General features: G+C 64.2%; 104 protein-coding genes and 1 tRNA gene (2 of these 105 running past the window's edge). 38 read left to right on the forward strand and 67 right to left on the reverse strand.

The annotated features are described in order from the left end of the window. Window positions 1-171, reverse strand: the beginning of a protein-coding gene (locus FIU85_RS16505; RefSeq protein ID WP_254702929.1) for an autotransporter assembly complex family protein. Its footprint begins 1,626 nt before the window's first position; only the first 171 of its 1,797 coding nucleotides appear in the window; the start codon lies at window positions 169-171; the stop codon falls past the left edge of the window. A gap of 372 nt (window positions 172-543) precedes the next feature. Here FIU85_RS16505 and FIU85_RS16510 point away from each other — a divergent pair, with 372 nt between their 5' ends. Beyond that, window positions 544-1,695: an AI-2E family transporter gene (locus tag FIU85_RS16510; protein WP_152493311.1), complete on the forward strand. Its 1,152-nt coding sequence runs from the start codon at window positions 544-546 to the stop codon at window positions 1,693-1,695. Between the two features lie 39 nt (window positions 1,696-1,734). Here the strand turns inward: FIU85_RS16510 and FIU85_RS16515 are convergent, their stop codons facing one another. Continuing rightward, window positions 1,735-2,661: an isoaspartyl peptidase/L-asparaginase family protein gene (locus tag FIU85_RS16515; RefSeq protein WP_152493310.1), complete on the reverse strand. Its 927-nt coding sequence runs from the start codon at window positions 2,659-2,661 to the stop codon at window positions 1,735-1,737. A gap of 189 nt (window positions 2,662-2,850) precedes the next feature. On the opposite strand from FIU85_RS16515, the gene FIU85_RS16520 reads away from it, so the two are divergent. The 4 genes from FIU85_RS16520 (at window position 2,851) to FIU85_RS16535 (ending at window position 9,904) form a co-directional block, all read left to right on the forward strand. Continuing rightward, on the forward strand, window positions 2,851-3,711 hold the full coding sequence (locus FIU85_RS16520) for a cyanophycinase (RefSeq protein WP_152497665.1): 861 nt from the start codon (window positions 2,851-2,853) through the stop codon (window positions 3,709-3,711). Then, window positions 3,698-6,340 carry a cyanophycin synthetase gene (cphA, locus tag FIU85_RS16525; RefSeq protein ID WP_152497666.1) on the forward strand — a complete coding sequence of 881 codons (2,643 nt, stop codon included), beginning with the start codon at window positions 3,698-3,700 and terminating at the stop codon, window positions 6,338-6,340. Before FIU85_RS16520 ends, cphA begins: the two co-directional genes overlap by 14 nt. A 65-nt stretch (window positions 6,341-6,405) precedes the next feature. After that, window positions 6,406-7,704: an acetyl-CoA carboxylase biotin carboxylase subunit family protein gene (locus tag FIU85_RS16530; RefSeq protein ID WP_152497667.1), complete on the forward strand. Its 1,299-nt coding sequence runs from the start codon at window positions 6,406-6,408 to the stop codon at window positions 7,702-7,704. A gap of 190 nt (window positions 7,705-7,894) precedes the next feature. Further along, window positions 7,895-9,904, forward strand: coding sequence for a CocE/NonD family hydrolase (locus tag FIU85_RS16535; protein WP_152497668.1), 2,010 nt, complete (start codon window positions 7,895-7,897; stop codon window positions 9,902-9,904). 253 nt (window positions 9,905-10,157) lie between these two features. Here FIU85_RS16535 and FIU85_RS16540 read toward each other — a convergent pair whose 3' ends face one another. From FIU85_RS16540 to FIU85_RS16590, 11 genes are all read right to left on the reverse strand, one after another. Continuing rightward, the gene (locus FIU85_RS16540; protein WP_152493305.1) at window positions 10,158-10,718 is read right to left on the reverse strand and encodes a chemotaxis protein CheD; all 561 of its coding nucleotides are present in this window, start codon (window positions 10,716-10,718) and stop codon (window positions 10,158-10,160) included. A 75-nt stretch (window positions 10,719-10,793) separates the two neighbouring features. After that, the gene (locus tag FIU85_RS16545) at window positions 10,794-12,698 is read right to left on the reverse strand and encodes a methyl-accepting chemotaxis protein (RefSeq protein ID WP_152497669.1); all 1,905 of its coding nucleotides are present in this window, start codon (window positions 12,696-12,698) and stop codon (window positions 10,794-10,796) included. 25 nt (window positions 12,699-12,723) lie between these two features. Beyond that, a complete protein-coding gene (locus tag FIU85_RS16550; RefSeq protein ID WP_152497670.1) occupies window positions 12,724-13,293 on the reverse strand; it encodes a PDC sensor domain-containing protein in 570 nt (189 codons plus the stop codon). Between the two features lie 81 nt (window positions 13,294-13,374). Further along, window positions 13,375-14,592 carry a PAS domain-containing protein gene (locus FIU85_RS16555; RefSeq protein WP_152497671.1) on the reverse strand — a complete coding sequence of 406 codons (1,218 nt, stop codon included), beginning with the start codon at window positions 14,590-14,592 and terminating at the stop codon, window positions 13,375-13,377. Between the two features lie 41 nt (window positions 14,593-14,633). Continuing rightward, window positions 14,634-15,017, reverse strand: coding sequence for a hypothetical protein (locus FIU85_RS16560; protein ID WP_152493301.1), 384 nt, complete (start codon window positions 15,015-15,017; stop codon window positions 14,634-14,636). Then, window positions 15,014-15,400 carry a response regulator gene (locus FIU85_RS16565; RefSeq protein ID WP_152493300.1) on the reverse strand — a complete coding sequence of 129 codons (387 nt, stop codon included), beginning with the start codon at window positions 15,398-15,400 and terminating at the stop codon, window positions 15,014-15,016. Before FIU85_RS16565 ends, FIU85_RS16560 begins: the two co-directional genes overlap by 4 nt. Next, window positions 15,397-16,332 carry a protein-glutamate O-methyltransferase CheR gene (locus FIU85_RS16570; RefSeq protein ID WP_152497673.1) on the reverse strand — a complete coding sequence of 312 codons (936 nt, stop codon included), beginning with the start codon at window positions 16,330-16,332 and terminating at the stop codon, window positions 15,397-15,399. Before FIU85_RS16570 ends, FIU85_RS16565 begins: the two co-directional genes overlap by 4 nt. Then, window positions 16,329-16,799, reverse strand: a complete 471-nt coding sequence (locus FIU85_RS16575) for a chemotaxis protein CheW (RefSeq protein WP_152493298.1) — start codon at window positions 16,797-16,799, stop codon at window positions 16,329-16,331. The genes FIU85_RS16570 and FIU85_RS16575 overlap by 4 nt, the downstream gene beginning before the upstream one ends. Next, window positions 16,792-18,984: a chemotaxis protein CheA gene (locus FIU85_RS16580; RefSeq protein WP_152497674.1), complete on the reverse strand. Its 2,193-nt coding sequence runs from the start codon at window positions 18,982-18,984 to the stop codon at window positions 16,792-16,794. The genes FIU85_RS16575 and FIU85_RS16580 overlap by 8 nt, the downstream gene beginning before the upstream one ends. Before the next feature lie 15 nt (window positions 18,985-18,999). Next, window positions 19,000-19,362: a response regulator gene (locus tag FIU85_RS16585; RefSeq protein ID WP_152493296.1), complete on the reverse strand. Its 363-nt coding sequence runs from the start codon at window positions 19,360-19,362 to the stop codon at window positions 19,000-19,002. Then, window positions 19,359-19,661 carry an STAS domain-containing protein gene (locus FIU85_RS16590; RefSeq protein WP_152493295.1) on the reverse strand — a complete coding sequence of 101 codons (303 nt, stop codon included), beginning with the start codon at window positions 19,659-19,661 and terminating at the stop codon, window positions 19,359-19,361. The genes FIU85_RS16585 and FIU85_RS16590 overlap by 4 nt, the downstream gene beginning before the upstream one ends. A 340-nt stretch (window positions 19,662-20,001) precedes the next feature. On the opposite strand from FIU85_RS16590, the gene FIU85_RS16595 reads away from it, so the two are divergent. From FIU85_RS16595 to FIU85_RS16610, 4 genes are read left to right on the forward strand one after another with little or no spacing between them, the layout of a single operon-like run. Then, window positions 20,002-20,922 (forward strand): branched-chain amino acid ABC transporter permease, encoded by a 921-nt coding sequence (locus tag FIU85_RS16595; RefSeq protein WP_152497675.1) that lies wholly within the window; start codon window positions 20,002-20,004, stop codon window positions 20,920-20,922. 20 nt (window positions 20,923-20,942) lie between these two features. Continuing rightward, complete coding sequence (locus tag FIU85_RS16600; protein WP_152497676.1) at window positions 20,943-21,926, forward strand: branched-chain amino acid ABC transporter permease; 984 nt, start codon at window positions 20,943-20,945, stop codon at window positions 21,924-21,926. Next, on the forward strand, window positions 21,919-22,668 hold the full coding sequence (locus tag FIU85_RS16605; RefSeq protein ID WP_152497677.1) for an ABC transporter ATP-binding protein: 750 nt from the start codon (window positions 21,919-21,921) through the stop codon (window positions 22,666-22,668). The genes FIU85_RS16600 and FIU85_RS16605 overlap by 8 nt, the downstream gene beginning before the upstream one ends. Beyond that, entirely contained in the window at window positions 22,665-23,351 is a 687-nt protein-coding gene (locus tag FIU85_RS16610; protein WP_152497678.1) for an ABC transporter ATP-binding protein, read from the forward strand. The genes FIU85_RS16605 and FIU85_RS16610 overlap by 4 nt, the downstream gene beginning before the upstream one ends. A gap of 506 nt (window positions 23,352-23,857) precedes the next feature. Here the strand turns inward: FIU85_RS16610 and FIU85_RS16615 are convergent. The 5 genes from FIU85_RS16615 to FIU85_RS16635 form a co-directional block, all read right to left on the reverse strand. Next, window positions 23,858-25,357 (reverse strand): AMP-binding protein, encoded by a 1,500-nt coding sequence (locus FIU85_RS16615; RefSeq protein WP_152497679.1) that lies wholly within the window; start codon window positions 25,355-25,357, stop codon window positions 23,858-23,860. Further along, a complete protein-coding gene (locus tag FIU85_RS16620) occupies window positions 25,354-26,757 on the reverse strand; it encodes an aldehyde dehydrogenase family protein (RefSeq protein WP_152497680.1) in 1,404 nt (467 codons plus the stop codon). Before FIU85_RS16620 ends, FIU85_RS16615 begins: the two co-directional genes overlap by 4 nt. A 63-nt stretch (window positions 26,758-26,820) precedes the next feature. After that, on the reverse strand, window positions 26,821-27,783 hold the full coding sequence (locus tag FIU85_RS16625) for a tripartite tricarboxylate transporter substrate binding protein (RefSeq protein WP_152497681.1): 963 nt from the start codon (window positions 27,781-27,783) through the stop codon (window positions 26,821-26,823). 44 nt (window positions 27,784-27,827) lie between these two features. After that, the gene (locus FIU85_RS16630; RefSeq protein WP_152497682.1) at window positions 27,828-28,292 is read right to left on the reverse strand and encodes a tripartite tricarboxylate transporter TctB family protein; all 465 of its coding nucleotides are present in this window, start codon (window positions 28,290-28,292) and stop codon (window positions 27,828-27,830) included. Continuing rightward, window positions 28,289-29,818 carry a tripartite tricarboxylate transporter permease gene (locus FIU85_RS16635; protein WP_152497683.1) on the reverse strand — a complete coding sequence of 510 codons (1,530 nt, stop codon included), beginning with the start codon at window positions 29,816-29,818 and terminating at the stop codon, window positions 28,289-28,291. Before FIU85_RS16635 ends, FIU85_RS16630 begins: the two co-directional genes overlap by 4 nt. 100 nt (window positions 29,819-29,918) lie before the next feature. Here FIU85_RS16635 and FIU85_RS16640 point away from each other — a divergent pair, with 100 nt between their 5' ends. Then, a complete protein-coding gene (locus FIU85_RS16640; RefSeq protein WP_152497684.1) occupies window positions 29,919-30,950 on the forward strand; it encodes a LacI family DNA-binding transcriptional regulator in 1,032 nt (343 codons plus the stop codon). Here the strand turns inward: FIU85_RS16640 and FIU85_RS16645 are convergent, their stop codons facing one another. From FIU85_RS16645 to FIU85_RS16690, 10 genes are all read right to left on the reverse strand, one after another. Beyond that, window positions 30,951-31,946, reverse strand: coding sequence for an NAD(P)H-quinone oxidoreductase (locus FIU85_RS16645; RefSeq protein ID WP_216648880.1), 996 nt, complete (start codon window positions 31,944-31,946; stop codon window positions 30,951-30,953). A 7-nt stretch (window positions 31,947-31,953) separates the two neighbouring features. Beyond that, window positions 31,954-33,336, reverse strand: coding sequence for a hypothetical protein (locus FIU85_RS16650; protein ID WP_152497685.1), 1,383 nt, complete (start codon window positions 33,334-33,336; stop codon window positions 31,954-31,956). Continuing rightward, entirely contained in the window at window positions 33,329-34,156 is an 828-nt protein-coding gene (locus FIU85_RS16655) for an SDR family NAD(P)-dependent oxidoreductase (protein WP_152497686.1), read from the reverse strand. Before FIU85_RS16655 ends, FIU85_RS16650 begins: the two co-directional genes overlap by 8 nt. Continuing rightward, a complete protein-coding gene (locus tag FIU85_RS16660; RefSeq protein WP_152497687.1) occupies window positions 34,153-35,655 on the reverse strand; it encodes a tripartite tricarboxylate transporter permease in 1,503 nt (500 codons plus the stop codon). Before FIU85_RS16660 ends, FIU85_RS16655 begins: the two co-directional genes overlap by 4 nt. 3 nt (window positions 35,656-35,658) lie before the next feature. Beyond that, window positions 35,659-36,180 (reverse strand): tripartite tricarboxylate transporter TctB family protein, encoded by a 522-nt coding sequence (locus FIU85_RS16665; protein ID WP_152493282.1) that lies wholly within the window; start codon window positions 36,178-36,180, stop codon window positions 35,659-35,661. A gap of 79 nt (window positions 36,181-36,259) precedes the next feature. Next, complete coding sequence (locus FIU85_RS16670; RefSeq protein ID WP_152497688.1) at window positions 36,260-37,243, reverse strand: tripartite tricarboxylate transporter substrate binding protein; 984 nt, start codon at window positions 37,241-37,243, stop codon at window positions 36,260-36,262. A gap of 54 nt (window positions 37,244-37,297) precedes the next feature. Beyond that, the gene (locus FIU85_RS16675) at window positions 37,298-38,011 is read right to left on the reverse strand and encodes an SDR family NAD(P)-dependent oxidoreductase (RefSeq protein WP_152497689.1); all 714 of its coding nucleotides are present in this window, start codon (window positions 38,009-38,011) and stop codon (window positions 37,298-37,300) included. After that, window positions 38,008-38,778: a citryl-CoA lyase gene (locus FIU85_RS16680; protein WP_152497690.1), complete on the reverse strand. Its 771-nt coding sequence runs from the start codon at window positions 38,776-38,778 to the stop codon at window positions 38,008-38,010. Before FIU85_RS16680 ends, FIU85_RS16675 begins: the two co-directional genes overlap by 4 nt. A 3-nt stretch (window positions 38,779-38,781) precedes the next feature. Continuing rightward, on the reverse strand, window positions 38,782-40,305 hold the full coding sequence (locus FIU85_RS16685; protein ID WP_152497691.1) for a class I adenylate-forming enzyme family protein: 1,524 nt from the start codon (window positions 40,303-40,305) through the stop codon (window positions 38,782-38,784). Window positions 40,306-40,317: 12 nt separating this feature from the next. Next, a complete protein-coding gene (locus FIU85_RS16690; RefSeq protein ID WP_152493277.1) occupies window positions 40,318-41,109 on the reverse strand; it encodes an IclR family transcriptional regulator in 792 nt (263 codons plus the stop codon). 269 nt (window positions 41,110-41,378) lie between these two features. On the opposite strand from FIU85_RS16690, the gene FIU85_RS16695 reads away from it, so the two are divergent. The 3 genes from FIU85_RS16695 to FIU85_RS16705 are packed head-to-tail and all read left to right on the forward strand — an operon-like array spanning window position 41,379 to window position 43,480. Beyond that, on the forward strand, window positions 41,379-41,888 hold the full coding sequence (locus tag FIU85_RS16695; RefSeq protein WP_152493276.1) for a methanogen output domain 1-containing protein: 510 nt from the start codon (window positions 41,379-41,381) through the stop codon (window positions 41,886-41,888). Continuing rightward, window positions 41,881-43,050 (forward strand): ATP-binding protein, encoded by a 1,170-nt coding sequence (locus FIU85_RS16700; RefSeq protein ID WP_172978906.1) that lies wholly within the window; start codon window positions 41,881-41,883, stop codon window positions 43,048-43,050. The genes FIU85_RS16695 and FIU85_RS16700 overlap by 8 nt, the downstream gene beginning before the upstream one ends. Next, a complete protein-coding gene (locus tag FIU85_RS16705) occupies window positions 43,043-43,480 on the forward strand; it encodes a response regulator (protein WP_152497693.1) in 438 nt (145 codons plus the stop codon). The genes FIU85_RS16700 and FIU85_RS16705 overlap by 8 nt, the downstream gene beginning before the upstream one ends. 387 nt (window positions 43,481-43,867) lie before the next feature. Here the strand turns inward: FIU85_RS16705 and FIU85_RS16710 are convergent. The 6 genes from FIU85_RS16710 to FIU85_RS16735 form a co-directional block, all read right to left on the reverse strand. Beyond that, window positions 43,868-43,942 (reverse strand) — tRNA-Glu (locus FIU85_RS16710). A gap of 102 nt (window positions 43,943-44,044) precedes the next feature. Further along, entirely contained in the window at window positions 44,045-45,787 is a 1,743-nt protein-coding gene (gene recJ / locus FIU85_RS16715) for a single-stranded-DNA-specific exonuclease RecJ (protein ID WP_152497694.1), read from the reverse strand. Continuing rightward, window positions 45,784-46,347, reverse strand: coding sequence for a cysteine hydrolase family protein (locus tag FIU85_RS16720; RefSeq protein ID WP_152497695.1), 564 nt, complete (start codon window positions 46,345-46,347; stop codon window positions 45,784-45,786). Before FIU85_RS16720 ends, recJ begins: the two co-directional genes overlap by 4 nt. Before the next feature lie 5 nt (window positions 46,348-46,352). Next, window positions 46,353-47,315 carry a class II fructose-bisphosphatase gene (gene glpX, locus FIU85_RS16725; RefSeq protein ID WP_152498290.1) on the reverse strand — a complete coding sequence of 321 codons (963 nt, stop codon included), beginning with the start codon at window positions 47,313-47,315 and terminating at the stop codon, window positions 46,353-46,355. 252 nt (window positions 47,316-47,567) lie between these two features. Then, window positions 47,568-48,854 (reverse strand): homoserine dehydrogenase, encoded by a 1,287-nt coding sequence (locus FIU85_RS16730; RefSeq protein ID WP_152493258.1) that lies wholly within the window; start codon window positions 48,852-48,854, stop codon window positions 47,568-47,570. Window positions 48,855-49,012: 158 nt separating this feature from the next. After that, window positions 49,013-49,327, reverse strand: a complete 315-nt coding sequence (locus FIU85_RS16735; protein ID WP_152497696.1) for a hypothetical protein — start codon at window positions 49,325-49,327, stop codon at window positions 49,013-49,015. A gap of 81 nt (window positions 49,328-49,408) precedes the next feature. On the opposite strand from FIU85_RS16735, the gene FIU85_RS16740 reads away from it, so the two are divergent. Together FIU85_RS16740 and FIU85_RS16745 are read left to right on the forward strand one after the other, a co-directional pair. Then, window positions 49,409-49,999, forward strand: coding sequence for a TetR/AcrR family transcriptional regulator (locus FIU85_RS16740; protein WP_152493256.1), 591 nt, complete (start codon window positions 49,409-49,411; stop codon window positions 49,997-49,999). A gap of 81 nt (window positions 50,000-50,080) precedes the next feature. Then, entirely contained in the window at window positions 50,081-50,557 is a 477-nt protein-coding gene (locus tag FIU85_RS16745) for a hypothetical protein (protein ID WP_152493255.1), read from the forward strand. Between the two features lie 7 nt (window positions 50,558-50,564). On the opposite strand, the gene FIU85_RS16750 is transcribed toward FIU85_RS16745, so the two are convergent. The 3 genes from FIU85_RS16750 to FIU85_RS16760 are packed head-to-tail and all read right to left on the reverse strand — an operon-like array spanning window position 50,565 to window position 53,580. Next, window positions 50,565-51,146, reverse strand: coding sequence for a TadE/TadG family type IV pilus assembly protein (locus FIU85_RS16750; protein ID WP_152497697.1), 582 nt, complete (start codon window positions 51,144-51,146; stop codon window positions 50,565-50,567). Next, on the reverse strand, window positions 51,146-51,682 hold the full coding sequence (locus tag FIU85_RS16755) for a TadE/TadG family type IV pilus assembly protein (RefSeq protein ID WP_152493253.1): 537 nt from the start codon (window positions 51,680-51,682) through the stop codon (window positions 51,146-51,148). Before FIU85_RS16755 ends, FIU85_RS16750 begins: the two co-directional genes overlap by 1 nt. Next, window positions 51,679-53,580 carry a pilus assembly protein TadG-related protein gene (locus FIU85_RS16760; protein ID WP_172978907.1) on the reverse strand — a complete coding sequence of 634 codons (1,902 nt, stop codon included), beginning with the start codon at window positions 53,578-53,580 and terminating at the stop codon, window positions 51,679-51,681. The genes FIU85_RS16755 and FIU85_RS16760 overlap by 4 nt, the downstream gene beginning before the upstream one ends. Before the next feature lie 386 nt (window positions 53,581-53,966). On the opposite strand from FIU85_RS16760, the gene FIU85_RS16765 reads away from it, so the two are divergent. The 9 genes from FIU85_RS16765 (at window position 53,967) to rpoD (ending at window position 65,619) form a co-directional block, all read left to right on the forward strand. Next, entirely contained in the window at window positions 53,967-55,400 is a 1,434-nt protein-coding gene (locus FIU85_RS16765; RefSeq protein ID WP_152497699.1) for a Glu/Leu/Phe/Val dehydrogenase, read from the forward strand. Window positions 55,401-55,411: 11 nt separating this feature from the next. Continuing rightward, on the forward strand, window positions 55,412-56,041 hold the full coding sequence (locus FIU85_RS16770) for a DUF6151 family protein (protein WP_152497700.1): 630 nt from the start codon (window positions 55,412-55,414) through the stop codon (window positions 56,039-56,041). Window positions 56,042-56,103: 62 nt separating this feature from the next. Continuing rightward, entirely contained in the window at window positions 56,104-57,357 is a 1,254-nt protein-coding gene (locus FIU85_RS16775; RefSeq protein WP_152497701.1) for a sarcosine oxidase subunit beta family protein, read from the forward strand. A 62-nt stretch (window positions 57,358-57,419) separates the two neighbouring features. Further along, window positions 57,420-57,683 carry a sarcosine oxidase subunit delta gene (locus tag FIU85_RS16780; RefSeq protein WP_152493248.1) on the forward strand — a complete coding sequence of 88 codons (264 nt, stop codon included), beginning with the start codon at window positions 57,420-57,422 and terminating at the stop codon, window positions 57,681-57,683. Continuing rightward, window positions 57,680-60,595 (forward strand): sarcosine oxidase subunit alpha family protein, encoded by a 2,916-nt coding sequence (locus FIU85_RS16785; protein WP_152497702.1) that lies wholly within the window; start codon window positions 57,680-57,682, stop codon window positions 60,593-60,595. The genes FIU85_RS16780 and FIU85_RS16785 overlap by 4 nt, the downstream gene beginning before the upstream one ends. After that, complete coding sequence (locus FIU85_RS16790; protein ID WP_152497703.1) at window positions 60,588-61,139, forward strand: sarcosine oxidase subunit gamma; 552 nt, start codon at window positions 60,588-60,590, stop codon at window positions 61,137-61,139. The genes FIU85_RS16785 and FIU85_RS16790 overlap by 8 nt, the downstream gene beginning before the upstream one ends. 62 nt (window positions 61,140-61,201) lie before the next feature. Further along, a complete protein-coding gene (locus FIU85_RS16795) occupies window positions 61,202-61,510 on the forward strand; it encodes a hypothetical protein (RefSeq protein WP_152493245.1) in 309 nt (102 codons plus the stop codon). A 51-nt stretch (window positions 61,511-61,561) separates the two neighbouring features. Continuing rightward, window positions 61,562-63,514, forward strand: a complete 1,953-nt coding sequence (gene dnaG / locus FIU85_RS16800; RefSeq protein ID WP_152497704.1) for a DNA primase — start codon at window positions 61,562-61,564, stop codon at window positions 63,512-63,514. Between the two features lie 113 nt (window positions 63,515-63,627). Beyond that, window positions 63,628-65,619: an RNA polymerase sigma factor RpoD gene (gene rpoD / locus FIU85_RS16805; protein WP_152493243.1), complete on the forward strand. Its 1,992-nt coding sequence runs from the start codon at window positions 63,628-63,630 to the stop codon at window positions 65,617-65,619. A gap of 147 nt (window positions 65,620-65,766) precedes the next feature. Here the strand turns inward: rpoD and FIU85_RS16810 are convergent, their stop codons facing one another. Then, the gene (locus tag FIU85_RS16810; protein ID WP_152497705.1) at window positions 65,767-65,970 is read right to left on the reverse strand and encodes a dodecin family protein; all 204 of its coding nucleotides are present in this window, start codon (window positions 65,968-65,970) and stop codon (window positions 65,767-65,769) included. Window positions 65,971-66,074: 104 nt separating this feature from the next. Between FIU85_RS16810 and FIU85_RS16815 the strand changes: the two genes are divergently transcribed. Next, window positions 66,075-66,491: a secondary thiamine-phosphate synthase enzyme YjbQ gene (locus FIU85_RS16815; RefSeq protein WP_152497706.1), complete on the forward strand. Its 417-nt coding sequence runs from the start codon at window positions 66,075-66,077 to the stop codon at window positions 66,489-66,491. A 3-nt stretch (window positions 66,492-66,494) separates the two neighbouring features. Here FIU85_RS16815 and FIU85_RS16820 read toward each other — a convergent pair whose 3' ends face one another. Beyond that, the gene (locus tag FIU85_RS16820; protein ID WP_152497707.1) at window positions 66,495-67,172 is read right to left on the reverse strand and encodes an SDR family oxidoreductase; all 678 of its coding nucleotides are present in this window, start codon (window positions 67,170-67,172) and stop codon (window positions 66,495-66,497) included. A 228-nt stretch (window positions 67,173-67,400) separates the two neighbouring features. Between FIU85_RS16820 and nrdR the strand changes: the two genes are divergently transcribed. Genes nrdR through FIU85_RS16835 form a run of 3 tightly spaced genes read left to right on the forward strand, consistent with a single transcriptional unit; the run spans window position 67,401 to window position 70,055 of the window. Continuing rightward, entirely contained in the window at window positions 67,401-67,877 is a 477-nt protein-coding gene (nrdR, locus tag FIU85_RS16825) for a transcriptional regulator NrdR (RefSeq protein ID WP_152493239.1), read from the forward strand. Continuing rightward, complete coding sequence (gene ribD / locus FIU85_RS16830) at window positions 67,874-68,992, forward strand: bifunctional diaminohydroxyphosphoribosylaminopyrimidine deaminase/5-amino-6-(5-phosphoribosylamino)uracil reductase RibD (RefSeq protein WP_152497708.1); 1,119 nt, start codon at window positions 67,874-67,876, stop codon at window positions 68,990-68,992. Before nrdR ends, ribD begins: the two co-directional genes overlap by 4 nt. Window positions 68,993-69,020: 28 nt before the next feature. Further along, window positions 69,021-70,055, forward strand: coding sequence for a hypothetical protein (locus tag FIU85_RS16835; protein WP_152497709.1), 1,035 nt, complete (start codon window positions 69,021-69,023; stop codon window positions 70,053-70,055). Between the two features lie 60 nt (window positions 70,056-70,115). Here the strand turns inward: FIU85_RS16835 and FIU85_RS16840 are convergent, their stop codons facing one another. Both FIU85_RS16840 and FIU85_RS16845 read right to left on the reverse strand, forming a co-directional pair. Continuing rightward, window positions 70,116-71,066, reverse strand: a complete 951-nt coding sequence (locus tag FIU85_RS16840) for a sensor histidine kinase KdpD (RefSeq protein ID WP_152493236.1) — start codon at window positions 71,064-71,066, stop codon at window positions 70,116-70,118. Continuing rightward, window positions 71,063-71,755, reverse strand: a complete 693-nt coding sequence (locus FIU85_RS16845; protein WP_152493235.1) for a response regulator transcription factor — start codon at window positions 71,753-71,755, stop codon at window positions 71,063-71,065. Before FIU85_RS16845 ends, FIU85_RS16840 begins: the two co-directional genes overlap by 4 nt. A gap of 381 nt (window positions 71,756-72,136) precedes the next feature. On the opposite strand from FIU85_RS16845, the gene deoC reads away from it, so the two are divergent. Beyond that, the gene (gene deoC / locus FIU85_RS16850; protein ID WP_152497710.1) at window positions 72,137-73,126 is read left to right on the forward strand and encodes a deoxyribose-phosphate aldolase; all 990 of its coding nucleotides are present in this window, start codon (window positions 72,137-72,139) and stop codon (window positions 73,124-73,126) included. An 11-nt stretch (window positions 73,127-73,137) separates the two neighbouring features. After that, a complete protein-coding gene (locus FIU85_RS16855; RefSeq protein WP_152497711.1) occupies window positions 73,138-75,477 on the forward strand; it encodes an aldehyde dehydrogenase family protein in 2,340 nt (779 codons plus the stop codon). 57 nt (window positions 75,478-75,534) lie between these two features. Here FIU85_RS16855 and FIU85_RS16860 read toward each other — a convergent pair whose 3' ends face one another. The 4 genes from FIU85_RS16860 to FIU85_RS16875 form a co-directional block, all read right to left on the reverse strand. Next, window positions 75,535-76,209: a cupin domain-containing protein gene (locus FIU85_RS16860; RefSeq protein WP_152497712.1), complete on the reverse strand. Its 675-nt coding sequence runs from the start codon at window positions 76,207-76,209 to the stop codon at window positions 75,535-75,537. Between the two features lie 52 nt (window positions 76,210-76,261). After that, window positions 76,262-78,301, reverse strand: a complete 2,040-nt coding sequence (locus FIU85_RS16865; RefSeq protein ID WP_152497713.1) for a capsular polysaccharide biosynthesis protein — start codon at window positions 78,299-78,301, stop codon at window positions 76,262-76,264. Continuing rightward, on the reverse strand, window positions 78,301-79,449 hold the full coding sequence (locus FIU85_RS16870; RefSeq protein WP_254701686.1) for a polysaccharide biosynthesis/export family protein: 1,149 nt from the start codon (window positions 79,447-79,449) through the stop codon (window positions 78,301-78,303). The genes FIU85_RS16865 and FIU85_RS16870 overlap by 1 nt, the downstream gene beginning before the upstream one ends. A gap of 93 nt (window positions 79,450-79,542) precedes the next feature. Beyond that, the gene (locus tag FIU85_RS16875; RefSeq protein ID WP_152497714.1) at window positions 79,543-80,835 is read right to left on the reverse strand and encodes a capsule biosynthesis protein; all 1,293 of its coding nucleotides are present in this window, start codon (window positions 80,833-80,835) and stop codon (window positions 79,543-79,545) included. Between the two features lie 152 nt (window positions 80,836-80,987). Here FIU85_RS16875 and FIU85_RS16880 point away from each other — a divergent pair, with 152 nt between their 5' ends. Beyond that, complete coding sequence (locus FIU85_RS16880) at window positions 80,988-81,575, forward strand: riboflavin synthase (RefSeq protein ID WP_152493229.1); 588 nt, start codon at window positions 80,988-80,990, stop codon at window positions 81,573-81,575. Between the two features lie 180 nt (window positions 81,576-81,755). Here the strand turns inward: FIU85_RS16880 and FIU85_RS16885 are convergent, their stop codons facing one another. The 5 genes from FIU85_RS16885 to FIU85_RS22375 form a co-directional block, all read right to left on the reverse strand. Further along, a complete protein-coding gene (locus FIU85_RS16885; RefSeq protein WP_172978908.1) occupies window positions 81,756-82,517 on the reverse strand; it encodes a DUF3726 domain-containing protein in 762 nt (253 codons plus the stop codon). Then, window positions 82,498-83,547 (reverse strand): hypothetical protein, encoded by a 1,050-nt coding sequence (locus FIU85_RS16890; protein WP_254702930.1) that lies wholly within the window; start codon window positions 83,545-83,547, stop codon window positions 82,498-82,500. Before FIU85_RS16890 ends, FIU85_RS16885 begins: the two co-directional genes overlap by 20 nt. Before the next feature lie 68 nt (window positions 83,548-83,615). Next, the gene (locus FIU85_RS22625) at window positions 83,616-86,513 is read right to left on the reverse strand and encodes an aldehyde dehydrogenase family protein (protein ID WP_368372968.1); all 2,898 of its coding nucleotides are present in this window, start codon (window positions 86,511-86,513) and stop codon (window positions 83,616-83,618) included. Between the two features lie 156 nt (window positions 86,514-86,669). After that, window positions 86,670-87,173 carry a LysR substrate-binding domain-containing protein gene (locus FIU85_RS22370; protein WP_254702931.1) on the reverse strand — a complete coding sequence of 168 codons (504 nt, stop codon included), beginning with the start codon at window positions 87,171-87,173 and terminating at the stop codon, window positions 86,670-86,672. Beyond that, window positions 87,167-87,466 (reverse strand): LysR family transcriptional regulator, encoded by a 300-nt coding sequence (locus FIU85_RS22375; protein ID WP_254703064.1) that lies wholly within the window; start codon window positions 87,464-87,466, stop codon window positions 87,167-87,169. Before FIU85_RS22375 ends, FIU85_RS22370 begins: the two co-directional genes overlap by 7 nt. On the opposite strand from FIU85_RS22375, the gene FIU85_RS22380 reads away from it, so the two are divergent. Together FIU85_RS22380 and FIU85_RS16910 are read left to right on the forward strand one after the other, a co-directional pair. After that, the gene (locus FIU85_RS22380) at window positions 87,353-87,604 is read left to right on the forward strand and encodes a hypothetical protein (RefSeq protein WP_254703075.1); all 252 of its coding nucleotides are present in this window, start codon (window positions 87,353-87,355) and stop codon (window positions 87,602-87,604) included. The genes FIU85_RS22375 and FIU85_RS22380 overlap by 114 nt on opposite strands. Window positions 87,605-87,617: 13 nt before the next feature. After that, window positions 87,618-89,279, forward strand: coding sequence for an amidohydrolase (locus tag FIU85_RS16910; RefSeq protein ID WP_152497716.1), 1,662 nt, complete (start codon window positions 87,618-87,620; stop codon window positions 89,277-89,279). 148 nt (window positions 89,280-89,427) lie between these two features. On the opposite strand, the gene FIU85_RS16915 is transcribed toward FIU85_RS16910, so the two are convergent. From FIU85_RS16915 to glpD, 10 genes are all read right to left on the reverse strand, one after another. Beyond that, entirely contained in the window at window positions 89,428-90,546 is a 1,119-nt protein-coding gene (locus FIU85_RS16915; protein WP_216648916.1) for an iron-containing alcohol dehydrogenase, read from the reverse strand. After that, on the reverse strand, window positions 90,546-92,033 hold the full coding sequence (glpK, locus tag FIU85_RS16920) for a glycerol kinase GlpK (RefSeq protein ID WP_152498292.1): 1,488 nt from the start codon (window positions 92,031-92,033) through the stop codon (window positions 90,546-90,548). The genes FIU85_RS16915 and glpK overlap by 1 nt, the downstream gene beginning before the upstream one ends. Window positions 92,034-92,185: 152 nt before the next feature. After that, on the reverse strand, window positions 92,186-93,907 hold the full coding sequence (locus FIU85_RS16925; RefSeq protein WP_152497718.1) for an ABC transporter substrate-binding protein: 1,722 nt from the start codon (window positions 93,905-93,907) through the stop codon (window positions 92,186-92,188). Between the two features lie 81 nt (window positions 93,908-93,988). Continuing rightward, window positions 93,989-94,261, reverse strand: coding sequence for a DUF2160 domain-containing protein (locus tag FIU85_RS16930; RefSeq protein ID WP_152497719.1), 273 nt, complete (start codon window positions 94,259-94,261; stop codon window positions 93,989-93,991). Next, entirely contained in the window at window positions 94,261-94,722 is a 462-nt protein-coding gene (locus tag FIU85_RS16935; RefSeq protein ID WP_152497720.1) for a hypothetical protein, read from the reverse strand. Before FIU85_RS16935 ends, FIU85_RS16930 begins: the two co-directional genes overlap by 1 nt. Further along, window positions 94,722-95,594 (reverse strand): carbohydrate ABC transporter permease, encoded by an 873-nt coding sequence (locus FIU85_RS16940; RefSeq protein WP_254702932.1) that lies wholly within the window; start codon window positions 95,592-95,594, stop codon window positions 94,722-94,724. Before FIU85_RS16940 ends, FIU85_RS16935 begins: the two co-directional genes overlap by 1 nt. Before the next feature lie 4 nt (window positions 95,595-95,598). Then, window positions 95,599-96,468, reverse strand: a complete 870-nt coding sequence (locus FIU85_RS16945) for a carbohydrate ABC transporter permease (protein ID WP_103764357.1) — start codon at window positions 96,466-96,468, stop codon at window positions 95,599-95,601. 154 nt (window positions 96,469-96,622) lie between these two features. Continuing rightward, a complete protein-coding gene (locus FIU85_RS16950) occupies window positions 96,623-97,705 on the reverse strand; it encodes an ABC transporter ATP-binding protein (RefSeq protein ID WP_152497721.1) in 1,083 nt (360 codons plus the stop codon). A gap of 13 nt (window positions 97,706-97,718) precedes the next feature. After that, window positions 97,719-98,807: an ABC transporter ATP-binding protein gene (locus FIU85_RS16955; RefSeq protein ID WP_152497722.1), complete on the reverse strand. Its 1,089-nt coding sequence runs from the start codon at window positions 98,805-98,807 to the stop codon at window positions 97,719-97,721. A gap of 11 nt (window positions 98,808-98,818) precedes the next feature. Further along, on the reverse strand, window positions 98,819-100,420 hold the full coding sequence (glpD, locus tag FIU85_RS16960; RefSeq protein WP_152497723.1) for a glycerol-3-phosphate dehydrogenase: 1,602 nt from the start codon (window positions 100,418-100,420) through the stop codon (window positions 98,819-98,821). Between the two features lie 249 nt (window positions 100,421-100,669). Between glpD and FIU85_RS16965 the strand changes: the two genes are divergently transcribed. Then, on the forward strand, window positions 100,670-101,431 hold the full coding sequence (locus tag FIU85_RS16965) for a DeoR/GlpR family DNA-binding transcription regulator (RefSeq protein ID WP_152497724.1): 762 nt from the start codon (window positions 100,670-100,672) through the stop codon (window positions 101,429-101,431). Between the two features lie 271 nt (window positions 101,432-101,702). Further along, window positions 101,703-102,716: a sensor histidine kinase gene (locus FIU85_RS16970; protein WP_152497725.1), complete on the forward strand. Its 1,014-nt coding sequence runs from the start codon at window positions 101,703-101,705 to the stop codon at window positions 102,714-102,716. A 49-nt stretch (window positions 102,717-102,765) separates the two neighbouring features. On the opposite strand, the gene FIU85_RS16975 is transcribed toward FIU85_RS16970, so the two are convergent. The 6 genes from FIU85_RS16975 to FIU85_RS17000 form a co-directional block, all read right to left on the reverse strand. Further along, on the reverse strand, window positions 102,766-103,011 hold the full coding sequence (locus FIU85_RS16975) for a MoaD/ThiS family protein (protein WP_152497726.1): 246 nt from the start codon (window positions 103,009-103,011) through the stop codon (window positions 102,766-102,768). Window positions 103,012-103,082: 71 nt separating this feature from the next. Then, on the reverse strand, window positions 103,083-104,822 hold the full coding sequence (locus FIU85_RS16980; RefSeq protein WP_172978909.1) for a calcium-binding protein: 1,740 nt from the start codon (window positions 104,820-104,822) through the stop codon (window positions 103,083-103,085). Window positions 104,823-105,016: 194 nt separating this feature from the next. Next, window positions 105,017-107,269 (reverse strand): xanthine dehydrogenase family protein molybdopterin-binding subunit, encoded by a 2,253-nt coding sequence (locus tag FIU85_RS16985; RefSeq protein WP_152497728.1) that lies wholly within the window; start codon window positions 107,267-107,269, stop codon window positions 105,017-105,019. Continuing rightward, on the reverse strand, window positions 107,269-107,748 hold the full coding sequence (locus FIU85_RS16990; RefSeq protein WP_152497729.1) for a (2Fe-2S)-binding protein: 480 nt from the start codon (window positions 107,746-107,748) through the stop codon (window positions 107,269-107,271). The genes FIU85_RS16985 and FIU85_RS16990 overlap by 1 nt, the downstream gene beginning before the upstream one ends. A gap of 6 nt (window positions 107,749-107,754) precedes the next feature. After that, window positions 107,755-108,612, reverse strand: a complete 858-nt coding sequence (locus tag FIU85_RS16995; protein ID WP_152497730.1) for a xanthine dehydrogenase family protein subunit M — start codon at window positions 108,610-108,612, stop codon at window positions 107,755-107,757. Window positions 108,613-108,766: 154 nt separating this feature from the next. Next, entirely contained in the window at window positions 108,767-109,648 is an 882-nt protein-coding gene (locus FIU85_RS17000) for a LysR substrate-binding domain-containing protein (RefSeq protein ID WP_152497731.1), read from the reverse strand. 91 nt (window positions 109,649-109,739) lie between these two features. Between FIU85_RS17000 and FIU85_RS17005 the strand changes: the two genes are divergently transcribed. The 3 genes from FIU85_RS17005 (at window position 109,740) to FIU85_RS17015 (ending at window position 113,093) form a co-directional block, all read left to right on the forward strand. Beyond that, on the forward strand, window positions 109,740-110,894 hold the full coding sequence (locus FIU85_RS17005) for an aromatic ring-hydroxylating dioxygenase subunit alpha (RefSeq protein WP_152497732.1): 1,155 nt from the start codon (window positions 109,740-109,742) through the stop codon (window positions 110,892-110,894). Next, the gene (locus tag FIU85_RS17010; RefSeq protein WP_152497733.1) at window positions 110,891-112,081 is read left to right on the forward strand and encodes an aminomethyltransferase family protein; all 1,191 of its coding nucleotides are present in this window, start codon (window positions 110,891-110,893) and stop codon (window positions 112,079-112,081) included. Before FIU85_RS17005 ends, FIU85_RS17010 begins: the two co-directional genes overlap by 4 nt. Before the next feature lie 115 nt (window positions 112,082-112,196). Next, window positions 112,197-113,093, forward strand: coding sequence for a DMT family transporter (locus FIU85_RS17015; RefSeq protein ID WP_152497734.1), 897 nt, complete (start codon window positions 112,197-112,199; stop codon window positions 113,091-113,093). On the opposite strand, the gene FIU85_RS17020 is transcribed toward FIU85_RS17015, so the two are convergent. Then, window positions 113,094-113,275, reverse strand: the 3' end of a protein-coding gene (locus tag FIU85_RS17020; protein ID WP_254702933.1) for an SDR family NAD(P)-dependent oxidoreductase. 586 nt of this gene lie beyond the right edge of the window; 182 of the gene's 768 nt are visible here — the last part of the coding sequence; its start codon lies beyond the right edge, outside the window; its stop codon occupies window positions 113,094-113,096. It lies immediately after the preceding gene.

The raw sequence follows: 113,275 nt of genomic DNA on the forward strand, positions 1-113,275 counted from the left end.
GTCCTCGGAATCCGCGGTTTCGACCGTGAGGGACGACCTGCTGAGATACTCCGCGATGTCCTGAGGCCCACCGCGGACCTGGACGGCGGCCTCGGTGGAAAAGGCGGCACGCACGCCGAGAGTCAGACAAACCAGCACGAACCAGGGCGTAACGCTACGAGACGGCAACAACAGGGCAGCTCCATTTCCGGGGCCCGTTTCGGCCCCACGTCAGTGAAGACGGGAAAAGGTACGCGCAGGACCTGTCGATCACCAGGCCGCTTCCCCCATCAGGCAAGAGACTAGAACGGGTTTGGGCATATTCCCACCCGCGAAGTTCATTTATAGAGCACATTTGCGCCATGGCATTGGGTATCGGCGGAAATTTTCCGAACTGCCGTTGACGTTGCGGCAGGCCAGGGGGCTTTCTTGCCGGAGGGGGCCGCCGCGGGCGAGGAGGTCGGCGCAGGGGCGCGTGAAACGGTGTTCAGGCGGCTTGCAGCACGGCGGTTGCAGGCACGGTCGCGTGTCGCAGGGACGTTGCCCATCGGGGGAAGAGGGAATATGAAAGCGGATAACCTTAAGGAATTCGAGCCGTTGACGCGCCAGTTGGTGGACACGCCGAAATATTCGCAGGTCCGGACGGTTGCGCTGGTGATCATCGCCTTCGCCGTCGTTCTTTTCCTGCTGGTGCAAGCCAGGTTCATCCTGATCTCGCTTGCCGTGGCCGTGATTCTGTTCACGCTGACGTCGGACGTGATCCGCCTGATCGCGCGGCAGAGCATCGGTCGGTTCCGCATTCCCAACTGGCTGGCGTCGCTGGCTGCGCTGATGATGATCTCGACCGCGTTGCTGATCTTGTCGTCGATCCTGCTGGCGCAGCTGAATACCGTTCTGGGCACGACGTTGTCCTATGCCGAACGCGCGCCGTCGGCTGTTGCGTCGCTCTTTGCCTGGATGGGCGAGGATGTGGAGCGCGCGGTTCTCAATTCGCTCAACACGGTCGAGGTGTCGGGCTATGTCCGGACCGCGGCAGGGCAGGCGGGCAGCCTGATGCAGGGCACGGTGCTGGTGATCCTGTTCTTCGGCTTCCTGTTTGCCGAGCGAATCTGGTTCGGCACCAAGATGTCCAACTTCTTCGGCGATCCGGCGCAGGCGGAACGGGCCAACAAGATCTTCACGTCGATCATCCACCGGGTGAATTACTATCTTCTGATCAAGACGCTGGTCAGCGTGATCACGGGCGCGATGGTGTACCTGGTGGCGCTGGCCTTCGATATCGAGCTGGCCCTGTCGCTGGGAATCCTGACCTTCATCCTGAACTACATTCCCAATATCGGGTCGATCATCGCAACCGGAATGGTGGCGCTGGTGGGGTACGTGGAAACCGGAGAGGCGTCCGTGACCGCGGGATTGTTCGTGATCACCGGCATCATCCAGTTCGTGAACGGCAATGTCATCGACCCGTGGCTGATGGGGCGGGCGCTGCGGTTGTCGTCCTTCGGGATCATCATCAGCCTGGCCTTCTGGGGTGCGGTCTGGGGCATTCCCGGCATGTTCCTGTCGGTGCCGATCATGGTGATGATGCTGGTCATTTGCAGCCATGTGCCGGGCCTGAGGAAGGTGGCCGTGCTGCTGTCGCGCGAGGGGCTGCCGGAAGACGAGCGGGAACTGGACCGGCTGAGCGAGGAAATCGAGAGCCGCAAGGGCACCTGACCCGGGCGCGGCGGCCGCAGGGCGCGGACCGCGACAGCCCTAGTAGATGAAGGTCTGCGAGGCCTGGCCCTCGATGCTTTGACCGCGATACATGCCTTCGCAGTTGAACGGCAGGGTGATGCTGCCATCCGCGCCGATGGCGATCAGGCCGCCCGAGCCGCCGATGGCGACGAGGTCCTTCATCACCACTTGCTCTGCGGCGTCGGTCACGTTTTGGCCTGCCAGCCGGATACGCGCGTCGATCTCATGCGCGACGGAAAGGCGGATGAAAGCCTCGCCGTCCCCGGTCGCCGAAACGGCGCAGCTGTCGTTGGCGGCGAAGGTGCCGGCACCGATCAGGGGGCTGTCACCGATGCGACCGGCGCTTTTGGCCGTCATCCCGCCGGTCGAGGTGGCGGCGGCAAGGTTGCCCGCACGGTCGCGGGCCACGGCGCCCACCGTGCCGTGGCGACGCGACGGGTCGTCGTCGAGCGTGCCGTCCGCTTCCATCCGCAGGGTTTCCTGAAGCGTGTCCCAGCGTTCCGGGGTGAAGAAATAACGTGACTCCTCGAAGGGCAGGCCGGCCTCGCGGGCGACGGTCAGCGCCCCGTCGCCGGCCATGAGGACATGCGACGTACGCTCCATGACGGCGCGGGCGGCGTCGACCGGGTTTCGCGGGCCGCAGATACCCGCCACGGCCCCGGCGCGACGGTCGCGTCCGTCCATGATGGCGGCGTCCATCTCGTGCGTGCCGGCGCGGGTGAAGACCGCACCGCGCCCGGCGTTGAACAGCGGCTCGTCCTCAAGCGCGCGCACGGCGGCGGTGACGGCGTCGAGCGCGGTGCCGTCGGCTGCGAGCACGGACTGGCCGGCCGTCAGCACCCGCGCCAGGGCGGCGTGACAGGCCGCTTCACGCTCTTCGCTCATCTCGGCCCGGGGCACGACCCCGGCACCACCGTGAATTGCCAGTGCGAATCCGTCGCTCATGTCTGGTTCCTGCCATGTTTTGCACCGTTTTGGCGCGGTTTGGTTGCCAAGAATCCCACATAGCGCGGGAATCGTGACGTTGCGATCGCTTTTGCAGTTGCGGACTGTGGGTTACGTGACATTCTTGTGAACGGGATGGTAACATCCACAACATATAGATAATAGTCCAGCGATGGATGGAGTCGTTCGATGGATATGTCCGTGAAACCGAGGCCCCGAGGCAAACTGGTCGCGATTGGCGGCGCCGAAGACAAATCCGCCAAGGCGGCGATTTTGGGGCGCGTGCTGAAACTCTCGAACAGCGAGACGCCGGTGGTCGGCGTGATCACCACCGCCAGCAGCATCCCCGATGAGGTCTTTCCGGCCTACGAAGAGGCGTTCGACGCGCTGGGCGCGTCCGAGGTGCTGGACGTCCGCATCCGCGAACGGCGCGATGCCGGCGACCCCAAGATGGTCGAGTTGATCCGCAAGAGCGACGTTCTGTTCATCTCGGGCGGCGACCAGATGCGCCTGACCAGCATCTTCGGCGCCTCCAAGTCGCTGGAGGCGATCCGCGCGATCTATCACGAGGGGGCGGTCATCGCCGGTACCAGCGCGGGTGCCGCGTGCCAATCCACGACCATGGTTTATGGCGGCAGCGCGATCGACAGTCTGCGCAAGGGCGCGGTCAAGATGAGCGCGGGTTTCGGCTTGATCGAAGGGGTCATCATCGACACCCATTTCCTGGAACGGGGGCGGTTCTCGCGCCTGATGGAAGTGGGCGCCACGAACCCCGAATATCTGGGAATCGGCTTGGGCGAGGACGCCGCCGTATTGTTCGAGGGCGGTATAATTAAGGCCTTTGGACCCGGTCACGTAATCCTCGTTGACAGTTCAAGGATTACCAGTTGCAATGTATTCGACTTGTCAGACGGTGAGGCGGTGAGCGTCCACAACGTCGTGATGCATGCGCTGGTCGAGGGTGATGGATACAACCTGGCGGACCGGCAGGTCCTGAGTGCCAAACAGCTTGGGGCCGAGAGCCTGGAGCTGAAGGATGCGTATACTTGAACACCGTGCGCTGCGCGGACCGAACTATTACAGCCGCTACCAGTCGATCTACATGCGGCTGGACATCGAGGAACTTGAAGACCGGCCGAGTGACAAGGTCGACGGCATTGCCGACAAGCTTCAATCCCTGATCCCCACGATTTACGAGCATCGCTGTTCTGTCGGAGAGGCCGGTGGTTTCCTGTCTCGGGTCAAGGAAGGCACCTGGGCCGGTCACATGGTCGAGCATGTGGCGATCGAATTGCAGAACCTGATCGGCTTTTCGGTGGGCTATGGCAAGACCGTCGACAGCTACGACAAGGGTGTTTACCACGTCGTCTACCGCTATCGCGACGAGGCGACAGGCATTGCCTGCGGCGAGGAGGCGGTGGAGATCGTCCAGGCGCTGTATGACGGCAAAGATGTGGAGCTGGAGCCGGTCATCGACCGCCTAAAAGAGGTGCGGGACGCCAACGCGCTGGGCCCGTCGACCGGCTCAATCGTGAACGCGGCAAAGGCGCGGAACATCCCGTGGTACAACCTGACGGAAGGCACCAGCTATACCCAGCTGGGCCACGGCGTGAAGCAGCGCAAATTCCAGGCCACGGTGACGGATGCGTCGGGCATCATCGGCCACTCGATTGCCGACGACAAGGAGTGGACCAAGCAGGTGCTCGACGACGCCGGCGTGGCCGTGCCCAAGGGCTATATCGGCTACAGCTGGGACGAGGTGAAAGACGCCGCCGAGTGGATCGGCTGGCCGGTCGTCACCAAGCCGCTGTCGGGCAATCACGGGCGCGGCGTGACCACCGACATCACCAACGAGGACGAGCTGAAATCGGGTTACGAGGCCGCGTTGGCGCGCTGCCGCGACGATTACGGCGCTGTCATCGTGGAAAGCTATATCAAGGGCGAGGATCACCGTATCCTGGTTGTCGACGGCAAGCTGGTGGCCGCCGCGCGCCGCCGCCCCGCGCATGTCGAAGGCGATGGAAAGTCGACGATCCAGCAGCTGATCGACGAGGAAAACAAGGACCCGCGCCGGGGCGTGGGCCACGAGAACCTTCTGACGCAGATCCATGTGGACGAACAGACCCTGCGCCTGCTGGAGCAGGCCGAGCTGACGCTGGAATCGGTGCCGGAGAAGGGCGAGATCGTCTATCTGAAATCCACCGCCAACATCTCGACCGGCGGGACGGCGACGGACCTGACGGACGAGGTGCATCCCGAGATCAAGTTCGCGATGGAGCGGATCGGCCGGCTGGTGGGTCTCGATATCATCGGGATCGACCTTCTGGCCGAAACGCTGTCCAAGCCGCTGGATCAGCAATCGGCTGGCGTGGTCGAGGTCAACGCCGGGCCGGGGTTCCGGATGCACATGGCGCCGACCCATGGCAAGCCGCGCGCGGTGGGCGAGGCGGTCGTCAATATGCTGTTCCCCGACCCCACGGATGACGGGCGCATCCCGATCACCGCGATCACCGGCACCAATGGCAAGACCACCACGACGCGCCTGATCACGCATATCCTGCGGCAGGCCGGCAATTCGGTGGGCATGGGCTGTACCGGCACCATCGAGATCGACAACCACGTCATCCTGCGGGGCGACTATTCCGGGCCCGCCGCGGCCCATGCCGTGCTGCGCGAACCCACCGTGGAACACGCCGTGCTGGAAGTGGCGCGCGGCGGGATCATGCGCCGGGGTCTGGGCTTTGACGAATGCGACGTGGGTGTCCTGCTGAACATCGCGTCCGACCATCTGGGCGAGCGCGATATCCACACGCTGGAGGAACTGGCGCGGTGCAAGACCGTGGTCGTCGATGCAGTCAAGAAGATCGGCGGGTTCTGCGTGCTGAATGCCGATGATCCGCTGGTGATGGACCAGGGCACCTACTGGGCGCGGGGCGAGATCATCTATTTCACGATGGATCCCGACAACCCGGACCTCAAGCAGCACCTTGCCGACCACAAAATGGTCATCACCGTGCGCCAAGGCCGGATCGTGCTGTTGCGCGGTACGGTCGAGGTCGAGGTGGCGGCGGTCAACGACGTGCCGATCTCGTTCGAGGGGCACGCGCCGTTCAACGTGCAGAACGCCATGGCGGCCACGGCTGCTGCGCTGGCGCACGGGCTGGAGATCGACGACATCCGCGCGGGGCTTCTGAGCTTCCACCCGACACCGGCGCAGATGCCGGGGCGGACCAACTATTTCGAGGCCGACGGCGTCAAGTGCCTGATCGACTATGGCCACAACGTGCCCGCGCTCGAGGCACTGGAGCCGCTGGTCAACGGCCTTGGCCAACAACGCAAGATCGCCGTGGCCACGGCCCCCGGCAACCGCCGGGACGAGGATCTGGCGGCGCTGGGTGCTCAACTGGCCAAGATGTGCGATGCGGTCTATGTCTATGAGACGGACGCGCGCGGACGCAGCGAAGGCGAGACTGCCGGGCTGATCGAGAAGGGGGCCAGCGACGCCGGATCCGCCGGAACGGTCGAGATCATCATGGACGAGCAGGCCGCGATTGATCGTGCCATCGGCGAGGCGAAACCGGGTGACTTCCTGTTGCTGCTGGTCGACGACATCGAAGGCGCGACCGAGCGCCTGAAAGGCCGGAGCTACGGGGCGCAGTCGGACCTGGGTCAGACGTAAGCCACGTTCGCGCAATTGACAGGGAACAACGCCGTCGCAACGGCGTTGAGATGCGGGGGAACGATATGACAAAAAACGTTTTCGTTGTTGGACTGAACGATCTTAATGCGGAACGGTTGAAGCGCCTTCGCGGCGTCGAGGACGTGAATTTCCACCCGCTGCTCACCTCTGCGGAAGTATCCGATACGCAGATTTTCGACATCCCTGACATGCTGCGCCGGGCCGAGGAGACGCTGGACGCCTTCGACGGGTCGATCGACGCCATCGTGGGGTATATCGACTTTCCGGTGTCCACCATGCTGCCGCTTTTGTGCAAGAAATACAGTGTGCGCAACGCGTCGCTGGAATCTCTGCTGAAATGCGAGCACAAGTACTGGTCGCGCAAGGTTATGGCCGAGGTCATTCCCGATCACGTGCCGAACTTCACCGCTTTCGATCCGTTCGACGACGAGGCCCTGTCCAAGATCGGCGAGGCCGGCCTGCGGTTTCCGTTCTTCGTGAAGCCGATCAAGTCGTCGGGGTCGCGCCTGGGCTTCCGCATCGACAGCCCCGAGGATTTCGCCTATGCGACCGAAGCTTTCCGCGCCGAGATCAACGAGATTTCCGAGCCGTTCAACTATGTCCTGAACCAGGCCAACCTGCCCGATGACGTGAAATCCGTCGAAGGGCATTACTGCATGGCCGAGCGGGTGATCGGCGGGCGGCAATGCACGGTCGAGGGTTACGTGTACGAAGGCGAGGTCGTCCCTTACGGCGTGGTCGACTCGATCCGCTATCCGCAGGTGCTGAGCTTTTTCTATTACCTCTACCCGTCCACCCTGCCACCGCGCATCCAGGAACAGATGGCCGAGATCACCAAGACGGTGATGAAGCACATCGGCTACGACAATGCCGGGTTCAACATCGAGTATTACTGGGACGAGGTGCAGAATCAGATCTGGCTGCTGGAGATCAACACCCGCATCGCGCAATCGCATTGCGACCTTTTCGAGATGGTCGACGGGGTCAGCCACCAGCAGGTGACGGTCGATCTTGGCCTGGGCCGCAAGCCGGACATGCCCAAGGGCGAAGGGCCGGAAACCGTCGCGGCGGAATTCTTCTACCGGGTGTTCTTCAACGACGCGACGGTGGCCCGCGCCCCCTCGCGCGCCGAGGTCGAGGTCGCCGCCGAGCAGGTCGAGGGCACGCGGATCACCTCTTATGTCAGCAAGGGTTCGAAACTGTCGGAACTGCCGGAGCAGGATGCCTACAGCTATGCGGTGGCGTCGGTCTGGATGGGGGCGCAGAAACAGTCGAAGCTGCTTTGGAATTACGAGCAGGTCATGAAGAGGCTGAACTACGAGTTCACGGATATCGTGGAGTAGGGCGGCAGAGCGCAAGCCGTTTCAAGCGGTTTCGCCTGCCCGGTTTCTTTGAATTTCCGGTTGATCGTCGACAGAGCGGTTTCCGCGCTGGATTGGGATCTTCCCTTGCCCGGTGTCGGCTGGACATCGGGCAGTAGAGGCAGTAGCCCCACGCTGGACACCTCCCTGAAGACGCTATCCGGACGCTGACATGAAGATCGATCATCCGCTGCCGCAGACCATCCAAGAGATCGAGCACCTGGAGATTCCGATGCCTGACGGCACGCGGCTGGCCGCCCGCATCTGGATGCCGGAAGGTTCAGAGGACCTGCCTGTGCCCGCGATCCTGGAATTCATCCCTTATCGAAAGAATGACAAGACATTGGAGCGCGACCATGCGCGGGCGCCCTGGATGGCGGCGCAGGGCTATGCCTATGTGCGCGTCGACCTGCGGGGAACCGGCGAATCCGAAGGGTTGATGACGGATGAATATACCGACATCGAGCTGCAGGATGGATGTGACGTGATCGCCTGGATCGCCGCGCAGGACTGGTGCGATGGCGGGGTCGGGATCGTCGGTATTTCCTGGGGCGGATTCAACGGCCTGCAACTGGCGGCGCTGCGCCCGCCCGCATTGAAGGCGGTGGTCACGATCTGTTCGACCGACGATCGCTATGCCGACGATATCCACTACATGGGCGGCACGCTGCTTGGGGATCACCTGTCCTGGGCGTCGGTGATGTTCGGCATCAACACCCTGCCGCCCGACCCGGCGCATGTGGGCGACCGCTGGAGGACGATGTGGGAAGAGCGACTGGACGGATCTGGCCTGTGGCTGGAGAATTGGATGCAGCACCAAAGGCGCGATGCGTTCTGGAAACACGGGTCGGTCTGCGAGAACTTTACGGATATCGAGGTGCCTGTCTACGCCGTCAGCGGCTGGGCCGATGGGTACTGCCGGGCGGTCTTCCGACTCGTCGAGAACTTGAAAGCCCCGGTCAAGGGGCTGATTGGCCCGTGGTCGCATCGCTATCCGCATCTGGGCGAACCGGGGCCGGCCATAGATTGGCTGACGGAAGAGACGCGATGGTGGGACCAGTGGCTGAAGGGACAGGACACCGGGATTGCCGACGAGGCGAAGCTGCGCGTCTTTCTGCAGGATCACGCCAAACCGCAAACCTGTTACGAGGAACGGTCGGGGCACTGGATCGACCTTGCATCATGGCCCTCGGCGCAGATCACGCGGACATCCTTCGCGCTTTCGTCGGATGGCGGGCTGGGCTGGGCCGGGCCGGGCGAGCCGCTGAAGCTGTGTTCACCGCTTTGGGTCGGGCATCACGGCGGCAAGTGGTGCTCTTACGGTCATCCGGGCGACCAACCGGGGGACCAAAGGCGCGAAGATGCGGGAAGCCTGACGTTTGAGACCGAGCCGCTGGAAGACGACCGGCACATGGTCGGCGACCCGACGTTTTCGATGACATTCCAGGTGGACCGGTCCGTGGCGCAGGTTGCCGCGCGGCTGATGGATGTGGCCCCGGACGGGGCGGCAACACGCGTCAGCTATGGGCTCTTGAACCTGACGCATCGCGACAGTCACGAGCATCCCGAAACGCTCGAGCCCGGACAGACCTATACCGTCACCGTGCCGATGAAGCATGTCGCCCAGACATTCCGTGCAGGACATCGCATCCGTCTGGGGCTGTCCACAAGCTATTTCCCGATCGCGTGGCCGGCGCCCGAACCGGTGACGCTGACGGTTCTTACGGGCGAATGCCGGCTTGACCTGCCACTTTGCAGCGCGGCGCCGGTGCCGGTTGATGCGTTCGGTCCGGCAAGGGCCGCCGAGCCGCTGGAACTCGAGGTGGAAAGAGCCTCGTCCGCGTCATGGTCGATCTCGGAGGATGCGGACACCGGACGGCTGTTGATCGAGGTGGTCGACGATGAGGGGGCGGCGACGATCCGGCGGCAGGAGTTTTTCCACGCGGCGAAAGCCGCGGAACGCTACACCATCCTTCCCGATGACCCGACGTCCGCGGAGGGAGAGGTGACCTGGACCCACGAGATGCGGCGCGACGAATGGATGGTTCGCACGGTGACGTGGACAAAACTGACCGCTGACAAGAGCGAGTACCGGATCGAGGCGCGGTTGCAGGCGTTTCTCGACAACACCTGCGTGCGCGACCTTGACTGGGACGTGCGCGTTCCGCGTGATCACAATTGACGGCGCGGCCCGAACGGGCCGATGTGGCATCTGACCGAAGACGCCTTTGCGGATTCCTGCGGCCGGCATCATTCTGAACGTGAACCTCGGTTTTCCAAATGCCGTGATTTGCCGCCAAGCCTCTACAACGGTGTCTCGAACGCCCCGTAATTCAGCACTGCTGAAACCGGCGTGAAGGCGAGATATTCCGAGAGTCTGCGGTCAGAGAAGGTGAGGGCGATTGCCGATTGGGGCACATCAGGTTGGCAAGTGCCTAGAACAGCTGAATATCGCCCTGCGATGGTGTGTTTTTGGGCTTGTTTCGTACGGGCGATGCGATGATCGGATCGCTGATGTTCGACATGAAGCATCGTTGGACCCGACCTGACGCCGACCAGAACCTGATCTTGCGCCCGCGGGATCCGCCAAGGCAGCTACCCGTGATCTTAAAGCCTTCGTTCGACAGGTACCATTCGGCAAAACTGGCATTCTTCGCACCGATTTCCGCGCCGCCCTCGAACATCTTTGCGCCGCCGAAGATCTTGACATTCAGGCGCGTGCGGTCCGCGCCTTTCTTGAGTAGGCCGTTGACCAGAAGTTCCATGGCATTGACGCCGTAACGCATGTTGGTCCCGCGATCTCCGGTGTCGCCCGGAAGCAGAAAATGGTTCATGCCTCCGACACCGGCGACGGGATCCCACATGCAGGTTGCGATGCAGGAGCCCAGAATGGTGGTCATGACTTCTTCCGGACGGTCTGAAATTCGGGTCTCGCCCTGAAACAGAGGAACGAAGACGGCGCCTTCGATCGAACCGGGATCAGATGCGTCGGTCATGTTCGACCGCGATCCTGCGCGGTTGCCAAGATGTGTCATGAGACCTCCTCGCACGGTGCCAAAGCACACGTGCGATCAGAATTCATGCCAGTCTTCCTGTCCGTTCACGGCGGCGGAGGAAACGGCTGGTGCGGCAATCTTGACTGCCGACGTGTTCTGCGGTTCCGTCCTTGCGATTTCGTCTTCCCAGCCTGTCTTTTGCGCGGATGCGGAGGTTTGGAGCGCGGACGGGGCTGTGCCTTCGCTCAATTCGTCGAGACTGAATTGGCGCAGGATGTCCGTCATGCGCTGCGCTTCATTGCTCAAGCTGCGGCTGGCTGCGGAGGACTCCTCGATCACCGCAGCGTTTTGTTGCGTCACCTTGTCGAGTTCTGTCACGCTTTCCTTGATTTCCGCCAGGTTTGCCGCCTGTTCGCTGGATCCGGTGGCAATCTGGGAAACCAGGTCGGACACGTGGTTGACGCCATCGATTATGTCGCTCAGCGCAGCGCCGGCCTGGTTGGCAAGATCGCTTCCCTCGGTAACGTGTTCGCTGGAACGCATTATCAATTCCTTGATTTCATTGGCCGAGTCCGAGGCGCGCTGTGCAAGAGCGCGGACTTCGGAGGCCACGACGGCGAATCCGCGGCCGGAATCGCCCGCCCGGGCGGCCTCGACGCCTGCATTGAGCGCCAAAAGGTTCGTCTGGAACGCGATGTCGTCAATGACACCGATGATCGCGGTGATCTGTTGAGACGACTCCTCGATGTCGCGCATGGCCTTGACCGTCTTTCCCACGACGTCGCCGCCAGTGGCCGCACGTTTCTTGTTGTCCGCGATACGTTCGTTGGCATCGACAGCGAGTGTGGCAGTTGTCTGCACGCTGTTGTTCAATTCCTCGATGGCCGCAGCGGACTCTTCCAGCGTCGCAGCCTGCGCCTCGGACCGTTTCGACTGGTCCTCGGCGACCTCGGAGATTTCCTGAGAACTGGTGCGCACGCTTTCGGCGGTGGATACGATCGTCGTGAGCATCTTGCGAAGGCTGGCCACGACTTCGTTGAAATTCTTGCCGATTTCAATGTGGTCGGAGTCGAGCCCCTCGAAGTCGCCGAGATTGATCGAGCAATCGGTCCGTCCGGATGCAAGGCGGGACATACGCTCTCCAAGGTGATGCAAAAGATTCTGCCTCAGAGTCGTCGATTCCTGCCGGATCCGGGTTTCGGCTTCGTCACGAGCCAGTGTATCACGAAATTGCTGAAGTACTTGCGCCATAACGCCAATTTCGTCCCTGCGGTTGATCCCGGGAATGCCCGCGGTGTAGTCGTGGCCCGCGACCGCACGCATTGCGCTGCTCAGAGACTTGATTGGCCCGGTCACCAGATGCGAGATGGCTAGAACGATCGCCGCAAGGCCACCTGCCGCGACCGCAGTGCTGATACCCAGGACCTCGAGGATTTGCATCTTTTGCGCGGCGATAAACGTGCTTTTGTCCCAAACGAAGCCGACCGCGCCAAGAAGCGTATTGCCATCTTTTGCCTTGACCGGAACTACAACAGTGTTCGTATTGCCCTCGGCAGCGCGTACAAGTTCTTTTTCGGACAGAGCCCTTGCCATTGATGCGCGGAGCTGAGGCAGTTTAGTACTTCTGGCCGCGTATTCGGCCAACTGCTCACCGGATACATGAAAGACCTCGACTGCGATAAGAGAGGCATCACGTTCCGTTGCGGACGCATAGACCTCGGCAATACGGGTTCCGTCCTTGAACTGAATCGGGGCTCGCATCTGGTTGGCCAGCATATTCGCGATGAAAAGTTCATCCTGAACTTGTTGCTCGATGCTCATGGACTTGAGATTTATATTGAGCAAAACGAAGCTGACAGCGAAGGTTGCGAGAAAGCCCAAGGCAACAGCGACGGCAAGCTTCGCGCGGATGCTGAGCGCCGCGAAAGCGGTCTTGATCCGACCAGGATTGGGGCCGGCAATAGGGGCGGTCATTGTCATCTTTGGCTCCCGTGAGAAGGCTGGTTTAATTGGTGGCGGTGAGCAGTTCGAGGTCGACGCCGACGGTTATCACCCCAACGAAGGTCCCATCATCCAAAATCGGAAGGCTGATCTGGCTTTGGTATGCCTGCGATGACTCGTCGAACTCGGCGGGACTGATGTGAATGCCGGACGTGGCATGTGGCACTTGCCACTTATCCTCGTCGCCTTGCCAATAATCGGATGTCACGCCACTTTGGCCGACATTCAGTCCGCGGGCATCCGTTATGAAGATTTCGGTGTAACGTCCGGCGCCTTGCGCCTGTATCTCCCGAAGGTGGGAGGAAAGGCCGTTCGACAGGATGCTGTCGACGAGGGTGCCGCCGGAGATGACCTGTTCTCGCCAAGTGGCATCGAGCGCAATGATCTCGCCTTCTGTAAGGTTCTCGTGCGCGACATTCTGAATGCGAAGTACCTCGAGCACGAGAGGGTCTGTTACCCATTCTGAGATGGTAGTGTTCGCGAGATCTTTGAGCGCCGCGTCATAATCGCCGGACGCGGCGGCGCCAGAAGCGAGCATGCAGGCGATTGCGAAGTTGCTGACTGTATGTTTCATTTTCCCTCCGGATTCTGGAAAGTGGTCGGATTGCTCCGTATGTTCGTCGATAAGATTTAATATCCTCTGAACCCGCGCGGCTCAGAGTGCCGTTGACGTTGAATCAATCTGAATTGCGGTCGCGGACAGGGCGGCCAGATGACGGTCGGTCTGGTGATGCGCGTGCTCCAGGCGGTGGATGATGCCGAGCAGTCCACTGTCTATGTCGCTCATTCTGCCGCTTTCGACCCGACACAGAAGCTTGACCAGATCGAGCCCGTTTATTCGACGTCGCAATTGGCGACAAACGTCCGGAATGATCTTGCCCAAGGTCGCGACATCGGAGACCGCGGCACGGCTGATCTCGGAAAGGGACTCGGCCTGCGCATGAAGTATCTCCCGGCCGCCGTGCCCGCGATTGGAGGAATTGTGCTTCAACGCTGACTGCTTCGCTGTCAGGTCCATCAGCGCCGACATCTGCGACGCGCTGTGAGCATGGGCGAGGGCGGCCCGCATTCGCACCAGCAGCCCGGTGTCGTCACAGCGCAGCCTGTCGACCATTTGGTACATGTCGTCCGACATCGTCTCGTAGTTCTTTGAAATTGTGCCGATCGCCACACCTGCCCCCTCCAGCCGGCTGGAGAGAATCCGCAAGTTGATGGGCTCGCCCCGAACTTGCTGAAAAATCGAGATTATCTTGTGCACAAGCGCCTCGGCCTCAGTCATCATATCGGTCAGTTTCGAGATTTTGCGGAGGTCCGCATCGGCGGTCTCGTCGATATCCTCGCGCAGGGAGAACTCGGCATTCAGAGCTGCGAATGCGTATGATTCAAAATCGGGGAAGTTCTTTTCCGACAGGCGCTTCACCAGATATTCGGCGCTTTTGTCCGGCGGAAGGCCGCGTGCTTCTTCGGCAAGCGCGTCGGTATAGATGTCGCGCGTGAACTCGAAGAAATCGGCTCCGGGTTTGATCCTTACCGACAAATAACCGTCCCGGGTCGGTGTGATGGATGCGAAGACCCAGTAGTAGCGACCGTCGGCGGACGCATTCTTGACATAGGCGCAGACCGGAAGCCTGGCTTGAAGCCGTTGCCACATCAAGTGGAACAGGCCGCGCGGCATGTCGGGGTGGCGGACCACCTTGTGTGGCGCGCCGACCAGTTCCTCTTTCGACATTCCCGCAACCCTGCAGAATTCCGAGTTCGCGTAGCGTATGACGCCGCGTGTGTCGGTCGCGGAAGCCAGGAGCTGTTCGCGCGGAAAATCGACCTCGCCGCCCGGCATGGTCGCGCGGTCGCTTGTTCTTGTTGTCTGTTGCATGGCGTGGTCCTCTCAGGCGGCTCACTTCCACCGCGGGGGTTTCAGAACAGGATCGGCTGGCCATCTCCCAGCCCGAGAGCGGGTTTCACGGGATCATCCAGAAGCCGATGCCGGAAATAGTCGAGCCGGACCTGAGCGATCAGGGGCGCGAGATCGACGGGCGCGTCGGCCGCCGTCATGCTTGAGAGCGTCTGGAGAACCCGGGAAATGTCTCTCAAATGCTGCCAGAGAGCATCGACGCGCTGCAGGTCGCGCAGGTCGGAGGTGCCATGCTCCGGAAGGTGCGCGACCAGTTCGGGGATCAAGGCGTCGAGCCTTTCCGCGATGGCCGCAAGATCGTCCGTCTCGTCGGCGAGAATTTCGAGAATGCGGGCGATGGAAGAAAAAGACACGGAACGCTCCTGCTTTCGGGAAATCTGGCTCAAAGGCGACCGACGACTTTTTCGATGCAAGCCTTCAATTGTGCGGTCTGGAACGGCTTCTTGAGGTAGTTATTCATCCCCAACCGCGTCCCGCGCTCGAGGATCTCCTTGTCGGCGCGACCTGTCACGAGGATGAAGCCGGTCCTCGCGATGGCGCGGTGCGAGCGGATCGCTTCGAGCAGTTGGAGCCCGTCCATCCGCGGCATGTTGAAATCGGAGATCACGAGGTGCACCGGCTTGGAGGCGAGGCTGCTCCAGGCGGTGTGGCCATCCGCCTCGGTGCGGTAATTCTTGATCCCGAGTTCGTCGAGAGCTTGAGTGAGAAGTCCGCGACTGGTCGACATGTCGTCGACGACAAGGATATGCAGTTTGTCTTTCAGGCTCATCCGAGGCCTCCATTTATGTCTGTGCGATGCCCGTCGGCGTCCTTTGCGACCCTGAGCATTGACGCTTGTCGGTACACGGCGGCGGCAGGGCGGCAGAAGGCGCCACGCTCTTGTTGAATGAACGAGGTGGCGATGTGTTCGGGCAGGTTTTCGGAATGGCCAACATAGAGGGCGCCACCGGCCACGACGCGGTCTGCCAAGCGCTCCCACAGGCGGATCTGGGTCGCCTCGTCGAAGTAAATCGTCACATTGCGGCACATTATGACATCGAACCCGCGCTGAAACGGCCATTCGGCGTTCAGATTCAGGCACCGGAACGTGATCAGGTCTCGGGCTGTGGACGCAACACGCACCATGCCGGAGGGGGCGTCCGCGCGGTCAACGTAGCGATCGGCAAGCGACTCGGGCAGGTCCGACAGGCTGGACGTCGGATAGAGCCCGGCACGCGCAGTGCCGAGGGCCGACTTGTCGATATCAGTCGCAAGGATGCGCAGGTCGAGGCGCGCCGCCTCGGGGCAGATCTCGAGAAGGCGAAACGCGATATCAAAGGCCTCTTCGCCGGTCGAGCAGGCGGCGGACCAGAAGCGCACCCGGCGGCCGGACCTTGCGGCCTCCGTCAGCCGGGGAAGAACACGTTCGGAGAGATGGTTGAAGTGGTGTTCTTCGCGATTGAATCGTGTCATGTTCGTGGTCAGCGCGGAGACAAAGGCATCCTGCTCGGCTTCGTTGCCGGGGGTCTGCAGCCAGTCGCAATATGCCTCGACCGAGCCGATGCCCAGCGCCTTCAGCCGTTTGGCCAGGCGGCCGGACACCATTGCCCGCTTGTTGCTTCCGATGTGAATGCCCGTCATCCGCTTGAGCAGGTTGGCGACGATCGTGAAATCGCCGGGACTGATCAGGGGCGGTGCAGTGACCTGCGGTTCGTCGCTCATGCGCTCAACGGAGCCTCTTGTGGCAGAACCTCTCGCACATCGATGGCGCGCACGAGCTTGTCATCGAGCGAGTGGACCCCGCGGATGAAAGCCTGGGTGCGCGAGGAGGACACGTCGGGCGTCGCCTGCATCTGGGCTTCGTCAACGGTGATGATGTCGGAAACCGCATCGACCAGGAAACCGACGATCTTGTCGTCGATCTGGGCAATGATAATGACGTGCCGCTTGCCGGGCTCGGTCTTGCCGAAGCCAAGTCGCAACGAGAGGTCGACGACCGGCAGGACCGTGCCGCGAAGGTTCATCATTCCGACCACGAAATCCGGCGCATGAGGCAACGTCGTGGTGCTGGTCCACCCCCGGATTTCCAACACATGCGAGATCTCGATGCTGAAATCCTGGTCCTCGACCGTGAAGCATACGATCTCCACCCGGTTGGCGGTCTTTGTTTCGGCTTGGGCTTCACGCATGATGAATATCTCCTGTGGCGTCTGGCCAGGCGCGATCGACCCATCCGCCCTGACCCGGTGGTGCAATCATCTGGTCGGTGTCTACGATAAGTGCGATCTTGCCGTCGCCGAGGATCGTTGCCGCCGCGATTCCGGGTATTTTCTGGTAGTTCTGTTCGAGGCCCTTGATCACCACCTCGCGCTGCTCGGCGATGCCATCCACGGCGAGCGCGTAGCGGTGCCCCGTCTCTCCCTCGATCAGAAGAAGGGACTGACTGTCTAGGCCGACAGGCGCGGCGCGAAAGCCAAGAGCGGCGCCGAGATCCTTGATCGGAACCATTTCGCCGTTCAGTGACAGGACGTTGTCGCCATCGCACAGCGTGTGCACCTTGGCCTGGCCAGGCTGCAGCATCTCGCGAAGCGGCAAAGTCGGCACGATCAGGGACTGATCGGCAACCTTTACGACCATGCCCTCGAGAACCGCGAGCGTAAGTGGCAGCGATACCGTGACGGAGGTGCCGCGCCCGGGCACCGATTGCAAGCTGACCCGGCCGCCAAGGGACTGGATCTCGTTGCGGACCACATCCATACCGACCCCACGGCCGGAGAGATTGGAGATCTCGCCCGCGGTCGAGAAGCCGGGACGGAACAGCAAGTTGTCTATGTCGGAGTCGCTGAGGTCGTCCTCGGCGCGTATCAGACCCTTCTCGATGGCGATCTGGCGCACTTTCGGACGGTTGATGCCAGCGCCGTCATCCTTGATGACGATGACCACCCGGCCCGATCTGTGGCTGGCTTCGAGCGTAACTGTCCCGCGGTCATCCTTGCCGGCGTCGCGACGTGCCTGGGGTGTCTCGAGGCCATGATCGATGGCGTTGCGGATCATGTGCGTCAACGGCTCGACCAGGCGTTCGGTAACGGTCTTGTCGACCTCGGTCGCGTCGCCCACTGTCACGAGGCGCGCCGATTTCCCGGCCTCCCGGGCTGTTTCGCGGACGATACGGGACATGCGTTGAAAGAGACTGCGCACAGGCTGGGCCCGGATCGCCATGACACTTTCCTGGATCGCACCGGAGAGTGTCTTGAGCTGGCTCATCGCCTCGTCGACGCCACCGTTGCCGGAACCGGACATCTCGTCCATCGATTGCCGCAGCATGGCCTCGGCGATGACGAGTTCGCCCACGAGGTTGATCAGCCGGTCGACCCGGTCGAGGTCAACGCGAATGGTGCTGGTGCGGGAATTTGCCGTTCTCGGGGCTCCGGCAGGCGGTGGTGCCGCCCCGCTGTCTGCAGGTGGTGCACCAGCGGCAACGGATGTGGCCCCGGCATTTGACGGCACCTCGCCTGACGCGTCGGGGTGGGTGGCGTCCGGGTCGGCGGAAACCGGGTCCGACAGTTCCGGCAGGGAAGGCAAGGCGGATGTGAGGTCGAGCGGCGCGGAGATTTCGAGCTCGCACAGACCTTCGACGAACTCGAAAACTTCGCGAATTGCGGCCTCGTCGACCGCATCGTCGGCGCGGAAGTCAAGTGTCCAGCTCAAAGCCGGGACGGACCACGGCCCATCGGAAAGTGGTCGTACCGCGTCGAGCTCGGCTTCGATCCGGAGCGTTCCCAACGTCTCCAGGCTACGGAACAGGATTGCGGGATCGTGGCCGTTCGCGAAGAGCTGCGGCGATGCCTTGAAGCGGATGGTCACCGGCCCGCCGCTATCGGACGATCCCATGTCGTCCAGGGAAGGCAACTCGCCATCTATCGCGAGGAAGGTCGGCTGAAAGTCCGGTTCAACGGACTCCTCGGCGCTATCCTCATCCGAGCCGGAAGCGCCATTCGCCGCAAGGCTGACCTGTTTGAGGTCGTTCAGGATGGATGCGCCTTGTTCGGCGGACAGCACCGTTCCCTGGCTGGCCGCCTCGACCAGATCGGCGAGATGGTCGCTGGCCGTGAGAAGGAGATTGACGACACTGTCGCCCACAGCCAGCCGGTTGCTGCGCATGTCGTCGAGCACGTTTTCGAACGCGTGCGCGAAGGAAACCAGCTGATCAAGACCGAAAGCGCCGGCGCCTCCCTTCATGGAGTGCACCGCACGGAACATGCTGTTGATGGTCTCGTCGTCGCCCGCCCCGGCCTCGAGGTCGTTCAGCCCGGCAGAAAGCTGTTCCAGCAGGTCGTCACATTCCTGAAAGAACATCTGGTTGAGATCGTTCATGGTTCGCGCCCTCCTTCAGACCACGAGTCGACGTATGATCTGGACGAGTTTCTCTTCGTCGAAGGGCTTTACGATCCAGCCTGTAGCGCCGGCCTCGCGGGCGCGTTGTTTGAGCGCATCGCCGCTTTCGGTTGTCAGTACGAGGATCGGCACGCTGGACACATGCGCGCCTTTGCGAACCCCGTCGATGAAACCGAACCCATCCATCCGCGGCATGTTGATGTCCGTGATGATAAGGTCAGGCGTGGCGGTCGGGAGGCGTTCGAGACCATCGACACCATCCTCGGCCAGTTCCACCTCGAATCCGGCGCCGGTCAGCGTCTGTTGCAGCATGCTGCGCATGGTTCGGGAATCATCGACGGCAAGGATGCGGGTCATGCGGAATCCTCTTGCATCAGGGCGTGTCGGGGAATGCCGAGGCGGTCCAGTCCCTGGAGGAAATCGGGAGAGGGATCGGCGAGATCGAACGCAGCGCCATCGTGCTGCCATTGCAGTCGCGCGCGCAGCAGGATTTCCGCCGCCAGCGCGCCGAGGAAGCCGACCTGGCCTGCCTGCAGGCGCAGGTCTGATCCGCGCCGGGTTTCGAGGCTTGTCGCCAGCGTTTCGCAAGCGGCGAAATCAAGTCTTTCCGGAAGGTCAAGCGGTGCTTCTCCGACCGAAGTGTCTGTATCTGTCATGCGGGACCCTTCACACTGCAAAAGAGGTGTTGGCGCGATGCTATGGGGTCGGGTTTAAGATGTAGTTAAGCTGCAAGATATTGAATTTACTCGTAAATCAGGCTTGACAATTGCCGTTCTTCGAGAGGGCGGCGCGAGTCGGTGCCGTCGGAATCGGCCCGATGCCGAGCCGTCCGGAGCCAGAGGCGCAGAAAGCCGCGTCTCGCAGGACGGGATCCAGCCGCTTGCCGTGTCATGTGCTGCTGCTCCAAGGACCGGCGAAGGGCTTGGCCTTGGTGCGACGGCATGGTTTAAGCCAGCCGCAGCGGGCACGGAAACGGCGGAGGAGCAAGCGGCGCGCATGTCGAGCATTCTGATCATCGAGCAGGTGCTGAACGGGGTTCAGTTCGGAGTCATGCTGTTCTTGATGGCTGCGGGCCTGACGCTGATCTTCGGGGTGATGGGGTTGATCAACCTCGCGCATGGCTCGCTTTACATGGTCGGCGCCTTCGCCGCCGCTGCGGTCGCCGCGGCAACGGGGAGCTTCCTGCTGGCGCTGGGCGCCGCACTGGCCGTCGCGGCGGCGGTTGGCGCGTTGGTGGAGGTCACGGTGATCCGCCGCTTATATGCCACCGACCACCTGGACCAGGTGCTGGCGACCTTCGCGCTGATCCTGATCTTCTCGGAAGGGACGCGGTATCTTTTCGGGTCCTTCCCGCTCTATCTCGATATTCCCGAAGCGCTGTCGGGGCCTGTGACGCTGCCCGGCGGCATCCAGTACCCGCTTTACCGGCTGGCGCTGATCGGAGTCGGGTTGGCGGTCGCCATTGGCTTGTGGCTGCTGATCGAGCGGACGCGGGTAGGTATTCGCATCCGCGCCGGCGAAAACGATCGCGAGATGATCGCGGCGTTGGGCGTGGATATCTCGAAGCTTTACACGCTGGTCTTTGCGCTGGGCGCGGCACTGGCGGGGCTGGCGGGCGCGCTGGTGGGCGCGATCCAGTCGGTGCAGGTGGGCATGGGCGAGCCGGTGCTGATCCTGGCCTTCGTGGTGATCGTGATTGGCGGCATAGGCTCGATCAAGGGGGCCTTTGTGGGCGCGATCCTGGTAGGGCTGACGGATACGCTGGGAGGCATTTTCCTGCCCGAGTTCTTCAAGCTGTTCATGGAGCCCGCGGCTGGTACGCAGGTGGGGGCATCGCTGGCGTCGATGGCGATCTATATCCTGATGAGCGTGGTGCTGGTCTGGCGGCCCACGGGCCTGTTCGGGGCCCGGGCATGAAGGGGGGCATGAACGGGGCCATGAACAGGGAAGCCTGGTTGAACCTGGCCGTGCTGGCGGGACTGGTGGCGGTGCCGCTTTGGGCCGTGGCGGTTGACCAGCCATTCACGATCACGCTGGCGACGCGCGTGGTAATCCTGGCGCTGGCCGCTGTCGGCTTGAACATCGCGCTGGGACTGGGCGGGCTGGTCAGCCTGGGGCACGCGGTGTTCTTTGGCATCGGCGGCTATGCGATGGGAATCCTCGCGCATCATGCGCAGACCTATACGGCTGTCGCGGAATGGCCGGTGCTGATCGAAGGCACCAAGTCGATGCCGGTGATCTGGGTCGTGGCCGTGGTGACCTCGGCGCTGGCGGCGCTGGTGATCGGTGTGCTGAGCCTGCGGACCAGCGGCGTCTATTTCATCATGATCACGCTGGCTTTCGGGCAGATGTTTTTCTACTTCGCGATCTCGTGGAGCGCCTATGGCGGCGAGGACGGCCTGTCGATCTATGTGCGCAATGGGTTTCCGGGACTGAACACGTTGGTGCCGATCCAGTTCTTCGGGCTTTGTTTCGCGATCCTGTGTGCCGTCCTGTGGTTGACCGCGCGGCTGATGCGGTCGCCTTTTGGGCTGGCGCTGAACGCCGCAAGACAGGTGCCGGTGCGGGTGCAGACTGTGGGCCTGAACCCGGTGCGGCTGAAGCTGGTGGCGTTCGTTATTTCGGGTGCGATCACCGGGCTGGCGGGGGCGCTTTTTGCCGACCTCAACCGCTTCGTCAGCCCGACGATGTTCAGCTGGCAGTTCTCGGGCGAGATCATCATCCTCGTCATCCTGGGCGGGGTCGGACGGCTGTTTGGCCCGGTGATGGGCGCGGCTGTGTTCGTTCTGCTGGAGCACTGGCTGGGCGGACTGACGGAGTTCTGGCTGATCTGGCTGGGGGTGATCCTGCTGTTGATCGTACTCTTTGCACGCGGCGGCCTCGTGGGGCTCCTGGCGGGGCGGAGCGTGGCGCATGACTGAGCCGGTGCTGGAGACGCGGGGGATCACGAAGCGGTTCGGCGCGCTTACGGCGAGCGAGGACATCGCGCTCGATCTGAAGCCGGGGGAAATCCATGCGGTGATCGGCCCCAATGGCGCGGGCAAGTCTACGCTGATCCAGCAGATCTGTGGTCTTCTGCGGCCGGATGCGGGGCAGGTCCTGCTGGGCGGTCGGGATGTCACGCGGCTTGGTGCGGCGGCCAGGGCGAGAGCCGGGCTGGCTCGGACGTTCCAGGTGTCGCAGCTGGCTATGGAGGACACGGTTCTGCAGAATGCGTTGCTGGGCGCGCTTGGCGCCACCGCGCGACCCTGGCGGTTTTTCGGGCGGGCGCTGGACGATGCTGAATTACGGGGCCGGGCGGAGGCGGCGCTGGCGCAGGTAGGGCTGGCCGATGCGGCGGCGACGCTGGGCGCTGACCTTTCGCACGGGCAGCGGCGGCAACTGGAAGTGGCGATGGCGCTGACAGTCGATCCTCGAGCCTTCGTTATGGACGAGCCGATGGCGGGGCTGGGGGCGGAAGGCTCGAAACGGATGACAGGGTTTTTGAGCGAGCTGCGTGGCACGGCGCCGATCCTGCTGGTGGAGCACGACATGGACGCGGTCTTCGCCCTGGCGGACCGGATCAGCGTTATGGTCTATGGCCGGATCATCGCGACGGGAACGGTCTCGGAGATCCGGACCGACCGGGCGGTGCGCGACGCCTATCTGGGAGAGGAGGCATGAGCCTGCTGCGGGTCGAGAGGCTGGAGGCGCATTACGGTGTGAGCCAGGCGCTGTTCGGGGTCGACCTGAAGGTGGAAGCAGGCGAGGCCGTGGCGCTGATGGGGCGCAACGGGATGGGCAAGACCACGACGGTTCGGGCGATTTGCCGGATGATCCCGAGCCAGGGAAAGTTGTATTTTGACGGTCACGACTTGCACGCGCTGCCGAGCCACCGGGCGGCGCGGCTGGGCATCGGGCTGGTGCCGGAGGGGCGCCGATGCTTTCGGGATCTGACAGTGGCGGAGAACCTTTTGGCGGCGGCCCGGCCCGGACCGTGGAACAGGGCGCGCGTCGCGGAATTGTTTCCCCGGCTGGAAGAGCGATCGGCGCAGGTGGCAGCCTCTTTGTCGGGCGGCGAACAGCAGATGCTGGCGATCGGGCGGGCGTTGATGACCAACCCTCGGCTGATGATCCTCGACGAGGCGACCGAGGGTCTGGCGCCGCTGGTGCGTGCCGAGATCTGGGCGGCGCTGGGCCAGCTGCAGGACGCCACCGAAATGGCGCTGCTGGTGATCGACAAGTCAGTGCGGGAACTGGCGCAGGTGGCGGACCGCGCGGTGCTGATGGAGCGGGGAGAGACGGTCTGGACGGGCGCGATGGCGGACCTGACGCCGGATGTGTCGGAGCGGTACGTGGGGGTGTGAGGGGGCGCTCCCGCTGCCGCTTTCCTGTGCGCCCCGGTTCCCGAGCCGGGGCCTTTTGTTTTGAGCGGGGAGGTCCCGGGTCAAGCCCGGGACGGGTCTGCACTGACAGTGAGTGAGACGCGGCAGGTTGAGTGGTCGCGAGCGGCGGAAACCTTTGGCGGGAGTATCTGAGGCAATAAAAAGAGCCGGGTGGTTCGGTGGACGGACAGGCGCTGTGCCGGCAAGACATGCAAGCGCGTCGAACTGGCTGCACTATGGAGCAGAGCTGGTGATTCGGGAGGGTCGAGACGGGTCATGCGGGCGCAATGCCCCTAGCTGAAGCAGGAATTTCGGAGCGCGACCGGCGCAAGCGATTGCGGCACGGTGCTGTTTGCAAGCCCGCCCCGGCCTGCGAGCCGGGGCCTCTTGTGCCGAGCCTGAGGTCCCGGGTGAAGCCCGGGACGGGGTTCCGAAAGGCGCTCCCGGAATGCTGAAAGCGGCGTGCAGAGTGGTGCCGGGACGTTCTGTCAGCGGTTCGCCGGTTCGAGGATATCGGCGAGTTTCAGGCGCTGGATCTTGCCCGATGGACCCTTGGGCAACTCGTCGAGAAAGTGGATCTCGTCGGGGGATTTGAACGCGCCGAGGCGGTTGCGGCAGATCTCGATCAGGTCCGCACCCTTGAGAACAGAGCCCTCGCGGATGCGCACCGCCGCCTCGACGGTTTCGCCGTAGGTGGTGCAGGGCCGGGCGAAGGCGGCGGCCTCGATCACGTCGGGATGGGTGTAGAGCGCCTCGTCGACCTCTCGGGGGGCGATGTTCTCGCCGCCCTTGATGATCAGCTCTTTCAGGCGGCCGGTGACGAAGACGTAGCCTTCGACATCCATGCGGGCGAGGTCGCCGGTGCGCAGCCAGCCGTCGCGGAAGGTGTCGCGGGTGGCATCCGGGTTCTTTAGGTAGCCTTGCATCACGTTGGGTCCGCGCACGGTGATCTCGCCTTCGGTGTCGGGCGGCAGGGCGGCGCCGGTGCTGTCCTGGATCTGGACCTCGCAGCCATAGGCCATGCCGGACGAGCCGATCTTGCGGGTGGCGGGCGGCAGGGGGTTCGACAGGATCTGGGCGGCGGTTTCGGTCAGGCCCATGGTTTCGATGATGGGCACGGAAAAGCGGGTTTCGAAGGCCGATTGAGTCTCGACCGCCAGCGCCGAGGAGGCGGAGCGGCCGAAGCGCAGGCGGCTGCGGACCTCGGGGCCGGGTTCGTCCGTGCCGTGGAGCAGGTGCGAGATGATGGTGGGCACGGCGGAGAACCAGGTGACTTCGGCGCGCGCCGCCTGATCCCAGAAGCGGGAGGCGGAGAATTTCGAGGTGACGGCGAGGGAGCCGCCCGAGACGAGGCTGCCCATGACGGTCACGCAGAGGCCGTTGATGTGGTAGACGGGCAGTACGCAGAAACCGCGGTCGGCCTCGGACAGATCGTGCGCGATGGTGGTGGTCCAGCCTCCGGCCAGCAGGCTGGCATGGGTGTGGAGCACGCCCTTGGGACGGCCGGTGGTGCCGGAAGTGTACATCAGGAGGGCGTGATCGTCGGGGGTGACCGGGTGCAGGTCGGCCTCGGCCCGCTCGGACAATGAGACCGGGGCAATGTCGGTTGTGTTGGCGGGCTCGAACTGTTCGGTGCAGGCCTCGTGGACGAAGGCCAGGCGGGCCTCGGAATGCTCCAGCGCGTAGGCGATGGCGTCTCGGCCCGCGGCGAGGTTGATCATGGTGGCGCGAAAGCCCCCCGCAAGTGCGCCGTAGAGCGCGACGAGGCCGTCGCGGCTGTTGGGGGCGACGATGGCGACGCTTTCGCCGCGCACGGCGCCGCGGGCGGTGAGGGCGCGGGCGAAGGACAGGGCCGCGTCCTGGAGGGCGGGCCAGTCGAGATGGGAGCCGTCCTCGGGGAAGACGCAGGCGGTGCCGCCCTTTTCGGCGCGGGCGGCGAGCCAGTCGCGGACGGTGCCCTCGGGCGGTGTGTCGCGGCTGAGCTTCATTGGCCGGTGGCCTTCCAGTAGTCGGCGAAGATATCCTCAAGCGTGGGCTCAACGGCGGGGATCTCACGCACGATCTTGGTGGATTGCAGGAAATGCTTCCAATGGACGTTCTCGTCGATGGAATTGCCGCCCCAGCTGCCGCAGCCCATGGAGAGCGAGAAGGGCATCCCGTTGGTGAAGGCGCCGCCGGTGGCGAAGGTATGCGCCTGGTTGACGATGATGCGGCTGGTGGGAATGGCGCGGGCGAGCGTCATCGGGCGGGCGTTATCCGTGCTGTGCAGGCCGACGGAATGGCCGGCGCCCTGGAACAGCTGGATGTCGCGGGTGACGCGGAGGGCGTCGTCGAAATCCCTGGCTGAATAAAGCGCGAGGACGCGGCTGAGCTTTTCGCCGGAGAGGGGATGGTCGGAGCCGATGCCGGTGGTGGGAACCGCGATGTATTCGGTGCCTTCGGGCACCTTGCCCGACAGCCCCAGCGCGTCGATCATCTTGTCGGCGTCCTGTGCGATGACAGAACGGTTGAGGTGGTCGTCGGGCCAGAGGGCGGCAACGACGGCGGCCTCGTCCTCGACCACGGCGCCGCCGGCGCGGGCCATGGCGGCGATGAAGGCGTCGCGCACGGCATCCACCACGACGACCGAGTTCTCGGACGAGCAGGAGGTGGCGTTGTCGAAGGTCTTGGAGGCGCGGATCTTCTCGGCGGCGGCGTCGAGATCGGCGGTCTCATCCACGATGACGGTGACGTTGCCCGCGCCGACGGCGACGGCGGGTGTGCCGGAGGTCTGGGCGCGGTGGACATTGTTCTGGCTGCCGGTGGCGACGACCATGTCGCAGGTTTCCATCAGGCGCTGGGTCTTGTCCTTGGAGCCGGGCGCGGGGACCATGCCGACAAGGTCGGGATCCTCGCCGATCTTGGCGAACTCGGCGTGGATGAATTCGATCAGTTTCTCACAGCTGGCCACACCCTTGGGCGACGGGGCCACGACGATGGCGTTGCCGCATTTCAGCGCGTTGATGATGTTGTTGGCGGGCGTGGCGGCGGGGTTGGTCGAGGGCACGATCGCGGCGACGACACCCTTGGGCCGGGCGATTTCGGTGATGCCGGTGGCGGGGTCGTTACGGATGACGCCATAGGTGGGGACGTCCTTTATGTCACGCATGAGGCCCAGCGTCTTGCGGTGGTTCTTGGTGATCTTGTCGGGCACGTTCCCGAGGCCCGTGGTCCGGACGGCCAGTTCGGCCAGTTCCCGGTTGCGGCTCGGTTCCATGATCGCCCATGCGACGGCCTGTGCGGCGCGGTCGTAGCGCTGTTGGCTGCCCTCGGCCTCGTACCGGCCTTGGGCGGCGCGGGCGCGGGCGATGATGGCGTCCAGGTCTGCGATGGGGTCAGGGGCGTTCATGGTGCGAAACCTTTCTGGTGAGGGGCGCGCAATTGATGATGCGCGCCCCGGGGGCATGGCGGTTTAGAGACCGGAGAGCAGTTCCTTGAGGGTTTCCTCGCGGGCGGCCCACATCTCGATCACCTCGTCGCGGGTCATGACGTGCATGGGCGAACCGCCCGCTTCCATCTTGCCCTTGACTCGGTCGTTCTCGAACATGGCGGGGACGATCTCGGCCAGCTTGTCGATGATCGGCTGGGGCGTGCCCTTGGGCACCATCACGCCGCGGAAATTGACCGAGGCGTTGTCGATGTCATAGCCTTGTTCCTTCATCGTCGGCACGTCGGGCAGGAAGTCGCTGCGCTCGTTGTCGAAGACGCCGAGGATCTTGACGTTGCCGGCTTTTTCGGCGCGGAACGCGTCGGAGAGGTTGTTGACCCCGCCCAGCACGTCGCCAGCGATCACGGCCTTCATGGCGCCAGCCCCACCCGCGTTGTTGGGGATGTATGCCAGTTTGACGCCCGCGGCCTTTTCAAGCTGAAGCGCGGCGATATGGTGGCCGACATAAAGCCCGGCGCCGGAAAAGGTGAGGCCGCCGGGGTTTTCCTTGGCGTAGTTCACCACGTCTTCCATCGAGTTGAACTGGCTGTCGGCACCCACGACGAAGACCGCCGGGTCGGCGCCCCAGTTGGCGATGGGCTCAAAGCTGTCGGTGCTGTAGTCGACGCCGCCCTCGATGGACTGGGCGATGAAATGGGGCACGTTGTAGGCGCCCAGGGTGTAGCCATCGGCATCGACTTGGGTGGCGAGCCAGTTCCAGCCGACGCGGCCGCCCGCGCCGGGCTTGTTGACGATGGCGATGGGCATTCCCAAAGCGTCCTCGTTGCCCGCCGTCATCGTGACGATGCGGGCCTGGAAGTCGGTGGCGCCGCCGGCACCGTAGCTGACCATCAGCATGACGGGGCGTTCGGGGTAATTCTCTTGCGCGGTGGCGGTGCCCGCCAGGCCCATGAGCGCAATGGATGCGGCTGCAATCAGTTTCTTCATTTCTTGGGTCCTCCCTTGGAAAGTTGTCTTTCGCTTCTTGGTTTTCAGAAAAGGATCTCTCGCGGGGTGAAGACACCCAGCAGCAGTGCGAAGAGACCGTACATCACGGCCAGGAAACCGGCCGTGATCAGCACCCGTTTGACCCATGTGCGGATCTCGCCGTGGGGGGCGGGATCGTAAAGGGACAGCAGGATGAAAAAGGCGATGGTGGACGCGGTGTAAAAGCCCAGGGTCTGAGCGGCCCAGAAGACGTAGATCAGCAACACCACGATGCCGGGCAGGATGTTGCGCACGGCGATGACGCTGAGGCCTGGACCGACGCGGGTCTTGCCCAGGAGCGCCTTGCCGAAGGTCCAGAGGGCCAAAGCCACGAACACGACCGAGATGATGCGGGGAAACAGAAAGGCGCGGGCGGGCGTGCCGGTGAAGCTGAGCCAAGCGACCCAGATGCCGACAAGGGCGACCAGACCACTGGCGAGGATGTGCTGGGTGCGGGGGCGATCGGTCACGTGGTCCGCTCCTGTTGTTCGAGCGTGTCTTCCTTGCTGAGATAGCGGCGCTGGCGCAGTTCCATCCAGACCGAGTAGGCGATGGAGGCTACGACGATGCCGATCAGCGTAAGGTTCAGCACGCCGGTGAAGAAATAGGTGCCCATGCTGGAGGTCGCGTTGGCGATCATTGCGCCCTGCACGAAATTCGCCTCGGCGATGGGGCCGAGAATGAGGCCCAGCACCAGAGGTGCGGCGGAAAAGCCGAAACGTTCGAGGAAATACATGCCGGTGCCGAGGGCGGCCATGATGTAGACATCGCCCATCGAGGTCTGCACCGAGTAGCTGCCGAAGACGGCGAGGGCCAGCACCACGGCGGCCATGACCGCGTTGGGCACCTGGGCCACGCGGGCCGCCAGCCCGGCCACGTAGAGGCCGAAGACGCACATCAGGATCTGGCCGATCAGCATGGAGTTTATGAAGGTCCAGGCGACATCGGGGTAGTTCTCGAAGAGGTCGCTGCCCGGGAAGATGCCGTGGATCAGCAGGCCGCCCAGCAGAACCGCGGCGGTGGGCGAGCCGGGGATCGAGAGCGTCAGCAGCGGCACCAGCGAGGGGCCGACCATGGCGTTGTTGGCGCTTTCGGCGGCGATCACGCCTTCGCTGTGGCCGGTGCCGAATTTCTTTTGCTCGCGGCTGGTCTTGCGGGCCTGGTCATAGGCGACGAGCCCGGCGATCTGGCCGCCGACGCCGGGGATGAGGCCGATGAAGGAACCGGTGAGCGTGCCGATGCTGAGCGCGCGCGAGCGGCGGAATACCTCGCGGATCGAGTCCATGATGGGGCTTTTCTCGACCTTGAGAACCTCGGCGTCGTGCTGGTGCCGGCCCTTGGCGAACATGGTGATGACCTGCGGAATGGCGAAAAGGCCGATGAGGGCAGGGATTATGTTGATGCCGCCAGACACGCTGGAATGGAAGATGAAGCGCTGCGCGCCCATCACGTCGTCGAACCCGATGGTGGCGAGCCAGAGCCCGATGCAGCCCGAAAGCAGCCCCTTGACCACGGAGCTGGAATCGAGCGAGCCGATGACCGTGACGCCGAGGATGGCCAGCCAGAAGAGGTGCGACGGACCGAAGGCCAGCGCCCATTCGGCCAGCACGGGCGTGAGGAAGATGAGCAACAGCACGCCGAAAACGCCCCCGATGGCCGAGGAGATGAACGACAGTTGCAGCGCCCGCGCGCCCTGGCCGTTCTTGGCCATGGTGTGCCCGTCGAGCGTGGTGGCGATGTTGGCGGGCGCGCCGGGGATCTTGAGCAGGATGGCGCTGACCGCGCCGCCCGCGACGGTCGAGGTGTAGGCGGCGCCCAGCAGGATCAGGCCTTGCGTGGCGTCGAGCTTGAACGTGAACGGAATCAGCAGGGCCACGGCCATGGTCGGCGACAGGCCGGGCGTGGCGCCCAGGATCAGCCCGCCGATGGTGCCGATCAGAAGCAGCATGAAGTTGAACGGCGTAAACACGTCGCCGAAGTAGAACAGGAACTCCAAGCCGTATCCTCCCATTGGCTTGTCGCGATTGACCTGAAAGGGTATGGGATGAAAACAATATTGCAAATGTTTTCATTTTTGGCGGCTAAAGGCTAATCAAGTGGCTGATAAGGCGAAAAGAAAAGCCGATATCATTGCCGTCGCAAAGGCGGCGCGCGTGTCGCCGTCGACGGTGTCGCGCAGCTTCAATCATCCGGACTTGGTGAAGGCCACGACACGGAAAAAGATTGATGCCGCGGTGCGGCGGCTGGGGTATATCCGCAACCGCGCGGCGCAGACGATCCACGGCATTCGCAGCGGCACAATAGGGCTGATCGTGCCTACCGTGGACCAGGCGATTTTCGCCGAGATGATCCAGAGTTTTTCCGAGGCGGTGGAGGAGTTGGGCTTCACGATCCTGCTGGCCTCTCACGGGTTCAACCTGGACCGGGAATACAGTCTGACGCGCAAGATGCTGGAGCATCGGGTGGATGGCGTGGCGCTGATCGGGATCGAGCATACGCAGGACACGCTGGACCTGCTGGCGCAACAGGAGATGCCGACGCTGCTGTTGTGGAGTTTTTCGCCCAACGCGCCGTTTCCTTGCGTGGGATCGGACAATTACGCTGCCGGGGCGTTGATCGCGCGGCACGTGGCGGGGTTGGGGCACCGGCGGGTGGCGGCGATGTTCCCGCCGACAGAAGGCAATGACCGGGCGTCCCTGCGCTTTGCCGGGGTGAAGGATGCGCTGGCGGAGGTGGGGTGCAGTATTCCCGAGGCGTGGCAATTGGTGGCGCCCTACAGCGTGGCGACGGCGAAAAGCGCGGTGGCGGCGCTGATTGCCGAGGGCAATCTGCCGACGGCGATCATCTGCGGCAACGATGTGCTGGCCTGGGGCGCGCTGCACGCGTTGAGCCGCGCCGGGATCGATGTGCCTGGGCAGGTGACGGTGACGGGGATCGGGGACTTCAAGGGCTCGAAGGAGTTCGAGCCGTCGCTGAGCACGGTGCGCATCCCGGCGCGCACAATCGGGGCGCGGGCGGCAGAGGCCATCGTGCAGCTGACCACGTCGGAAGAGGCGGTGGACGTGGCGGCGCTGATCCCGCCCGAGATCATGGTGCGCGCGACGAGCGGGCCGCCGCGCGCGCAATAGCTATTCGGTCACCGACAAAACGATCTTGCCGACGTGCCCGCCGGCTTCGAGCTCTGCATGGGCGTCGGCGGCGCGGGCGAGAGAATGGACGGAATTGATCACCGGCTTGATCGCGCCCTGTTCCAGCAGAGGCCAGACCTGCGCCAGCAGGTCGGCGGCGATGAGGCCCTTTTCCTGCGGCGTTTGCGGGCGCAGGGTGCTGCCGCAGAGGGTCTGGCGCTTGCGGATCATGCCCTCGATGTCAATCTCCGTCTTGCCGCCGCCAAGAAAGGCGATGATGACCAGCCGCCCCGCGACGGCGAGGGAGGCGAGGTTGCGGTCGAGGTAGTCGGCGCAGATCATGTCGAGGATGACGTCGACGCCGCCGCCGTCGGTGAGGCGGGCGATTTCATCCTCGAACAGGGCCGTCTTGTAGTTGATCGCCTCGGTCGCGCCGAGGTCGCGGCAGGCCTGGCATTTCTCGTCGGTGCCGGCGGTGGCGTAGACGGTGGCCCCCATGGCGCGCGCGATCTGGATCGCGCTGGTGCCGATGCCGCTGGCGCCGCCGTGGATCAGAACGGTTTCGCCCTCGGCCAGACGCCCGATGCGGAAAAGGTTGGTCCAGACGGTGAAATAGGTTTCGGGCAGGGATGCGGCCTCGACCGCCGAGAGGCCGGAGGGCCAGGGCAGGACCTGTGGGGCGGGGGCGACGCAGTATTCGGCGTAACCGCCGCCCGCGACCAGAGCGACGACCTTGTCGCGCTCGGTAAAGGACAGAACGTCGTCGCCGCAGGACACGACCTCGCCCGCCACTTCGAGACCCAGCACCTCGGTCACGCCGGGGGGCGGGGGATAGCCGCCCTGGCGCTGGCGCAGGTCGGGGCGGTTGACGCCGGCGGCAGCGACGCGGATCAGCACTTCGCCCGGGCCGGGCCGGGGGATGGGAATGTCGCGGGCTTGCAAAACCTCGGGGCCGCCGGGCTGCGTGGCGAAGACGGCTTGCATTGTCTGGGTCATGTTGGTCCTAACCTTGTAGAGAGATGACTGTGGCGGTGGCGAGGAAGAGGCCTAGCGCGGCCAGCGTCAGCACGGTGAGTTTCAGGTTGCCGCCACGCAGTAGCGGGGCCGGCTCGAGCTGCATGATCCGGGTGGTGATCAGCACGTTGGCGGTGAAGGGCGTGGAGGCCGCGGTGAGCCCCCAGCCGATGATCGCGGCCAGCGCCAGCCACATCAGGGCTGGTTCGGGCACCAGAGGGTGCAGCACGCCCAGAAGGATGCTGGCCGACACGATGGGGTTGAGCGCCATGAGCCCGCCCAGCACCATGCCTACGGGCACCAGGGCGATGAGTGCGGGCACCAGCGCGTCGGGTGGGGTGGGCAGGGCGCCGTCGAAACTGCTGACGAACCAGGCGATGACAGCGCCGAGAAAGCCCGCGCAGGAGACGATGACGATTTCGTTGACGCCCGATTGCGCGGTTGCCCCCAGTTCGCGGTGCAGACCGGGGGCCAGGCGCGCGGCGAGCTGTATCGCCCACCAGGCGAGCGAGAAGCCCAGCACAGCCAGCAGCACCGAAGCCGGCATCGAAAGGTCTGCGGCCATGTGCAGCCCGAAGGCTACGGCAACCAGCAGGGCGACGCGGGCGACGACGCGCAGCAGGATCGCCTGATCCGGCAGGGGCGGCATGGCGCGTGCCAAGGTCGGCTGGTCGGAGGGCGGGGTCGTGCGCGGGCCGCGCGACACCAGATATCCCGCCCCGAGGTAGAGAAGTGCGGCGACGAGGCCGTAGGGCAGGATCTGGAAGTAATCGACCTCGGGCAGGATCGACAGAGTGATGATCGTCGAGAGTGCAAGCGGCGACCACATGGGCATGGCGCCGAAGCCGCGCAGCATCGAGAGGGTGAGGTCCTCGACCGCGTTCTGCTTTTCCAGCGTCTCGCGGGTTTGTGCCAGTAGCGTGGCCATCAGGCTGGCGGCGCCGAAATTGAGGAAGATGCCGAAAATATGGGTGCCAAGCGTGACGAAGAGATAGCGAGCGCCGCGCGGGCGGTTCGCGACCACGCCGGCGGCTTTGCGGATGTCGGGCGCGCGCGAGGCGGCGCGGCTGAGCAGGCCAAGCGCCACGAGGAAGGCGGCGAGAAAGGTCATCCGTCCGAGGCCGCCCGTGGCGTCGATCCAGCCGCCGGCCCAGCCCCAGAGAAAGAGCCCCAGCACGAGGCCTCCGATGATCCACGCGGGGCGGTTGAGGCCGCGGTGGTTGAGCAGGGCGAGCGCCAGAAGGACGAATACGGTGGGGATGTCCGGCACCGGAACGACGATCGCGGCAGCGCCGGTGGCCAGCAGGTAGAGCGCCAGAGCCGGGTTGAGGATGTCCCGGACGCGACCGGCTATCACGGGCGCCTTAGCCATCGACGGCCTGACGGATGCTGGCCGACAGGCCGCCGTCGACCACGAGTTCGGTTCCGGTGATGTAGCCCGCCTTGTCGGAGGCCAGGAACACCGCCGCCTCGGCGATATCCCAGGCGCTGCCCATGCGGCCCAGCGGGCATTGCGCGGCGCGGGTGGCGCGCATCTGCGCCTCGGTCCGGTCGCCGTAGCTATTGGCCAGCGTGACACCGATGCGGGGGGTGTCGATGAGACCCGCGATGATGGAATTGACGCGGATGTTGTCGGGCGCGAGTTCCACGGCCAGGGCGCGGGCGAACTGGTTGGCACCCGCTTTGGTGGCGGAATAGGCGAGGTGGGGATAGCCCACGTTCCGGATCGATGCGATCGAGGAGGTGAAGGTGATGACACCTCCGCCGCGGGCGCGCATCATCGGGATGGCGGCTTGTGCGGCCACGTGCAGCGAGGTCAGGTTGGCGTCGCTGATGCGGCGCCAGTCGGCGGGCGTGGTGTTCTCGGACGGGCCGCTTTTGCCTAGGCCCACGTTGCAGTGCAGGATGTCGAGGCGGCCGTGCCGCGCTTCGATATCCGAGATAAGGGCGGTGACGCTGGTGTCGTCGAGGACATCGACCGTCGCGGCCTCGGCGCTGCCGCCCGCGTCGGTGACGTGGGTCACGGTTTCGCGGGCCGATGCGAGGTCGTTGTCGGCGGCGATCACGTGGGCGCCTTCGCGCGCGAGGCAGATGGCGATGGCCCGCCCGATGCCGATGCCCGACGCGATGGAGCCGGCGCCGATCACCAGCGCGACGCGGCCCTGAAGGCCCGGATCCGACGCGCCGGTCATGCCGACCCCGAGCGCAGGGCGTCGCGCTTGGCGCGGGTGACGCGCAGCTCGCGACGGATGCCGACGAAGGCGGACAGGATGGTGATGACGATGAAGATCCAGCAGATCGGGCTGCGGAAGAAGATCGTGATATCCTCGGAAATGAGGAAGGACCGGCGCAGGTTGTCCTCGAAAAGCGGTCCCAGGATGAAACCCATGAGGAAGGGGGCCGCGGCCATGTCGATCTTCATCATGATGTAGCCCAGCACGCCGAAGGCCAGCATCACGCCCACGTCGAACATCTGACTTTGCACGGCGTAGCTGCCGAAGACGCAGAACATCAGCACGATGGGCAGCAAGATGTGGCGCGGAATGTCGGCGATGCGGGCGAAGTAGCGGATCGCCAGCTTGCCCGATCCCAGAAGGACGACGGAGCTGAGCATGATGCCGATAAAGATGGCATAGATGATGGTGATGTTGTCCTGGAACATTAGCGGCCCCGGGGTGAGTCCCTGAAGCATGAAGGCGCCGAGGATCACCGCCGTCACCACGTCGCCCGGGATGCCGAGCGCAAGGAGCGGGATGAGCGTGGCGCCGGCGACGCCGTTGTTGCCGGCCTCGGAGGCAGCGACGCCCTCGATATTGCCCTTGCCGAAGGTTTCGGGTGACTTGGACGTACGGCGCGCCTCGCCGTAGGAGAGGAAGGCGGCGGCGGTGGCGCCGGCGCCCGGGATTGTCCCGATGATGACGCCGATGAAGCTGCCGCGGATGATGGTGACGAGGCTGGATTTCAGCTCGGCCAGGCTGACGCGGCTCTTGTCGGCGGTCTTGACGGTGAAGGGCGCGACCTTGCGCACGTAGAAATCGATCACCTCGGGCAGGGCGAAGAGGCCGATCAGCAGGGGGATGTAGCTGACGCCGCCCATCAGGTTGAAATTGTCGAAGGTGAAGCGCTGCGTGCCATAGACCAGGTCGAGCCCGATGGTGGAGGTCAGAAGGCCCAAGAGGCCCGAGATCAGGCCCTTGGTCAGGGAAGAGCCGGAGATCGAGATGACCACGGTCAGTGAGAAGCAGATCAGCCAGAAATACTCGGGCGGGCCGAAGGCGAGCGCGAGCCCCGCGATCAGGCTGGCGAAGAAGATCAGCGACAGGTTCGACAGGAAGTCGGCGATGCAGGACGCGTAGAGCGCCATGTTGAGCGCCTTGCCTGCCTGGCCCTTCTGCGCCAGCGGGTAGCCGTCGAGCAGCGTACAGGCCGCTGCCGGTGTGCCGGGGGCGCGGATCAGGATGGCGGTGATCGAGCCGCCGAAGACGCCGCCCTTGTAGACGCCCACCAGAAGCAGGATGCCGGTGACCGGATCGAGGTTGAAGGTGAAGGGCAGGGCGAGGGCCACGGCCATGGTCGCGGTCAGGCCGGGGATCGCGCCCACGGTGACGCCCAGGCAGACCCCGGCGGTTATCGCCAGAAGGTTGCCCAGGGTGAAGAACATCTCGAAGCCGGTTGCGATATTCTCAAGCATCGATCACATCCAGTCTTCGAAGAGGCCCATCGGCAGAGGCACCTGCGCGACATGGGCGAAAAAGAGATAGACCAGCACCGGCACACCGATACCGACGCCAAGAAGGATGAGCGGGCGGCGTTCGCCGCCAATGGCCATCAGGGCGATGGTGACCAGCATGGCCGTCAGGGGCATCCCCAACCGGTCGGGCAGCATCAGGTAGACCAGAAGCAGGCCGACGAGCATAAGCACGCGGCTTTTCCAGCGCGGGTGCGTTCCGAGCGAGGCTTCATCCTCGCCGGGGATATGGGCGGCAAAGACTGCCTCGAGCAGGTGGATCAGGGCGAAAAGGCCCACACCGGCGGTCAGAACATAGGGCAGGAAGGCAGGCGAAAGCGGCAGGTGCTTGACCGAGGCGGGTGTCGTCACACCGGCGGGGATCACGACGAAGGCGAAAAGCGCCGACGCCAGAAGCGTGAGAGCCGCGAAGACGATTTCGCGGCGGCGTCCCCGGCGGGCGTCGGTGTCTGATCTGGTGTCGCTCATGGCTGGCCCTCCTCCCGTGCCGCCCGATTGGCGTGACGGCCCCTCGTGGGGGCCGCCACCATGTAATATGAAGGCTGAATTATTCGACCGTGACGCCGGCCTCGTCCACGACGGTTTTCCAGCTGGAAAGTTCGCCCTCGATATACTTGGCGAAGTCTTCGGGGCTGCCGCCCTCGATGCTGGCGCCGCGGGTGTCGGCGAACTTCTTGAAGCTGTCGCTGGTGATGACCTCATCCAGCGCCTCGGACAGCGTGGCCACGACGGCCTCGTCGGTCCCGGAAGGGGCGAGGATGCCAAACCACGAGCGGGCCGCGAAGCCGTCCAGCTCGGCGATGTCCAGCTCGTCCAGCGTGGGCACGTCCTCAAGCTGATCGGAGCGTTCCGGCGTGGTCACCGCCAGCGCGCGCAGGGCGCCCGACTGGATATGCGGCATGGCCGAGGGCAGGTTGTCGAACATCACGTCGACGTCGCCCGAGAGCAGGGCGGGCACGGCCTCGCCGCTGCCGCGGAAGGGGACGTGGGTCATGTCGGCGCCGGTGCGCGCCTTGAACATCTCGCCCGAAAGGTGGATCGAGCTACCCACGCCCGACGACCCGAAGGTCATGTTCTCGGACTTGGCGGCGTCGAGGAATTCCTGCGCGGTCTGGTAAGGGCTGTCCTTGTTGACCACCATAACGTTGGGGATCGACATGATTAGCTTGACCGGCGCGAAATCCGCGACCGGATCGTATTGCAGGTTCTTGTAGACCGCCGGCGCGATGCCGTGCGACGAGACCTGCCCCATGAAGAGCGTGTAGCCGTCGGGACGGGCCTTGGCGGCTTGGGTGGTGCCGAGCGTGGCACCGGCGCCGGGACGGTTTTCGACCGTTACGGTTTCGTCCAGCACCTGTGCGAGGCCATCGGCCACCTGGCGGGCCAGGATGTCGGTGGCGCCGCCGGCGCTGTATGGGACGATGATGGTGATGCGCTTGGTCGGATAATCCTGCGCCATGGCCGAGCCGCCAAAGGCCAGCATGGCGGTGGCGCTGACGGCGCCGATCAGGGTTCTGCGGTTGAGTTTCATCTTGGTCTCCTCCTTTGATGAAAAGTCTTGTCTTTCCTTGTGTCCGGATGGTCTTCAGACGGATCCGATCGTCATGCCTCCGCAGACGTAAAGGACCTGTCCGGTCACGAACCCCGCCCTTTCCGAACAGAAGAACGACACGGCGTCGGCCACGTCCTCGGGGGTTCCGGTGCGTTTCATGGGCACCGTCGCGATGATTTTCTCGGTGCGCGGGTCGCCGGGCGGGTTCACCTTGTTGAACAGCTCCGTGGCGATGGGACCGGGGCCGAGCGCGTTGACGGTGATGCCGTGCCGGCCCAGTTCCAACGCCCAGGTCTTGGTCATGCCGTGCAGACCGGCCTTGGTGGCCGAATAGGCAGTGCGCAGTTCCTTGCCCAGGGCCACGCGGCTGGAGATGTTGACGACCCGGCCCAGCCGCGCGTCCTTCATCGAAGGCAGGGCGGCTTGCAGGCAGACGAGCGGGGCGCGCAGGTTCACGGCCGCGACCTTGTCGATGGAATAAGGGGCGGTCCCTTCCACGTCTGCCGGCTCGACAATGCCGGCATTGTTCACCAGCCGCGTCACGCGGCGGCCGTCGCAGAATTTCGCCAGCGCGGTGCGGGTGGTCTCGACATCCGACAGGTCCAGTTCCAGCACCTCGTCGGCGTGCTCGTGTTCGGGCGCGATACGGTCCACCACGGCGACGCGCAGACCATCGGCCTTGAGCCGTTCGGCAATCGCCGCGCCGATACCGCGCGCGCCGCCCGTGACGATGGCGAAATCGCTCATGCGTCGTCCTCGAACGGCATGGCCTTGTCGATCGTCTCCCAGATGAAGCGACCGGAGGGTTTCTGTTGCTCTTCGGCGATATGCGCGACAAGGCCCGCGGCACGGGAAATGACGGCGAATCCCCGCATCAGGTTCACGGGGATGTCCATGTCACCCAGTAGGGCGGCAGTGGCGCCGGTGGCGTTGATGGTGATGTGGCGATCGAATTCCGCGTCGACTGCGGCCGAAAGGGTTTTCAGCGCGCGCAGGTAGTGGGGGTTTTCGGATTCTTTCTCGCCGATCTCCAGCAGCTTGAGCGCGCGGGGGTCGTCGGGCTTGTGCAAGTGGTGGCCGAAGCCGGGCAGGTGGGCCTTCCGGGCGCGATGTTCGCGCACGATCTCGGCGGCGCGGACGGCCTGGGCGTCGGCGTCCAGATCGACCAGCTCCGACAGCAGGCGGGCGTTATTCTCGATCGTGCCCACGAACTGGCTGCCGACGGCCAGGAGGCCGGCCGCGACGGCGCCCTGAAGGTTCTCGGGCGCCGACATGTAGATCGACCGGGTGGTGATGGCGCTGGGTGTCAGCCCGTGTTCCATCATCACGATCAGGATGCCGTTCATCACGCGCTTCTGGCTGGGTCTGACCGGGCGGTTCAGGATGTGTTGCATCATCACGGTGACGAAATCGCTGTCATCGGACAGAAGCTCGTCCACGAGGTTGTGGTTGCGATAGAAGATCTCGGTGTCGGTATAGCGGCACAGCGATGTCGTAGGCGCTGGTTTGGACATGGGTCAGCCTTTCTGAAGTTCGTCGGCCCGCGCGGCGGCGTGCTCTTCGGCGAGTTGGTTTTTCTGCAGCTTGCCGATCGCGTTGCGCGGCAGGCTGTCACGGAAATTGACGGATTTGGGCGTCTGGACAGGGCCAAGACGTTCGCGGATGAAGGCGATGATCTCGTCACCGCTGACGGCGTTCGCGTCGCGGACCTGCACTGCGGCGTGCACCGCCTCGCCCCACTTGTCGTCGGGCACGCCGTAGACGGCGCAGTCGATGATCTCGGGATGTTCGCCCATGATGGTCTCGACATCGGCCGGGTAGACGTTGAAGCCGCCGGTGATGATCATCTCCTTGGCGCGGCCGCGGATGAAGAGATAGCCCTCCTCGTCCTTCTGGCCGAGATCGCCGGTGTGGAGCCAGCCATCGATCAGAGTCTTTGCGGTGATGTCGGGCTGGTCCCAGTAACCTGTCATCAGCAGGTCGCCGCGAATGACGATTTCGCCGGTTTCTCCTGCGGGCAGGAGATTGCCCTTGTCGTCCATGATCTCGACCCGGCTGAGAAAGGTCTCTCGTCCCACCGAAGCACGTTTGGCGGGGTCCTTGAGCTCTTCGGCCGAGATCATGGTGGCGATCTGGGGCGCCTCGGTCTGGCCGTAGGTGGAAGCAAGGCAGGGGCCGAAGATGTCCTGCGCGCGTCCGATGGCGTCGGGGCGCATGGGCCCGGCGCCGTAGATCAGGTTCTTGAGATGCGCATAGTCGGCGTTGCGGACATTTTCGAGTTCCATCAGCATGTAGAGCACGGTGGGTGGCACGAAAGTGGTGGTGATCCGGGCGTTTTGCAGGAAGTCGAGAGTCTGCTCGGGGCGCGGCCGGTCGAGCAGAACCAGGGTGCCGCCGGTGGCAAGCGTCGGCAGGATATAGGTTGAGGTGCCGTGCGTGATAGGGGCTGCTGCCAGGTAACGCTGGCCTTCGCCCAGCGACCAGGCGGCGACTTGCGTGGCGATGTTGGTATTCCAGGCGCGGTAGGGCTGCATCACGCCCTTGGGCAGGCCGGTGGTGCCGCCTGTGAACTTGATCGCCTGCGTGGCCGACAAGGGCAGGTCGGCTTCTGCCGGGGCTTGCCCTGCATGATTGCGGTAAAGAGCGCCGGTGGTGCCTTCGCCGCCTTCGGGGTTGGAATAAAGAAGAGTGGTCTCGGCCCCGATGAGTTTTTCGGCGGTGTCCTTCTGGACGATCACGATGCTGGCGCGGGTGAAGGCAACGGCGCGGACCAGTTCGGCGGTCGCGTTCATCGGCTGCAGCGGGACCCAGACCTTGCCCGCCGCCAGAACCGCCAGCCAGCAGACCAGATGGTCGATCGTGTTATAGCAGCAGATGCCGACGCGGCTGCCGAATTCGGGATCCATCCGCTGCAGACCTGTGGCAAGCGCCTGCACTTTCGCGTGGAGTTCACCGTAGGCAAGGGCGTCGTCGCCATGCTCTACCGCGACATGATCAGGCCAGAGTCTTGCCGCGCGGTGAAAGAAGTGAATTGGGTACATGATTTGCCTGCCTTACGTCCTGAAACCTGCCCGGGAGAGCGCACGTGTCATCACCTCGACGACTTCCGTCCGGCGCTTGGGTGCCAGCCGGGATTTCAGCGCAGAGACCGACAAGCCGGCTCTCAGCTGACCCGTGCTGTCGAATACGGCCACGGCGATGGCGCTGACCTCGGGGATGATGATGGAGTTGTTGACCAGCCAACGGTGCTCGCGCCAGTGGCGAACCATGCGTCTGACTTCGGAAACGTTCAGATCGCCATAGCGGCCGTAGACATCGCTATTGGAGGCGATCAGCCGGTCGCATTCATCTTCCGGCAGAGCCGCCAGCATCGCCGCGCTGCCTGCCCCTACGCCGAGCGGCCGCCGGGCACCGACCTGCAACGTATTGGCCGAGAGCGGGTAGGCGGCGTTGACCGAGTCGATGCACAGCGCCTCATCCCCGAAAGGTACGCTGAGATAGGCCGTCTCGCCGGTCAGGGTCGCGGTTTCTGCGAGAGCGGGATGCAATTCCATCCGCAGCGAGTCGAACTGACGCGGTGAGCCGGGTGCTCCTGCCAGATCGAATATGCCGATGCCGAGAGTATAGATCTTGGAATAGGGGTCGAAACTGAGAAGCCCACCGTCGACGAGCCCCTGAAGAAGCCGGCGCGCGGTCGCTATCTTGAGATTGGCCTTGCGCGCGACGGTCGACAGGGTGACCCCGGTCGCGTTGCGCTCTGCCACCACCGGCAGAAGACGGATCGCCTTGGCGAGTGACGTCTCTGCGGTCTTGGCCTCGTCCTTGCCTTGTCGCGTGTCGTTCAAAGTTTCCTCCCGGGGCGGAGCCGTTCCGGTGCCGCCAACTGGATGCGAACTTCAAGGGCGTGAGTGGCAAAGTCTAGGCGATTCCAATCAAAATATGAAAAAATTTTACCGTTATTTGGTAAGCGCGAAAATAAAGCATTGATTATAAATAATAATTTTAATCAATAAACTTGTCGCTTTAGGTGCGGTTCACGGGGTGAGGTTCTCTTTTTGTTTACGCCTCGCTGCTAGACATGAGGTCGACACCCTTCGCGGAAGGAGTTGAACGCATGCCGGACCCAACATTCGCGGACCCCGAAGGAAAGATCTCAAGAAACCGGGATCAGTTCCTGCGCGAGCTTCTCAGAGAACTCGCCTTCGTGCTGGAAAACCGGATCGGCATTGAGGACGCAAAAGGCTTCATCGCGCGGGTCGGGACCCGAATCGGTGAAATGATGGATGCCGAGTATCGCGATCTTCTCGAAGTCGAAAGGCTCACTGCAAAGCAGGTTGCGGCAGCGCTCGTCGACTTGAAAAAGCGGATCGAGGGCGGGTTTGAAATCGAGTCGATTGCAGACGACCGGATCGTTTTAGTCAGCGACGCCTGTCCGTTCGGCTCCTATGTGAAGGGGCGCCAGTCGCTTTGCATGATGACATCCAGCGTGTTTGGCCGGATCACGGCGGACAATCTTGGATATGCCCGGGTGGAAAAGGCCGAGACCATCGCCCGCGGCGATCCGCGCTGCCGGATTATCGTGCATCTGTCCGAGGGCAAAGTCGGCCGCGAGTACTTTGGATAAGAGGCTTCAACAGACCGATCTGAGTTGCAGCGCTTTTCATGCGCTGGCCAACCATGCGCTGGTTGTCGACCGCAAGGCTCGCGTGTGTGCAGCCAACCGAAAAGCGGAACAACTGCTGCGGGACACTATGAAGCACGCGAACGAACGTGACGCATGGTACTTGCCTGACGTATTTGCCGTGTCGCGGGAGGCCGCCACCAGAGAGATTCTCTTGGCTGCATCCGGCAGTGACCTTGTTTTTCCCTTGCGCAACGCTGGGCCAAACGGGCCGCAGGACGTTCGTTTTAGGGTAAGCGCCATTCGCACGGGAAGCCGCGCGCCAGAGCATTTTGTTCTGTTGTCTCAGGGCCAAGACGTATTGAGGGCACCTTTCGACCTTCTCAACGCAGAACTTGAGAAAGCCGATATCGAAGCGCGGCGCGAACGTGCGCATCGCCGGTCTTTGCAGCGCGCCAACAAAGTACTGAACGCGTCCAATGCCGAGTTGAAGTCGTTCGCCTATGCGGTGTCTCACGACCTCAAGTCGCCAATACAGACCGTATCGATGCTGCTTTCGGAGATGGCGCAGTGCCAAGAGGGCGGCTTGGACTACGACTTGGCGGAACTGATCCGCATGGGCCAGGAAACGCTGCAACGCGTGTCTGTCTTGATCGGGGACGTTCTGCGCTACACGCAGTTGATCGGATCGGACATGTCGATGTCGCGCTGCGACCTGAACATCATCCTGGAAGAGGTGATCTCGGATTCGCGGGCCGAGATAAAAGAGACCGGCGCCACGGTTCGTCATGGCAAACTGCCGGTCGTATTCGGCGACGCGGTGATGATGCGCATCCTCTTTCAGAACCTGATCGGCAACGCGATCAAGTACCGCCATCCCGAGCGCGCGCCCGAAATTCTCGTGCAACCCGGCCGGAAGGGCGCGCAAGGTCATGTCAGGATCGAGGTCAGAGACAACGGCATAGGCATTGCCCCCGAATATCGCGACCGCATTTTCGATCTGTTCAGCCGCCTGCACCGGCACGACGAAATTCAAGGCAGCGGGCTTGGCCTGACCATGTGCCGCAGGATCGTCAACAGGCTGGACGGTGAAATCGAGGTTCTCGAGAACTCAAGCGGCGGCTCTGTTTTCCTAGTCTCACTGAAGGTTTTCAAAGATGATTAACTTTGAGCACACGCATCCGGAAGCTATCGAAACGGTGCTGCTGGTCGACGATGACACGTTCTTTCACATTGCGTGCAAACGGCTCATGCAGCGCAGCGGACTTGTGAAAACCCTGATCTGCTATCCGATGGCGGTGGACGCGCTGGCATTCCTGTCGCGCTCGGACCGGCCCTGCGTGGATGTCATCTTCCTCGACATCAACATGCCGAAGATGAACGGTTTTGAATTTCTCGAAGAGGCTGTCACGCGGTTCGGCACTGATTTCTGCAGAAAGATCGTGGTTATGCTGACGTCCTCGCTGGACGCCAGGGATGTCGCGCGAGCCAAAGCATGCAGTGCCATCGACTCCTATGTGAACAAGCCTTTATCGCACGAGCATATTGCATCCATCGCCGGGAAGCTGAAAGCAGGCCGGGAAAAGTTGGGGTGAAAGATGTGTGAGCTTGCTTTCGGCGAACATTTAGCCGACGCGACTGATACGTGCGGAGTGTTCCGGGCCAGACAGCGGCGTTCAGGATGATTGCGGCAGAGATGGCGAAGCGCAATCGCAACGGAGCCTCGGAATCCGCGTGGCGATGCAAGAATACTTGTTGGAAACCACGCGGCTGTGCGCCCATCGCCAGAACAGATCGAGGGGTAAAATCATCGAATACACGAGTGCTTTCATGCTCTTCTCGTGTGGAGTGAATCTAGCAGTTCAGAATGGAAATTCAGTGCAAACCGCTCTCGATGCCAGCAAGTTAGGCATCAATTCTGTAGAAGAATGGTTTCGAATATGACGTGGGCTGTCGAAGCTGTGACCGTGCTTCCGAGAAAATGGCAGCCCGTAGGGGAATCGAACCCCTCTTTCCAGGTTGAAAACCTGGCGTCCTAACCGATAGACGAACGGGCCAAGCCTTGGCGTGAGCGAGTACCTATGAAAAAGCCGCGCGCTGCGCAAGAGAATTCTTGGATATTTTTGCAGTCATTTTAAGCTGTCGGGCACGCTGTTTGGTCAGCCCGCCAAAGCCGCGTCCTCGAGGCGAAGTTGGACAGTCTGACGTCCGCCCCAGCTGTTTATGTCGAGGCGTCCCGCCAGATGAAAGCGTTGGCCACCATGCTCTTCCAGGGTCTTTCCCAATAGGGTATCGTAGGCACCGAACGCTATGGCGTCGAGGTTCGCGCCGGTGCCGTCGCCGAAGCGTAGCTTCAGGTGGCTTTCGCCTACGCGTTTGGCGAAACCGATCGTCATGTCCGGGAACGCGTAGCGCGGCCCGGGGGCGCCGGCGCCAAAGGGGCCTGCGTTCTCGATCTGATTGACCAGTTCCGGGGACGCGGCGCCGGGCATCAGTACTCCGTCAAGCGTAAGATCCGCCGGCCCGGTCGATCCGGCGCCTTGTCGCGCAAGCAATTCTGACAGCCTGTCCATAGCCGCCTCAAGGTTGGCGCGCGCGACCGTAAGGCCAGCTGCCATTTTGTGCCCTCCGCCTTTCAGCAAAAGGCCTTCGGCGGCCAGGCGTTGAATGGCGTGGCCCAGGTCGACGCCCGAAACGGATCGGCCAGAGCCCTTTCCCTCGTCGCCGTCGAATCCGATCACGATGGCCGGGCGGTTCGTGGCTTCCTTCAGACGCGAGGCGACGATGCCGACAACGCCGGGGTGCCATCCGTCACCCGCTGCCCAGACGAGTGGTGCATCGAGACCGCGGGTTTCAGCTTGGTCCAGCGCCGCGGCCCGAACGACGGTTTCGACATCGCGGCGTTCGGTGTTCAGTTCGTCGAGCTTTTCGGCCAGGGAGATGGCCTCGGCCGGATCGGTGCAGGCAAGCAGGCGAGCGCCGAGATCAGCGCGGCCCACCCGGCCGCCGGCATTGACACGGGGGCCAAGAACAAAGCCCAGGTGATACGAGGACGGGGCGGTATTGACGCGTCCGATATCGCACAGCGCCACAAGCCCGGGGCGAAGGCGTTTGCCCATGACCGCGAGGCCCGTTCGCACGAACGCGCGATTGACGTCGCGCAGCGGCGCCACGTCCGCGACAGTGGCAAGGGCCACCAGATCGAGCATCGCCATCAGGTCCGGGCCCGGTTTTCCGGCTTCGCGCAATTGGCGACCGGCTTCGACCAGCATGAGGAACACCACGGCGGCAGCGCAGAGGTGCGCCAGGTCGCCGCTTTCATCTTGCCGGTTCGGATTGACGACCGCCAATGCGGGCGGAAGGCTTTCGCCGCCCAGATGGTGATCGAGGACCAGAACGTCGGCGCTTGTGACCGCTGCAAGCGCGTCATGACTGAGCGTGCCGCAATCGACACACAGGATGAGGTCATGGGCCGCCGCCAATTCGGTCATGGCCGGAGCGTTCGGCCCATAGCCCTCGTCGATGCGGTCGGGAACGTAAAGCGTTGCGGAGCGTCCCATCTGCCGAAGCCAGTCGATCAGCAAGGCAGCAGAACAGCCCCCATCGACATCATAATCGGCGAAAACGGCGATCTTCTCGTTCCGCTCGACCGCGGCGAGAAAGCGCGCCGCGGCGGTTTCCATGTCCTTGAGGCTGCGGGGGTCGGGCATTAGATCGCGCAGCTTGGGCTCAAGGTAGGTCGTGGCATCGGATGGAGCCACGTCGAGACGGCAGAGCGTCTGGCAAAGCGGGCGCGGAAGTGCCGTCTCTTGCGCCATTGCTTCTGCCAGCCGGTCTATTGCCGGCGTTGGGCCGACCCAGCGGCGGTCGGTCAAAGAGCGTGCGACGCCCAGAAAGCTCATTGAAGGTCGCGGAGAATCGCCGCAACGGAGCGGGCTCTGCAGAATTCGCCGTGCAGGTGCGATACGGCCGTCGCATGAATGGGCTCGGGATCCATCGGTGACAGATCAGGGTTCCAGCCGGTATCGGCAGAAAAGGAAAAAGCCGCGCACGCATCGTGGGCAAGGGTCACATCGTAGCCCAGGTTGTCGGCCCACCGCACATTGGTGGAAACGCAATGCGGTGTTGTCAGACCACAGATCACAAGCTCGGGGACGTTGAGATATTGCAGGTGGGACGGTAATGCGGGATCGACGAAAGCGGAGTTCGTCGATTTTTCGAAGATTGGCTCGCCGTTCAGCGGCGTCAATTCGGGCTTGAATTCGCATCCGCCGGAGTCTGGGTGCAGCGGGCTGCCCACCACCTTGCTGAGGTGCAGAACGTGACAAATAGGACCACTGCGCTCTCGCCATGCGGAGAGCAGCTGTGCCGCCCGCTCTTCCGCGTCTGGATTGTTGCGAGCGCCCCAAAAATCGGCTTCGAAACCAGTTTGAAAATCAATGAGTACAAGAGCAGGAAGCATCGGTCTCAGATCGGATGGCGGCAAGTCATGATACGGCGTTCTCCGGTAGAGGAACGCAGCAGCAGCGTTTGGGTTTCAATACTGTCGCCGCGCGGCTTGAGACCCGCGACGAGCGAACCCTGGGTGACGCCGGTCGCGGCAAAGATCACGTCGGACGACACCATCTCGTCACGGGTGTAGACGCGGTCAAAGTCGGTGATGCCGGCCTTCTCGGCGCGAGCACGCTCGTCATCGTTGCGGAATAGCAGCCGGCCCCAGATCTGACCGCCGAGGCATTTCAGGGCGCCGGCCGCCAGAACACCCTCGGGCGCGCCGCCGGAGCCCATGTACATGTCGATGCCGGTCGTCTCGGGGTCGGCGCAATGCATGACACCGGCCACATCGCCATCGCCGATGAGGAAGATGGAGGCGCCTGTGGCGCGCAGTTCCGCGATGGTGGATTCGTGACGAGGGCGTTCGAGAACGCAGACGGTTATCTCGGAAGGTTCCACCCCCTTGGCCTTGGCCAGAGCCGTCACGCGCTCCGCGGGAGACATGTCAAGCGAGACGACGCCCTCCGGATATCCCGGACCGACGGCCAGTTTATCCATATAGACGTCCGGCGCATGCAACATCGTGCCACGCGGCGCCATGGAAATGACTGTCAGCGCGTTGGGCATGGCCTTGGCGGTGATAGTCGTGCCTTCGAGCGGGTCCAGCGCGATGTCGACTTCGGGACCGTTTCCGGTGCCCACTTCCTCGCCGATGTACAGCATCGGCGCCTCGTCGCGTTCGCCCTCGCCGATCACCACGGTACCGGCGATGTCCATGGCGCCAAGCTCCTGTCGCATCGCGTTCACGGCGGCCTGGTCGGCGGCTTTCTCGTCGCCGCGGCCGATCAGCGGGCGGCAGGCAAGTGCAGCCTGTTCCGACACGCGGGCCAAGGCGAGTGACAGGAGAGCGTCATTGAAAGAGGCGGATTTGGACATTGCGGCGTGGCCTTGGTTGAATGAGGTCGAGGGTTCTCTAAAGCGTTCGTGCGCAAACATGAAGCATAGATTTCCGGCGAGGGCGATTGCACGGCGCGATGCCCCGCCCGGCGTGGCGGAGTTCAGGGCAGGTTTCGGCATTGCGAACAGGCGTTGATCCGGGTCTTCCAGCGTGGCGCCACCGGGGCCTCGAAGATCAGCGCCGGCCAACTGTGCAGGCGCTCGGCTCTGGCCCGCACGCCTGTCACCGGATCATACGCTTTCGATGCGCAGGGCGACAGGGGCTGACGCGACGACATCCACCTGAGACAACGCTTCGAGCGCGGCGACGAGAGCCGACGGCGCGGTCTTGTGGGTGACAATCAGTACCGGAGCAGTGTCTTCTTCGTGGCGGTACTGTCGCATCCGGTCGATTGAAACGCCGGCATTGCCGAGGATCGTGGCCACCTTTGCCAGCGCGCCGGGTTTGTCGTGCAGCGCCATTCGCAGGTAGTAAGGCACCGGCGCGGCCTCGCATGCGGTGGCCGGGCTGGAAAGCTCGGCCGCAGGCATGCCGAAGACAGGAATGCGGATGCCGCGTGCGATATCCATGATGTCGCCCATCACCGCGCTGGCGGTCGGACCTTCGCCCGCGCCCGGGCCGCGTAGAACGATCTGCTCCACGGCGTCGCCTTCGAGTACCACCATGTTGGTGCCGCCCTCGAGCTGGCCCAGCGGCGAATTCTTGGGCACGAGGCAGGGCGACATGCGTTGTTCCAGCCCGCGACCTGTCATCCGGGCGACGCCCAGGAGCTTGATGCGGTAGCCCATGTCCGCGGCCTGCTTGATGTCCTCGATCGTGATCTTCTGGATCCCCTCGAGACTGACGGCGTTGAAATCAACCTGAGTGCCGAAGGCGATCGAGGCGAGGATGGCCAGCTTGTGGCCCGCGTCGATGCCGCCCACGTCGAGTTCGGGATCGGCCTCGAGAAAGCCCAGTTGGTTGGCCTCTTCGAACACATCGTCATAGGGCAGACCCGAAGCCTGCATACGGGTCAGGATATAGTTGCAGGTTCCGTTCATCACCCCCATGACGCGGGTGATCTCGTTGCCGGCAAGTCCTTCGGTCAGGGCCTTTACGACAGGAATGCCCCCGGCTACCGCCGCCTCGAAGCGCAGGACGCGGCCCGCGGCCTCGGCCTGTTCGGCAAGGGCTTGCCCGTGCATTGCCAGCATCGCCTTGTTCGCGGTGACCACATCCTTGCCTGCGGCCAACGCGGCTTCTGTCGCGGCCTTGGCGGGGCCGTCGGAGCCCCCCATGAGTTCGACGTAGACATCCACGTCATCGCGGGTCGCAAGCGCGACTGGATCATCTTCCCAATCGTACGAGGCCAGCGACACGCCGCGGTCCTTGTCACGGGTCCTTGCGGATACGGCCGTGATCTCGATGGGGCGTCCGGCGCGGGCGGCCAGCAGGTTGGCCTTTTGCCGGACGATCTTGACGACACCAGTGCCAACGGTGCCGAGCCCGGCAATCCCGAGGCGAATGGGGGTGGTCATGGGTATATCCTTGAGACGTGATCGAGACAGGTTTGGCCGGGGTTTAGCCGGTTGCGTTATGCCATGCAACGCGGGTTTTGCGTGCTACACGGACGTTTTCTTGAAAAGAAAACGGAACGAAATCTGTTGCAGATTTCGGGCGCGCGGGGTGGCCTGCCTCATTGCGGAACGTCGATTGTGACCTTCCGGTCAAGCCGGGCACGCGACGTCTGGTCTATGACCGTTCCGCGCAGGCGCTCGGCTCGCGCGCGCAGGTTCGCCACGCGGCTCTCCAGCGCGCGGGTCGTCTGGTCGGCGACGCGTGGTGCATCCACCCGGGCGCGCAGGTCTTCTACCGGCAACAGGGATGGATAGGGCGCGCGACGTGTTTCGGTGGAGGTGGCGTTATCCAACTCGGGAAACTGCGTGCAGCCCGCCAAGGTGACGGTCAGAAAGAAAGCGATAACGCGCGGAGGTCGGCATAGCGTCGGCATGGTGCAACTGTCATGCCACTGATCGCAGGGTGCAGGCAAGCAGGGCTTTTTTCTGAACGGGTGTTCAGTTATTCAGTTGTCATGGCACGCACTCAAGGCTCCCACTCGCACTTCACCGGACCAAAGGTCCGTGACGCCGCGTTGCGGCTGTTCGCGCAGCACGGCTTTGCCGCGGTGTCGATGCGCCGGATTGCGGCGGAGGTGGGCGTTCAGGCCGGGGCGCTTTACAATTATACCCCCGATAAACAGACGCTTCTTTTCGACCTGATGCAGGAGCATATGGACGATTTGCTGGCGGCCTGGTGCGCCGAGGATCCCGGAGGCGCGGATCCTTTCACACGGCTCGAGGCGTTTGCCCGGTTCCATATCCGGTTCAACACGAAGCGGGCCGATGCCGTTTTCGTTTCTTACATGGAACTGCGCAATCTCACGCCAGAAAATTTCGAGACCGTTACAGCGCTGCGCGGGGCCTATGAAACCCGGCTGCAGGATATTCTGACGGCAGGAACGACACAGGGGGTCTTTACCGTGGCCGAGCCACGGATCACGGCGATGGCGGTGATCGCCCTGCTGACGGGTGTGAACACATGGTACCGCGAGGAAGGACGTTTGACCCTCGACGAGGTCGAGACGCTCTACTGGAACATGGTGCGCCGGATGGTCGGCGGCTGAGGCGCCGGCGGGTCTTTTCGCTCTCGCACGCGCGGAGCAATCGCGCTATCAGGCCGAAATCCGGGCGAGGAGGCGGGACGGATGCATGATGACGAGATACTGGCGGTGATGCAGGCCTCTACCGGCAGGCGCATCCTGGGGGTCGGATGTCTGGCGGTGCTCGGCGCATTGCTGATCTGGATCGGCCTGACGCGGCCTTTCGCGGTGATCGGCTGGCAGGTGTTCCTGATCCTGCTGGGCGCGGCGGCGATCTGGATGGCGGACGCGATGCGGCGGGCCACGGCGCAGCGGGTCGAGCTGACGCGGGACGGCCTGCGCAGCAGCGATGGCGAGGCCATCGTGTCCATTGGCGATATCGAGACGATGGACCGCGGCCTTTTCGCCTTCAAGCCGTCCAACGGGTTCCTGCTCAAGGCTAAAACCAAGGCCCCGGCGCGCTGGCGGCCGGGGCTTTGGTGGCGAATGGGGCGCCGGATCGGGCTCGGCGGGGTCACGCCCGGGCATCAATCGAAGATGATGGCCGAGATGATCGCCGCCCTGATGGCAGACCGCGTCTGAGGCGCGATCACTTCTGCAGGCCGCAGACCCCTTCGTAGCAGACCTGCGCTGTGAAACGGATCGCGCTGAACACCCGCGTGCCAATGGTCACGTCGTTTAGACCGACGTTGAAGAGCGGCTGGTAGCTGGAAGTCGATTCCACCAGAATGACCTCTTCGCCATGGTTGACATCCGGCAGGGTCGCGTGTGCGTTCTTCACGTCTCCATCCGTAAGCGGCACCAAAGGTCCGGTGCCACGCACCTGGGACCACGCGATGCTGTACTCCTTTTTATGGTCGCTGTATTTCACTACCGAGACGCGGATCTGGTTCACGCCGTCGTCATTGGTGATCTCGTCGAACAGGATCTTGGCGTTATCGAGATAGATGGATGTCAGGCCCCCGGCGCGGGTCTCGCGAGAAATCATGTCCGCGATCGTGAACGTGCCCTTTTCGCGAACGCTCTTGTAACGGTGGATCTCGAAGAAGTCGAAGGTGGCGGTCATGGCCCAGAAGAGCAGCGGCATCGACAGGACGGTTTCGACCGTGATCAAGCCGCGCGTGTCTTCAAGAAAGCTGCGCAGGGAAACTTTGAGACGGGCCATAAGCATCAGTTCGGCTCCTGTACGAAGGCGGTCATGGAAACGATCTTTGCTTCGCCACTGGCATCCTTATCAAGTGCCGAACCCAAGAACTGCTTCGGGAAAAAGGGCTCGTACTTGTAACAGGCACGCATCAGCATCAGCTGGTTGGCGACACCGGGAGTGAAGGTGCGCACGGGCTTGGCCGGTTCGGCCTTGTCGGTGCAGTCGGCCGTCGTATCCAGCGTTTGCAGCGCGAAGATGTTGGCCGGGCGCATTTCCAGCCGGAGCTTTTCCTTGCAGTTCAGAACCATAAACGCGTTGTCGCAGACCAGATCCTTGATGTCGTCGTGCTGGGGCGCGGTGCCGGTACCGAGGCGAACTTCGCGCACCGCCATGTCCAGGCCGCGTTCCAGCAGCGTATGGCGCATCGTCACGAAACCCAGCTCGATCGACATCAGCATGAACGACAGGTAGAGCGGGAAGACCAGGACGAATTCGACAGTTGCCGAACCGGCCTCGTCGTTGATCAAGCGGCGAAAAGCCGTTTTGAACTTGGTGATCATTGCGTCAGCCTCAGAGCTTGCACGTTGCCGGCGATAGAGCCGAACGCATCAGAGATATCGAGCCCGTCCACGCTGTAGTAGTATGCGGTGCTCCCCTCGACCGGGTCGTATCCGGTGGCGCATTTCTTCAGCGAGGTCTCGGCGGTGCCGTCCTTGGGCACCTCGTAGCCGATCGTGTAGATCACCACGCCGTTGTCCTTGGCCGCGCTGCAGACCTTGTCCATCCGGGTGTTCTTCTTGCTGCCGTTGAGGTTCGAGGACATGTCTTCATATTCGTTGTCGGCGTCGCGGATACCGATAAGGTCGCCATACTCTTCCGGAGACATCAGGCCCCATGCTTCTTCCCAGCTCAGGCGCTTGCGCTTTTTGAAGCCGTCGAGTTCATCAAGGTTGACGAAATCGGTGCCGTTGATCCAAGTGCGGTCCTCGACGTTGAGATACATGTAGTCGTCCATGAGGGCGTCCCAGATGTCGTCCTCGATCGCGTCGCAGTCATTATCGGACCAGGATTGGGGAGGCGAACCCTTTTTCGAGCCGTTCGAGCCATGACCCGCATTGATCAAGCCTTGGCAGGTCGAGCTCCGGCTTCCGGAGACACCGTTCAGGACATTGGCCACCGTGGTCAGCAGACCGGGTCCATAGGTGTACTCGGGATCGCGCATCACGTAGTTGTCGTAGGTGACGCTTTTGTATTTGCAGTTCGCGTACCACTGGCTGCAGCGCCATTCGTTGCTCGAACCGTACCAACGGTAGTTGGCGTTGTAGATGTAGTAGGCGTAATCGAACTCCTGTACCTCGTATTCGACCTCGAACAGATCCGAATTCTCGCCGCGATACTTGCTGTCCTGCGGGAAGAAATAGGTGGTGGAGTTCTCGCCGTCGCCCATCATCACGATGATCTTCATCGTCTCGCTGTCCGAATAGTCGACGGGCACGGTGGTGCCTGTCACGTCACGGAAGGACGGGTCGAGCAGGGCCGCGCCCCATTTCACGCCCAGTTCCCCGGAGGTGTTGCCGTGGGCGATCATCTCGTCGATCTTGTCGTGTAGGTCGGACTCGGAAGTCGAGAACTGCATCACGCGGTAGCCGTCCTCGGTATAGCACGACCGCCAAGGCCAATCCAGGTTCTCGAAGTCACCGAAGCGGGACGTATAGATCGCTTGCTTCATGGGCACGAGCGACAGATCTTCGGACGCGGCCGCATCCGTGGCGAGGGCCGTGCTGTCATAGTCGTCCTCGTCGAACCAAAGGCAATTGGAATAGTCGTGGCGTTCGTCCACGAGCAGGGCGTCGTAGATTTCCTGGCTGGGGGTTACGGAGGTGGAGAAGGGAACGATCGAGATCGTGGCGTTGCCCGGATCCGTGGTCTCGAGGATCGTTGTGACGAACTCCTTGGCCGCCTTTTGCAGATTCTCCATCTTGGATTTTCTGTTGGTGCCGTTCTGGTTCATCGAGTTCGACACGTCGAGGACCAGAGCGATTTCCAGTTTCGGCACGCGCGTCATTGCCGTTGCCTCGGCCGCAGTCGACAGGCGGTCGACGCCCGACAGTTTCATCAGGTAGGTGTCCATTTCGAATTGGGCGCTGGCCGTCACGTAGGCCGAGTTGAGGCCGATGTCGATGTCGTCCTCGCCGATGGCATTGAGGTACTCCGACATGCCCGCCTTGGCGAAATAATCCTCGACCACGTGCTTGGCTTCTTCTTCGGAGGAGGCGCCGGCGCCGGCCAGAACGGCGGAGTCGAGCGTCGCTTGCAGGTGGGCGCGGTGCATCTCGTGGCGCATCGAGTCGATGCCGAGGCCGGCCATAACGAGCATGAAAATGAAGATGAAGAGCGTGAGTATCATCATCGCGCCATTTTCGTCCTTGCGGAAATTCGAAACGCGGCGACGCGCCATCGCGTATGTTGGCAGACATGTGCTTTGCAACGACCGGAATTTATAATTCGACACGTTCATTTCTTTGGCACCTCTTTGGACGGTTTCCGCCCCAGGAACGGATTAAATCCCTGCTGTTATCAGAAAGGTCTGTGGTCAAAATAAGGCGAAACCGGGAAGAAATTGGCCGCATTGGTGACCGACAAGGGATAAATCCTTCAGATTTTCCAGACTGTTACGAAATACTCGACAAACCCGGCTTTCGCGGCGCTCCGGCACGCTGCGGTGGGCTTCGGAATGCTGTGGGCATCTGTGGTGGACAATCTGGACACATCCCTTAACCATTGTGACATGCATGCAGGCTATGGGGAGTCGTGCCACATGCGCCAGAAGAGGGAGACCTGACCATGAATGCACCGATCAAGGAACCGACGTTCCGCGAAAGCGTGGACCTGATGTTCAACCGCGCGGTATCGCTGATGGACCTGCCGCCGGGACTGGAGGAGAAGATCCGGGTCTGCAACGCTACCTACACGGTCCGCTTCGGCGTACGGCTGCGCGGGCAGATCCAGACCTTCACCGGCTATCGCAGCGTGCATTCCGAGCATATGGAGCCGGTCAAGGGCGGCATCCGCTATTCCATGGCCGTGAACCAGGACGAGGTCGAGGCGCTTGCGGCGCTGATGACGTATAAATGCGCCTTGGTCGAGGCACCGTTTGGCGGCTCGAAAGGCGGGCTGTGCCTCGATCCGCTGGAATGGGACGAGCACGAGCTGGAGCTGATCACGCGGCGCTTCGCCTATGAACTGGCCAAGCGCGACCTGATCCATCCCGCTCAGAACGTGCCCGCCCCGGACATGGGCACGGGCGAGCGCGAGATGGCGTGGATCGCCGACCAGTACCGCCGGATGAACACCACCGACATCAACGCCCGTGCCTGCGTCACCGGCAAACCTGTCCATGCGGGAGGCATTCAGGGCCGGACCGAGGCCACGGGCCGAGGTGTGCAATACGCACTGCAGGAGTTCTTCCGCCATCCCGAGGACGTCAAGGCGGCGGGGCTCAGCGGGTCGCTGGACGGCAAGCGCGTGATCGTGCAGGGCTTGGGCAACGTGGGCTATCACGCGGCCAAGTTCCTGTCCGAAGAGGACGGCTGCAAGGTGATCGCGGTGATCGAGCGCGACGGCGGTCTTTACGACGAGAACGGCCTGAACATCGATGAGTTGCGCAACTGGATCGCCAAGCATGGCGGCGTCGATGGCTATCCGTCCGGGAACTATATCAAGACTGGGGCGAAATATCTGGAAGAGGATTGCGACATCCTGATCCCCGCAGCGATGGAGGGTGTCATCAACCTTGGAAATGCCGACAGGATAAAGGCGCCACTGATCATCGAGGCGGCGAACGGCCCCGTGACGGCGGGCGCCGACGAGATCCTGCGCAACAAGGGCACCGTCATTATTCCCGACATGTATGCCAACGCCGGTGGTGTGACGGTGTCCTATTTCGAATGGGTCAAGAACCTGAGCCACATCCGCTTTGGCCGGATGGGCCGGCGACAAGAGGAGGCGCGGCACGAGCTCATCGTGAAAGAGCTGAGCCGACTGGACGATCACCTCGAAGGCGCATGGTCGATGACGCCGGATTTCAAGCAGAAGTACCTGCGCGGCGCGGGCGAACTGGAACTGGTGCGCTCGGGCCTCGACGACACGATGCGCGCGGCATACCAGTCGATGCGCGAAACCTGGCACGGACGCGAGGACGTGACCGACCTGCGCACCGCGGCCTATCTGGTTTCGATCGGCAAGGTCGCCACCAGCTACCGCGCCGCCGGTCTTTAGGGAAGGGGCGATTGGTCGCGACGGTGAAGAAGACCTGCCGCTGCGGCGCGGTCGAGGTGACACTGGCGGTGCCCGCTCCCGGGGCGGGCACGCGCGTGACGTGCTATTGCAAGGATTGCCAGACCGCCGCGGCTCTGTTCGGCGAGGCGGACGTCTTGCTATCACCGGGCGGGGGCAGTGAGATCTGGCAGACGACGCCCGATCGGCTGACCCTGGAGGCCGGGGAGGAGAATCTGGAAATCCTGCGCCTGTCGCCCAAGGGGCTGTACCGCTGGCACGCGCGGTGCTGCGACACGCCCATCTTCAACACGATGTCCCGGGTGCACTTGCCCTTCGTTGGCGTGGTTCTGCGGCAGGCCGAACTCGAGGGTGCAGCGTCCGGGTTGGGACCATCGCGCTGCCGGGCCTTCACCAAACATGCAAGGCGCGCCCCGGGGGCGCCCAAGGCCGATCGCGGCTTTGCAAGCGCTGGTATGCAGGTTCTGCGCCGCATGGCCAGTGCTTGGATCAGTGGGCGCGCGAGAACGAATCCGCTTCTCGGCGGCGATGGAGCACCGATAGCGCCGGTGAAAGTCATTCCGCTGGAGCAGCGACAGGTGGCGGTGCCTCCGCATCTGCGCGAGGGCGCGGGAACCTCGTAGCCGGTTGCAGTTTCCAGCGGAACTTGCTTGACTCGACATCGGGTCGTTGGAGAGATCACGAAATGAGGTTTTCAGGGCTGCGCGTCCTCAGGGAAGGTCTGACCGGCAATCGCGGTTGGCAGGCGCATTGGCGCGACGCCAGCCCGAAAGACGCCTATGACGTGGTCATCATCGGCGGCGGCGGGCACGGTCTTTCGACCGCGTATTACCTGGCGCGGGAGCACGGGATCACGAACGTGGCGGTGCTGGAAAAGGGCTATCTGGGCGGCGGCAACGTGGGGCGCAACACCACCATCGTGCGCGCGAATTACTTCCTGCCGGGCAACTCGGAGTTCTACAGTCATTCTCTCAAGCTCTGGGAAGGGCTGGAGCAGGAGTTGAATTACAACGTGATGCATTCGCAGCGCGGGCAGATCATGCTGTTTCATTCCGACGGCCAGCGGGACACCGCGATCCGCCGGGGCAACGCGATGCGCAACCAGGGTGACGACGCGGAATTGCTGAGCGTCGCGCAACTGAAGAAGGTGCTGCCCTATCTGGACTACGAGCAAGCACGGTTTCCCATCTACGGCGGAGTCTTGCAGCGGCGGGCGGGCACGGCTCGGCACGACGCCGTGGCCTGGGGCTATGCGCGGGGGGCGAGCGCGCGCGGCGTGGACCTTGTCCAGAATTGCGCGGTGACGGGGATCGACATCGAGGGCGGTGTCGTCAAAGGTGTGCAGACCTCGCGCGGGGCGATCCGGGCGAAGAAGGTCGCCGTGATCGTCGCGGGCCGGTCAAGCCAGGTGGCGGCGATGGCCGGGATGCGCCTGCCGATCGAGAGCCATGTTCTGCAGGCCTTCGTGACCGAAGGGTTGAAGCCTTGCATCGACCATGTCGTGAGCTTCGGAATGGGGCATTTCTATATCAGCCAGTCGGACAAGGGCGGGCTGGTCTTTGGTGGCGACCTCGATATGTACGCCAGCTATGCGGCGCGTGGGAACCTGCCACTGGTGGAGCATGTGATGGAGGCCGGCATGACCCTGATGCCGATGATCGGGCAGGCAAAGGTTTTGCGCAGCTGGGGCGGGATCATGGACATGAGCCCGGATGGCAGTCCGATCATCGACAAGTCGCCGGTCGAGGGGCTCTACCTCAATTGCGGCTGGTGCTATGGCGGGTTCAAGGCGGTGCCCGGCTCGGGGCATTGCATGGCGCACCTGGTGGCGACGGACCGCCCGCACGCGGCGGCGGCACGGCTGCGGCTGGACAGATTCCGTACCGGCCGCGGGCTGATGGACGAGGAGGGCACTGGTGCGCAGCATAACCTGCACTGAGGTGCATATGGTGGACGTCAGGCCATGAGTATTTCTGGCAAGAAAAAGTCGGGGGTGGTGAGATGAGGCTGCCCTGTCCGATTTGTGGCGACCGGGATCGCCGGGAGTTCTATTACGCCGGTCACGCGGTGGCGCTGGAACGCCCTGGTGAAGGCGCGGGCGCGGAGGCGTGGGACGATTACGTGCACAATCGCGAGAACCCTTGTGGCGAGACGCGAGACCTTTGGTTCCACGAGAGCGGCTGCGGCGCCTGGATCGTGGTGACGCGGGACACGGCCAGCCATGCGGTCCTGAGCGCAGTGCTGGCGGAAGAGGCGGCGCGATGAGGCTGGAGGGCGATGGGCTGATCGACAGGTCGCGGCGCGTGGGGTTCAGCTTTGACGGGCGGCATCACGTTGGGTTCGAGGGAGACACGCTGGCCTCGGCTCTGATGGGCGCGGACGTGCGGGTGGTGGCGCGGTCGTTCAAGTATCACCGGCCACGCGGCATCTTTACCGCGGGCAGCGAGGAGCCCAATGCGCTGGTCACGCTGGGGCGAGGCGCGGGGCAGGAACCGAACGCGCGGGCCACGATGGTGGAGTTGCACGAAGGGTTGCAAGCGTTCGGACAGAACGCGTGGCCGTCGGTGGAGTTCGACCTGATGGCGGTGAACGACCTCGGTGCGGCGTTCCTCGGAGCGGGCTTCTACTACAAGACATTCATGTGGCCGAAGGCGTTCTGGGAAAAGCTTTACGAGCCGGTCATCCGCCGCGCTGCCGGGCTTGGGGCCCTGTCGCGGGAGACTGGCCCGGAGAAGTGGGAGCGGGCCTTTGCTCATTGCGATCTGCTGGTGATTGGCGCAGGCCCTGCGGGGCTGATGGCCGCCTGGACGGCGGGGCAGGCCGGGGCGGATGTGATCCTGGCCGACGAGGACACGCGTCTGGGTGGGCGGCTCAATGCCGAGGTCGAGGAGGTGGACGGACAGCCGGGCCATGCCTGGGCCGAGGCGATGCGGGCGCGGCTGGCGGCGATGGAGAATGTGCGGGTGATGACCCGAACGGCCGTGGTGGGTGCCTATGACCACGGGACGTATGGCGCACTGGAGCGGCTGGCGCCGGGGGGCGCCCTGAAGGGGTGTTTCTGGCGGATCGCGGCAAAACGCGCGGTGCTGGCGGCGGGGGCGATCGAACGGCCCGTGGCCTTCGCCGACAATGACCGGCCCGGGGTGATGATGGCCGGGGCGCTGAGGGCTTATGTCAACCGCTGGCGGGTCTGTCCGGGACGCCGGGTGGCGGTTTTTGCCAACAGCGATGCGGGGCACCGGACGGTGCGCGACTTGCAGGCGTCGGGCGTTCACGTGTCGGCGCTGATCGACGCGCGCGCGGATGCGGTCTGTGAACTGGATGTGCCATTTTACGCGAACGCGCAGGTTTGCGGCAGCGGCGGTCGCAAAGCGTTGGAGAGTGTCAGCTTTCGGCGGGGCGACAGGATCGAGACGGTTCAGGCGGATGTGCTGGCCATGTCCGGCGGCTGGAACCCGAGCGTGCATCTCAGCTGTCACACGGGCGGGCGGCCCGTATGGGACAGCAATCTGGCGGCGTTCCTGCCGCGCAAGGGGGCTGTGCCGGGGATGCGCTATGCCGGGGCGGCGACGGGGGTCTTTTCCACTCACGGATGCCTTGTAAGCGGAACTGCCGCGGGCAAGGCGGTGGCGGACGACCTTGGGCTGAACGGGGCCGACGTACCTGTGCCGAAGGCGGAAGACGGTGCGTACGAGATTTCGCCGCTTTGGCATGTGCCGGGCAAGGGTAGGGCATGGCTGGATTTTCAGAACGATGTGACGGTGAAGGACGTGAAGCTTGCCGCGCAGGAGAATTTCACCTCGGTCGAGCATATGAAGCGCTACACGACGCAGGGCATGGCGCCGGACCAGGGCAAGAACTCCAACATCGCCGCCCTTGCCGTGCTGGCCGATGCCACCGGGCGCGGGATCGCGGAGACCGGGACCACCACCTATCGCCCGCCTTACGTGCCAGTGCCGATTGCTGCCATGGGAGCGGGGGCGCAAGGCAAAGGATTTGCGCCCGAGCGGTTCACCACCTCGCACGCGGCATCTGTTGAACGTGAGGCGCCGATGATCGAGGCGGGACTGTGGTACCGGCCCAGCTATTTCCCCAAGGCGGGCGAGACACACTGGCGCCAGTCTTGCGACCGCGAAGTGCGGATGGTGCGGGGCCACGTGGGCGTCTGCGATGTTTCGACCTTGGGCAAGATCGATGTGCAGGGGCCGGATGCAGGTGCATTCCTGGACTTTGTTTATACCGGCATGATGTCGACGCTGAAGGTGGGCCGCGTGCGCTATGGGCTGATGCTGCGCGAGGACGGGCATGTCATGGATGACGGCACCTGCGCGCGGCTGGGCGAGCGGCATTTCCTTGTCACCACCACCACGGCGGCGGCGGGGCAGGTAATGCGGCACATGGAGTTCGCGCACCAGGTGCTGCGGCCCGACCTGGATGTGCGCTTTGCCTCAGTGACCGAACAGTGGGCGCAGTTCGCCGTGGCCGGGCCGAAATCGCGCGAATTGCTGGAGCAGCTTGTCGGACATGACCTTGGCGTCCGTGATTGGCCATTCATGGCCTGCGGTCCGGTGCATATTGGCGGCGTAGAAGGGCGCCTCTTTCGCATCTCTTTCTCGGGGGAACTGGCATACGAGGTCGCGGTCCCGGCGCGGTACGGCGCGGCGCTCTTCGATATTTTGATCGAAAGGGCAGAGGCCAATGAGGGCGGGCCTTATGGGATGGAGGCGCTCAACGTCATGCGGATCGAGAAAGGGTTCATCACCCATGCCGAGATCCACGGGCGCACGACGGCCTTCGACATCGGGATGCAGGGCATGATGAGCGACAGGAAGGATTTCATCGGCAAGGCGATGGCAGCGCGGCCTGGGCTGACGGACGAGGACCGCGCCCAGCTAGTCGGGCTGAAGCCGGTGGGCGCGGTGAAGGAGTTGATCGCAGGGGCGCATTTGTTTGCGCCCGGAGCCGATCCGGTGAGCGAGAATGACGAAGGTTACATCACCTCGGTCGCCTTTTCGCCAATGCTGGGACATGTGATCGGCCTCGGGTTTCTGGAGCGGGGTCGGGCGCGGATCGGTGAGCAGGTGCGGATGGTCGAGCACCTGAAAGGTTCGGCAACGCTATGCGAGGTGGTGGCGCCGGGCGGTTTCGACCCTGACGGAGGGCGGATGCGTGGTTGAGCTTAAGCCGTCGACGCCGACAACGCGGCTGTTGCCGGTGGAAACCGCGGGTGTGCGGATGCGCGAGGTCGGTTTCGGCCCGTTGACGCTGGTGATGCCCTATCGCGGCAGGGACGAGGCGTTGGCGGCTGCGCTGGAGGCGGCGCATGCGCTGGACTGGCCCGAGACCGGGCGGATGACCGGCACGACGGAACGCGGCATACTGTGGTTCGGGCGCGCGCAGGCCCTGCTGATCGGCCTCGTGCCGGATGACGGGCTGACCGCGCAGGCGGCGCTGGTGAACCAGAGTGACGCGTGGGCGGTGATCGAGATGCAGGGCGACAGGGCCGCCGAGGCGCTGGCGCGGCTCACGCCGGTGGACTTGCGGCCCGGTGTGTTCGGGGTGGGGCACACCGTGCGGACAGAGGTGGGGCACATGGCGGCCTCGCTGACACGTTCGGGCGAGTCGACCTACATGGTGATGGTGTTTCGCGCCTTCGCGCACACCGCGGTGCACGAGCTGGGCGCAGCACTGGAAGGGGTTGCGGCGCGGCACGGGCGTTGACAGAGTTGAGCCGTTATCGGGGTTTGCCGAAAGGACGGGCGATGTTTGACAGGACCTTGTTGATGGCCGGGGCGCTGAGCCTCGCGGTGCCGTTGACGGCCGCAGCGGAAGTCGACAAGACGGTCGTCTGCAAAGAGACGGCGAAGATCGTCCAGATGGCCGCGATCGACAGAAAGGCCGGCAAGGAAGCGGCGCGCATCAAACGCGAGTTGACCGGCGGCGAAAGCAAGGTCGGGGCGCGGTTGACGCCCATGGTGCCGGCGCTGGTCGATTGGGTGTTCACGATTGACGCGCAGGAGATGGGAAAACCGGATGCGGAGCAGACGATTACCGAACTTTACCGCAAGGGTTGCCTGGGCTTTCAGCCCTGAAATGCGCAAACCGGCTTGGCGCGGGCATCCGCTTGGCTCATATAATGAAGTATGAGCCTGCCACCCGGATTCCTTGACGAACTGCGCACCCGCACCTCGATTGTGCAAGTGGTGGGGCGCAAGGTGATGTGGGACAACCGCAAGTCCAATCAGGGCAAGGGCGACATGTGGGCGCCATGCCCCTTTCACCATGAAAAGACCGCCAGCTTCCACGTCGATGACCGCAAGGGTTATTATTATTGCTTCGGCTGCCATGCGAAGGGCGACGCGATTTCCTTCGTGCGCGAGACCGAGAACGTGGAGTTCATGGAGGCGGTGAAGATCCTGGCGCAGGAGGCCGGGATGCAGATCCCCGAGCGCGACCCGCAGGCGCAGGCCAAGGCCGACCGTCGCACGCAGCTGGTCGAGGTGATGGAGATGGCGGTGCGCCATTTCCGCCTGCTGCTGAAGTCCGGGGCGGGGGCTGCGGCGCGCGACTACCTGCTGGGGCGTGGATTGGATGAGGCGGCTCAGGACCGCTATGACATCGGGTTTGCCGCCGATGCCTGGCAGGACCTGTGGGATCATTTGAAAGGTAAGGGCGTCGAGGACGACCTGATCCTGGGCTGCGGGCTGGCCAAGCCGAGCAATAAGGGCGGCAAGCCCTATGACACGTTCCGCAACCGCATCATGTTTCCGATCCGCGATCCACGCGGGCGTTGTATCGCATTCGGGGGCCGGGCGATGGACCCGGACGACAACGCCAAATATCTCAACAGTCCCGAAACCGAGCTTTTCGACAAGTCGCGCACGCTCTATCACCATGGCCCCGCACGAGAGGCGGCGGGCAAGGGGCAGCCGCTGATCGTGGCCGAGGGCTACATGGACGTCATCGCGCTGGCCGAGGCCGGGTTCGGCGCGTCGGTGGCGCCGTTGGGAACGGCAGTGACAGAACACCAGCTGGCGATGCTGTGGCGTATCGCGGACGAGCCGATAATGGCGCTTGATGGCGATACGGCGGGGCTGCGCGCCGCCTACCGGGTGATCGATCTGGCGCTGCCGCTGCTGGAGGCGGGTAAATCGCTGCGCTTCGTGCTGATGCCCGAGGGACAGGACCCTGACGACCTGTTGCGTGCCGAGGGCGCAGGCGCCGTGCAGGCGCTGCTGGACAAGGCCATGCCGATGGTCGACCTGTTGTGGCAGCGCGAGACCGAAGGGCGCGAATTCGACAGCCCCGAGCGCAAGGCGGCGCTGGACAAGGCGCTGCGCGAGAAAATCATGACGATCCGCGACCCCAGCCTGCGCAGCCACTACGGACAGGCGATCAAGGATCTGCGCTGGCAGTTGTTCCGGCCAAAGCCGAAAGGCGGTGGTGGCTTCGCGGCGCGCGGCGGCAAGTGGCAGAAGATCGAGCCGGTGCGGGCCACGACAAAATCGTCACTGCTGGTGGCGTCGGGTGACGCCGCGCAGACGCATCTGCGCGAGGCCGTCGTGTTGGCCACGATCATCCGCAATCCCGAGATTCTGCCCGAGTTCGAGGCCGATCTGGAGCGGCTGCAATGCGACCCGCCGCACCATGGCCCGGTGCGCGATGCACTGTTGTTCTATCAGCCTGGCGGGACTGGCGCGCTGGAGGCCGAATTGTCCGAGAAACTGGGTCTCGACGTGGTTGAAAAACTGTTGTCGCTTCCCCATGTCGCCTTAGTTCCTGCGGTGAGACGTCCGGGCGATGCCGAGCTGGCTCGTATGACGGTCGGCGAAACACTGGCGAAACTGGAAGCCGACCGCGGTTTGGCGGCGGAAATCCGGGAAGCTGAGCACGATATAGCTGGCGTTGCCGACGAAGCCGTCACCTGGCGTCTGGGCGAGGCGGCACAGGCGCGCAACCGGGCCTGGACCAGCCAGCAGGAAGACAAAACGGAATACGAGCGGGGCCAGAACGGTGCCCCGGTCAGCCGCGAGGAAAGGGAGCGATTCGACGCGTTGCTTGATCAGATCGGGTTCAACAAAGGGTCTGATAGGTAACGCTTTGAATGTAATCTTAAGCAGATAGGGGTTATTGGTTTGCGAATCACCCCATCGCCATGTTGATTCGGACAAGCGAATCACCTTCACCCTATTGGGACCAGGAGAGCTGAATGGCCGCCAAGGACACCGACGACGATCAGAAGACCGACGAACAGGACGCCGAAATCTCGCTCGACATGAGCCAGGCGGCCGTCAAGAAGATGATCGGCGAGGCGCGCGAACGCGGCTTTATCACCTACGATCAGCTCAACAAGGTGCTGCCGCCGGATCAGGTCTCGAGCGAGCAGATCGAGGATGTGATGTCGATGCTCAGCGAGATGGGTATCAACATCATCGAGGACGAGGAAGCCGAGGAAGAAGAGCAGAAGACCACCGCCGTTGCCGAGATTGGCAAGAAGGGCGAGGTGGCACTCGGCTCGGGCAAAGACGAAAAGCTGGATCGTACCGATGATCCGGTGCGCATGTACCTGCGCGAGATGGGGTCCGTCGAACTTCTGAGCCGCGAGGGCGAGATTGCCATCGCCAAGCGGATCGAGGCCGGGCGCAACACGATGATCGCCGGTCTGTGCGAAAGCCCGCTGACTTTCCAGGCCATCACCATCTGGCGCGACGAGCTTCTGGGCGAAGATATCCTGTTGCGAGACGTGATCGACCTTGAGACCACGTTCGGCAATCAGATTGGCGACGGCGAGGGCGACGAGACCGTGGTCGAGGCGGCCAACATGTCCAGCGCCCCCAACGACAAGTCCGAGAGCAAGGATGAACCGGAGCTTGACGCCGACGGCAACCCGATCGCCAGTGACGATGACGAGGACGAGGAAGAACAGGCCAACATGAGCCTCGCGGCTATGGAGGCCACGCTCAAGCCGCGCGTGCTGGAAACGCTGGACCGGATCGCCTCGTATTACGAAAAGCTGAGCGAGATGCAGGACAGCCGTATCTCGGCAACGCTGAACGAGGACGGCTCGTTCACCGACAAGCAGGAGCAGACCTATCAGAAGCTGCGGTCGGAGATCGTGGAACTGGTGAATTCGTTGCACCTGCACAACAACCGGATCGAAGCGCTGATCGACCAGCTTTACGGCATCAACCGCCGGATCATGCAGATTGACTCGGCGATGGTGAAGCTGGCCGACCAGGCCCGCATCAACCGCAAGGAATTTGTCGACGAGTATCGCGGCCGCGAGCTTGACCCGAACTGGCTGGAGGACATGGCTCAGAAAGAGGGCCGTGGCTGGAAGATGTTCATGGAGCGCAGCCCCGAAAAGGTGGAGGAACTGCGCGCAGACATGGCCCAGGTCGGCCAGTATGTGGGTCTGGATATCAGCGAGTTCCGCCGCATCGTGAACCAGGTGCAGAAGGGCGAGAAGGAAGCCCGCCAGGCCAAGAAGGAAATGGTCGAGGCCAACCTGCGGTTGGTGATCTCGATCGCCAAGAAATATACCAACCGCGGCCTGCAATTCCTGGACCTGATTCAGGAGGGCAATATCGGCCTGATGAAAGCGGTGGACAAGTTCGAGTATCGCCGGGGCTACAAGTTCTCGACATACGCCACCTGGTGGATCCGGCAGGCCATTACCAGGTCGATTGCCGACCAGGCCCGTACCATCCGCATCCCTGTTCATATGATCGAGACGATCAACAAGCTGGTCCGCACCGGCCGCCAGATGCTGCACGAGATCGGTCGCGAGCCGACGCCGGAAGAACTGGCCGAGAAGTTGCAGATGCCGCTGGAGAAGGTTCGCAAGGTGATGAAGATCGCCAAGGAGCCGATCAGCCTCGAAACGCCCATCGGCGACGAGGAAGACAGCCAACTGGGCGATTTCATCGAGGACAAGAACGTGATCCTGCCGCTGGATTCCGCCATTCAGGACAACCTGAAAGAAACCACGACACGGGTCTTGTCCAGCCTGACCCCGCGCGAGGAACGCGTTCTGCGGATGCGCTTTGGCATCGGGATGAACACCGACCACACGCTGGAGGAAGTGGGCCAGCAATTCTCGGTCACGCGGGAACGTATCCGCCAAATCGAGGCCAAGGCGCTGCGCAAGCTGAAGCACCCGAGCCGGTCGCGCAAGCTGCGGTCATTCCTGGATCAGTAGGTCGGCAAACCTTTCGGAAAAAGACACTGAACGGCGCCGGGGGGCGCCGTTTTCATTTGCATGAGCCGATGTAAAAGGCCCCCGGACATGCGCCCGGGGGCCAATTTCGTACCCCGCCCGATCGGGTCGAGCGGTCGTATGATGGTCTCAGTCGTCCAGAAGGAACGTCACTGCGAGGTTCACCCGGTACTCCGAGATGTTGCCATTTGATACGCTGACTTTCGAGTCCTTGACCCAAGCGCTCTCGATGTTGCGCAGCGTCTTGGACGCGCGCTGGATGCCCTGCTTCACGGCATCATCAAAGCTTTCTGTCGAGGTCGCGGAAATTTCGGTTACTCGTCCGATAGACATTTGGTTCCTCCTTTTCCGTCCAGTAAAGAAACGCGACAGGCCCGACCCTTGTTCCTGACCGTGCCTCACTGGCGGAATTCGGCTGACACGGGTATACCGCAGACATGCAAAGAGCGTTTACGATCGAGACGCGGGGTCAAGGCCTTTACGAATTCACCCCGGACGTGACCGACTGGGTGGCGGACCAAGGCGTGCAGAGCGGGCTTTTGACGCTCTTCATCCGTCACACGTCCGCCAGCCTTCTGATCCAGGAAAATGCCGACCCGGAGGTGCAGACCGACTTGCGCAACTACTTCGCGCGACTGGTGCCGCCGACAAATGATCCGGCCATGGCGTACCTGAACCATACCAATGAAGGACCCGATGACATGCCCGCGCATATCAAGGCGGCGATGATGCCGGTGAGCCTGTCGATTCCGGTTGGCGCGGGTCGGCTCGCACTGGGCACGTGGCAAGGCATCTACGTCTTCGAGCATCGCGATGCGCCGCACACCCGTAACGTGGCGGCGCACCTGTGCTGAAACTCAGCCGGTGGGCATGATCACCATCTCGCGCACATCCGCGCGGTCGGGCTGCTGAATGGCATAGACCACGGCATCGGCGATATCCTCGGGCTTCAGCTTGTCGGGCTTGGCCTCGTCGAAGAAGGGCGTGTCGACCATGCCGGGGCAGATGACCGTGCAGCGACCGCCCCATTCACGCATCTCCTCGCTGAGATTGCCGCCAAAGCCCTGCACGAACCACTTGGACGCGCCGTAGATCGAGCCGGGCAGGTTGATCTTGCCGGCGACCGAGCCGGTCAGGATCGCGTGCCCCTTCGCTTTTTTCAGGTGCGGATAGGCGGCCTTGACGGTGTAGAGCAGCCCGTTGATGTTGAGATCGAGCATGACGCGCCACTCGTCCGGGTCACCATTTTCGACGCCGGCCGTGTCAAGGCCGCGACCGGCATTGGCGAACACCGCATTGAGGCCACCGAAATGATCGGCGGCGGCGTCGACGGCGGCTTTCAATTCCTCGAAATCGGTGACATCGCCGGGCAGCGCAAGAGCGTGATCCGTGCCAAGCTTGTCTGCGAGGGCGTCGAGTTTGTCCTTGCTGCGCGCAAAGAGCGCGACATTCCAGCCCGCGACGACGGCCTTGCGGGCGGTTTCGGCGCCGATGCCTGTCGAGGCGCCGGTGATGAAGAGGGTCCTGCGGGTCATGAAAATCCTTCTCGATCAGTGATTGAGTGTGCTCTACCGCGACAACGTATGCAGCAGCATCGCGTTCTAAAAGCTCTTTGTCGCAGCAGTATGCAAAAGAAATAACGCTTGATGTTGCGGCTGCAAATGCCCTCTACCCAAAACTTTGCGGCTGTCCTATAGTGGCTGTGGATAACTGGGCTGCAGACCCATGACCGACAGAGGCAGAGAAGAAAAGGGGACCGGCCGATGCGCTGCCCGTTTTGCGGAAATATCGACACCCAAGTGAAGGATTCACGCCCTGCAGAGGATCATGTTTCGATCCGGCGGCGGCGATTTTGCCCGGCTTGTGGCGGGCGGTTCACCACCTATGAACGTGTACAGCTGCGCGACCTTGTGGTGGTGAAGACCAACGGCCGGCGCGAGGATTTCGACCGCGACAAGCTGGAACGTTCGATCCGGATCGCGTTGCAGAAACGACCCGTCGAGCCGGAGCGGGTAGAACAGATGATTTCCGGCATCGTCCGGCGACTGGAGTCCCTGGGCGAGACCGATATTCCCTCCAAGACAGTGGGCGAGATCGTCATGGAAAGCCTGGCCCGGATCGACACGGTGGCATATGTGCGCTTTGCCAGCGTCTACAAGAACTTCCAGGCCGCGGACGATTTCGACAAGTTCGTGAGCGAGTTGCGGCCCGGCGTGGTGGAAGAGCCCGGCGAGTCGTGAGCGCGGCGGACATCCGCTATCTAAGGCTGGCACTCGGTCTCGGACGTCGCGGATTGGGGCGAACGTGGCCCAATCCGGCCGTGGGTTGCGTTGTCGTCAAGGACGGCAGAATCGTCGGGCGCGGCAATACAGGGCTTGGCGGGCGTCCCCATGCAGAGCGCGTTGCGTTGGATCAGGCGGGCACGGCGGCGCGCGGTGCAACCGCCTATGTCAGCCTGGAACCCTGCGCGCATCACGGGCGGACCCCACCCTGTGCCGACGCCATCATCGCGGCCGGGATTCAGAGGGTCGTCGTGGCCATTGGAGATCCTGACCCGCGTGTGTCCGGGCGCGGTTTCGCAGCGCTGCGCGCAGCCGGAATCAAGGTCGAGATCGGGTCTTGCGACACCGAGGCGCGCTATGACCTGGGGGGCTTTCTAAGCCGGATGACCCGGGGGCGCCCGGAAGTGACACTAAAGCTGGCCACCTCGTTCGACGGTCGCATCGCGACCGCAAGCGGCCACAGTCAATGGATCACCGGGGCAAGCGCGCGCCGATGGGTCCATTCCGCGCGGTCGCGACACGATGCTGTCATGGTCGGGGCGGGCACGGCCCGTGCGGACGATCCATCGCTCACGGTGCGGGACCTGGGTGTCGAACACCAGCCAATCCGCGTGGTCGTCTCGCGCAGGCTGGACGTGCCTTTGATGTCGACATTGGCCCGCACGGCGTCACAGGTGCCAGTCTGGATGTGCCACGGCCCGGACGCAGACGCAAATCTGATAGAGGCGTGGCGCGGACTGGGTGCCGAGATGGTGCCTTGCGGTCTGTCGGGGCGACAGTTGGACATGACGTCGGTCATGGAGGAACTGGGAAAGCGCGGCCTGACAAGGATTTTCTGCGAGGGAGGCAGTGCCTTGGCGGCATCGCTGCTGGCCGACGGTCTGGTGGACCGGATGGCCGGCATCACGGCCGGTTTTGCCATGGGAGCGGAAGGTCTGCCCGGCATCGGGGCGCTGGGCCTCGACCGGCTTGATGGTGCGCAGCGGTTCGATCTTGTCGAACAGCGGGCGCTTGGATCGGATGTTTTGCATGTCTGGATTGCAAGGTCCCCGCCCGGGGTTCTAGAGTCTTGACGACGATCCGGCAGAGGAGGGGCCGGCAATGATCAGGGGACTGTGCGGGGCAATTCTGGCAGGCTGGCTTTGCGCCGGCGCGGCCACGGCGCAGGCGGTCTTCGACGAGACCGTGGCACTTTGGCTGTCCGGCGACGATTCCGGCAGTCTGCCGAGACTTGCGGAACTGGCGCAAGAGGGGCATGCGGATGCCCGCATCTTGCTCGCCCGGATAGAAACCATGGATCGCGGACCGTCGCCCTACCGCATGGGGCTTGCACCGCAGGAGCGGCGTGCGCTGTTTCGAGACATGTCCGACAAATCGCGTTTCGGGCGTAGCTGGCTTGCAGTCGAGGCCAAGCGCGGCAACCGACTGGCCGAAATGTTCCTGCGATCGCGAAAACCCTTTCTGCAGTTACAGACGCATTTCGCCCTTTGGCAAGCTGGTGAGCGCCAGGCGACGGAGTACCCAACTCGGATTGCCGCGCTTTACGGTTCGCGGACAATGCGTGAAAAGCTTTTGGCAAGCCGAACGATCCTGCCCGAGATGCGACCCTACCTGGCCTTTCTGGCCGACATCCCCGAACCGCAAGCGGACGGAATGGCAGCGTTGCGCCACATGATCGGGCTCGGCGAGCAAGTGATCAGTGCCGACGACCCCGAGACGTTGGGCATGGCGCAATTCCTGGCGCTGGGGTTCGGCTTTGGCGACGTGTCCGCACGAAACCGATGGCGGCAGCCCGTGGAAGAATGGGTGTTGAGAGATCTGTCGACACGCCCCATTGCCGACCTTTGCCGCACCGCGTGCCCCAAGGAAACGGGCGCATGTGCGGTGACGTTGTTTGCGTTGACAGGGGGGTTTTACGGGGTGACCCGCCTTGACAGCCCTTACGAGAAAGTCATCACGCAGGAGTTGTTTCTGAACAGCCCGCGCGCCCGGATCATGACCCTGCGCCGCGCCGCGTTGGCGCGCGACGAGCCGAACCAGAAATATCTGTCGGATCGTCCAGGAATATCGCGATTATCGAGTTGTGCGGCGGTTCTGGTCTTGCGCGAACGCGCGAATTACGACGCGCTGCACTAATTCGTGTCGCCTTCGGCTGCTGCTTCAGCTTGAAGGCGAAACGCTTTGGCGCCCGGTCGATCACTCGAAGGTAATCTCGAAACACGCGCCCTTTTGTTGCGGCGCCAAGGCGATGTCGCCCTTCGCGGCGCGCAGCATCGTCTGCACGATCGCCAATCCCATGCCAGTGCCGCCTTGCGTCCGGCGGGTGGTGAAGAACGGCTCGAAAATGCGGGTCCGGTTGCCCATCGCGATGCCTGGTCCGTCGTCCTGCACGGTAAACCCCGAGGCGGTGCCCGCGACAGTCAGCCTTCGGGCGCCATGTGCCGCCGCATTCTGCGCAAGATGCGTCAAGATGGCCTGTAGTGCATGCCGGTCCAGTGGCACCTCGCGATCGTGCCGAAGCTCGACCGAAAGGCTGGTGTCCAGGACGTCAATGGCCTGTGACAATCTCGTCGGGCCGCGTCCCATCGGATCGCGGGCAGAGGCCAGGCGACGCAGCGCATCCAGAAGCACCTGCAGCTTCAACGCGGACGTACGGATCGTTTCGGTAAGCTTCGCGCGATCCTCTTGGGCCATGTCCTCTTCTAGAAGCTCGGTCGCGCCGATCAGGCTGGTCAGCGGTGATTTCAGCTCGTGCGTGACGTGGTTCGTGTAGGCCCTCAGGCCCGCCTCGCGGTCCTGAAGCGTGCTGCCCATGTCCAGAACTGCTTGCCCCAATGCCGTCAGTTCGGGCGTTCCGAAATGCTCGGGCAAGGGCGCGTCGTCGCGCCCGTCCTTCACAGCCTTGGCGTGGGCGGTCAGTGCATAGACAGGCCGCAGAACCAGGCGCCATAAGAGAAACGCCAACAGGAGCGTGACGACCACCGCCAGCGTGCCGATCAGAAGCGTTGTCTCGCCCCAGCCAAGGATAAAGCCTGCGACCTTGAAATAGCCGATCGCGATGACCGGCAGAACCAGAACGGCCGACAGGGTGCCGCCGATCACCAGCGACAGCGGCGGGCGCCATTTCTGGCGAATGCGCCGCTTCATGCCGGCTGACATGCGCCCATTCGGATGCCCACACCGTGCACCGTTTCGATCGCATTCTTGCATCCGGCATCCGCCAGCTTGGCCCGGAGGTTGCGCAGGTGACTGTCGAGCGTACGGTCGGAAACATGGATAGTCGGGCCGTAGACCGCGTCGGTGAGCTGCGCCTTGGTCGCGACATGATCGGGCCGGGCCATGAGATGCGCGAGAAGCTCCATCTCTCTCGCGGTAAGCGCGATGGCCTGCGCGCCGAAGTTGCACAGATGCCGCCCTGGATCGAGGCGCAATCCGCCGTGGCTGAGCAGTTGAGCGGCGTCGGGGACCGGGCCCGACTCCGTGCGCTTCAGGATGGCACGGATGCGGGCCACCAGTTCACGCGGCGAAAACGGCTTTGTCACGTAGTCGTCGCCGCCAAGTTCGAAGCCGAGCACGCGGTCGATTTCCTCGTCACGTGCCGTCAGGAAGAGCACGGGCGTCTGGTGCTCGGCCCTCAAACGGCGGCACAGTTCCAGACCGTCCATTTCGGGCAGGCCTATATCCAGCACGATCAAGTCGGCCTTGCCGTTTCGGGCCTTGGCCAGCCCCTCGGCACCGTCACCCGCTTCGGTGACCGCATGACCGGCTTTCTTCAGCGCGATCCGCAGCACATCGCGGATTTGCGGGTCGTCGTCGACAATCAGGATATGGCTCATTGAGGCGTCCGCAGGCGTACCGTTTCCGGCATGAAGCTAGGCGATTGATCGGGCGCGGAAAAGCCCTGTCGTGCCCCCGGTCCGTCCGAAGCCGCGCCGGACAGGGCAAGACCTGACAGGATGGCAAGGCCGAGCGCGCATAAAAGCGCGTTGCGCCGGCTTTGTCTGCGGCGACGGGGCAGGGGGTCGATCAGTAGGGCGCGAGACATATTTCTCTCCTTTTGCCTGTCCGGTTCACTCGGACAGGCTATCGGGGGAACGTGCAGCGCGTGACCGTCCAGTCGTGCAGAAAACGTGCAGGGCCCATGGCAGGCTTCAGCTTGCCATCGTTCCACGCGCGTGCGACGATTCACCCGTGAGTTTCCTGCTTTCACGGTATCCATGACGACCCGGACCGACACCGCGCCCCTGCACTTGCCGATCGCGGCGGAGCCACGCAACGAGGGCATGCCGCTTGACCTCGATCGCGTTGCCGGCGTGCGGGCCAACACCTCTGCCATCGAGCGTCGGGCATCTACGCTTTCGGGTCGGCGCTCGGTGAAGAACGACTATCAGGCGGCGTGGCTTTGCCGTGCGATCAGCTGCATTGATCTGACCACGCTGGCGGGCGACGACACGATTGGACGGGTCTCGCGCCTGTGTGCCAAAGCCCGGCAGCCGGTCCGGGAGGATCTGTTGCACGCGCTGGGCATGTCAGGGCTGACGGTCGGTGCGGTCTGTGTCTACCACGACATGATCGCGCCCGCGAAAGCGGCATTGGAGGGCAGCGGCATCCCGGTGGCGGCGGTCTCCACGGGCTTTCCGGCGGGTTTGTCGCCCTTCCACCTTCGGGTGGCAGAGATCGAGGCGAGTGTTGCCGAAGGCGCCGACGAAATCGACATCGTCATCTCGCGGCGGCACGTGCTGAACGGTGACTGGCAGGCACTCTACCAGGAAATGCGCAGCTTCAGAGCCGCGTGCGGGGCGGCCCATGTGAAGGCCATTCTGGCAACCGGAGAGCTGGGCAGTCTGCGCAACGTCGCGCGCGCGTCGCTGGTCTGCATGATGGCGGGAGCGGATTTCATCAAGACGTCTACCGGAAAGGAAAGCGTGAACGCGACGCTGCCGGTGACACTGGTGATGCTGCGCGCGATCCGGTCCTACCACGCGGCGACCGGATTTCGTGTCGGTTACAAGCCCGCGGGAGGAATTTCCAAGGCGAAGGACGCGCTGGTGTATCTCGCCATGATCAAGGAGGAACTGGGGGAACGGTGGCTGCGGCCAGACCTTTTCCGGTTCGGAGCTTCGTCCCTGTTGGGCGATATCGAGCGGCAGTTGGAGCATCACGTGACAGGCCGGTACTCGGCAGGGTGGCGGCACGGTCTTGGATGAACGATGGTACGATGAGCGTCAAAGAGATTTTCGATAGCATGGAATACGGCCCGGCGCCGGAAAGCGCCGCCGAGGCCTATGCATGGCTGGTGGATCAGGGGGATCGCTTCGGGCATTTCATCGGCGGTGATTTCACCGCGCCCGGAGAAGGGTTCGAAGCGCGCAACCCTGCCAATGGCGAGGTGCTGGCGACCCTGACGCGGGCAACTGCACAAGACGTGGACGACGCGGTGGCCGCGGCGCGCAAGGCGCAACGCAGGTGGGAAGGACTGGGTGGGCCGGGGCGAGCCAGGTACCTCTACGCGCTGGCACGGCTGGTGCAGAAGAACGCGCGGCTTTTCGCGGTGCTCGAGACCTTGGACAATGGCAAGCCGATCCGCGAAAGCCGGGACATCGACATCCCTCTCGTGCACCGGCATTTCTATCATCACGCCGGTTTGGCGCAGTTGATGGATGCAGAGCGGCCCACAATGCGCGCGCATGGGGTTTGCGGGCAAGTTATCCCGTGGAATTTCCCCTTGCTGATGCTGGCCTGGAAGGTGGCACCGGCGCTGGCGGCTGGCAATACCGTAGTTCTGAAACCGGCCGAGTGGACATCCCTGACAGCTTTGCTGTTCGCGGATATATGCAGGCAGGCGGGGCTGCCCGATGGGGTGGTCAACATCGTGACCGGGGATGGCGCGGTTGGCGAGATGGTGGTTGGTCATACCGACGTCGACAAGGTGGCGTTCACCGGGTCCACCGCCGTGGGCCGCCGCATCCGCGAGCTGACGGCCGGTCAGGGCAAGGCGCTGACGCTGGAGCTGGGCGGCAAGAGTCCTTACATCGTCTTTGACGATGCCGATCTCGACAGCGCCATCGAAGGGCTTGTCGATGCCATCTGGTTCAACGGCGGCCAGGTCTGTTGCGCGGGCTCGCGCCTGCTGGTGCAGGAGGGGATTGCGGAGGATTTCCATGCGCGGCTTCGGGAGCGTATGGGCAAGCTGCGGGTGGGCAACCCGCTCGACAAGTGCATCGACGTGGGCGCGATGGTCGACCCGGTGCAGGTCGCGCGCGTGCGGGAAATGCTGGATCGCAGCGGGGCGGGTGAACGTTTCTCGCCGGTGGTGGAAATGCCTGAGGAGGGCGCGTATTTTCCGCCGACACTGATCACCGGGCTGGCGCCGTCCGACGGCCTGATGCAGGACGAAATCTTTGGCCCGGTCCTGGTGTCGACCACGTTCAGAACACCCGATGAGGCCGTGACGCTTGCCAACAACACGCGCTTCGGTCTGGCGGCATCGGTCTGGTCCGAGAACCTGAGCCTCGCGCTGGGTGTGGCGCCCAGGCTGGAGGCCGGTGTCATTTGGGTGAACGGGGCCAACATGTTCGACGCCGCGGCGCCTTTCGGAGGTGTCCGGGAAAGCGGGTTCGGACGTGAAGGCGGCTGGGCGGGGCTGGACGCCTATCTCCGGCCTGCGGCCAAGCCGAAGACGCTCCGCCCGGAAGCGGGCTTTACGGGCAGCGGCGCGGTCGAGGGCATGGACCGGACCCCGAAGCTCTATATCGGGGGCAAGCAGGCGCGGCCCGACGGGGGATACTCCCGCGTCGTCTACGGCAAATCCGGCATGCCGCTGGGGCAGGTGCCGGTCGCAAACCGCAAGGATGTCCGCAACGCGGTGGAGGCGGCACGCGCAGCGGCGGGATGGGCGCGGACCAATGGTCATGGTCGGGCGCAGATCCTTTATTACATGGCCGAGAACCTGTCAGCACGTTCGGACGACTTTGCCAGGCTGCTGAATGCCATGACCGGCCGTCGCGGCGGCGCGGCGGAGGTCGAGGCAAGCGTCGACAGGTTGTTCACCTGGGCCGCTTGGGCCGACAAGTTCGCCGGCGAGGTCGTGAACGTGCCGATACGGGGCATGGCGTTGGCCCTGAGAGAGCCTGTCGGCGTGATAGGGGCGTTCTGCCCGGACGAGGCGCCGCTTCTGGGGGTCGTCTCGGTGCTGGGCGCTGCGATGGCTATGGGAAATCGCGCCGTACTCGTGGCCTCCGAGCCGTTCCCGATGGCCGCGATGGAATTTGTGCAGGTGCTGGAAACCTCGGATGTGCCGGCGGGCGTGGCAAATGTTCTGGTCGGGCCGGTTGCGGATCTTGCGCCGCACATGGCCGGACATGCGGATATCGAGGCGGTATGGAGTTTTGCCTCGGCCGATCTGTCCGAGGTCATCGAGCGCGAAAGCGCGGCAAATCTCAAACGAACATGGGTGACGAACGGCCACGCTCGGGATTGGTACGATCCGACCGATTGCCGGGCCTTCCTGGAGGCGGCGACCGACGTGAAAACGGTGTGGGTGCCCTACGGCGAGTGACCAAGATACCTCGCGGTGGTTGCCCGGGTCAGAAGCCTGAGGCGCGAGCCGGGCAGGCTATGTCTTGGGGCCGACGGGTGTTTCGCGCAGATGGTCCCGCTTGATCCAGACGCGCGCGCCGGTCGGGCCAACCTCCGCGCTGCTCGATGCGCCCTTTGGCAGCCGTAGCCAGCTGAGGCGCTCGAATGTCTCGTCGCCCTCGACAAAACCGCCGTCGAGCACCAGCAGCTCCAAACCATTGGGCGCGTCGAGCGACACGGTCGCGTCAGGCGCCCAGCGTTCAATGGCGACGTCCTCGCGCCCGTCAGAGAATAGCGGCGCGATCTCGACAGCGTCACGATCGGGCAGAAAGCGCATCTTGTTCGTGTCGACACGCACGTGCGTCCGGTCGGCAAGGTCGAACTGCCACAGCTTCACGAGAATGGTGCAGCCCGGCTCGGATCCCGGAGTGTGCGATGAGTCCGGCGGGTTCCGGATATAGCTGCCTTCGGGAAAATCGCCGTGTTCGTCAGAGAAGACGCCCTCCAGAACCAGAAACTCCTCGCCGCCGGTATGGATATGGGGCGAGAACGCGCTGCCCGGGGCATAGCGGACAATAGAGGTGGCGCGGGCCACTTCGTCGCCGATGCGGTCGAGAATACGGCGATCGACGCCGGGCATGGGGGACGCCACCCAGTCTTCGCTTGCGGCGTGCACCACGGCGCGCTGGGTGAAATCGCTGTTCCGGTCCATGCGGCGTTACCTCTGTTGTGTCGGTCTCAATATGGGACGCCGGTGCGAAATGTCACCGCCAGAGCCCAGCGTAAGAGGCAAAGACGCCTTGCAGCTTGAAGAGCAGTCGGTTGGCCGGACCGGGATGGGGGATATCGCCCGCGGCCAGGCGATCCAGGACGACCTCGACAGGGCAGGGTTGCCCGGTGACAGGGTCGAAATAGCGCGGGTAGTCGATGAGCGCCGCATGCACAAGGCCGTTCAGCGTGGGCCGCGCGGCGCGGCGGGCGGGGACCTGCCCAAGATCCTTGGTCAGGCCCCAACCGGCGTAAAAGGGTGCGCCGGTGGTCGTGACGGGCACGTTTCGCAACAGGGCCTCGAATCCCAGAAGCGACGTCATCGTGAAAACCCGTTGGACCTGCGTCAGCAGCCCCGCGGGGTCGGTGTGCGGCAGGACGACTGCACCCAGCCTTTCCAGTTCGGCTTGCGGAACTGTTCCGTCGCGAAGACCGCTCTCGACGTCGGGATGCGGCTTGTAGAGCAGGATCGCGTCGGGATAGGCGGCATGCGCGGCCTCCAGCAGGGCGAGGTTGGTGGTGACCTGGTGAGCGCCGGTGCGGATCGATGCATCGTCCTCGACCTGGCCTGGAACGAGCACGCGTTGTCCCTTGGGCAGGTCCGGAACGGACAGCCCGAGATTGTACTTGCTCAGCCCCAGGGCAACGAGGTGATTGATCAGCCGTTCTGCGCGCAGGTCCTGATCGGGGCGCAAGGTGCTGCGCCGGGCGATCCAGCGCTCAAGCCGGCTTTCGCGCGTGGGATCATAGTAGATCCCGAGATCGTCGCAGACGAGCGACAGCGGAGGCACCAGTTCCGCACCGAGGCCGCGCGAGCGCAGGAAGCCGTCCTCGACCCGAACGACTGGCGCATCGGCAGGTGCCTTGCCGGCCCAGCACATATGCCTTCGCCCGGTTGCGGCGGCGACCTTCGCGGCGCGGGCGGGATCATCCTTGAAGATCATGCGTTTTTCCGCGCCGAAGATCTGCTGGAGCGGCTTGCGTTTCCACAGGCGCATCCCCGAGGCGACCCAGCCGGCGTGGTCCTGCCGCCACGCATTGGTGCGGGCCTCGAGAATGGAAATCGCGTCTTCCAGCTCGCAAAGGCGATCGCGATGCGGATCGTACCACGCGGGATAGAGCAGCATTGCCGCGGCAAAGAGCTGAGCGCGGGAAAGATTGCGCCCACGCCGGGGCAGGGCATGTGGATGCCGGTCCTCGGTCAGGCCCCAACCGGCATAGAATGGCTGGCCGAAAACGTGGGGTTTGTGTCCGGCAAAGATCGCCTCGAACCCAAGTTGCGAGGTCACCGCGTAGACCGCTACTGCGCCTTCCATCAAGGCCCACGGGCTGACCGCGCTGGAAAAGAGCGTCACGCGGTCGCTGGTATCGCCCGGTCCGAAATAGCCTTCGCGATGACCCTGAGCCGTCTCGGGATGGGTCTTGATCAGCACCGGGCAGCCGGGATTGTCCGCCTTTGCATGATAGAGCATTTCGCGAAACGTGTTGGCGTCGGCGCCGCCATGGGTCACCGACGCGTCGCCACGGGTCTGGTCGAGCACCAGCACATAGCCCGGATCGGGACAGGGCGCCGCAGGATCGAAGGCGGTGTACTTGCTCAGGTGCGCCTCGGCCATGCGGGCGATGCAGCCACGGGCACGGTCCATCAGGGCGGTGTCGTCAAGCGGATGCGTGGCGAGAAGTGTTTCCAGATCCGAGGGCGCGCTGCTGTCGAAATGCACGCCCGTGCGGTCGATCAGAAGGCCCAGCGGCGGCTCGCCCGCGCGGCCGGGGTGCAGGGATCGCAGAAAGGCATCCTCGACGCGGACCAGCCCGGCGCCCGTCCGGGCCGCCATGGCCTCGCCCCGCGCGGCGTAGGGGGACCGGCCCCAGACCGCGATAAGGTCTTCGGGGCCCGGCTTGCCCAGGTTCAGGGGAAGGCCGGCGAGGTCGAGAATACGTCGAATACGTTTCTGACGCAGAAAGCCGGCGTTGAAATAGAAAACCCGCCGGGCGTCGTCGCTCCCGGCGGGTTCCGAAGGGGTTTGTTCGATCATCAGTTTCCGCTGAGGGTATCACTTGCGGTCGAGATGGATCCGACCGCGCCAAGCGTGCCGGTGAGCGCGCCGATGACCTTGCTCCACTGGGTGAAGGGTGCTTCGGTCACGTAGAGCGTGTCGTCGTCGCGGATGGCGAAGTCGCGCGCCATGAACATGCCGTTGGGCTGGGTGAGGTCCAGTACGTAGACCAGCCGTTGTGCGCCGATAAGATCGTTGCGTCCGAGCACCTGGTTGGCGATTTCCGCCGGTTCGTTGCGCAGAACGAAAACGCCGGTGGGGTCGGCCGCGTTGGCCTGAAGGCCGCCGACCTGGGCGATGGCCTCGATCGCCGAGATGGTGGGCGACGGGAAAGGCACGCGGGCCTGGCCGCCGGTGGCGCCGAGCGCGGTGAAGGCGCGGGTGTCTTCCTCGACCAGCACGCGGTCGCCGCCGCGCAGGGCGATGTCGAACCCGGGGTGGCGGAAGAGATCCTGGAACCAGACCTTGGACCGCATGTTGCCGCGGATCACCGTCACCTGCGCGATCTCGGGTTCGATGGTGACGCCGCCTGCGGCGGCAAGCATGGTCGACAGCGTGCGGGTCGGACGTTCGATCGGATAGACGCCCTGGGCGCCAACGGCGCCAACCAGGGACACGGTCGCGCCGTCGCCGGCAAGGCGCCGCACCTCGACCTGCGGGTCGGGGGTCTGCTCGTCGAGCTTGGATGTGATGATGCGCCGGATTGCCTCGGGCGTGTTGCCGGCGGCGCGGATGCGGCCCGCGTAGGGCACGAAGATAAAGCCGGCACCGTCGACCTGAACCTCTTCCAGCAGGGTCTGGTTCGCGCCTTCTCCGGCCAGAAGACCATCGTCGACGTTTTCCCAGATCGTCAGGCCAAGCGTGTCGCCGGGACGGATCGTGTCGGAGCCGACAAGGCCCGCGTTCTTGAAGGCCTCGGTGAAGCCGAGCGCCGGTTGCACGGCGGTTGCCCGGGTGACGCGATCGTTAACCGACACCACGAAGGCGTCGCCGGAGCGTTGTACCGAACCGGAGTAGATCTGACGCTTGCTGGGCCCGGAGCGGGGAAGAAAGGTACACGACGCGACCATGCTCACAACAAGCAATATCGCGACGGACTTCGCCCATCGTTTGGATTGGATTTTCACTGCCCGGTCTCCTCGACCTGTTTTTTTGCCTCGGTTTTTTCAGGGACCCTAGCGTGAAGCGGTCAGAAAATCCAGTGCCTTACAGACAGACCTTCAGGTGACGGCCTGCAACTGTTGCCTTGGTGCCGCGGTGCCCGTCACCAAGGCATCGTAGGGATCGTCCGGGCTGAGCATCATGTCCACGGCCTGCCGCAGAAGCTGGCGGCGGCCGTTGGCAGAGTAAAAGCCTCCTGCGACCTGGCTGGTTTCCAGCAGGTAACGGCGATAGTCGCCATAAGCCTTTCGGTCCGGGCGTTCGGCCCCGGCGAAGAAATCGCGCAAGGGCTTGGTCGAGACGAATTCGGGCTTGGCATAGACCGCTTCGCCGAAGGTCTTGAGCGGAATTCCGCGCCAGAGCACCTGTTGCGCGGCGGTGGAATTGACGGTGACGGCGCTGCGGGCCTCGTTTAGCAGGCGCGCCAGTTTGCCGCCGCGCACGTAATGCACCCGGTCGAATATGCCGTGCTCGCGCGCCAGACGGCGCAGGGTGGCGCGAATGGGCGTGCGGCCATCCTCGAGCGGATGGGCCTTGACCACGAGATGGTGGTGTTTGGGCGCGCCCATGGCGAAATTCTCGGTCACCGTTTCGAGGAATTCGGTCATCGTGTCGAAGGGCGAGTGTTTCTGGAACGAGGAGTCATGTTCCAGTTGCAGCAAGGCCAGGTGATAGGGAAAACCGCCGTGGCGGATGCGCCATGTGGCAAGGCGGCGGTCGATGGCCTGAAAGGGCATCAGGACCAAACGCTTGAGGTACAAGTCAAATTCCTGGCGCACGGTCAGGGCGCGGTGGGGGCGAAAGTTGCGGTACTTGCGATTGAACAGCAGCACGCAGCCGTGATAGGCGGCCCCGTAGAAGATGTGCTGGCGCATGTCGCCCCACGACGCGGGGGGCAGGGCGGTGTCCATGTCGGAGTTCTCCAGCGCCTTGCGCATGTCGTCCACGCCCATCTCCATCAGGCGCGAATGGCCGTTGGAGCCGCCACGCTCATAGGTGATCCAATAGGGGCGCAGATAGCCTTCTTCGAAGACATGGATGGTCAGGCCCGCCTGCCGGGCCTCCTCGACCGCCTGGGCATGGATCATGCGGGTATCGCCGTAAAGCACGAGGTCGGTGACGTCCCTGTCGCGGACCAGCGCCCGGAAGAAGCCGCGCCATTCGTCGGCAGTGCCGGAAAAGGGAATGTAACTGTGGCGGTCGCGCCAGAAGGCCGCGTCGCCGGCGTTGAAGCCCACGCGCCAGACCTCGGCCCCGGCGCGGCGCAGCATCTGCCCGAGTTTGGAAAAGAAAGGGCCGTGGGGACCTTGCAAAAACAAGAAGACCCGGTTGTCGCCGGTTGCTGAACTCATACCCTTCTGCCTCTGTCACGCATGACTGCGTTTAATATTTTCGACCTTAATATACCAGTATTTAGACGAAATTAAGGCCCGGGACGTTGGGCCGGTTCTTGCCTTGGGCGGGCAGTCCCGGTAACCCGGACCAGGACCACAGGGAGACTGCCATGTTCACCGGGATCATCACGGATATGGGCGAGATACGCGGGCTGGAAAAGCGCGGCGATCTGCGGGCGCGGATCGGCACCGGCTATGACATGTCGGGCGTCGACATGGGGGCCTCGATCGCGTGCGACGGCGTGTGCCTGACGGTGGTGGACAAGGGGCCGGACTGGTTCGACGTGGACGTGTCCGCCGAGACGCTGTCGAAGACCAACCTCGACACGTGGAGCGAGGGCAGAAAAGTCAATCTGGAGAGGTCCTTACGCGTCGGAGATGAACTGGGCGGACATATCGTTTCGGGCCATGTGGATGGGCTGGCCGAGGTCGTTGGCGTCGACGACGAAGGCGACAGCACGCGGGTGAAACTGCGGGCGCCCGAGGCGCTGGCCAGGTTCATCGCGCCCAAGGGATCGGTGGCGCTGAACGGCACCTCGCTGACGGTGAACGAGGTCGAGGGCGCGGTCTTTGGCATCAACTTCATCCCGCATACCAAGCAGGTTACCACATGGGGCCGGGTGGCGGTGGGCGATCGGGTGAACCTCGAGATCGACACGCTGGCGCGTTATGTGGCGCGGCTCGCCGAGGCGGGCTGACGCGCAAAAGGTTAACGGCCTGGGTATTGCAATTCCGGCGTCGGTATTGCGTCGGTGTTTTTAGCGGTATCGCGTCAGTGCCGTGGTCGCGGGCTGCGGATGAACGCACCGTTCGGGCGTGCAGGCTTTTCTAAACAACTCTGCCCGGGCGCGCGCCGATGCGCAGGACGTGGCTTGCGATCATGCTGTCCACTTGGGTGTCGAGGTTGCGGCCTGAGAAAATTCTGCGAATTTTCTGGCGCGGATGGCCAAGCGGAGTGCCCCTGAAAATTCGCAGAATTTTCTGGCGGTCAGTCGTTGTCGCTGAGGCCCGCACCGGCGCCGGTCAGGCGGCTGGCCTCGGTTTCGGAGGGCGTAAGTGCGCTGGGCGAACGCGTCGAGGATCGTGACCGCCTGCGGCATCGGGGCGGCGCGGTAGAGCCGGGTGAGGACGGTGCCGTGACGGGTGTTCGTCGTGGAAAGATATACCGTTGGAGTTGCGGCACAATCGAGGTCGGCGCCCGGGTCATCGAGACGGGTTTTGCCGTCCGCCCGCGTGATCGTGCAGCCTTGCCATCCCAGGGAGAGAGGCGCGCCGGTGCGGTCGGCGGCCCAGACCATGTAGGGGACCAAAAGGAGCGGCCAGGCGAAGGGGCCCATGGTCACGGTGCGGCCCGCGGCCCAGTCGGCGGCGAGGTCGCAGAGCGTGGCGCCGGTGACGATGGGGCAGAGCAGGCCGCCCGAGGCGCTCCACGTCTCGCCCAGGGCCTGCGGGCCAAGCGTGGCGGCGGGGGCGCTGTCGTTTCGGGTCAGCACATCGGCCAGGGCCAGCGCGCCGGGCCAGCCTGCCGCGCAGGTCCAGCGGGCGGCGCGGCAGGCTTCCTCGGCCAGGCCCCAGGGGAAGCCCGCGCCGCGGCTGGCCTTGCGGGCCAGCGCCTCGATCTCATTCAGCGACCACGTCATTATGCGCCCCCTGGCAGCGGTGGCAGGGTCCAGTCGTCGCCCATTTCCGCCAGTTCGTGGGGAAAGGGGCATGCTGGAACATGTTGATCCTGAGCCAGCGGTCCGAGCGGGGATCGAAATGGCAGGCGCCGAAGAAGCTGAGCTTGAGCCGCAGTATGTCCACGGGCAGCATGTCGGCGCTGAGCGTGTTGTCGCGGATCTCGGCATAGGGCAGGCGGGCGGCGATCTGGGCGCGGCGGGCGATGTGGCGATGCTGGGGGTGGTTCACCAGGAACGGCGCCATGCCGAGGCCGGTGGAATTGCCGATGCCGAAGCGGCGGCGCACGGCCGGATCGAGCGGCACGGCCGTGCCGGGGTTGCGGGCGCGGGCCATATGCTCGACCAGGTCCATGACGAAGCAGCGGGTGAGGTACACGGACAGCATCTCGACCTGGAAGGGGGCGGCGCATTCGGGGCGGTGGCGGGTCTGTTCGCGGTCCGCCGCGCCGAAGTTGCCCAAGCCGTAGACCGCGGTGGTACGCATGAGGTAGCCGACGGCGCGGACTTGTTCTTCGTCCGGTTGGTGGCCTGCGCTGAGGGCGTCGACCACGTGATCCCAGAGGCGTACCGAGCGGTTGGCGCAAGAGAGCGACAGCTCGCGGTCTGAGATGCGGCCGGATTCTTGCAACGGCACGTTGTCGCGCAGGCGGGCGATGTCGGCGTCGGTCGGGGTGCCGTCGAAGAGGGTAAATGTGGCGTCCCATGCGGTGGCGATGACGCGGTCCGAGCGTTGGTCGGCCGGCAGGTCATGGGCGAAGGCGACGAGGGAATAGGCGTGCTCGGGGCCCTGGGCGGTGTAGACGGCGTGGCCGACGCCGCCCGCGTCGATTTCGAACGTGGTCTGGGTGATGGTCCAGTCGTCTCGCACGAGGCGGCGCAGAAGCTGGCGCATGAAGGAAAGCCGGGTCTGGTGCGCGGCGCCGAGACGGGCCAGCGTCATGACCGTGTTGGGGTCACGGGGTGGGACCCTTTGCTGTGCCACTTGTTCCATGCCGGTTCCTTTCCTGCCCATGATAGGGGCATCGGGGCGATCCGTCCAAGGACCGCCCCACGATTGTGTCAGTTCGCCTCGCGTCCCTTGGTGAGCGTGATGCGCAGCGCGTCCCAGAGCGAGGGCAGCAGCACCAGCGACACCGGCACGGCGGTGACGACGATGAAGCTTTGGAGTTTCGAGATGCCGCCCGAGCCGGTGTAGATCAGGATCAGCGCCATCACGCCCATGGCGATGCCCCAGAAGATGCGGACCGGCAGCGAGGGGATATCCTCGTTCGACTTGGCGACCGAGATCACGTAGGTCATCGAGTCGCCCGTGGTGGCCACGAAGACGGTCGTCAGGATCAGGAAGAGGACCGAGACGATGAAGCCCGCGAGCAGAGACTGGGTGATCGCCAGCAGGGCGGCGGGGAGGTTGAAGCCCTCGAACGCGCTGGAGATGGCGCCCTGGTTGTTGAGCTCGGCACTGATGCCGGTACCGCCGACGATGGTGAACCAGAAGCAGGTCACGATGGGGGCCACGATCGACAGCATGATGACGATCGAGCGGATCGAGCGGTCGCGGCTGATGCGGGCGATGAACATGGCCATGAGCGGGCCGTAGCCCAGGAACCAGCCCCAGAAGAAGACGGTCCACCAGCCGAGCCAGCCCGGGTCGCCGAAGATGGCGGCGTCACCGCGATAAAGCGCCATGCCGAAGAAATCGGAAATGTAGGTGGTCATGCCGCTGAAGAAGCTTTGGAAGATGAAGCCGGTGAGGCCTGCCACGAGGATGAAGAGCAAGAGGAGGGCGGCGGGGATCACGTTGAAGCGGCTGAGGATCTGGATGCCCTTGGACAGGCCGGTGGCCGCCGAGAGCGTGTAGATCACGACGAGGCCGAGGATGACGGCGGCTTGCGTGCCGAACGTGTCGGGAAGGCCGAAAATCGCGTTGAGGCCGTAGCTGACTTGCAGGCCAAGAAAGCCGATTGGGCCGACGGTGTCCGCGACCACGGCGATGATGAAGGAGGCGTCGGCGATGAGGCCCTTGATGGCAGCAACGCCGAAGAGCGGGTAGAGCAGGGTGCGCGGGGCCATGAGCAGGCCTTTTTCATAGTGGTAGTGCATCAGCATCACCGTGGTCAGCGCGCCCAGGATGGCCCAGGCGAGGAAACCCCAGTGCATGAAGCTTTGCGCCAGTGCGGGCGCGACGACCTCTGCCGTGGCGCTTTCGGCGCCGAAATAGGGGGGTGTCGACAGGAAATGCGCCATGGGTTCGCCCGCCGCCCAGAAGACGCCGCCGCCTGCAAGAAGCGTGCACATGATCATGGCGCCCCACTGGAAGGCGGGGAATTCGGGTGTGCCGAGCTTGCCCATCAGGGCCTTGCTGCCGGGCAGGATCAGGACGAGGCCGATCAGGAACGTGGCCAGCAGCAGGAGTTGCCAATAGAGGCCGAAATACTTGGCCGAGACCGCGAAGCTGGTGTCGACCATGCTGGAGAGCAGGTCGAGGTCATAGAGGGCGACGAGGCAGAAAAGCGCGATGAAGCCGCCGGTGATGGCGAAGAGTGGTTTGTTGATGTGGTGCAGGTGCTTTTCGGCGGCCCGCGTCTGGGTGGTGTCGGTCATGGGTGTCTCCCTGTGGACTGTCCCTGGAGTGGCGTTTCGCGCCCTCAGGGGTCCGGTTTTTGGTGTTCCGGGGTGAAGTCTTCGTCGAAGAAGCGTAGCCAGTTGTCGCCCATGAGGCCGGCGATCTCGGCTTGGTCGAAGCCGACCGTTGACCACGTGGAGCGCTTCGTCATAGCTGCCGACCTTGATGACCGAGGTGAGCGGGGCGAACATTTCCTCGCGATTGATGGCCATGTCGTTTGTGGTGTCGAGGAACACGCCGGGGGACATGTAATGGCCGTCATGGTCGAGCGCGAGGCGGGTGCCGCCGCAGGCGAGTTCGGCGCCCTCGGCCTGGCCTTTTTCGACATAGGCAGTGTTCTCGTTGAGCTGGCTCTCGGACACGACGGGGCCCATTTGCGTGCCCTCGGCCAGCGCGTGGCCGACTTTCATGGTCTTGGCGCCGGCGACGAGTTTGTCGACGAAGGCGTCGTGGATACGGGCATGGACGACGAGGCGCGACGAGGCGGTGCATTTCTGCCTGGTGCCGCCGAAGGCGCCTCCCAGGGCCGGGGTGACGGCGAGGTCGAGATCGGCGCCGTCCATCACGGCAAGCGCGTTCTTGGATCCCATTTCCATTTGCAGGCGGGTGAAGTTCTGCACGGCGGAGGCGGCGATGTGGCGGCCCACCGGGACCGAGCCGGTAAATGAGATGGCGTCGATGTCGGGGCTGTCGACAAGGCGATGGCCAACCTCGCCGCCGGGGCCCATGACAAGCTGGAAGAGGCCCGCGGGAATGTCCTGTTTGGCGATGATCTCGGTGAGCGCCACGGCGGAGGCGGGCGTGAGGTTGGCCGGTTTCCAGATGACGGCGTTGCCATAGGCGAGCGTCGGGGCGATTTTCCACGACGCGGTGGCGGTGGGAAAGTTCCAGCGGGAGATGACGGCGACGGTGCCGACGGGGTCGCGACGCATGTCGACCTCGACGCCGGGACGGACAGAGTCGGCGTTTTCGCCCAGTTGGCGAAGGAGTTCGTGGGCATGGTAGGTGAAAGACTGCCCGGCGCGGTAGACCTCGCCCTTGCCCTCGGCGAAGGGTTTGCCCTCTTCGCGGGAAAGCAGCGTGCCCAGCTCCTCGGCGCGGGCCATGAGCTCGGTGCCGATCGCCATGAGCACGGCCTGGCGGCGTTCCAGCCCGTAGGTGGCCCATACGGCCTGCGCGGTGCGGGCGGCGGCGATGGCCTCGTCCAGTTGCGCGGCGCTGGCCTGGGTGAATTGGCCCACGAGATCGGTGAGGTCCGACGGGTTGCGGTTCTCGATGGAGGACGGCCCTTCGGCCCATTGGCCCGCGATGTAGTTCAGCTTGAGGTCGGTCATTGCGCATCCCTGGAAAGTGATTGGCGGAGTCTTGCCAATGCAGCGTTTCTAGGCAGACGCAAAGTTCTGTAGGAAATTTCAGTAAATCTGCAATTTTGGGTTAGTGGGTCAAGGGGATCTCCTGCGCCCGGATGGTGCGGGCGAGGGCGGCGGGGGTCATCCCTGACTCTGTCGGCGTGAACATCCAAACCTCGCGCCGGATCGAGGCATCGACGAGCGGCAGGAAGGTGATGTCTGCGCCCGCGTCCTGCACGGTGAGTTCGGGCAGGAGCGTGAGCCCATGCCGGCGCGCACGAGGCTGAGCAGGGCGGCGGTGCCAGAGACGTTGAGCGTGGCACGGTCGAGGATGGGGCGGAAATCGGGATCGCTGATATAGTGGCATAGGCCGTTGGCGATGAAGGGAATATCCACGAGGTCGGCCCAGGTGAGGGCCTCCCAGTCGGCGGCGAGGGGATGATCCGAGGGGCAGACCACGCCGAAGCGGTCGGAAAAGAGCAATGCGCGCTCGAACCCGGCATGGGGGCCGAGGGACGCGAGCGCGATATCGGCGCGGCCCGCGGCGAGGTCATGGGCGATGGTGGCGCTGTCGGTGTCGCGCATGTTGATGCGCACCTTGGGGTGGCCTTTGGCGAAACGGTGCAGGATGGCGGGCATCAGCATCTGCGCCACCGAGGGCGTGACCGCGAGGCGGACATGGCCGGCCTCGGCGCGGGACAGCCCCTCGATGGCGGCGATTGTGCTGTCGAAATGGGCCAGCTCGCGGCCCGCCTCGACGCGGATGAGCTCGCTGGGCGGGTGAGGCGGGACTTGCGCCCGGCTTCGAAGAGGGGCGCGCCGATGTGATCCTCGAACTGGCGGAGCATCATGGAAACGGCGGAGGGCGTGCGACCCAGGGCCTCGGCGGCGTCGGCGAGGTTGCCGCGCTCGGCCACGGTGAGAAAGCAGCGGAGCATGCCGATCTTGATGGCCATCGGCTTCAGCTTTCGTTGAATGGGCGGGCGGCATTGCGGCTTTGCTCAAGAAAGCGCAGGACGGGCGTGCTGCCCAGCTTGACGGCGCGGGCGGCTGCGGCTTCCATGCGCGAAATATGACGAGGAGGCAGGCATGGCACCGGATATCGTGATTCTGAACGGAAAGGTCCTGACTATGGACCCCGACCGGCCAAGGACGGAGGCCGTGGCGGTGGCGTCGGGGCGGATCGTGGCGGTGGGCACGAGCGCCGAGATCGGGGCCATGGCAGGGCCGGACACGAAGCAGGTCGATGCCGGCGGCGCGACGGTGCTGCCGGGGTTCATCGACAGCCACGTGCATCTGTTCGCCGGGTCGGTGGAGATGGGATACCTGGACCTGTACGGCGTCCAAGGCGAGGAGGCGGTGGCCGCGGCGGTGCGGGCCTATGCCGACGACTGTCCCGACGACCGGGTCGTCTTTGCGGTGCAGGCGGCCTACGAGCTGATGGGGCCGGGGCGCGAGACGACGTGGCAGGACCTAGACCGGGTGCTGCCGGACCGGCCGCTGGCGCTTTATGCCGGCGATCATCACACGATCTGGGCCAATACCGCCGCGCTGGAGCTTGCCGGGATCCTGCATGGCGGGCCGGTCGAGGCGGGGGCGGAGATCGTCATGGCAGAGGACGGGACGGCGACGGGCAAGCTGCTGGAGCCGTCGGCCTATGCCCCCGTCCTGAGCCTGACGCGCAATGGCGGGCGCGACATGGCGGGGCTGGTGACCGGGGCCGATCCGGTGCCCACGCCGGGCCCGGAAGAGCGGGCCAAGGACAAGGCGGCGCTGATCGCCGGGCTGAAGCATTGCGCCAGCCACGGGATCACCGGGCTGCACAACATGGACGGCAATTTCTACCAGATGGAATTGCTGGCCGAGCTGGAGGCCGAGGGCGAGCTGATCTGCCGCGTGGAAGTGCCGTTTCACATGAAAAGCCACGATCCGATCGACCGGCTGGAGGAGGCCGAGGAGATGCGGGCACGCTATGCCAGCGACCACCTGTGGTGCAACCGGGTGAAGATGTTCATGGACGGGGTGATGGAAAGCCGCACGGGGTTGATGCTGGAGAATTATCCGGACGTCGACAGCAACGGCGACGCGGTGTTCACGCCGGAGCAATTCAATGCGGCCTGCGTGGCGTCGGATGCGCGGGGGTTCCAGATTTCCACCCATGCGATCGGGGACCTGGCGGTGCGGCGGACGCTGGATGGCTATGCGGCGGCGCGGGAGGCCAATGGCGTGCGGGACGCGCGGCACCGGATGGAGCATATCGAGATCATTCATCCCGATGACCTGCCGCGGCTGGGAGAGCTGGACGTGGTCGCCTCGGTCCAGCCGGGGCACGCGGCCTTCGGGCATTTCTTTCCGCCGCATGGCATCCGCGAGGTGCTGCGGCCGGACCAGTGGCCTTATGCCTATGCCTGGCGGGCGCAGCGGGAGCACGCGGCGCGGATGGTGTTTTCCACCGACTGGCCGGTGATGCCGGTGGACGTGATGCCCAACGTAAGGGCGGCGGTGGATCCGATGGACCTGGGCGAGGGGTGGCCGGACCAGTCGCAAGGTCTGCTGGAAACGCTGGAGAGTTACACGGCGGGCAATGCCTGGGTCGAGTTTGCCGAGGATCGCAAGGGGCGGCTGGCGGAAGGGTTCATGGCGGATATCGCGGTGATGTCGCATGACCTGGAAGGCATGGAGCCGTCCGAGTTGGGGTCGGCGCGGGCGGTGCTGACGCTCTGTGGCGGGCGGGTGACCTGGGAGGCGTGAGGCGGTGCCTTTGGCTTGCGTCGGGTTTTGAGTGTTCTCGGCAAGAAAAAGCCGGGCGGTACGCTCTGACGTGGTGCGCGATGAACCCGGGACATGGCTTGCCCGTGAAACGCCGCGCGACACTTGATCGTGGCCCGCGTCTTCGTCCTTAGCTGGCAGCGAGGATGCGTTGCAGCAGCTCGGTCGGAAGTTTGACCGGGTTGGCGGCCATGGAGCTGGAGGATTGCGCCTCTGCCGCGATGGCGGCGTGGTCGGCGGGGGCGATGCCCATCTGCGCGAGGGTCGGCAGGCCGTGACGGCGCGACCAGGCGGCGATGTCGGGGGTGCCGAGCGCCTCGGACGCGCTGACGCGGATTTCGGCGATGCGGCGGGCGTGCAGGCTCTCGCGTGGCAAGGCCGCGAGGTTGGCGGCGAGCGTGGCGGGCAGGAGCGCGCCGCAGACTGCGCCATGGGGGGCCGTGGGGACGCGACCGCCGATGACTCCGGCCAGGCCGTGGACGGCACCGAGGCCGGCATTTGCGAGGGCCAGCCCGCCGGTGAGGCTGACGAAGGCCATGTCGTCGCGGGCGTCCGCGTTTTCGCCTTCCATGAGTTTGCGCAGGGCGCGCAAGCCGCGCGGTATGGCGGCGCGGCAGAGCGCGTCGGTGTGCGGGTTGGCGCGCGACGAGACGTAGGGTTCGATCACCTGGGTGATGGCGTCGAGGCCCGAGGCGAGGGTGACGGGTTTGGGCGTGCCGTCGGTCAGCGCGGGGTCGACGAGGGCGATGTCGGCGAGCATGGCCGGGTCGCGGAGCGAGACCTTGCGGGCATGGTCGGGCACGCCGATGACGGCGTTTTTCGTGGCCTCGGCGCCGGTGCCGGCGGTGGTGGGGATGGCCATGAAGGGGGCGGGTCGTGCGCTGAGCGGCTGACTACGGCCCACGACTTCGAGGTGGTCCAGAGGCGTGGTGGTGGCCTTGAGAAGCCCTGCGACGGCCTTGCCGAGGTCGATGGCCGCGCCGCCGCCGATGGCGACCACGTGGGTGGCGCCCGCGTGTCGGGCGGTGTCGAGCGCGGTTTCCAGCAGGGCGAGATCGGGTTCGCGGGGGCAGGCGAAGGCGGTGGTTTGCAGGCCGGGCGAGTCGAGCAACGCCTGCGCGTGGCGCGGAGTGGCACCGTGGACGACGAACGCGTGGGGGCCGAGGCTGGCGGCGAGGTCCGGGGCCTTGGCGAACTCGCCACGACCAAAGAGGATGCGGGCGGGGGCCGTCAGGCCGAAGGGGGCGATCATACCGACATCGTCGCTTCGACGGCGCGTTTCCAAGCGGCGTATTTCTCGTCACGGGTGGTGGCGTCCATCGCGGGCTCGAACCGCTGGTCGAGCGCCCAGCCCTCGGCGAAGCCGGCCTGATCTGGATAGATCCCGGCCTGCATCCCGGCGAGCCAGGCGGCGCCGAGCGCGGTGGTCTCCAGCACCTTGGGCCGGTCCACGGGCGCGCCGATGATGTCGGCGAGGAACTGCATCGCCCAGGCGGAGGCGGACATGCCGCCATCGACGCGCAGGACCTGTTTGGCCTCGTCCGAGGACCAGTCGGCGGTCATCGCCTCCAAGAGGTCGCGGGTCTGGAAGCCGACGCTTTCCAGCGCGGCGCGGGCGAGTTCGGCGGGGCCGGAATTGCGGGTGAGGCCGTAGATCGCGCCACGGCAGTCGGGCTGCCAGTAGGGCGCGCCGAGGCCGGTGAAGGCGGGCACCAGGATGACGTTCTGATGGGCGTCGGCGCGGTCGGCGAGGGTTTGGGTCTCGCCTGCCTCGCGGATGATCTTGAGGCCGTCGCGGAGCCACTGGACCACCGCGCCGGCGATGAAGATCGAGCCTTCGAGCGCGTAGGTGGGCTTGCCGTCAAGCTGGTAGGCGATGGTGGTCAGCAGGCGGTTTTGCGAGCGCACGGGCTCGTCGCCGGTGTTGAGCAGGGCAAAGCAGCCGGTGCCATAGGTGGATTTCATCATGCCGGGGGCAAAGCAGGCCTGCCCGACCGTGGCCGCTTGCTGGTCGCCGGCGACGCCGAGAATCGGGATCTCGCGCCCGAAGAGGTCGGTGCGGGTGGTGCCGTAGTCGGCGGCACAGTCGCGGACCTCAGGGAGCATGTTGATGGGCACGTTGAGAAGGTCACAGATGGTCTGGCTCCACCGGCCCTTGCGGATGTCGTAAAGGAGCGTGCGGGCGGCGTTGGTGGCGTCGGTGGCGTGGGTCTTGCCGCCGGTGAGCTTCCAGATGAGGTAGCAGTCGACGGTGCCGAAGAGGAGGTCTCCGTTTTCGGCCTTTGTCCGGGCGCCGTCGACATTGTCGAGGATCCAGGCGAGTTTCGTGCCCGAGAAGTAGGGGTCGAGCAGGAGGCCGGTGCGGTCGGTGATCATCTCTTCGTGCCCGGCCTCGCGCAGGGCGCGGCAGGTCCGGGCGGTGCGCCGGTCCTGCCAGACGATGGCGCGGTGGACGGGTTTGCCGGTAGTGCGGTCCCAGACGATGGTCGTCTCGCGCTGGTTGGTGATGCCGATGGCGGCGATGTCGGAAGGGGTCAGCCCCGCGCGTTCGATGGCGGCGCGGCAGGTACCGGCGGTCGTGGCCCAGATATCGTCCACGTCATGTTCGACCCAGCCGGATTGGGGGAAGTGCTGGGTGAATTCCTCTTGCGCGGTGGCGACGGGGGTGAGGCTTTCGTTGAAGAGGATGGCGCGGGAGGAGGTGGTGCCCTGGTCGATGGCGAGGATGTGGGTCATTTCGGGGCCTTGCCTGAACTGCGTTGTGTGAGTGTCCAAGGGGAGAGGTCCCGGGTCAAGCCCGGGACGGGGATGGAAAGAGGGCGGGGAAACCCCCGCCCTACGATTTTTTCACGGTGTAGGCCGGGGATTTCCCCGGCCCGGGGCCGCCGTTACTGCCAGCTGGCGATCAGCTCGTCATAGGAGACGGTCTTGGGCTCTTCGTCCTCGTTTTCCAGCTTGGGATAGGGCGCGCCTTCCTGGTCGTACCAGTATTGCGGATCTTGTTCCTCGTTCATGACGGGGCCGAGATCGCCCTGCACGCCGGCACGCTCGAGACGTTCCAGCACACGCTCCTGGTCCGCGCAGAGGGCATCGAGCGCCTCTTGCGGGGTCTTGGAGCCCGACATGGCGTCCCCGATGTTCTGCCACCAAAGCTGGGCCAGTTTCGGGTAGTCCGGCACGTTGGTGCCGGTGGGAGACCATGCGGTGCGGGCGGGCGAGCGGTAGAACTCGATCAGGCCGCCGAGTTTATCCGCGCGCTCGGTGAAGTGGTCGCTGTCGATGGTGGACTCGCGGATGAAGGTCAGGCCCACATCCGATTTCTTGACGTCCACGGTTTTCGACGTGACGAACTGGGCGTAAAGCCAGGCCGCCTTGGCGCGGTCGACAGGGGTCGACTGCATCAGCGTCCAGCTGCCTGCGTCCTGGTAGCCGATCTTCTGGCCTTCTTTCCAGTAGACGCCGTGGGGCGAGGGGGCCATGCGCCACTTGGGCGTGCCGTCCTCGTTCATTACCGGCAGGCCGGGTTCGACCGTGGCCGCCGTAAAGGCGGTGTACCAGAACATCTGCTGGGCGATGTTGCCTTGCGCGGGAATGGGCCCGGCCTCGGAGAAGGTCATGCCGGCGGCGGCGGGGGGCGAGTATTTCTGCAGCCACTCGATCGCCTTGGTCACGGCATAGACGGCCGCGGGTGCGTTGGTGGCCCCGCCGCGGGCGACGCAGGAGCCGACGGGCTGGGAATTCTCGTTCACCCGGATGCCCCATTCATCGACCGGCAGGCCGTTTGGTTCGCCCACGTCGCCCATACCTGCCATGGACATCCACGCGTCGGTGTAGCGCCAGCCGAGGCTGGGGTCCTTCTTGCCGTAGTCCATGTTGCCGAAGACCTCGCCCTCGACCCCGAGGTGCGAAAGGTCGCGGCCGGTGAAGAACTCGGCGATGTCCTCGTAGGCCGACCAGTTGACCGGAACGCCAAGCTCGTAGCCGTATTCCTCCTGGAAGTCGGCCTTGTTCTTCTCGTCGTTGAACCAGTCGTAGCGGAACCAGTAGAGGTTCGCGAATTGCTGGTCGGGCAGCTGGTAGAGCTTGCCGTCGGGGCCGGTGGTGAAGGACGTGCCGATGAAGTCGTCGATATCGAGGTTGGGGTTGGTGACGTCCGACCCTTCGCCCTCCATCCAGTCGGTCAGGTTGCGCACCTGCTGATAGCGCCAGTGAGTGCCGATGAGGTCGCTGTCGTTGACGTAGCCGTCATAGATATTCTCGCCCGATTGCATCTGGGTTTGCAGTTTCTCGACCACGTCGCCTTCGCCGATGAGGTCATGGGTGACCTGGATTCCGGTGATGGCACTGAAAGCTGGCGCAAGGACCTGGCTTTCGTATTCGTGGGTGGCGATGGTTTCGGAGACGACCTTGATCTCCATGCCCTCGAAAGGCGCGGCCGCGTCGACGAACCATTGCATCTCGGCTTCCTGCTCTTCCTGGCTGAGCGTGGACATGCCGGCGATTTCGTTCTCGAGGAACTCCATCGCTTCTTCCATGCCGGCCCATGCGGTACTGCCCGTCAGGGCAAATGCCGCGGCCAGCGCGGTGGTTGATTTCAGGTTCAGGTTCATTTGGTTCCTCCCATTGGTCTTTCTGAACTCAGGTTGCGTGTGGCGGCCCGCTGGGGCGGATCGCCGGGGGTTGGCGCGCGTCTAGACCCAGCGGAACACCGCAGCGGCATAGATCGCGCAGACGATCAGCGCGTAGGGCTGGTTTGTGCCCACAAGGCCCAGCCACGCGAGATTGATGAAGGCGCTGCCCAGAAGCGTGATGAAGAGCCGGTCGCCGCGCGTGGTCTCGATGCGCAGGATGCCGGTGCGGGGCGTCTCGGGGAACTTGAGCGCGAGGATCGTGAAGGTTACGAGGAGCAGGGCGATGACGCCGAAGAAGGCGGCGGTGGGCCATGTCCATGCCATCCATGCCATTATTGAGCCTCCTTTTGCTTCGACGGTTTTATTCCTGCTTCTGCCTTCGCTTTATTCCATTCAGCTTTCAGCAATTTGCGTGTCTCGAGCATGAAATTTTGCTCTTCCCCACGAAACCCATCATCTCGGGCTTTTGCCAGCGAGATCAATTTGTTGCCAGCTCGGATTATAGCTTTTTCGCTATCACCTTCTGGGTTGAGATGAAGCTCCAACCGTGCGGATAGCCGGTCTAATTCGTGAGTCCGCTTTGGGTCGATGTTCTCTGCTAATGCCACTTCGGCAGCTGCAACAGAAAAGTCCTCCGCGATTTTCCTCAACTCATCTAACCAAGTAATCCTCTCTTTCGTGATCGCTTCAACTGCTATGCTTTTGTAGGCTGATTGGTTCGCGACAAAGGCCGCCACTACCGAGCTGGAAAGAACGGCGGCTAACACTGTGCCTATGGCTATGATCCATTCCATCACACCCTCCCCAAGGCAAAGCCCTTGGCGATGTAGTTTCGGACGAAATAGATCACCAGCGCGCCGGGCACGATGGTCAGGATGCCGGCGGCGGCGAGCACGCCCCAGTCGATGCCGGCGGCCCCTTGGGTGCGGGTCATGATGGCGGCGATGGGCTTGGCGTCCACCGTCGTCAGCGTGCGGGAGAGCAGCAATTCCACCCAAGAGAACATGAAGCAGAAGAAGGCGGCGACGCCGATGCCCGGCGCGATCAGCGGCATGAAGATCTTCACGAAGAAGCGCGGGAAGGAATAGCCGTCGATATAGGCGGTCTCGTCGATTTCCTTGGGTACGCCGCGCATGAACCCCTCCAGGATCCACACCGCCAGCGGCACGTTGAAGAGGCAATGCGCCAGCGCCACGGCGATGTGGGTGTCGAAGAGGCCCACGGAGCTGTAGAGTTGGAAGAAGGGCAGGGCAAAGACCGCCGGGGGTGCCATGCGGTTGGTGAGCAGCCAGAAGAACAGGTGTTTGTCGCCAAGGAACGTGTAGCGCGAAAAGGCGTAGGCGGCGGGCAGGGCCACAGCGAGCGAGATCACGGTGTTCATCACCACGTAGATGAGCGAATTGATGTAGCCCGAGTACCACGCCGGATCGGTCAGGATGGTGGCGTAGTTTTCCAGCGTCAGGTTGCGGGGCCAGAGCGTGAAGCTGTTGAGGATCTCGGTGTTGGTCTTGAGGCTCATGTTCAGGAGCCAGTAGATCGGCAAGAGCAGGAAGATCAGGTAGAGGCCCATGACGATGGCGCGGGAATTGACGCGCGCGTGGGTGCGGCGGTTGCGGCCGCTAGGGGCGAGCTTGCCGGGGATCCGGTCGGTGGTGGCGTCGGTCATCGGCTTATGTCCCCCGCTTATCGAGATTGACCATGACGGTATAGAACACCCAGGAGATCAGCAGGATCACGAGGAAATACATCAGCGAGAAGGCGGCGGCCGGGCCGAGGTCGAACTGCCCCAGGGCCATCTTGACGAGGTCGATGCTGAGGAAGGTCGTGGTGCTGCCGGGGCCGCCGCCGGTGACGACGAAAGGCTCGGTATAGATCATGAAGCTGTCCATAAAGCGCAGGAGCACCGCGATCATCAGCACGCCCGCCATCTTGGGCAGCTCGATATAGCGGAAGACCTTCCAGCGCGAGGCCTGGTCGATCTTGGCGGCCTGGTAATAGGCGTCGGGGATGGATTGCAGGCCGGCATAGGCCAGAAGCGCCACGAGCGACGTCCAGTGCCAGACGTCCATGACGATGACGGTGACCCAGGCGGCAAAGGGATCCTGCGTGTAGTTGTAGTCGATGCCCAGGGCGGCCAGCGTGTGACCCAGAAGGCCGATGTCGACGCGGCCGAAGATCTGCCAGATGGTGCCGACCACGTTCCACGGGATCAGCAGCGGCAGGGACATCAGCACGAGGCAGATCGAGACCCAGACGCCTTTCTTGGGCATGTTGAGGGCGACGAGGATGCCGAGCGGCACCTCGATGGCGAGGATGATGCCGGAGAACATCAATTGCCGCCCCAAGGCATCCCACATGCGGTCATCTTCGAGCAGTTCGCGGAACCATTCGAGCCCGGCCCAGAAGAATTCGTTGTTCCCGAAGGTGTCCTGCACGGAATAGTTCACCACGGTCATCAGCGGGATGACGGCGGAGAAGGCCACGAGGATCAGCACGGGCAGGACGAGGAACCAGGCCTTTTGATTGGGGGTCTTGTCCATCAGGGGGCCTCGTGGGTTGTGGAGCGGGCGTCATCATCCGGCTTGACCGGATGATCTCTGTGGCGGGAGATCCTCGGGTCGGATCGGAGGATGACGGTGGGAGGGGTGGCTGGGAGGTCCCGGATCAAGTCCGGGACGGGGTTGCGCAGGTTCATCAGGCGGCTCTCCCTTGCGGCGTCACGCGCCAGTCGTTGGCGTAGACGTTGACATGGGCGGGGTCGAAGGCGACGCGGGTGGCGTCGGCGCGCACTTCTTCGGCCTCGTCGGCGATGATGTTGATCGGCGTGCCGAAGCAATCGGCGCGGATGATCTTGTGGCGGCCCACATCCTCGATGCGGCGGATCTTGACGGGCAGGCCCTCGCTGTCGGAGAGGCGGGCGAATTCGGGGCGCACGCCAAGCTCGACGCGGCCTTCAAGGGGGGCGTAGGTGTTGGCGAGGGCGAGTTCGGCGCCGTTGATATAGGCCTGGTTTCCCTCGACTTTCGCGGGGATGACGTTCATGCCGGGCGAGCCGATGAAGTAGCCTACGAAGGTGTGTTCGGGCGTCTTGAACAGGTCCTCGGGCGTGCCGATCTGCACCACGCGTCCGTCATGCATGACCACGACCTTGTCGGCGAAGGTCAGCGCCTCTGTCTGGTCGTGGGTGACGTAGATCATGGTGTGGCCGAACTGTTGATGCAGTTGCTTCAACTGCGTGCGCAGCTCCCACTTCATGTGAGGGTCGATGACGGTCAGCGGCTCGTCGAACAGAAGCGCGTTGACGTCCTCGCGCACCATGCCGCGGCCCAGGCTGATCTTCTGCTTGGCGTCCGCCGTCAGCCCGCGTGCCTTGCGGTTCAGCGTGTCCTCGAGCCCGATCATGGTGGCGATTTCCTGAACGCGCTGGGCGACGTAAGCCTTGTCGGCGCCGCGGTTCATGAGCGGGAAGGCAAGGTTTTCGCGCACGGTCATGGTGTCGTAGACGACCGGGAACTGGAAGACCTGCGCGATGTTGCGCTCGGTCGTGGGAGAATGGGTGACGTCGACGTCATTGAAGAGGATGCGGCCCCGGCTGGGCTGCAACAGCCCCGAGATAATGTTCAGCAGCGTGGTCTTGCCGCAGCCGGACGCGCCCAGAAGGGCATAGGCCTCGCCATCGGTCCAGTCGTGGTTGAGCTCCTTGAGGGCGAAATCGTCCTCGGAGGTGGGGTTGGCGAGGTAGCTGTGTGCCAGGTTGTCGAGCGTGATCTTTGCCATGTTCGTCAGCCCCTCAGGCGGCCAGCGCGTAGGCGGCGGGGGAGACCAGATCGCCGTCTTCGCTGAAAATGTAGATATGGGCCGGGTCGAGATAGACCGGCAGGTCGCGGCCCGGCTGAAGGTCGTGGACGCCGTGGATGACGCCGACCCAGCGGGTGCCCGCGTGGTCGAGATGGATGAAGGTTTCCGAGCCGGTGAGTTCTGTCACGCTGAGCCTGGTCACGAAGCGCATGGCGGCGTCGGTGTGCTGTTCGATTTCCAGATGGTTGGGGCGGAAGCCGGCGGTGTAGCGGCCCTCGGGCAGGTCGGCCATCTTGCCGGTGGCGGGCAGGGACTGGCCCTCGCCGAACATCAGCTTGCCGCCGGTTTTCGAGATCTGCAGGAAGTTCATCGGCGGGTCGGAAAAGACACGCGCGGTGGTGGCATCGGCGGGCTGGCGATAGACCTTCGGCGTGGGGCCGAATTGCGTGACGCGGCCTTCCCAGAGCGTGGCGGTGTGGCCGCCGAGCAAAAGCGCCTCTTCGGGTTCGGTGGTGGCGTAGACGAAGATCGCGCCGGATTCCTCGAAGATGCGGGGAATTTCGATGCGCAACTCCTCCCGCAGCTTGTAGTCGAGATTGGCGAGCGGTTCGTCCAGCAGGACGAGACCGGCGTTCTTGACCAGCGCGCGGGCCAGCGCACAGCGTTGCTGCTGACCACCGGAAAGCTCGAGCGGCTTGCGGTCGAGCATGGGGGTCAGTTGCAGCATCTCGGCGGTGTCGCGCACGGCGCGGTCGATCTCTTCCTTCGGTTTGCCCGACAGGCGCATGGGGCTGGCGATGTTGTCGTAGACGCTCATGGAAGGGTAGTTGATGAATTGCTGGTAGACCATGGCGACGCCGCGATCCTGCACGCGCATACCGGTCACATCCGTACCGTCCCAGAGGATGCGGCCCGTGGTGGGGGCATCAAGCCCCGCCATCAGGCGCATCAGCGTGGTCTTGCCCGCGAGGGTGGGTCCCAGAAGGACGTTCATCGTGCCTTTTTCAAGCGTGAGGTCGGTAGGGTGGATATGCATGTCCGCCCCTACTTTTTTCGACACGTTGTCCAGAACCAGCGTCATCGGTTGCGTCCTTATTCTGCCGCCGCAGCGACGATGCTGTCGCCCTCGGGGTTGGCTTGCATCCATTCCTGCAAGCCCATGATTTCACTGTCCTTCAGGCGCAGGCCCAGCTTGCTGCGGCGCCAGACGATATCCTCGGCGGAGCGGGCGAATTCATGTGTCATCAGCCAGCGCACCTCGCGTTCGGTCAGGGTGGCGCCGAAGGTGCGGCCCAGGTCGGCGGCGGTGGTCGCGTCGCCCAGAAGGGTGCGGGCCTCGGTGCCGTAGGCGCGGAGCAGGCGGTAGGCCCAGGCTTCGGTCAGGAAGGGGTAGTCGGTCTGGAGTTGCGCCGCCATGTCGTCACGGTTCTCGACGGCGAAATCGCCGCCGGGCAGGGCGGCGTCGGCGGTCCAGTCGCCCTTGGCGTTCGGGAAATCTGGGGCCAGTTTGCCCACCGCAGCCTGGGCGAGGCGGCGGTAGGTCGTGATCTTGCCGCCGAAGATGTTCAGCAGCGGCGGGCCGTCACTGTCGAGCTTCAGCACGTAGTCGCGGGTGGCGGCGGTGGCCGACTTGGCGCCGTCGTCATAGAGCGGGCGGACGCCCGAATAGGTCCAGACGATGTCGTCGCGGGTGACGGGCGTGGCGAAATACTCCGAGGCGAAATTGCAGAGGTAGTCCTGCTCGGCGGGGGTGCAGACGGGGCGCGTGCCGGGATCGGGGTGATCGGCGTCGGTGGTGCCGATCAGGGTGAAATCCTGCTCGTAGGGGATGGCGAAGATGATGCGGCCATCGCGGCCCTGGAAGAAATAGCATTTGGGGTGGTCGAAGAGCTTGCGCGTGACGATATGGCTGCCGCGCACGAGGCGGACGCCCTCGCGGCTGTCGATATGGGTGACGTCCGAGATGATGTTGCCGACCCACGGCCCGCCGGCATTCACCAGTGCGCGGGCGCGGCGGGTCAGCAGGGCGCCGGTGGCGGTGTCTTCCAGTTCGATCGTCCACAGATCGCCGTCGCGCCGGGCGGCGGTGACGCGGGTGCGGGTGAGGATTTCGGCGCCGCGAATGGCGGCGTCACGGGCGTTGAGCGAGACGAGGCGGGCATCCTCGACCCAGCAGTCGGAATATTCGAAAGCTTTCTTGAAATGCGGCTTCAACGGCGCGCCTTCGGGCGTGCCATCGAGCGACAGGGAGCGGGCGGCGGGCAGGATCTTGCGGCCCCCGAGGCTGTCGTAAAGAAAGAGACCAAGGCGGATCAGCCACGCCGGACGGCGGCCGCGCATCCAAGGCATGATCCGTTCCAGCAGGCGCGAGGTGGGGGTGCCGCCCTCGAAACGCATGTCGCGGTGATAGGGCAGGACGAAGCGCATGGGCCAGCTGATGTGCGGCATGTTGCGCAAAAGGACCTCGCGTTCGATCAGGGCTTCGCGGACAAGGCGGAATTCGAAGTATTCGAGATAGCGCAGGCCGCCGTGGAAAAGCTTGGTCGAGGCCGAGGAGGTGGCCGAGGCAAGATCGTTCATCTCGGCCAGGGTGACGGACAGGCCGCGCCCGGCGGCGTCGCGGGCGATGCCACAGCCGTTGATTCCACCCCCGATGACGAAAATATCGCTTATATTTTCGGGACTTGGGTGCATCCATCCTCCCCAGATGCCGCCGGAAACCGTGCCCGGTAAATGAGCACGTTCAGGTTGATGGAGTCAAACGCTTCTTTCGTTTTTGTTCGGTTTTTGGAAAATCAAGTTAAGCCAGTGTCTTAGGGTGCATGTGTGCGCCGCCGCATGAACCTTTCTGCGGCTGCGAAATGGTCCCAGGGCCGGGATTTTCCTTTGACATGTGCGAAAATTCCGCGAAAACGAAAAAACCCGAAACTTTGGTTCAGGCGCATGTCACAGACTTTTCGTCATCCCGAGATCCTCGAGATCGCCCGCAACGAGGGCAAGGTCACGGTCGAAGGCCTTGCCGAGCGGTTCGGCGTGACGGTGCAGACCATCCGGCGCGACCTGACGGACCTGGCCGAGGCCGGGCGGCTGGAGCGCGTGCATGGCGGCGCGGTGATGCCGTCGGGTGTGTCCAATATCGGCTACGAGGAACGGCGCGGCCTGAACGAGGTCGCCAAGCAGGCGATGGCGCAGGTCTGCGCGCGGGAGATCCCGGACGGTGCGTCGGTTTTCCTGAATATCGGGACTTCCACCGAGGCGGTGGCGCGCGCGCTTCTGAGCCACCGTGACCTGATGGTGATCACGAATAATATCAATGTTGCCAATATATTGGTGGCCAATACGGATTGCGAGATCGTGGTGGCGGGGGGCGTGTTGCGGCGTTCGGACGGGGGGCTTATCGGCAACCTGACGACGCGGGTGATCGAGCAGTTCAAGTTCGATTATGCCGTCATCGGCTGTTCGGCGCTGGACGATGATGGCGACCTTCTGGATTTCGACGTTCAGGAGGTTCACGTGAGCCAGTCGATCATCGCGCGGGCGCGTCGGACCTTCCTGGTGGCGGACCATTCGAAGTTTCACCGCATGGCGCCGGCGCGGATCGGATCGCTGGCAGAGGTCGACATGTTCTTCACCGACCGGCCGGTGCCCGTGCCCGTGGCGGAGCGGTTGAAGGAGTGGGAAACGGTCTGCCGCGTCTGCGGATAAGGCGTTTTCGCGTTGGGTTCGTTTCGAAAGTCCGGGAGGCGGCGTGGGGTTTGACCCACCTTGCGCAGCGTGCCGGGTCGTGTTGAATGAGGCGAAACGGCGGGACGCGCGCGGGAGGTCCCCGAAAGCGCGCCCGTGACGGCATGTGCGGCATCGCGCCGGACTTGCCCCGGGAGCCGACGGGCGGCAAGATTTTGCCGGAGAATGAAAATGTGCGGTGCGTTTAAACTGTGACATTGACGGCCCCCTGTAGCGCCCCGAAACACATGCCATGACGAGAGCCTTAGAGACCCCGCTGAACATCCCCCTGACATCCGACGACATGGAACTTGGCTTGAGGGTCGCCCGGGTCGGTTTGGGAAAGGTGGATTACCGCGCCGACACGCTGCGCTGCGACTCGCTGGCGGCGGAATTCTTCGGGCTGGATGCGGGCGTCGAGGTGCCGCGGTCGGAGTTGCACGCGCGGATTCATCCCGACGACTGGCCGCAGGTGCAGGAGGGGCTGGAATGCCTTTTGTCGCCGGAGAATCCGTTGCAGGTGCTGGACATGACGCACCGCATCCTGGTGCCGGACGTGCCGCTGCGCTGGGTCAACGCGCGCAAGCAGGTGACCTATGATGCCGAAGGTCTGCCGGTGGAGGGGGTCTTCGCCATGGTCGACATCACCGCGCAGGAGATGGCCGAGCGCCGGGCGCAATTCCTGATCGGCGAGCTTGGGCACCGGGCGAAGAACCTGATCACGGTGGTGTCGGGAATCGTGCGGCAGCTGGCGCGGCATTCGCCGCCCGAGGAGATCGCCGACCGCCTGCTGGCGCGGCTGGCCGCGCTGGGCCGCAACCAGGAAGCGATGATGCACGATGCCGGGAGCCGGTTCGGCCTGCGCGAGATCTTCACCGAGCAGGTAAGGCCCTTTTCGGGGGCGGCGCGCGAGCGGATAGTGCTGGACGGGCCGGACCTGATGATTTCCAGCAATGCGGCGCAGATCCTGGGCATGGTGACCCACGAATTGGCGACCAACGCGGCGAAATACGGAGCGCTGTCGGAAGAGGGCGGGCGTGTCGTGGTGACCTGGACTGTGACCGGGGACGAAAACCCGGAATTTGCGCTGGAATGGGGCGAGCGTGGCGGGCCCAAGGTGACCGGAACCAAGACGGCGGGCTTTGGCACGCAGGTGCTGACCAAGCTGACCGAGGGGGCGCTGGGGGCCAGGACCGAGGTGACGTTCGACACCGAGGGGCTGGTCTTTCGCCTGCGCGCGCCGCTGTCGGCGCTGTCGCGAGACTAGAGCGGGTGCGGTTCGGCGCTGCTTGGGTACATGCCGCTGTGGAAACGGGTCAGCCGCCCTTGAGGCGCGCCAGCAGCACGACCTCGCTGTCGGGCCGGATGGGCTGGAACCAGTTGTCGTTGTAGACGCGTCCGTCGATGGAGACCGACACGCCTCGGTCGAGCTGGGGTTTCAGGCCGGGGTATTTCTGCGCCAGCCCGTCGAGCAGTTGGCGCAGGTTTTCCGCCTCGACCTCGACCTCGCGGGCGTCGTCGGTGAACCGGGCGAGCGAACCCCATATCGTGACTTGTACCATGAGGGGTATCTTGGGGCCGGAAGGTCCCGGGTCAAGCCCGGGACGGGGGGTGGGGCGCCATTCGGTGGAAGTCAGATGAACTCGATGTAGCTGTCGCTCCAGGTGGAGGCCCCGCCTTCGATGGAGAGCAGGCCGGCGTCGCCTTCGAATTCGATATGGACGCTGGTGCCGACGATGGTCGAGGTGAATCCGACCGGATCGTCCTGGAACGTGTCGATCAGGATGCGGTCGTGCGCGGCGTCGAAGCTGCGGATGACGTCGGTGCCGAAATCGCCGCCGTGGGTGAAGACGAACTCGTCGGCCTCGCCGCGGCGTCCGATCAGCCAGTCGTCGCCGGTGCCGCCGTTCATGCGGGTCGTGCCGCCAAGGGTGAGGTCCTCGCCCAGGCGGGCGTCGATCGTATCGTTGCCGGCGCCGCCATCCACGAGGTTGTTGCCGCCCCAGACATAGATCCTGTCGTCGCCGTCGCCGCCATAGATGATGTCGAGCGAGGCTTGGGCGCTTTTCGTGCTGCCGCTGTCGCGGTCGCCGCCCTGGATGATGTCGGCCCCGGCACCTCCGAAGACGAGGTTGTTGCCGCCCTCGATGTAGATGAAATCCTCGCCGTCGCCGCCCTGGACGATGTCGTCGTTGAAGCCGGTGGAATAGTACGTGTCGTCGCCGCCGCCTAGATCGGTTTCGGTCGGGGAGGGGGGCAGGTCCGGATCCGGGGAAATGTACAATGTGCTGAGCCAGACGAAATCGTCCCCGTCGCCTGAGTGGACCGTGTCGCTGCCGTTGGTCGAGCGGATGTAGTCGTTTCCGTCGCCCGATGTCACCAGGTCGTTGCCCGCGCCGGAATGGATGGTGTTGTCGCCGTCTCCGGCAAAGATCCTGTCATCCAGCGTGGGACGGTACCGGCTGAGCCCTTCCAAAAAGCCATCGGGCGGATCGGTGGCGTGGATCAGGTCGTCGCCAAGGCCGCCATAGATCACGTCCTGGCCCGAGCCGGAATAGATCGTGTCGTTGCCGGTGCCGCCATCGGCGGTGTCATTGCCCGAGCCGGTATAGATATAGTCGTTGCCCGCCCCGCCATAGGCAACATCGTCATAGCCGTAGAGGCCGTCGCCGGGATTGGGGCCTTCGCCGCCGATGATCCAGTCGTCGCCGGAGCCGCCGTCGAGCGTGTCGTTGCCGTAACCGCCGTGGAGGAAATCGTTATCCCTGCCGCCGAGTAGCCGGTCGTTGCCGTCGCCGCCGAATATATTGTCGTCGCCGCTGTTGCCGTGCAACTCGTCGCTGCCGTCGTCACCGGAAAGGTGGTCGTTCCCGGATCCGCCCTTGATGGTGTCGCGGCTGTCGCCGCCATGCACGGTGTCATTGCCGTCGCCGCCGAGGATGAAATCGAAGCCGGTCCCGCCCTCGATGCTGTCATGGCCGCCGCCGGCCTCGATGCGGTCGCTGCCTGCGCCGCCGAAAATGGTGTCGGCCCCGGCCGCGCCGATGATCTTGTCCCGGCCGGTGCCACCGTCGATGAAATCGCCGTCGTCGCCGGCGAAGATGAGGTCCTCGCCGGCGCCGCCGAAGAGCACGTTGGAGCCGACATCGGCGCCGCCGGGAAGACCGCCGTAGATGACGTCGTCGCCATCCCCGCCATCGACGATATCGGAGCCATAGCCGCCGAGAATGGTGTCCTCGCCGTCCATGCCGAGCAGGTAGTCGTTTCCGTCATTTCCGAAGAGGTAGTCGTCGCCGCCGAAGGCATAGACGGTGTCGTCGCCTTTGCCAAAGCCGAGCAGATCGTCGAATCCGGTGAGGTAATGCGTTGGCATCGGGTCGTCTCCCATTTCCTTCAACAAGTGTTGGGAGTGGGTCGGCGATGCGTGGGGGCGGGTTCAATCGGCGGCGGTTTGCGCCGGCAAATGGGGTGGTGCCTGCCGCTTTGCGCGGGTCGAGGCGCGTGGGTTTTCACCCACCCTACGGGTTTCGGACAGGCCCCGGAGTTGGTCCGGGGCCTGTCCCGTGATTACTTGTCGTGCATCGCCTTGAGCACCTTGGGCGGCGACATGGGCAGGTCGGTCATGCGCACGCCTGCCGCCTCGGACACGGCGTTGGCGATGGCCGCGAGGGGCGGCACGATGGAGGTCTCGCCCACGCCGCGCACACCGTAGGGGTGGCCGGGATTGGGGATTTCCAGGATGACCGTGTCGATCATCGGCAGGTCGGAGGCCACGGGAATGCGGTAGTCGAGGAAGCCCGCGTTCTGGAGCGTGCCGTCCTGCCCATAGATATATTCCTCGTTCAGTGCCCAGCCGATGCCCTGGGTGGCGCCGCCCTGGAACTGGCCTTCGACATAGGCCGGGTGGACGGCCTTGCCGGCGTCCTGGAAGACCGTGTAGCGCAGGATCTTCACCGCGCCGGTGTCGGGGTCGACCTCGGTGTCCACCATGTGGGTGGCGAAAGAGACGCCTGCGCCTTCGGGGTTGGCCTCGTGGTGGCCGGCGATGGGACCGCCGGTGTTCGACGCGATGGCGGCGATCTCGGCGAGGCTCATGGGGTCATGGCTGCCCGCATTGTGGCCGGTGGGGTGCACCGCGCCGTCGCGCCATTCCACCGCCTCCTCGTCGATGTCCCAGAGCTTGGCCACGCGGCGGCACATCTCGCGCTTGGCGGCGCGGGCGGCCTCGATGGTGGCGAGGCCCACGGCGAAGGTCACGCGAGAGCCGTCGGTGACCTCGTTCTGGCCCAAGGAGCCGGTGTCGGCCACGATGGTGCGGACCTTGTTGTAGGGGATGCCCAGTTCCTCGGCCGCCATCATCGACATCGACGCGCGGGAGCCGCCGATGTCGGGATTGCCCTCGGAGACGGTCACCGTGCCGTCGGGCGTGATGTTGAGCGTCACGCAGGTGTCGCCGCCGAAGTTGAACCAGAAGCCGCAGGCGACGCCGCGGCCCTGATTGGGGCCCAACGGCGCCGTCCAGTGGGGGTGATCCTTGGCGGTGCGCAACGTCGCCTCGAGCCCGATGGCGGGGTAGGTGGGGCCGTAGGACGCCTTGGTGCCTTCGCGGGCGGCGTTTTTCAGGCGCACTTCCAAGGGGTCGAGGCCGAGGCCCTTGGCCAGTTCGTCGATGGCAGATTCCACCGCGAAGGCGGCCATAGGCGCGCCAGGGGCGCGGTAGGCGGCCTGTTTGGGGCGGTTGCTGACGATATCCCAGCCGACGGTTTTCACGTTTTCCAGGTCATAGGGCGCGAAGGCGGACATCGAGCCCATTTCCACGGGCGAGCCGGGATAGGCGCCGCCCTGGTAGCGCAGTTCGGCGAAGCCGGCGGTGATGCGGCCGTCCTTGGTCATGCCGATGCGGATATCGACCGATGAAGACGCCGTAGGGCCGGTGGCGCGCAGAACCTCGGAGCGGGTCATGACCATCTTGACGGGGCGAGAGGATTTCTTGGCCAGCATCAGCGCCACGGGTTCGAGGAACACGGTGGTCTTGCCGCCGAAGCCGCCGCCGATTTCCGAGGCGGTGACGCGCAGCTGGCCCTGGTCCAGCCCGAGGATCGCGGCGCAGGTGTTGCGGACCATGTAATGGCCCTGGGTGCAGCACCAGAGGTCGGCCTGGCCGTCCTGACTCGTCTGGGCAAGGCAGGCATGGGGTTCGATATAGCCCTGGTGCGTGGCCTCGGTGCGGTAGCTGCGTTCGATGACCTCGTCGGCTTGCGCCAGGCCGGCGTCGATGTCGCCGTGGCCGAACTCGTAGCGGGCCATGATGTTGGGCGAGGACCCTTCGGGCACGGATTCGTCGGCGCGGCCCTCGTGCAGGACGGGGGCGCCGTCGGCGATGGCCTTGTCGACATCTGTCACGTGGTCCAGCACCTCGTAGTCGATCTTGATCGCCTTCAGCGCCTTCTTGGCGATGTGGCCCGAGCTGGCGGCGACGGCGGCGACGGCGTGGCCGTCATAGAGCGCCTTTTCCCCGGCCATGCAGTTGTCGAGAATGTCGAAAACATCGTCGCCGGGCTCGATATTTGCGAAGTCGGCGCGGGTGACGACGGCATGGACGCCCTCGATCGCCTCGGCCGCCGACGTGTCGATGGACTTGATCCGGGCATGGGCGTGCGGGCTGCGCAGCACCTTGCCGATCAGCATCCCCGGCGCGGTGATGTCGGCGCCGAAGCGGGCCTTGCCGGTGACCTTGTCGATACCGTCGGGGCGCAGGGGCCGCGTGCCGACGATCTTGAACTCTTGCGTGTCGAGGACCTGTTTGCTGTCGAGTGCCATCAGGATGCCTTTCTGAGGTCGGCGGCCGTGTCGAGCACGGCGCGGATGATCTTGTCATAGCCCGTGCAGCGGCAGAGGTTGCCGGCGAGCCAGTAGCGGGCTTCTTCCTCGGTCGGGTCGGGGTTTTTCTCCAACAGCGACTTGGCGGCGACGAGGATGCCCGGGGTGCAGATGCCGCATTGCAAGGCGGCGTGTTCGATGAACTTCTGTTGCAGCGGGTGCAGCTGATCGCCGTCGGCCATGCCCTCGATCGTCTCGATCTCGGCGCCTTCGGCCTCGGCCCCCAGCACGAGGCAGGAACAGACGAGGCGGCCATTGACGGTGACCGAGCAGGCGCCGCAATCGCCGGTGCCGCAGCCTTCCTTGGAGCCGGTCATGCCGAGACGGTCGCGCAGGACATCGAGCAGGGTTTCATCGGGTGCACAGAGATATTCGGTGGGGTCGCCGTTGATGGTGGTGGTGACGTGAATGTTGCTCATGTCCGGTTATCCTTCTGCGCGGGTCTTGGCGATGGCGGCGGCGCGGCGGGCAAGGACGCCGGCCACGTGCGTGCGGAATTCGACCGTGCCGCGCTTGTCGGCGATGGGGGTGGCGGCGTCGGAGCAGGCCTTGGCCAGTGCGTCCATCGCGGCGTCGTCGAGTTTCGTGCCGATGAGGGCCTCGGCAGCGGCGTCGACCAGCATGACCTTGGGGCCCACCGCGCCGAGCGAGACGCGGGCGGCGGTGCAGGTGCCGTCCGTGTCGAGGGTGAGCGACAAGCCGCAGCCAACCACGGCGATGTCCATCTCGGTGCGCGGAATGAAGCGCAGGTAGGCGTCGCCCGAGCGGTCGGGCTTGGCCGGCAGAAAGATCGAGGCGACGAATTCGCCCTTTTCCAAAGAGGTCTTTCCGGGGCCGGTGGGAATATCCTCGACCGCGACGTCGCGGGTACCGTTCGGGCCTGCGACGCGGGCCACGGCGCGGACGGCGACCATCGCGGGCACGGAGTCGGCGGCGGGAGAGGCGTTGCAGAGATTGCCGGCGAGCGTGCAGCGGCCCTGGATCTGGGTGGAGCCGATGAGGTCGGCGGCCTCGCAGACGCCGGGGTAGTCGGCTTTCAGGTCCTTGTGCTCGTTCATTTCGGCGGAAGAGACCGCGGCGCCGATGCGCCAGCCGCCATCCTCGGGCGTGATCTGGCGCAGGTCGTCGATGCGCTTGATGTCGAGGATGCTGTCGGGTTCGGCATCGCCGGAGCGCAGGCGGACGAGCAGGTCGGTGCCGCCGGCGAGCACGCGGCAGTCGCCGGGATCGCCGCTGAGCAACTGGATGGCGTCATCCAGCGTGGTTGGCGCGAGGTAGCGCATGGGAAGACCTCTTGGCTTGGGTGAGTCTGGTTGTCGACGCGCAGTAAATCAGGCGGCGCGGGGCTTGCCAAGGCGGTGCTGGCGCGCACGTCGGATTTGAGCATGCGGGCGGCGAGAAATGCAAAGATCTTGGTGTGAAATAGGCTGGGGCGGTTCAGGTTCCGGCCCGGAGGAGGTTTTGGGCCAGTTCGAGCGCGGCAGGTTCGGCGGTGTCGCGCAGGATCAGGTAGTAGCCGAAGGGCGTGGTGACGGCGTGGTCGATGGGGCGAACGAGGCGGCCTGTCGTGAGGTCCTCGGCCAGTTGGCCCTCCCATCCCAGCGCCACGCCCAGACCCGCGCGGGCCGCATCCAGCTGGGCCATGTAGCTGTTGGTACGCATGAGCGTGGTGGCGCGGGTGGGGTCGAGCCCCGCCTCGGTCAGCCAGATGCCCCAGTTCATCCAGTTCCAGTGGACATAGTCGAGGTCGATGAGCGGGGCGGACAGCAGGTCGTCGGGGGTGCGGAGCGGCGTGTGCGAGAGGAAACCCGGGGTGCAGACCGGAAAGACCGCGTCGGCAAAGAGACGCGTGGCGGTGAAGCCGGGCCAGTCGCCCGCGCCGTGCAGGAGGGCGATATCGGCGGTCAGAAGCTCGGATTCGGTGTCGGAGGCGAGAAGGTCGAGCATCAGCGGCGGGCTGTTCGCGAGGGCGGAGGCCAGGCGCGGGGTGAGCCAGAGCTGGGCCATGGAGGTGTCCGCGCCGAGGCGCACGCGGGGGCGGTCGTCGCGCTGTTTGAGGGCGCGGGTGGCCGCCGCCATGTGCTGAAGCGCGGCGCGGACGCCGATCAGCAGTTCGCGGCCCTCGGGGGTGAGGGTGATGGTGCGGTGGCCGCGTTCGAACAGTTGCGTGTCGAGAAGCGCCTCGAGCTTGCGCACACGCTGGGAGATTGCGGATTGGGTGACGGACAGCTCGTCGGCGGCGCGGGTGAAGCTGCCGAGACGTGCGGCGGCCTCGAACGGTTCCATCAGGTCCAGCGGTGGCAGATGTGGTTTTGGCATAAGTCAAGCTTGGGCAAATTCATGAGAAAAGAGCGTTTGTCATGATCCCCGGTAATGGCTGAGACTGTCAACAGCCAGATCGGAGTGCGCCATGACCCTTCAGACATTGAACCTTATGCCCGGCGACATGCCGTTCCGGGCCGATCCAAAGAATTCCTACACCCTGCCGGCGCGGTTCTACCACGACCCCGATATCTGGGCGGCGGAGAAGGACGCGATTTTCTACAAGACCTGGTACTATGCCGGTCATGTCAGCCAGGTGGCGGAGCCGGGGCAGTTCCTGACGGTGAAGATCCACGAGCAGAACGTGTTCGTGGCGCGCAGCCGCACCGGCGAGTTGAACGCGTTCTTCAATGTATGCCCGCACCGGGGGCATGAGCTGGTCAGCGGGACCGGCAAGAAGAACATCATCACCTGCCCCTATCACGCCTGGGCGTTCGACTTTGACGGCAACCTGCGGTCGGCGCGGAACACCGAGAATGTCGAGGGGTTCCGCAAGGAGGAGTTTTCGCTGAAGCCGGTGAAGGTGGAGGTGTTCTGCGGGCTGGTGCTCGTCAATCTGGATGAAAGCGCGATACCTTTCGCCGAGCAAATGGGCGAATTGGAGCATGAGATCCGACATTATGTCCCGTCGGTCGACGATTTGCAATTTGCGCAGCGCGACACCTACGAGGTCGAGGCGAACTGGAAAGTGCTGATGGACAACTTTCTGGAATGCTATCACTGCGCGCCGGCGCATCATGATTTTGTCGACCTCGTGGACATGGACAGCTATCGCACGATCACCTGTGGGCTGTATTCCAGCCAATGTGCCGGCCAGCCGAGAACGATGAACGCGCGGGCCTACAAGTTCGAGGCGGGCGAGGTGGATTTCGGGTATGCGGGCTGGTTCGTCTGGCCCAACTTTACCATCTGGGCGTATCCGGGCGAGGCGAACCTGTCGGTGCTTCAGATGAACCCGACGGCGCCGGAGCACTGTGTCGAGTATCAGGACTGGTTCGTGAAGGACGGCGAGGTCACGCAGCAGCTGCGTGATGCGATCAACTATCAGAAGGACGTATTGCAGCCCGAGGATATTGGGTTGTGCGAGAGCGTGCAGAAGGGGCTGAAATCGAGCGGGTACAACCAGGGGCGTTTTGTTGTCGACGAGGGACTGACCGAGCTGAGCGAGCACGCGGTGCACCATTTCCAGAAGCTGGTGGCCGGGGCGCTGGGCGCGCGGCTGGACCCGGAGGCAGAGCCATGATGACTTCGAGCGACGGGAAGACGCGCGACCTGATCACCTCGCGGCCCGGCGCGGGGTGGGATTTTAACCTGCGCCGCCATGCCTATCACGCGATCGAGGCGCAGCACGGTCCGCATTACTGCGTCTATAACCGGCGGTTCATGTGCGTTTACATGGACGATCTGCCAACCGACGAGGGCTATTGGCTGCTGCGCACCAAGGCGGCGTGTCTGCATACCGGCGAGTGGCCGATCGAGTTCAAGGGACCGGATGCGGAAAAGTTAATGAACCTCTTGTTCGTCAACAATATTTCCAAGGTGAAGGTCGGTCGATGCGGTTATGGCATCGCTTGTTTCGATAATGGCGGGTTGATCGTGGACGGGGTGTTCGTGCGGCTGGCCGAGGACCGGTTCTGGTACGCGCAGGCGGACGGGGATTTCGTCAACTGGGCGCGGGCGCACGCAAAGGGGATGGATGTGGAGATCCTGGACCCGGAGGTGAACGTGAGCCAGATCCAGGGGCCTTTGGCGATGGAGATATTGAAGGACGCCGCGAAGGACGGCATCCCGGAGCCGTTCGGCTATTTCGGCAGCGCCTTGGTGGATTTCGGCGGTCAGACCGTTCTGATCACCCGGACGGGATACACCAACGAACTGGGCTGGGAATTCTATACCGAGCCGCATCACGATGCCGCCGCCCTGTGGGCGCATCTGGAAAAGGCCGGCGCGCCCTATGGAATGCGGATGTTCGGACTGGATTCGATGAATATCCGGCGGATCGAGGCGGGGATCCTGAACGCAAATTCGGATTTCGACGAGACCACTACCCCGTATGACGTGGGTCTGGGCGGTTTCGTGGCTATGGACAAGGATGATTTCATCGGCAAGGCCGCGCTGGAGAAGGCCGACAAGGACCAACGCCTGCACGGGATCATCTGCCCTGACGGGGAGCCGCGGGTGAATGGCCGCGTGGAGTGGAACGGCAAAGTTGCGGGGCGTGTGACCGCCGGGGCGACCTCGCCCTACCTTGGGCACGGGATTGGCTATGCGCTGATGGACAGTGCCGAGGCCGGGCCGGGCACGGAGCTGATGGTCGAGGGCAATGACGGGCAGATGTATGCCGCGACGCTGGCCGAGACGCCGCTATACGACAAGGCTTGCGAGATTCCGCGCGGCAAGGTGGTGGATATCCCGGACAGGGCAGCCTGACGCGTCATTCGCGGCAGAAGACATCTGAAACGCGGAGGCTGGGCCGCTGTGCCTTGCCTTTGTACTTTGATGATGCCTGACTGGTGACTGAAACACGAAACAAAGGAGATGCGCCTTGGCCGACGGCAACAGCAGGGCGGTTCTGACCGGGCTTTTCGCGGGGGTGTGCTGGGGCATTTTCTGGCTGCCGTTGCGGATGATCGAGCAGGCGGGGCTGGATGCGCCCTGGGCGATGGTGGTGTTCCTGACGCTGCCCGCGCTGCTGAGCGTGCCGGCGGTATGGATCTTGCGGGCGGATTATGCGCAAGGGCTGCGGCCGCTTCTGGGGGGTGTTCTGGCCGGGGTTGCCTTTGCACTGTACGCGGCGGGACTGCTTTATACCGACGTGGTGCGCGCGGTGCTCTTGTTCTACATGACGCCGATCTGGGGGTTCCTGCTGGGCTGGATCTTCCTGGGCGACCGGATGACGTGGTTCCGGTGGCTGTCGATCTTCGTGGGGCTGGTCGGGCTGGTGGTGATCTTTGCCGATGACACCGGGCTGCCGCTGCCGCGCAACGCGGGCGACTGGTTCGGGCTGATCTCGGGGATGTTCTGGGCCGTGGGATGTACGCTGATCCTGACGGAACGGCGGGTGCGGATCCTGACCCATGCGGTGAATTTCCTGGTTGTCGGGGCGGTCGTGGCGCTGCTGGTGGCGGGGATCGCGACGGTACAGGAGATCGCGACCGTACCGGACTGGCCCGAGGTCAGGGGTCTGATGTGGTGGTTTGTGCCGGTGGCGGTGATCCTGATCCTGCCCAGCTCGTTCGCCACGATCTATGCGCCGTCGCGGCTGAACCCCGGGCTGGTGGGGCTGTTGTTCATGACCGAGGTGGCGGTGGCGACGGTCACCGCGGCGATCTGGGCCGGGGAACGGTTCGGCCTGCGCGAAGCGGTGGGCCTGCCGCTGATCCTGTCGGCGGGGCTGATCGAGCCTGCGGTGATGGCGTGGCGGGCGCGGCGGCTGGCCTGATTACCAGTGCGCGCCGGCGTTGATCTGGATGTCTTCCATGGTCAGGCCCGGGGCGGCATCTGAGCAGAGAAAGGCGATGATGGCGGCGACCTCTTCCGGTTGGACGAGGCGGTTTTGCGGGTTGGCGCGTGCCAGGGCCGCGATCTCTTCGGCCTGGGTGGTTCCGTTCTGGGTGGCTATGG

The organism is Roseovarius sp. THAF8, assembly GCF_009363735.1.
Taxonomy (GTDB): Bacteria; Pseudomonadota; Alphaproteobacteria; order Rhodobacterales; family Rhodobacteraceae; genus Roseovarius.

Coding starts and splice junctions, on each gene's coding strand:
- FIU85_RS16865 (WP_152497713.1), bottom strand. CDS start 78,301: ATGATCGAACAAACCCCTTCGGAACCCGCCGGGAGCGACGACGCCCGG.
- FIU85_RS16645 (WP_216648880.1), bottom strand. CDS start 31,946: ATGACCCAGACAATGCAAGCCGTCTTCGCCACGCAGCCCGGCGGCCCC.
- FIU85_RS16925 (WP_152497718.1), bottom strand. CDS start 93,907: ATGAACCTGAACCTGAAATCAACCACCGCGCTGGCCGCGGCATTTGCC.
- FIU85_RS16990 (WP_152497729.1), bottom strand. CDS start 107,748: ATGAGCAACATTCACGTCACCACCACCATCAACGGCGACCCCACCGAA.
- FIU85_RS16540 (WP_152493305.1), bottom strand. CDS start 10,718: ATGACCGACGCATCTGATCCCGGTTCGATCGAAGGCGCCGTCTTCGTT.
- deoC (WP_152497710.1), top strand. CDS start 72,137: ATGACGACCCGGACCGACACCGCGCCCCTGCACTTGCCGATCGCGGCG.
- FIU85_RS16840 (WP_152493236.1), bottom strand. CDS start 71,066: ATGAAGCGGCGCATTCGCCAGAAATGGCGCCCGCCGCTGTCGCTGGTG.
- FIU85_RS16765 (WP_152497699.1), top strand. CDS start 53,967: ATGAATGCACCGATCAAGGAACCGACGTTCCGCGAAAGCGTGGACCTG.
- FIU85_RS16740 (WP_152493256.1), top strand. CDS start 49,409: ATGGCACGCACTCAAGGCTCCCACTCGCACTTCACCGGACCAAAGGTC.
- FIU85_RS16890 (WP_254702930.1), bottom strand. CDS start 83,547: ATGGAACAAGTGGCACAGCAAAGGGTCCCACCCCGTGACCCCAACACG.
- FIU85_RS16835 (WP_152497709.1), top strand. CDS start 69,021: ATGATCAGGGGACTGTGCGGGGCAATTCTGGCAGGCTGGCTTTGCGCC.
- rpoD (WP_152493243.1), top strand. CDS start 63,628: ATGGCCGCCAAGGACACCGACGACGATCAGAAGACCGACGAACAGGAC.
- FIU85_RS16820 (WP_152497707.1), bottom strand. CDS start 67,172: ATGACCCGCAGGACCCTCTTCATCACCGGCGCCTCGACAGGCATCGGC.
- FIU85_RS16985 (WP_152497728.1), bottom strand. CDS start 107,269: ATGGCACTCGACAGCAAACAGGTCCTCGACACGCAAGAGTTCAAGATC.
- FIU85_RS16705 (WP_152497693.1), top strand. CDS start 43,043: ATGATTAACTTTGAGCACACGCATCCGGAAGCTATCGAAACGGTGCTG.
- FIU85_RS16945 (WP_103764357.1), bottom strand. CDS start 96,468: ATGGACAAGACCCCCAATCAAAAGGCCTGGTTCCTCGTCCTGCCCGTG.
- FIU85_RS16595 (WP_152497675.1), top strand. CDS start 20,002: ATGTCGAGCATTCTGATCATCGAGCAGGTGCTGAACGGGGTTCAGTTC.
- dnaG (WP_152497704.1), top strand. CDS start 61,562: ATGAGCCTGCCACCCGGATTCCTTGACGAACTGCGCACCCGCACCTCG.
- nrdR (WP_152493239.1), top strand. CDS start 67,401: ATGCGCTGCCCGTTTTGCGGAAATATCGACACCCAAGTGAAGGATTCA.
- FIU85_RS16875 (WP_152497714.1), bottom strand. CDS start 80,835: ATGAGTTCAGCAACCGGCGACAACCGGGTCTTCTTGTTTTTGCAAGGT.
- FIU85_RS16620 (WP_152497680.1), bottom strand. CDS start 26,757: ATGAACGCCCCTGACCCCATCGCAGACCTGGACGCCATCATCGCCCGC.
- FIU85_RS16550 (WP_152497670.1), bottom strand. CDS start 13,293: ATGAAACATACAGTCAGCAACTTCGCAATCGCCTGCATGCTCGCTTCT.
- FIU85_RS16950 (WP_152497721.1), bottom strand. CDS start 97,705: ATGGCAAAGATCACGCTCGACAACCTGGCACACAGCTACCTCGCCAAC.
- FIU85_RS17005 (WP_152497732.1), top strand. CDS start 109,740: ATGACCCTTCAGACATTGAACCTTATGCCCGGCGACATGCCGTTCCGG.
- FIU85_RS16585 (WP_152493296.1), bottom strand. CDS start 19,362: ATGACCCGCATCCTTGCCGTCGATGATTCCCGAACCATGCGCAGCATG.
- FIU85_RS16815 (WP_152497706.1), top strand. CDS start 66,075: ATGCAAAGAGCGTTTACGATCGAGACGCGGGGTCAAGGCCTTTACGAA.
- FIU85_RS16520 (WP_152497665.1), top strand. CDS start 2,851: ATGGATATGTCCGTGAAACCGAGGCCCCGAGGCAAACTGGTCGCGATT.
- FIU85_RS16610 (WP_152497678.1), top strand. CDS start 22,665: ATGAGCCTGCTGCGGGTCGAGAGGCTGGAGGCGCATTACGGTGTGAGC.
- FIU85_RS16730 (WP_152493258.1), bottom strand. CDS start 48,854: ATGACCACCCCCATTCGCCTCGGGATTGCCGGGCTCGGCACCGTTGGC.
- glpD (WP_152497723.1), bottom strand. CDS start 100,420: ATGCACCCAAGTCCCGAAAATATAAGCGATATTTTCGTCATCGGGGGT.
- FIU85_RS16785 (WP_152497702.1), top strand. CDS start 57,680: ATGAGGCTGGAGGGCGATGGGCTGATCGACAGGTCGCGGCGCGTGGGG.
- FIU85_RS16570 (WP_152497673.1), bottom strand. CDS start 16,332: ATGAGCGACGAACCGCAGGTCACTGCACCGCCCCTGATCAGTCCCGGC.
- FIU85_RS16975 (WP_152497726.1), bottom strand. CDS start 103,011: ATGGTACAAGTCACGATATGGGGTTCGCTCGCCCGGTTCACCGACGAC.
- FIU85_RS22370 (WP_254702931.1), bottom strand. CDS start 87,173: ATGCTGATGCCCGCCATCCTGCACCGTTTCGCCAAAGGCCACCCCAAG.
- FIU85_RS16860 (WP_152497712.1), bottom strand. CDS start 76,209: ATGGACCGGAACAGCGATTTCACCCAGCGCGCCGTGGTGCACGCCGCA.
- FIU85_RS16955 (WP_152497722.1), bottom strand. CDS start 98,807: ATGACGCTGGTTCTGGACAACGTGTCGAAAAAAGTAGGGGCGGACATG.
- FIU85_RS16600 (WP_152497676.1), top strand. CDS start 20,943: ATGAACAGGGAAGCCTGGTTGAACCTGGCCGTGCTGGCGGGACTGGTG.
- FIU85_RS16655 (WP_152497686.1), bottom strand. CDS start 34,156: ATGACCGGCGCGTCGGATCCGGGCCTTCAGGGCCGCGTCGCGCTGGTG.
- FIU85_RS16535 (WP_152497668.1), top strand. CDS start 7,895: ATGAAGATCGATCATCCGCTGCCGCAGACCATCCAAGAGATCGAGCAC.
- FIU85_RS16580 (WP_152497674.1), bottom strand. CDS start 18,984: ATGAACGATCTCAACCAGATGTTCTTTCAGGAATGTGACGACCTGCTG.
- FIU85_RS16515 (WP_152493310.1), bottom strand. CDS start 2,661: ATGAGCGACGGATTCGCACTGGCAATTCACGGTGGTGCCGGGGTCGTG.
- FIU85_RS16590 (WP_152493295.1), bottom strand. CDS start 19,661: ATGACAGATACAGACACTTCGGTCGGAGAAGCACCGCTTGACCTTCCG.
- FIU85_RS16720 (WP_152497695.1), bottom strand. CDS start 46,347: ATGCTTCCTGCTCTTGTACTCATTGATTTTCAAACTGGTTTCGAAGCC.
- FIU85_RS16565 (WP_152493300.1), bottom strand. CDS start 15,400: ATGAGCCTGAAAGACAAACTGCATATCCTTGTCGTCGACGACATGTCG.
- FIU85_RS16665 (WP_152493282.1), bottom strand. CDS start 36,180: ATGAGCGACACCAGATCAGACACCGACGCCCGCCGGGGACGCCGCCGC.
- FIU85_RS16845 (WP_152493235.1), bottom strand. CDS start 71,755: ATGAGCCATATCCTGATTGTCGACGACGACCCGCAAATCCGCGATGTG.
- glpX (WP_152498290.1), bottom strand. CDS start 47,315: ATGTCCAAATCCGCCTCTTTCAATGACGCTCTCCTGTCACTCGCCTTG.
- FIU85_RS16750 (WP_152497697.1), bottom strand. CDS start 51,146: ATGCTTATGGCCCGTCTCAAAGTTTCCCTGCGCAGCTTTCTTGAAGAC.
- FIU85_RS16670 (WP_152497688.1), bottom strand. CDS start 37,243: ATGAAACTCAACCGCAGAACCCTGATCGGCGCCGTCAGCGCCACCGCC.
- FIU85_RS16810 (WP_152497705.1), bottom strand. CDS start 65,970: ATGTCTATCGGACGAGTAACCGAAATTTCCGCGACCTCGACAGAAAGC.
- FIU85_RS16940 (WP_254702932.1), bottom strand. CDS start 95,594: ATGACCGACGCCACCACCGACCGGATCCCCGGCAAGCTCGCCCCTAGC.
- FIU85_RS16615 (WP_152497679.1), bottom strand. CDS start 25,357: ATGAAGCTCAGCCGCGACACACCGCCCGAGGGCACCGTCCGCGACTGG.
- FIU85_RS16760 (WP_172978907.1), bottom strand. CDS start 53,580: ATGGCGCGTCGCCGCGTTTCGAATTTCCGCAAGGACGAAAATGGCGCG.
- FIU85_RS16980 (WP_172978909.1), bottom strand. CDS start 104,822: ATGCCAACGCATTACCTCACCGGATTCGACGATCTGCTCGGCTTTGGC.
- FIU85_RS16930 (WP_152497719.1), bottom strand. CDS start 94,261: ATGGCATGGATGGCATGGACATGGCCCACCGCCGCCTTCTTCGGCGTC.
- FIU85_RS16650 (WP_152497685.1), bottom strand. CDS start 33,336: ATGGCTAAGGCGCCCGTGATAGCCGGTCGCGTCCGGGACATCCTCAAC.
- FIU85_RS16575 (WP_152493298.1), bottom strand. CDS start 16,799: ATGCGTGAAGCCCAAGCCGAAACAAAGACCGCCAACCGGGTGGAGATC.
- FIU85_RS16735 (WP_152497696.1), bottom strand. CDS start 49,327: ATGCCGACGCTATGCCGACCTCCGCGCGTTATCGCTTTCTTTCTGACC.
- FIU85_RS16885 (WP_172978908.1), bottom strand. CDS start 82,517: ATGACGTGGTCGCTGAATGAGATCGAGGCGCTGGCCCGCAAGGCCAGC.
- glpK (WP_152498292.1), bottom strand. CDS start 92,033: ATGACCCACATCCTCGCCATCGACCAGGGCACCACCTCCTCCCGCGCC.
- recJ (WP_152497694.1), bottom strand. CDS start 45,787: ATGAGCTTTCTGGGCGTCGCACGCTCTTTGACCGACCGCCGCTGGGTC.
- FIU85_RS16680 (WP_152497690.1), bottom strand. CDS start 38,778: ATGTCCAAACCAGCGCCTACGACATCGCTGTGCCGCTATACCGACACC.
- FIU85_RS16510 (WP_152493311.1), top strand. CDS start 544: ATGAAAGCGGATAACCTTAAGGAATTCGAGCCGTTGACGCGCCAGTTG.
- FIU85_RS16660 (WP_152497687.1), bottom strand. CDS start 35,655: ATGCTTGAGAATATCGCAACCGGCTTCGAGATGTTCTTCACCCTGGGC.
- FIU85_RS16555 (WP_152497671.1), bottom strand. CDS start 14,592: ATGCAACAGACAACAAGAACAAGCGACCGCGCGACCATGCCGGGCGGC.
- FIU85_RS16855 (WP_152497711.1), top strand. CDS start 73,138: ATGAGCGTCAAAGAGATTTTCGATAGCATGGAATACGGCCCGGCGCCG.
- FIU85_RS16935 (WP_152497720.1), bottom strand. CDS start 94,722: ATGGAATGGATCATAGCCATAGGCACAGTGTTAGCCGCCGTTCTTTCC.
- FIU85_RS16675 (WP_152497689.1), bottom strand. CDS start 38,011: ATGAGCGATTTCGCCATCGTCACGGGCGGCGCGCGCGGTATCGGCGCG.
- FIU85_RS16745 (WP_152493255.1), top strand. CDS start 50,081: ATGCATGATGACGAGATACTGGCGGTGATGCAGGCCTCTACCGGCAGG.
- FIU85_RS16780 (WP_152493248.1), top strand. CDS start 57,420: ATGAGGCTGCCCTGTCCGATTTGTGGCGACCGGGATCGCCGGGAGTTC.
- FIU85_RS22625 (WP_368372968.1), bottom strand. CDS start 86,513: ATGACCGACCTCAAGCTGAACTACATCGCGGGCCAATGGGCCGAAGGG.
- FIU85_RS16880 (WP_152493229.1), top strand. CDS start 80,988: ATGTTCACCGGGATCATCACGGATATGGGCGAGATACGCGGGCTGGAA.
- cphA (WP_152497666.1), top strand. CDS start 3,698: ATGCGTATACTTGAACACCGTGCGCTGCGCGGACCGAACTATTACAGC.
- FIU85_RS17010 (WP_152497733.1), top strand. CDS start 110,891: ATGATGACTTCGAGCGACGGGAAGACGCGCGACCTGATCACCTCGCGG.
- FIU85_RS16545 (WP_152497669.1), bottom strand. CDS start 12,698: ATGACAATGACCGCCCCTATTGCCGGCCCCAATCCTGGTCGGATCAAG.
- FIU85_RS16965 (WP_152497724.1), top strand. CDS start 100,670: ATGTCACAGACTTTTCGTCATCCCGAGATCCTCGAGATCGCCCGCAAC.
- FIU85_RS16970 (WP_152497725.1), top strand. CDS start 101,703: ATGACGAGAGCCTTAGAGACCCCGCTGAACATCCCCCTGACATCCGAC.
- FIU85_RS16605 (WP_152497677.1), top strand. CDS start 21,919: ATGACTGAGCCGGTGCTGGAGACGCGGGGGATCACGAAGCGGTTCGGC.
- FIU85_RS16995 (WP_152497730.1), bottom strand. CDS start 108,612: ATGCGCTACCTCGCGCCAACCACGCTGGATGACGCCATCCAGTTGCTC.
- FIU85_RS17000 (WP_152497731.1), bottom strand. CDS start 109,648: ATGCCAAAACCACATCTGCCACCGCTGGACCTGATGGAACCGTTCGAG.
- FIU85_RS16775 (WP_152497701.1), top strand. CDS start 56,104: ATGAGGTTTTCAGGGCTGCGCGTCCTCAGGGAAGGTCTGACCGGCAAT.
- FIU85_RS16530 (WP_152497667.1), top strand. CDS start 6,406: ATGACAAAAAACGTTTTCGTTGTTGGACTGAACGATCTTAATGCGGAA.
- FIU85_RS16695 (WP_152493276.1), top strand. CDS start 41,379: ATGCCGGACCCAACATTCGCGGACCCCGAAGGAAAGATCTCAAGAAAC.
- FIU85_RS16795 (WP_152493245.1), top strand. CDS start 61,202: ATGGCCGGGGCGCTGAGCCTCGCGGTGCCGTTGACGGCCGCAGCGGAA.
- FIU85_RS16755 (WP_152493253.1), bottom strand. CDS start 51,682: ATGATCACCAAGTTCAAAACGGCTTTTCGCCGCTTGATCAACGACGAG.
- FIU85_RS22375 (WP_254703064.1), bottom strand. CDS start 87,466: ATGCTCCGCTGCTTTCTCACCGTGGCCGAGCGCGGCAACCTCGCCGAC.
- FIU85_RS16625 (WP_152497681.1), bottom strand. CDS start 27,783: ATGAAGAAACTGATTGCAGCCGCATCCATTGCGCTCATGGGCCTGGCG.
- FIU85_RS16910 (WP_152497716.1), top strand. CDS start 87,618: ATGGCACCGGATATCGTGATTCTGAACGGAAAGGTCCTGACTATGGAC.
- FIU85_RS16685 (WP_152497691.1), bottom strand. CDS start 40,305: ATGTACCCAATTCACTTCTTTCACCGCGCGGCAAGACTCTGGCCTGAT.